Annotated in this window: 100 protein-coding genes, 2 tRNA genes, 2 rRNA genes and 1 pseudogene (2 of these 105 cut by a window edge); 77 read left to right on the plus strand and 28 right to left on the minus strand. The window is 46.7% G+C overall.

The features are described 5' to 3' along the window. The 5 genes from SAPGRDRAFT_RS08995 to SAPGRDRAFT_RS09020 all read left to right on the plus strand — a co-directional run. Positions 1-467: ribosomal RNA gene (locus tag SAPGRDRAFT_RS08995) — 23S ribosomal RNA — on the plus strand; it begins 2,348 nt to the left of the window's first position. A gap of 109 nt (positions 468-576) precedes the next feature. Then, positions 577-685 (plus strand): 5S ribosomal RNA (gene rrf, locus SAPGRDRAFT_RS09000). A gap of 341 nt (positions 686-1,026) precedes the next feature. Next, complete coding sequence (locus SAPGRDRAFT_RS09010) at positions 1,027-1,776, plus strand: copper resistance protein NlpE N-terminal domain-containing protein (RefSeq protein WP_002658859.1); 750 nt, start codon at positions 1,027-1,029, stop codon at positions 1,774-1,776. 5 nt (positions 1,777-1,781) lie between these two features. After that, the gene (gene rsmG / locus SAPGRDRAFT_RS09015; RefSeq protein ID WP_002658861.1) at positions 1,782-2,414 is read left to right on the plus strand and encodes a 16S rRNA (guanine(527)-N(7))-methyltransferase RsmG; all 633 of its coding nucleotides are present in this window, start codon (positions 1,782-1,784) and stop codon (positions 2,412-2,414) included. Between the two features lie 2 nt (positions 2,415-2,416). Next, positions 2,417-2,878 (plus strand): GNAT family N-acetyltransferase, encoded by a 462-nt coding sequence (locus SAPGRDRAFT_RS09020; RefSeq protein ID WP_002658863.1) that lies wholly within the window; start codon positions 2,417-2,419, stop codon positions 2,876-2,878. Here SAPGRDRAFT_RS09020 and crcB read toward each other — a convergent pair. Both crcB and SAPGRDRAFT_RS09030 read right to left on the minus strand, forming a co-directional pair. Further along, positions 2,865-3,230, minus strand: coding sequence for a fluoride efflux transporter CrcB (gene crcB / locus SAPGRDRAFT_RS09025; protein ID WP_002658865.1), 366 nt, complete (start codon positions 3,228-3,230; stop codon positions 2,865-2,867). The two genes, SAPGRDRAFT_RS09020 and crcB, sit on opposite strands and share 14 nt — an antisense overlap. Positions 3,231-3,414: 184 nt before the next feature. After that, complete coding sequence (locus tag SAPGRDRAFT_RS09030) at positions 3,415-4,116, minus strand: hypothetical protein (protein ID WP_002658866.1); 702 nt, start codon at positions 4,114-4,116, stop codon at positions 3,415-3,417. 78 nt (positions 4,117-4,194) lie between these two features. On the opposite strand from SAPGRDRAFT_RS09030, the gene SAPGRDRAFT_RS09035 reads away from it, so the two are divergent. Further along, positions 4,195-5,091 carry a lysophospholipid acyltransferase family protein gene (locus SAPGRDRAFT_RS09035; RefSeq protein ID WP_002658868.1) on the plus strand — a complete coding sequence of 299 codons (897 nt, stop codon included), beginning with the start codon at positions 4,195-4,197 and terminating at the stop codon, positions 5,089-5,091. Between the two features lie 5 nt (positions 5,092-5,096). Beyond that, positions 5,097-6,074: a magnesium/cobalt transporter CorA gene (gene corA, locus SAPGRDRAFT_RS09040; RefSeq protein ID WP_002658869.1), complete on the plus strand. Its 978-nt coding sequence runs from the start codon at positions 5,097-5,099 to the stop codon at positions 6,072-6,074. On the opposite strand, the gene SAPGRDRAFT_RS09045 is transcribed toward corA, so the two are convergent. Beyond that, entirely contained in the window at positions 6,071-6,331 is a 261-nt protein-coding gene (locus tag SAPGRDRAFT_RS09045) for a TIGR03643 family protein (RefSeq protein ID WP_002658871.1), read from the minus strand. The two genes, corA and SAPGRDRAFT_RS09045, sit on opposite strands and share 4 nt — an antisense overlap. A 326-nt stretch (positions 6,332-6,657) precedes the next feature. Here SAPGRDRAFT_RS09045 and SAPGRDRAFT_RS09055 point away from each other — a divergent pair, with 326 nt between their 5' ends. From SAPGRDRAFT_RS09055 to lptB, 3 genes are all read left to right on the plus strand, one after another. Continuing rightward, on the plus strand, positions 6,658-7,179 hold the full coding sequence (locus SAPGRDRAFT_RS09055) for a metallophosphoesterase family protein (RefSeq protein ID WP_002658872.1): 522 nt from the start codon (positions 6,658-6,660) through the stop codon (positions 7,177-7,179). A gap of 218 nt (positions 7,180-7,397) precedes the next feature. Further along, on the plus strand, positions 7,398-8,672 hold the full coding sequence (locus tag SAPGRDRAFT_RS09065) for an alanine dehydrogenase (RefSeq protein ID WP_437343625.1): 1,275 nt from the start codon (positions 7,398-7,400) through the stop codon (positions 8,670-8,672). A gap of 8 nt (positions 8,673-8,680) precedes the next feature. Continuing rightward, positions 8,681-9,421: an LPS export ABC transporter ATP-binding protein gene (gene lptB, locus SAPGRDRAFT_RS09070; protein ID WP_002658876.1), complete on the plus strand. Its 741-nt coding sequence runs from the start codon at positions 8,681-8,683 to the stop codon at positions 9,419-9,421. A gap of 214 nt (positions 9,422-9,635) precedes the next feature. Here the strand turns inward: lptB and SAPGRDRAFT_RS09075 are convergent, their stop codons facing one another. Both SAPGRDRAFT_RS09075 and SAPGRDRAFT_RS09080 read right to left on the minus strand, forming a co-directional pair. Beyond that, entirely contained in the window at positions 9,636-10,811 is a 1,176-nt protein-coding gene (locus tag SAPGRDRAFT_RS09075; protein WP_002658878.1) for a proline dehydrogenase family protein, read from the minus strand. Between the two features lie 268 nt (positions 10,812-11,079). Continuing rightward, positions 11,080-13,077, minus strand: a complete 1,998-nt coding sequence (locus SAPGRDRAFT_RS09080) for an alpha-ketoacid dehydrogenase subunit alpha/beta (protein WP_002658880.1) — start codon at positions 13,075-13,077, stop codon at positions 11,080-11,082. Between the two features lie 88 nt (positions 13,078-13,165). On the opposite strand from SAPGRDRAFT_RS09080, the gene SAPGRDRAFT_RS09085 reads away from it, so the two are divergent. After that, complete coding sequence (locus SAPGRDRAFT_RS09085; RefSeq protein WP_002658881.1) at positions 13,166-13,477, plus strand: winged helix-turn-helix transcriptional regulator; 312 nt, start codon at positions 13,166-13,168, stop codon at positions 13,475-13,477. A gap of 67 nt (positions 13,478-13,544) precedes the next feature. On the opposite strand, the gene SAPGRDRAFT_RS09090 is transcribed toward SAPGRDRAFT_RS09085, so the two are convergent. Together SAPGRDRAFT_RS09090 and SAPGRDRAFT_RS09095 are read right to left on the minus strand one after the other, a co-directional pair. Continuing rightward, positions 13,545-13,964: a YbjN domain-containing protein gene (locus SAPGRDRAFT_RS09090; protein WP_002658883.1), complete on the minus strand. Its 420-nt coding sequence runs from the start codon at positions 13,962-13,964 to the stop codon at positions 13,545-13,547. Between the two features lie 54 nt (positions 13,965-14,018). Further along, complete coding sequence (locus SAPGRDRAFT_RS09095) at positions 14,019-14,957, minus strand: glycoside hydrolase family 73 protein (RefSeq protein ID WP_002658885.1); 939 nt, start codon at positions 14,955-14,957, stop codon at positions 14,019-14,021. Between the two features lie 372 nt (positions 14,958-15,329). Between SAPGRDRAFT_RS09095 and SAPGRDRAFT_RS09100 the strand changes: the two genes are divergently transcribed. The 21 genes from SAPGRDRAFT_RS09100 (at position 15,330) to SAPGRDRAFT_RS09220 (ending at position 49,954) form a co-directional block, all read left to right on the plus strand. Further along, positions 15,330-15,866, plus strand: coding sequence for a hypothetical protein (locus tag SAPGRDRAFT_RS09100; RefSeq protein WP_002658886.1), 537 nt, complete (start codon positions 15,330-15,332; stop codon positions 15,864-15,866). Positions 15,867-15,881: 15 nt separating this feature from the next. Further along, positions 15,882-17,015 (plus strand): DegT/DnrJ/EryC1/StrS family aminotransferase, encoded by a 1,134-nt coding sequence (locus SAPGRDRAFT_RS09105; protein ID WP_002658889.1) that lies wholly within the window; start codon positions 15,882-15,884, stop codon positions 17,013-17,015. Between the two features lie 748 nt (positions 17,016-17,763). Continuing rightward, positions 17,764-18,558: a 16S rRNA (adenine(1518)-N(6)/adenine(1519)-N(6))-dimethyltransferase RsmA gene (rsmA, locus tag SAPGRDRAFT_RS09110; protein WP_002658890.1), complete on the plus strand. Its 795-nt coding sequence runs from the start codon at positions 17,764-17,766 to the stop codon at positions 18,556-18,558. Positions 18,559-18,699: 141 nt separating this feature from the next. Further along, positions 18,700-19,644, plus strand: coding sequence for an NAD(P)-dependent oxidoreductase (locus SAPGRDRAFT_RS09115; RefSeq protein ID WP_002658892.1), 945 nt, complete (start codon positions 18,700-18,702; stop codon positions 19,642-19,644). Positions 19,645-20,011: 367 nt separating this feature from the next. Beyond that, positions 20,012-23,800, plus strand: coding sequence for a TonB-dependent receptor (locus SAPGRDRAFT_RS09120; protein ID WP_002658895.1), 3,789 nt, complete (start codon positions 20,012-20,014; stop codon positions 23,798-23,800). A 430-nt stretch (positions 23,801-24,230) separates the two neighbouring features. After that, positions 24,231-28,313 carry a hypothetical protein gene (locus SAPGRDRAFT_RS09125; RefSeq protein ID WP_002658898.1) on the plus strand — a complete coding sequence of 1,361 codons (4,083 nt, stop codon included), beginning with the start codon at positions 24,231-24,233 and terminating at the stop codon, positions 28,311-28,313. Between the two features lie 66 nt (positions 28,314-28,379). Further along, positions 28,380-29,456 carry a PorV/PorQ family protein gene (locus tag SAPGRDRAFT_RS09130; protein WP_002658899.1) on the plus strand — a complete coding sequence of 359 codons (1,077 nt, stop codon included), beginning with the start codon at positions 28,380-28,382 and terminating at the stop codon, positions 29,454-29,456. 153 nt (positions 29,457-29,609) lie between these two features. Beyond that, positions 29,610-31,364 (plus strand): hypothetical protein, encoded by a 1,755-nt coding sequence (locus tag SAPGRDRAFT_RS09135; RefSeq protein WP_002658900.1) that lies wholly within the window; start codon positions 29,610-29,612, stop codon positions 31,362-31,364. 491 nt (positions 31,365-31,855) lie between these two features. After that, complete coding sequence (gene mnmE, locus SAPGRDRAFT_RS09145; RefSeq protein ID WP_002658901.1) at positions 31,856-33,223, plus strand: tRNA uridine-5-carboxymethylaminomethyl(34) synthesis GTPase MnmE; 1,368 nt, start codon at positions 31,856-31,858, stop codon at positions 33,221-33,223. Positions 33,224-33,403: 180 nt separating this feature from the next. Further along, positions 33,404-33,622, plus strand: coding sequence for a helix-turn-helix domain-containing protein (locus tag SAPGRDRAFT_RS09150; protein WP_051018618.1), 219 nt, complete (start codon positions 33,404-33,406; stop codon positions 33,620-33,622). 5 nt (positions 33,623-33,627) lie between these two features. Beyond that, on the plus strand, positions 33,628-34,470 hold the full coding sequence (locus tag SAPGRDRAFT_RS09160) for an ABC-three component system protein (RefSeq protein ID WP_002658903.1): 843 nt from the start codon (positions 33,628-33,630) through the stop codon (positions 34,468-34,470). Beyond that, positions 34,467-34,697: an ABC-three component system middle component 6 gene (locus SAPGRDRAFT_RS09165; protein WP_002658905.1), complete on the plus strand. Its 231-nt coding sequence runs from the start codon at positions 34,467-34,469 to the stop codon at positions 34,695-34,697. The genes SAPGRDRAFT_RS09160 and SAPGRDRAFT_RS09165 overlap by 4 nt, the downstream gene beginning before the upstream one ends. After that, positions 34,688-36,391 (plus strand): DUF2326 domain-containing protein, encoded by a 1,704-nt coding sequence (locus SAPGRDRAFT_RS09170; protein WP_002658908.1) that lies wholly within the window; start codon positions 34,688-34,690, stop codon positions 36,389-36,391. Before SAPGRDRAFT_RS09165 ends, SAPGRDRAFT_RS09170 begins: the two co-directional genes overlap by 10 nt. A gap of 134 nt (positions 36,392-36,525) precedes the next feature. Continuing rightward, positions 36,526-36,963 carry an NUDIX hydrolase gene (locus SAPGRDRAFT_RS09175; protein ID WP_002658910.1) on the plus strand — a complete coding sequence of 146 codons (438 nt, stop codon included), beginning with the start codon at positions 36,526-36,528 and terminating at the stop codon, positions 36,961-36,963. 78 nt (positions 36,964-37,041) lie between these two features. Then, complete coding sequence (locus SAPGRDRAFT_RS09180) at positions 37,042-38,019, plus strand: UDP-3-O-(3-hydroxymyristoyl)glucosamine N-acyltransferase (protein ID WP_002658912.1); 978 nt, start codon at positions 37,042-37,044, stop codon at positions 38,017-38,019. 513 nt (positions 38,020-38,532) lie between these two features. Then, on the plus strand, positions 38,533-39,873 hold the full coding sequence (locus tag SAPGRDRAFT_RS09185; protein WP_002658913.1) for a peptidoglycan-binding protein: 1,341 nt from the start codon (positions 38,533-38,535) through the stop codon (positions 39,871-39,873). A gap of 206 nt (positions 39,874-40,079) precedes the next feature. Then, the gene (locus SAPGRDRAFT_RS09190) at positions 40,080-41,771 is read left to right on the plus strand and encodes a tetratricopeptide repeat protein (RefSeq protein WP_002658915.1); all 1,692 of its coding nucleotides are present in this window, start codon (positions 40,080-40,082) and stop codon (positions 41,769-41,771) included. Positions 41,772-41,960: 189 nt separating this feature from the next. After that, positions 41,961-44,666, plus strand: coding sequence for a valine--tRNA ligase (locus tag SAPGRDRAFT_RS09200; RefSeq protein WP_002658917.1), 2,706 nt, complete (start codon positions 41,961-41,963; stop codon positions 44,664-44,666). Between the two features lie 208 nt (positions 44,667-44,874). Further along, a complete protein-coding gene (locus SAPGRDRAFT_RS09205; RefSeq protein ID WP_002658918.1) occupies positions 44,875-45,405 on the plus strand; it encodes a hypothetical protein in 531 nt (176 codons plus the stop codon). A gap of 7 nt (positions 45,406-45,412) precedes the next feature. Then, positions 45,413-46,405: an SDR family oxidoreductase gene (locus SAPGRDRAFT_RS09210; RefSeq protein ID WP_002658920.1), complete on the plus strand. Its 993-nt coding sequence runs from the start codon at positions 45,413-45,415 to the stop codon at positions 46,403-46,405. A 189-nt stretch (positions 46,406-46,594) separates the two neighbouring features. Next, positions 46,595-49,954 carry a methylmalonyl-CoA mutase family protein gene (locus SAPGRDRAFT_RS09220; RefSeq protein WP_037350797.1) on the plus strand — a complete coding sequence of 1,120 codons (3,360 nt, stop codon included), beginning with the start codon at positions 46,595-46,597 and terminating at the stop codon, positions 49,952-49,954. A 422-nt stretch (positions 49,955-50,376) separates the two neighbouring features. Here SAPGRDRAFT_RS09220 and SAPGRDRAFT_RS09230 read toward each other — a convergent pair whose 3' ends face one another. After that, positions 50,377-51,576: a hypothetical protein gene (locus SAPGRDRAFT_RS09230; RefSeq protein WP_002658923.1), complete on the minus strand. Its 1,200-nt coding sequence runs from the start codon at positions 51,574-51,576 to the stop codon at positions 50,377-50,379. A 423-nt stretch (positions 51,577-51,999) separates the two neighbouring features. On the opposite strand from SAPGRDRAFT_RS09230, the gene SAPGRDRAFT_RS09235 reads away from it, so the two are divergent. The 3 genes from SAPGRDRAFT_RS09235 to SAPGRDRAFT_RS09250 all read left to right on the plus strand — a co-directional run bounded on the left by SAPGRDRAFT_RS09235 (position 52,000) and on the right by SAPGRDRAFT_RS09250 (position 55,963). Further along, positions 52,000-52,407 carry a lipocalin family protein gene (locus SAPGRDRAFT_RS09235; protein WP_156001882.1) on the plus strand — a complete coding sequence of 136 codons (408 nt, stop codon included), beginning with the start codon at positions 52,000-52,002 and terminating at the stop codon, positions 52,405-52,407. 332 nt (positions 52,408-52,739) lie between these two features. Beyond that, positions 52,740-54,320, plus strand: coding sequence for a peptide chain release factor 3 (locus SAPGRDRAFT_RS09245; RefSeq protein ID WP_002658926.1), 1,581 nt, complete (start codon positions 52,740-52,742; stop codon positions 54,318-54,320). Positions 54,321-54,322: 2 nt separating this feature from the next. Further along, a complete protein-coding gene (locus SAPGRDRAFT_RS09250; protein ID WP_002658928.1) occupies positions 54,323-55,963 on the plus strand; it encodes an Ig-like domain-containing domain in 1,641 nt (546 codons plus the stop codon). A 214-nt stretch (positions 55,964-56,177) separates the two neighbouring features. On the opposite strand, the gene SAPGRDRAFT_RS09255 is transcribed toward SAPGRDRAFT_RS09250, so the two are convergent. From SAPGRDRAFT_RS09255 to SAPGRDRAFT_RS09265, 3 genes are all read right to left on the minus strand, one after another. Beyond that, the gene (locus SAPGRDRAFT_RS09255) at positions 56,178-57,113 is read right to left on the minus strand and encodes an Rpn family recombination-promoting nuclease/putative transposase (RefSeq protein WP_002658931.1); all 936 of its coding nucleotides are present in this window, start codon (positions 57,111-57,113) and stop codon (positions 56,178-56,180) included. A 465-nt stretch (positions 57,114-57,578) separates the two neighbouring features. Beyond that, the gene (locus SAPGRDRAFT_RS09260) at positions 57,579-57,938 is read right to left on the minus strand and encodes a DUF779 domain-containing protein (protein ID WP_002658933.1); all 360 of its coding nucleotides are present in this window, start codon (positions 57,936-57,938) and stop codon (positions 57,579-57,581) included. 13 nt (positions 57,939-57,951) lie between these two features. After that, complete coding sequence (locus SAPGRDRAFT_RS09265) at positions 57,952-59,472, minus strand: aldehyde dehydrogenase family protein (RefSeq protein ID WP_002658935.1); 1,521 nt, start codon at positions 59,470-59,472, stop codon at positions 57,952-57,954. Positions 59,473-59,749: 277 nt separating this feature from the next. Here SAPGRDRAFT_RS09265 and SAPGRDRAFT_RS09270 point away from each other — a divergent pair, with 277 nt between their 5' ends. The 6 genes from SAPGRDRAFT_RS09270 to SAPGRDRAFT_RS09305 all read left to right on the plus strand — a co-directional run bounded on the left by SAPGRDRAFT_RS09270 (position 59,750) and on the right by SAPGRDRAFT_RS09305 (position 67,550). After that, positions 59,750-60,655, plus strand: coding sequence for an AraC family transcriptional regulator (locus SAPGRDRAFT_RS09270; protein WP_002658937.1), 906 nt, complete (start codon positions 59,750-59,752; stop codon positions 60,653-60,655). A 357-nt stretch (positions 60,656-61,012) separates the two neighbouring features. Continuing rightward, complete coding sequence (gene secA / locus SAPGRDRAFT_RS09280) at positions 61,013-64,345, plus strand: preprotein translocase subunit SecA (RefSeq protein ID WP_002658940.1); 3,333 nt, start codon at positions 61,013-61,015, stop codon at positions 64,343-64,345. Between the two features lie 270 nt (positions 64,346-64,615). After that, positions 64,616-65,095, plus strand: coding sequence for a hypothetical protein (locus SAPGRDRAFT_RS09290; RefSeq protein WP_002658941.1), 480 nt, complete (start codon positions 64,616-64,618; stop codon positions 65,093-65,095). Positions 65,096-65,119: 24 nt separating this feature from the next. Beyond that, positions 65,120-65,593 (plus strand): hypothetical protein, encoded by a 474-nt coding sequence (locus SAPGRDRAFT_RS09295; RefSeq protein WP_002658943.1) that lies wholly within the window; start codon positions 65,120-65,122, stop codon positions 65,591-65,593. Positions 65,594-65,794: 201 nt separating this feature from the next. Next, entirely contained in the window at positions 65,795-66,010 is a 216-nt protein-coding gene (locus SAPGRDRAFT_RS09300; RefSeq protein ID WP_051018620.1) for a hypothetical protein, read from the plus strand. A gap of 28 nt (positions 66,011-66,038) precedes the next feature. After that, positions 66,039-67,550: a S8 family serine peptidase gene (locus SAPGRDRAFT_RS09305; RefSeq protein ID WP_002658944.1), complete on the plus strand. Its 1,512-nt coding sequence runs from the start codon at positions 66,039-66,041 to the stop codon at positions 67,548-67,550. A 69-nt stretch (positions 67,551-67,619) separates the two neighbouring features. Here SAPGRDRAFT_RS09305 and SAPGRDRAFT_RS09310 read toward each other — a convergent pair whose 3' ends face one another. From SAPGRDRAFT_RS09310 to SAPGRDRAFT_RS09320, 3 genes are read right to left on the minus strand one after another with little or no spacing between them, the layout of a single operon-like run. Continuing rightward, positions 67,620-67,946 (minus strand): HesB/IscA family protein, encoded by a 327-nt coding sequence (locus SAPGRDRAFT_RS09310; protein WP_002658946.1) that lies wholly within the window; start codon positions 67,944-67,946, stop codon positions 67,620-67,622. Positions 67,947-67,970: 24 nt separating this feature from the next. Beyond that, a complete protein-coding gene (gene iscU, locus SAPGRDRAFT_RS09315) occupies positions 67,971-68,357 on the minus strand; it encodes a Fe-S cluster assembly scaffold IscU (protein ID WP_002658949.1) in 387 nt (128 codons plus the stop codon). 34 nt (positions 68,358-68,391) lie between these two features. Further along, positions 68,392-69,612, minus strand: coding sequence for an IscS subfamily cysteine desulfurase (locus SAPGRDRAFT_RS09320; protein ID WP_002658951.1), 1,221 nt, complete (start codon positions 69,610-69,612; stop codon positions 68,392-68,394). Between the two features lie 381 nt (positions 69,613-69,993). Between SAPGRDRAFT_RS09320 and SAPGRDRAFT_RS09330 the strand changes: the two genes are divergently transcribed. The 3 genes from SAPGRDRAFT_RS09330 (at position 69,994) to SAPGRDRAFT_RS09340 (ending at position 72,770) form a co-directional block, all read left to right on the plus strand. Beyond that, positions 69,994-70,746, plus strand: coding sequence for a TrmH family RNA methyltransferase (locus tag SAPGRDRAFT_RS09330; protein WP_002658955.1), 753 nt, complete (start codon positions 69,994-69,996; stop codon positions 70,744-70,746). Positions 70,747-70,766: 20 nt separating this feature from the next. Continuing rightward, positions 70,767-71,528, plus strand: a complete 762-nt coding sequence (locus SAPGRDRAFT_RS09335) for an OmpA family protein (protein WP_002658956.1) — start codon at positions 70,767-70,769, stop codon at positions 71,526-71,528. Positions 71,529-71,726: 198 nt separating this feature from the next. Further along, positions 71,727-72,770: an OmpA family protein gene (locus SAPGRDRAFT_RS09340; RefSeq protein WP_002658959.1), complete on the plus strand. Its 1,044-nt coding sequence runs from the start codon at positions 71,727-71,729 to the stop codon at positions 72,768-72,770. 88 nt (positions 72,771-72,858) lie between these two features. On the opposite strand, the gene SAPGRDRAFT_RS09345 is transcribed toward SAPGRDRAFT_RS09340, so the two are convergent. Next, positions 72,859-73,098 carry a hypothetical protein gene (locus SAPGRDRAFT_RS09345; RefSeq protein ID WP_002658960.1) on the minus strand — a complete coding sequence of 80 codons (240 nt, stop codon included), beginning with the start codon at positions 73,096-73,098 and terminating at the stop codon, positions 72,859-72,861. Between the two features lie 196 nt (positions 73,099-73,294). Further along, positions 73,295-73,756, minus strand: coding sequence for a DUF2147 domain-containing protein (locus tag SAPGRDRAFT_RS09350; RefSeq protein WP_002658962.1), 462 nt, complete (start codon positions 73,754-73,756; stop codon positions 73,295-73,297). A 247-nt stretch (positions 73,757-74,003) separates the two neighbouring features. Between SAPGRDRAFT_RS09350 and dnaN the strand changes: the two genes are divergently transcribed. Continuing rightward, a complete protein-coding gene (dnaN, locus tag SAPGRDRAFT_RS09355; protein ID WP_002658964.1) occupies positions 74,004-75,122 on the plus strand; it encodes a DNA polymerase III subunit beta in 1,119 nt (372 codons plus the stop codon). A 217-nt stretch (positions 75,123-75,339) separates the two neighbouring features. Here the strand turns inward: dnaN and SAPGRDRAFT_RS09360 are convergent, their stop codons facing one another. Further along, positions 75,340-76,824 (minus strand): hypothetical protein, encoded by a 1,485-nt coding sequence (locus SAPGRDRAFT_RS09360; protein WP_002658966.1) that lies wholly within the window; start codon positions 76,822-76,824, stop codon positions 75,340-75,342. 312 nt (positions 76,825-77,136) lie between these two features. On the opposite strand from SAPGRDRAFT_RS09360, the gene SAPGRDRAFT_RS09365 reads away from it, so the two are divergent. Continuing rightward, complete coding sequence (locus SAPGRDRAFT_RS09365; RefSeq protein WP_002658968.1) at positions 77,137-77,553, plus strand: cytochrome c maturation protein CcmE domain-containing protein; 417 nt, start codon at positions 77,137-77,139, stop codon at positions 77,551-77,553. 45 nt (positions 77,554-77,598) lie between these two features. After that, positions 77,599-80,109 carry a cytochrome c biogenesis protein CcsA gene (gene ccsA, locus SAPGRDRAFT_RS09370; RefSeq protein WP_002658970.1) on the plus strand — a complete coding sequence of 837 codons (2,511 nt, stop codon included), beginning with the start codon at positions 77,599-77,601 and terminating at the stop codon, positions 80,107-80,109. Positions 80,110-80,835: 726 nt separating this feature from the next. Here ccsA and SAPGRDRAFT_RS09375 read toward each other — a convergent pair. From SAPGRDRAFT_RS09375 to SAPGRDRAFT_RS09395, 5 genes are all read right to left on the minus strand, one after another. Next, positions 80,836-81,930, minus strand: coding sequence for a mannose-1-phosphate guanylyltransferase (locus SAPGRDRAFT_RS09375; RefSeq protein WP_002658971.1), 1,095 nt, complete (start codon positions 81,928-81,930; stop codon positions 80,836-80,838). Between the two features lie 38 nt (positions 81,931-81,968). Further along, a complete protein-coding gene (locus SAPGRDRAFT_RS09380) occupies positions 81,969-82,532 on the minus strand; it encodes a hypothetical protein (RefSeq protein WP_002658973.1) in 564 nt (187 codons plus the stop codon). Positions 82,533-82,588: 56 nt separating this feature from the next. Further along, a complete protein-coding gene (locus tag SAPGRDRAFT_RS09385) occupies positions 82,589-85,357 on the minus strand; it encodes a 2-oxoglutarate dehydrogenase E1 component (protein ID WP_002658974.1) in 2,769 nt (922 codons plus the stop codon). 409 nt (positions 85,358-85,766) lie between these two features. Continuing rightward, a complete protein-coding gene (locus SAPGRDRAFT_RS22920) occupies positions 85,767-86,081 on the minus strand; it encodes a hypothetical protein (protein WP_002658979.1) in 315 nt (104 codons plus the stop codon). A gap of 197 nt (positions 86,082-86,278) precedes the next feature. Further along, the gene (locus SAPGRDRAFT_RS09395) at positions 86,279-86,599 is read right to left on the minus strand and encodes a hypothetical protein (protein WP_002658981.1); all 321 of its coding nucleotides are present in this window, start codon (positions 86,597-86,599) and stop codon (positions 86,279-86,281) included. Between the two features lie 512 nt (positions 86,600-87,111). Between SAPGRDRAFT_RS09395 and SAPGRDRAFT_RS09400 the strand changes: the two genes are divergently transcribed. Continuing rightward, positions 87,112-87,696 (plus strand): WG repeat-containing protein, encoded by a 585-nt coding sequence (locus SAPGRDRAFT_RS09400; protein WP_002658982.1) that lies wholly within the window; start codon positions 87,112-87,114, stop codon positions 87,694-87,696. Between the two features lie 81 nt (positions 87,697-87,777). Here SAPGRDRAFT_RS09400 and SAPGRDRAFT_RS09405 read toward each other — a convergent pair whose 3' ends face one another. Further along, the gene (locus SAPGRDRAFT_RS09405) at positions 87,778-89,601 is read right to left on the minus strand and encodes a tetratricopeptide repeat protein (RefSeq protein WP_002658983.1); all 1,824 of its coding nucleotides are present in this window, start codon (positions 89,599-89,601) and stop codon (positions 87,778-87,780) included. Positions 89,602-89,955: 354 nt separating this feature from the next. On the opposite strand from SAPGRDRAFT_RS09405, the gene SAPGRDRAFT_RS09410 reads away from it, so the two are divergent. Both SAPGRDRAFT_RS09410 and SAPGRDRAFT_RS09415 read left to right on the plus strand, forming a co-directional pair. After that, the gene (locus SAPGRDRAFT_RS09410) at positions 89,956-90,342 is read left to right on the plus strand and encodes an acyl-CoA thioesterase (RefSeq protein ID WP_002658985.1); all 387 of its coding nucleotides are present in this window, start codon (positions 89,956-89,958) and stop codon (positions 90,340-90,342) included. A 179-nt stretch (positions 90,343-90,521) separates the two neighbouring features. Continuing rightward, a complete protein-coding gene (locus SAPGRDRAFT_RS09415) occupies positions 90,522-91,271 on the plus strand; it encodes a hypothetical protein (protein ID WP_002658987.1) in 750 nt (249 codons plus the stop codon). A 47-nt stretch (positions 91,272-91,318) separates the two neighbouring features. On the opposite strand, the gene SAPGRDRAFT_RS09420 is transcribed toward SAPGRDRAFT_RS09415, so the two are convergent. The 4 genes from SAPGRDRAFT_RS09420 to SAPGRDRAFT_RS09435 all read right to left on the minus strand — a co-directional run bounded on the left by SAPGRDRAFT_RS09420 (position 91,319) and on the right by SAPGRDRAFT_RS09435 (position 94,720). After that, positions 91,319-91,390: transfer RNA gene (locus SAPGRDRAFT_RS09420), tRNA-Glu, on the minus strand. 30 nt (positions 91,391-91,420) lie between these two features. Further along, positions 91,421-91,492: transfer RNA gene (locus SAPGRDRAFT_RS09425), tRNA-Glu, on the minus strand. Positions 91,493-91,551: 59 nt separating this feature from the next. Beyond that, positions 91,552-92,394: a DNA-binding response regulator gene (locus tag SAPGRDRAFT_RS09430; RefSeq protein ID WP_002658989.1), complete on the minus strand. Its 843-nt coding sequence runs from the start codon at positions 92,392-92,394 to the stop codon at positions 91,552-91,554. Next, the gene (locus SAPGRDRAFT_RS09435; protein WP_002658991.1) at positions 92,384-94,720 is read right to left on the minus strand and encodes an ATP-binding protein; all 2,337 of its coding nucleotides are present in this window, start codon (positions 94,718-94,720) and stop codon (positions 92,384-92,386) included. Before SAPGRDRAFT_RS09435 ends, SAPGRDRAFT_RS09430 begins: the two co-directional genes overlap by 11 nt. 205 nt (positions 94,721-94,925) lie before the next feature. On the opposite strand from SAPGRDRAFT_RS09435, the gene SAPGRDRAFT_RS09440 reads away from it, so the two are divergent. The 4 genes from SAPGRDRAFT_RS09440 (at position 94,926) to SAPGRDRAFT_RS09460 (ending at position 98,824) form a co-directional block, all read left to right on the plus strand. Further along, positions 94,926-96,998 carry a hypothetical protein gene (locus SAPGRDRAFT_RS09440; RefSeq protein WP_002658992.1) on the plus strand — a complete coding sequence of 691 codons (2,073 nt, stop codon included), beginning with the start codon at positions 94,926-94,928 and terminating at the stop codon, positions 96,996-96,998. Between the two features lie 339 nt (positions 96,999-97,337). Continuing rightward, positions 97,338-97,574, plus strand: a complete 237-nt coding sequence (locus SAPGRDRAFT_RS09450) for a helix-turn-helix domain-containing protein (RefSeq protein ID WP_002658994.1) — start codon at positions 97,338-97,340, stop codon at positions 97,572-97,574. Beyond that, positions 97,549-97,878, plus strand: a complete 330-nt coding sequence (locus SAPGRDRAFT_RS09455; RefSeq protein WP_002658996.1) for a HipA N-terminal domain-containing protein — start codon at positions 97,549-97,551, stop codon at positions 97,876-97,878. Before SAPGRDRAFT_RS09450 ends, SAPGRDRAFT_RS09455 begins: the two co-directional genes overlap by 26 nt. Then, a complete protein-coding gene (locus SAPGRDRAFT_RS09460; RefSeq protein WP_002658997.1) occupies positions 97,871-98,824 on the plus strand; it encodes a HipA domain-containing protein in 954 nt (317 codons plus the stop codon). Before SAPGRDRAFT_RS09455 ends, SAPGRDRAFT_RS09460 begins: the two co-directional genes overlap by 8 nt. Positions 98,825-98,834: 10 nt before the next feature. Here SAPGRDRAFT_RS09460 and SAPGRDRAFT_RS09465 read toward each other — a convergent pair whose 3' ends face one another. Beyond that, a complete protein-coding gene (locus SAPGRDRAFT_RS09465) occupies positions 98,835-101,831 on the minus strand; it encodes a glycoside hydrolase family 3 N-terminal domain-containing protein (RefSeq protein WP_002658999.1) in 2,997 nt (998 codons plus the stop codon). A gap of 628 nt (positions 101,832-102,459) precedes the next feature. Here SAPGRDRAFT_RS09465 and rpsL point away from each other — a divergent pair. The 23 genes and pseudogenes from rpsL to rpsE form a co-directional block, all read left to right on the plus strand. Further along, the gene (rpsL, locus tag SAPGRDRAFT_RS09475) at positions 102,460-102,846 is read left to right on the plus strand and encodes a 30S ribosomal protein S12 (protein ID WP_002659001.1); all 387 of its coding nucleotides are present in this window, start codon (positions 102,460-102,462) and stop codon (positions 102,844-102,846) included. Between the two features lie 125 nt (positions 102,847-102,971). Further along, a complete protein-coding gene (gene rpsG / locus SAPGRDRAFT_RS09480) occupies positions 102,972-103,445 on the plus strand; it encodes a 30S ribosomal protein S7 (RefSeq protein ID WP_002659004.1) in 474 nt (157 codons plus the stop codon). A 49-nt stretch (positions 103,446-103,494) separates the two neighbouring features. Continuing rightward, the gene (gene fusA / locus SAPGRDRAFT_RS09485; RefSeq protein ID WP_002659005.1) at positions 103,495-105,627 is read left to right on the plus strand and encodes an elongation factor G; all 2,133 of its coding nucleotides are present in this window, start codon (positions 103,495-103,497) and stop codon (positions 105,625-105,627) included. A gap of 249 nt (positions 105,628-105,876) precedes the next feature. Beyond that, positions 105,877-106,185, plus strand: coding sequence for a 30S ribosomal protein S10 (gene rpsJ, locus SAPGRDRAFT_RS09490; RefSeq protein WP_002659007.1), 309 nt, complete (start codon positions 105,877-105,879; stop codon positions 106,183-106,185). A 41-nt stretch (positions 106,186-106,226) separates the two neighbouring features. After that, positions 106,227-106,913, plus strand: a complete 687-nt coding sequence (gene rplC / locus SAPGRDRAFT_RS09495; protein ID WP_002659009.1) for a 50S ribosomal protein L3 — start codon at positions 106,227-106,229, stop codon at positions 106,911-106,913. A 1-nt stretch (position 106,914) separates the two neighbouring features. Continuing rightward, positions 106,915-107,394 (plus strand): annotated as a pseudogene (gene rplD / locus SAPGRDRAFT_RS23810) (50S ribosomal protein L4); the annotation flags it as partial. 105 nt (positions 107,395-107,499) lie between these two features. Next, on the plus strand, positions 107,500-107,724 hold the full coding sequence (gene rplD, locus SAPGRDRAFT_RS23815; protein ID WP_367613656.1) for a 50S ribosomal protein L4: 225 nt from the start codon (positions 107,500-107,502) through the stop codon (positions 107,722-107,724). A 30-nt stretch (positions 107,725-107,754) separates the two neighbouring features. Further along, the gene (rplW, locus tag SAPGRDRAFT_RS09505) at positions 107,755-108,117 is read left to right on the plus strand and encodes a 50S ribosomal protein L23 (protein WP_002659012.1); all 363 of its coding nucleotides are present in this window, start codon (positions 107,755-107,757) and stop codon (positions 108,115-108,117) included. A gap of 237 nt (positions 108,118-108,354) precedes the next feature. After that, positions 108,355-109,194: a 50S ribosomal protein L2 gene (gene rplB, locus SAPGRDRAFT_RS09510; RefSeq protein WP_002659014.1), complete on the plus strand. Its 840-nt coding sequence runs from the start codon at positions 108,355-108,357 to the stop codon at positions 109,192-109,194. Positions 109,195-109,196: 2 nt separating this feature from the next. Next, a complete protein-coding gene (rpsS, locus tag SAPGRDRAFT_RS09515; protein ID WP_002659016.1) occupies positions 109,197-109,466 on the plus strand; it encodes a 30S ribosomal protein S19 in 270 nt (89 codons plus the stop codon). 41 nt (positions 109,467-109,507) lie between these two features. Then, positions 109,508-109,933, plus strand: coding sequence for a 50S ribosomal protein L22 (rplV, locus tag SAPGRDRAFT_RS09520; RefSeq protein WP_002659018.1), 426 nt, complete (start codon positions 109,508-109,510; stop codon positions 109,931-109,933). 18 nt (positions 109,934-109,951) lie between these two features. Next, positions 109,952-110,719, plus strand: a complete 768-nt coding sequence (rpsC, locus tag SAPGRDRAFT_RS09525) for a 30S ribosomal protein S3 (protein ID WP_002659019.1) — start codon at positions 109,952-109,954, stop codon at positions 110,717-110,719. Positions 110,720-110,848: 129 nt separating this feature from the next. Further along, positions 110,849-111,271 carry a 50S ribosomal protein L16 gene (gene rplP / locus SAPGRDRAFT_RS09530; RefSeq protein WP_002659020.1) on the plus strand — a complete coding sequence of 141 codons (423 nt, stop codon included), beginning with the start codon at positions 110,849-110,851 and terminating at the stop codon, positions 111,269-111,271. A 14-nt stretch (positions 111,272-111,285) separates the two neighbouring features. Beyond that, positions 111,286-111,537, plus strand: a complete 252-nt coding sequence (gene rpmC, locus SAPGRDRAFT_RS09535) for a 50S ribosomal protein L29 (protein ID WP_002659021.1) — start codon at positions 111,286-111,288, stop codon at positions 111,535-111,537. 27 nt (positions 111,538-111,564) lie between these two features. After that, positions 111,565-111,831, plus strand: a complete 267-nt coding sequence (gene rpsQ / locus SAPGRDRAFT_RS09540) for a 30S ribosomal protein S17 (protein WP_002659022.1) — start codon at positions 111,565-111,567, stop codon at positions 111,829-111,831. Positions 111,832-111,843: 12 nt separating this feature from the next. Continuing rightward, complete coding sequence (gene rplN, locus SAPGRDRAFT_RS09545) at positions 111,844-112,212, plus strand: 50S ribosomal protein L14 (RefSeq protein ID WP_002659023.1); 369 nt, start codon at positions 111,844-111,846, stop codon at positions 112,210-112,212. A 2-nt stretch (positions 112,213-112,214) separates the two neighbouring features. Then, positions 112,215-112,544: a 50S ribosomal protein L24 gene (gene rplX, locus SAPGRDRAFT_RS09550; protein ID WP_002659024.1), complete on the plus strand. Its 330-nt coding sequence runs from the start codon at positions 112,215-112,217 to the stop codon at positions 112,542-112,544. 2 nt (positions 112,545-112,546) lie between these two features. Further along, on the plus strand, positions 112,547-113,101 hold the full coding sequence (gene rplE, locus SAPGRDRAFT_RS09555) for a 50S ribosomal protein L5 (RefSeq protein ID WP_002659025.1): 555 nt from the start codon (positions 112,547-112,549) through the stop codon (positions 113,099-113,101). Between the two features lie 2 nt (positions 113,102-113,103). Next, on the plus strand, positions 113,104-113,373 hold the full coding sequence (rpsN, locus tag SAPGRDRAFT_RS09560; RefSeq protein ID WP_002659026.1) for a 30S ribosomal protein S14: 270 nt from the start codon (positions 113,104-113,106) through the stop codon (positions 113,371-113,373). Positions 113,374-113,470: 97 nt separating this feature from the next. Next, on the plus strand, positions 113,471-113,875 hold the full coding sequence (gene rpsH, locus SAPGRDRAFT_RS09565) for a 30S ribosomal protein S8 (RefSeq protein WP_002659027.1): 405 nt from the start codon (positions 113,471-113,473) through the stop codon (positions 113,873-113,875). A gap of 40 nt (positions 113,876-113,915) precedes the next feature. After that, complete coding sequence (rplF, locus tag SAPGRDRAFT_RS09570; RefSeq protein ID WP_002659028.1) at positions 113,916-114,470, plus strand: 50S ribosomal protein L6; 555 nt, start codon at positions 113,916-113,918, stop codon at positions 114,468-114,470. A gap of 59 nt (positions 114,471-114,529) precedes the next feature. Continuing rightward, on the plus strand, positions 114,530-114,910 hold the full coding sequence (gene rplR, locus SAPGRDRAFT_RS09575) for a 50S ribosomal protein L18 (RefSeq protein ID WP_051018621.1): 381 nt from the start codon (positions 114,530-114,532) through the stop codon (positions 114,908-114,910). Positions 114,911-114,937: 27 nt separating this feature from the next. Further along, positions 114,938-114,972: the start of a 30S ribosomal protein S5 gene (gene rpsE, locus SAPGRDRAFT_RS09580; protein ID WP_002659030.1), read on the plus strand. The gene runs 481 nt beyond the window's last position; 35 of the gene's 516 nt are visible here — the first part of the coding sequence; its start codon is at positions 114,938-114,940; its stop codon lies beyond the right edge, outside the window.

The raw sequence follows: 114,972 nt of genomic DNA on the forward strand, positions 1-114,972 counted from the left end.
TCAAAGGATAAAAGGTACTCCGGGGATAACAGGCTGATCTCCCCCAAGAGCTCATATCGACGGGGAGGTTTGGCACCTCGATGTCGGCTCGTCACATCCTGGGGCTGGAGAAGGTCCCAAGGGTTGGGCTGTTCGCCCATTAAAGTGGCACGCGAGCTGGGTTCAGAACGTCGCAAGACAGTTCGGTCTCTATCTGTTGTGGGCGCTCGAATATTGAAAGGATTTGACTCTAGTACGAGAGGACCGAGTTGAACAGATCTCTAGTGTACCAGTTGTGCCGCCAGGTGCATGCTGGGTAGCTACATCTGGAAAGGATAAGCGCTGAAAGCATCTAAGCGCGAAGCCAACCTTAAGATGAGTATTCGTTGAAGAGACCTGGAAGATGACCAGGTAGATAGGCTATAGGTGGAAGCACAGTGATGTGTTAGGGAGCCAAGTAGTACTAATTTCTCGAAAGCTTTCCTTTTTCTTTCTTTTTTTAAAAGAAAGATCGATAATCAACGCACTTTTAAAATTCTATTACTTTCCGTATGTCATAACGATATAGAGTTTATCCAAAGGGATAGACAAAGATTTAATGGTGGTCATAGCGAGGGGGAGACACCTTTTCCCATTCCGAACAGAGCAGTTAAGCCCCTCAGCGCCGATGGTACTACGAAAGTGGGAGAGTAGGTCACCGCCAACCTAATCTATAAAGCCTGTACAGCAATGTGCAGGCTTTTTTTTGTTTAAAAAGGAAGGTTTTGCCCCGCAGGGGCTGGCGGCTTTGCCGCCAAAGAGGAGCGAAGCGAGGACGGCTGAGGGATGGACAGCAGGGCCGCCGCAGGCGGCAGACCTAAGGCTTTTGTAGCGAAGCGAAAAAGCCTGCAGGGCCGAGCAAACCTGCGAGCTGCGATACAGCCCGACCCGCCCGCAGGGCGGGGCAGCCCCAAAATAACAGCAGCAGAAATAGTACATTTCTGATTTTGAAGCGATTTGGGAAAACGACTCGAAAAACTTTAGCTATCTTAGCAAAAAAATGGACCGATGAAGTATTATCTCCCACTATTGTTACTCTGCCTGAGCCTGACCGCCTGCAAAAACCAAAAAGATATGGCCGATAATAGCCAAAATGCCCTCGATTGGGCTGGCCGATACCAAGGGAACTTGCCCTCTGCGGATTGTCCAGGTATCCAGATGGACTTGGAGTTAAAAGAAGATGGTAGTTATACTCTCCGCTATCGCTATCAAGACCGCTCCGACTCGGTCTATACCGAAAGCGGAAAACTGAAGTGGGGAAAAAAAGGCCAGCAAATTACCCTAGAAGGCAAAGAAAAACCAAATCAATATCAACTAGAAGAAGGCGCTTTGCGCCAATTGGACCTAAAAGGGAAGCCGATTGAAGGAGATTTAGCCGAACGCTATTTGCTCAAGCGCCCAGAAGAAAGCCCGCTAAACAAATATTGGAAATTGGTGGAGCTCAATGGCCAAGCCATAAAGACGCCCAAAGGCGCTCGCAAAGAAATACATTTTATCCTAAAAGCAAATGGCCAACTCCAAGCGCATGGCGGCTGCAACAGCGTTTCGGGCAATTATAAATTGCAAGAAGAACAAAAACGCATTCAGTTTACAGGCCTGATGAGTACCAAAATGGCCTGCCCCAATTTGGGCAAGGAGCAAGAGTTTCTCAAGGTCCTTGGCCAGGTAGATAATTACAGTATTTCTGGAGACAAACTTAGCCTACAAAAGGCAAAAATGGCCCCTCAAGCCCGTTTTGAAGCAGTTTATTTTTATTAAGAATCATGGAACGCATACAACATTATTTCCCAAATCTTAGCGCTCAACAATTGGAGCAATTTGCCCAATTAGACGCTTTGTATAGAGAGTGGAACGCCCAAATCAATGTCATTTCTAGAAAGGATATCGACAATCTTTATATTCATCATGTTTTGCATAGCCTGGCCCTAGATAAGGTGATGCCCCTAAAAGCTGGCGCTCAGGTTTTGGACCTTGGCTGCGGTGGTGGTTTTCCAGGTATACCCTTGGCTATCCTCTATCCAGAAACCAATTTTATGTTGGTGGATTCTATTGTCAAAAAGATTAAGGTGGTGACCGAAGTGAGCCAAGCTCTTGGCCTCAAAAACGTAAAAGCAGAAGCTGGCCGTGTCGAAAAATTGAAGCAACGCTTCGATTTTGTAGTGACTAGAGCCGTGGCCAAAGCGCCTAAACTGGCCGCTTGGACCCGCAAATTGGTTAAGACCAAAGGCAATCACTCTTTCCCGAACGGTATTTGGGCCTATAAAGGATTAACCAATATGCAAGAAGAACTCGATAGCCTCGGCCCCGATTATTATGGGGAGATTTTTCCGATGAAAGAGTTGTTTGAGGAAGAGTTTTTTGAAACCAAGTGTTTGGCCTACATTCAAGCGCCTTAATTATGCTCAGTTTTAAACTGAAAGCCTTCTCGGAGCTAAGTCTTCAAGAGTTTTATGCCCTGGCCCAATTGCGCCAAGCCGTTTTTGTGGTAGAACAAAATTGTCCCTACCTCGACCTAGATGGCAAGGACCAATTGGGGCATCATCTTCTTGGCCTAGATGCCCAAGGCGAACTGCAAGCTTATGCCCGCATTTTGCCCGCAGGTAGCTCTTATCCTGAAGATGCCTCGATTGGCCGAGTAATTAGTAGCGCTAAAATTCGTGGAAAAGGCCAGGGCCCCGCCCTAATGCAAGCCGCTATTTCCGCCTGCCAAAAATTATATCCCCAAAAAGCTATTCGCATTTCGGCCCAAAGCCATTTGGTCCATTTTTATGCCCGCCTAGGTTTCCAATCTACAGGCAAAGAATATCTAGAAGATGATATTCCACATACTGAAATGCTGCTGGAATTTAAAACCCTTTAGCCAAACTATAATAGCCCACAGCCATGGCCAAAACACCTAGAATTACACTAGCCAACAAATAGCCTAAGGCCATGGCATGGGCTTGGGCCCGCAATAACTGAAATAACTCCTGTCCAAAGGTCGAAAAGGTGCTAAAGCCTCCACAAAAGCCCGTAGCCAAGAGTAACTTATAGGCCAAGGGCCCGCCCTTTTGCTCAAAGTAAGCCCCAAACAGGCCCAATAAAAAACAAGCGGCCAAATTAGCCGCTAGGGTTCCCCAAGGCCAACCCTGAGCTGGCGGTAAATATTGACTAAGGGCAAAGCGGGCCATACTGCCCAAACCTCCCCCCAGAAAAATCCATAGATAGTGCATCTTGCTCGTCTATATTGAAAAAATAAAGCCTGGCGCTGGCCCATGGCTGAGCGCTGCGGAGCGGGTGGCCCGAAGGGCCAGACCGAGCTTTTTTGAGCAAAGCGAAAAAAAGCGATGGGCCGAGCAGACTTGCGAGCCCCGCAGCATAGCGACCCGCCGGTAGGCGGGGCAGCCCCAAAAAAAACTAATTATTCTTCAAAAAAGAAGCATCAAAGGTAGAGAGTAGGAGCTCCAATAAATCAGAAAATTCATCGGCGCTGCCGTCTGTATGTCGACGCAACCAGAAATTGGCGCAAGTATTGGCCTCATACCAAATATAACCGGCGGTCTCTTCTTGGTCCGAATAATCTCTGAAAAATTCTTGTCGCTCCTCAGCTTCTAGTTGTTGCCCTGCTTTGATGAGCTCGGGCTGCTGCTTCAAATATTGCTCGGCTCGGAAATAACTGCGGGCTAATTGCTGTAAATTAGCCTCGTAAAAAGGCTGATAACTGCTCACAAAATTCTTCTGCTTACTCAACTTCTTGAGATATTGCTTGAGCTTTTTGAGAAACTTAGGATTGTAATGCCCAAAATCATCATTGTCCCAATCCATTATATTGCCCTCATGCGGGCCCGATAAAAAGAGCTTTTCGCCCAAAAGCGCCTCTAAAAAAGGAATGCTCAATTGGATGCCATTATAAGCGTATTTACCCCGAATGCCGTACTCTGGTACCCAGCTTTTCATGGGCAAAGGCGGCTCTTCAGCCTGATTGTAATAAGGAGCCACCCATTTTTTTTTCGTTTGCTCTAGCTGCTGGCCGAGCTGCTTGACCTTTTTCTTGGATTGGGCCATTATTGCCCCAGAAGAAAGCCCCAAAAATAGAAGCAGGAATAGTTTGCGGTACATAATTTAAGCGTTGATTGCGGTAAAGGGAATTATTTTTATAGTCGTTTGAGTTAGAAGAACTAGATCAAAAATAAACTTATGGAATCCCCAGATTTTAATCGGGATATGGCCAAATCTAGATTGAGCTATGCCCATGAAACCGACCCCAAAATGAAACAGCTGCTAATTCGAGGTATCGAGCGCCTAACGGGCCGCCCTCGGATTGAAAAGCTGTATACCGAAATGAAACAAATGGAGCTGACTCCTCAGTCTATTTGGCAAATTGCCCTAGACAAATTGGAGGTTTATCCGCATTTCGATCAGGCTCAATTGGAAAAAATTCCCCAAGAGGGGCCATTAGTCATTGTGGCCAACCACCCCTTTGGCGTGATTGATGGCCTGTTGCTGGGCCTAATCGCCTCCAAAATTCGACCCGAATTTGGCATTCTAGTCAATGAAGTGCTCTGCCGAGAAGAAATGTTTGAGCCCTATTTTTTGCCCATTGATTTTCGAGGGACCAAAGAGGCTCTGAAAACCATTATCAATACCCGAAAAGAAACGCTCGAACGACTGGCCCAAGGCCAAGCCATTGCCATTTTCCCCTCCGGAGGCGTAGCCACCGCCAAAAAACCCTTTGGCCAAGCCGAAGATTTGGAATGGAAGCGCTTTGTGCTTAAATTGGTTCAACGATCTAAGGCTACGGTTGTCCCGCTCTTCTTTCATGGCCAAAATAGCCGGCTGTTTCAACTCGCTAGCCAAATTAACCAAAATCTTCGCCTTAGCCTACTGCTGCATGAGGTCCGAAATAAAATGGGCCGACATATTGGCATCAGTATCGGCGAACCCATTGCCTACGAGACCATCAAGGCCCAAGGTAAGGCCGACCAAATGCTCGATTTTCTCTATCAGGAAACCTGGAAGCTAAAGGAAGATCCGCTCTATAGCCAATTTAGAAAGCCAAAACAGGCAAAGAAATTGGCCCGCACCCTAAAGTAAATAATATGCTCGACCTGATTGCCTATAGTGCTGGCCAAGCCGACCGAAAAGAACTCCAAATTGCCGAATTAGAAGGCTGTCTGCCCGAATTTACCGAAGCCCAAAAGTGGCTGAATATTAACGTTCCCCAAGATAAAGATCTGGGCCAATTGGCCCAGTTTTTTAACTTGCACCACCTGACCCAAGAGGATATTTGCGCCACTGAAGACCTGCCAAAAATTGAGGCCTTTGAGGAATATCTCTTTCTGAGCCTTAAGATGCTTAGCCTAAATGAAGCCAAAAAATTAGAGGTCGAACACCTCTCTTTTGTCCTTAAAAAGAATGCTCTGCTCTCTTTTCAAGAACGACCCGGCGATGTGTTCGAAGATATCCGAGATCGCATTTTTAATAATAAGGGCTTCCTCAGAAAACGCCGCCTAGATTATCTGTTTACCCGCCTAATTGATGTGGTGGTGGACCATTACGGATTTTGCCTAGAAGATATCCGACAAGAAATTGTAGAACTGGAAATCCGCCTGCTCGATCAAGCTATTGATAATAAAGGGGTGATTCAGGAAATTATGCGCCTCAAAAAACAACTAAACCGTATCCGCAGCCTGATTTGGCCCCTGCGAGAACTACTCAATCGCATCAAATCAGAAGGGACCAGCTTTTTTCATAAGTCAAGCTTTACTTACCTTAACGATATCCAAGACCACCTCCAATATCAACTTTCGGCCTTCGATAATTTGCGCGAAATGCTCAAGGACCTGATGGATTTGCATAATGCACAGCTGAGCAACGACATGAACCAAATTATGAAAACCCTAACCATCATCTCGGCCCTCTTTATTCCACTCACTTTTTTGGCCGGCATTTATGGGATGAATTTCGATTATATGCCCGAAACCAAATGGCCCTGGGGTTACCCTACCTTACTTGGCCTGATGCTCATTGTTACCGCCTTTTTGATCTATTTTATGCGTCGCCGAAACTGGTTTTAACTCTTCCGATTAAAGGAAATACTCTTTTGTCGACTACATTTAAACCGCTGCATACCCTCCGGCGCCAATTTCTGATGCTTGCTTTTTCGCCCCTGCACCCGCTTGCGCCAACGCCGAAAACTACTGGCCCTCATCTCTTGCCGCATTAAGGCAATGACTTCCTTTTCCGTCAATCCAAACTGAAATTCAATGGCCTCAAAGGGCGTGCGATCTTCCCAAGCCATCTCAATAATCCGATCTATGCTGATTTGATCCATTTTTTCTTTTTCTCAACAAGCATTTTCTTTTTTGGTTTATTTTTTTGGGGCTGCCCCGCCTTGCAGGCGGGTCGGGCTGTGTCAGGGCTCGCAGGTCTGCTCGGCCCTTCGCAAAAAATGCTGCGCATTTTTGCTCGGTCTGGCCTTCGGCCACCCTTATCCATCCCTCAGCCGATGCCTTGGGGAACGCCCCAAGGCTAGGCGCTATCACTTGGCGATGATTATTGCGGGCGCTTTGCGCCCGCTGCAGCAAATTGGACCAATAGGGCTGAAAATCCGCTATTTTTCTCCTAGCTTTGGCTTTTGACCATCATCAACACAAAAGCATGAAACGCATAGGCCTAATTTCCGATACGCATTCGCATCTAGAGCCCGCTGTCTTTGATTACTTTGCCGACTGCGACGAGATCTGGCATGCTGGCGATATTGGCCATACCGATTTGGCCGATGCCCTAGAAGAATTTAAGCCCTTTCGGGCCGTTTATGGCAATATTGATGGCGCCGCTTTGCGCCGCCGCTATCCTTTGGTCCAAGATTTTGAGATAGAAGGCTTGCGGGTCTACATGATCCATATTGGGGGCTACCCTGGCCGCTATTCCAAGGGCGTAAAAGCCGCCCTGCAAGCCAGCCAAGCCGATTTATTTATTACGGGCCATTCGCATATAGTTAAGGCTATGCCCGACCGCCAACTCAATTTATTACATCTTAATCCGGGGGCAGCAGGCCGTCACGGCTGGCACAAAGAAAAAACCCTCATGCGCTTCAAGATTGAAGCGGGCCAATTAAGCGATTTGGAGCTGATTGAATTGGGGCCAAGAGGCCAAATTGCCCCCGAAGAACTGCCCTAGTTGGTCCATTGCGGCAGACAGGCGGCGAAGCCGCCGCAAAGGCGCGTAGCGCCTCGGCTGAGGGGCTGTAGCAGGGCCGCCAAAGGCGGCAGACCCAGCGGGCATAGCCCGCGCAGGGCCGAGCAGACCTGCGAGCTGCGCAATGGCCCGACCCGCCCGCAGGGCGGGGCAGCCCCAAATTGTGAAAAAAAGGAAAAAAAAAGGGCCTTTGCTAAAAAGTGCGTATTTTGAGACAAGACCCAAAACTTGTTCAAGGAAACAATAGCAGCATGCAAAAATCCAAAATTAGCATCCCCAAGGAGTTGAGTGAGCATATCCTTACGCCCTTGGCCGAGCGCCTAGCCGTAGAGCATCCCCAAGGAAAAGTGACCATAGGAATTCCTAAGGAACTGAAATTTTCTGAAAATCGGATTGCTTTGACCCCCTCGGCTGTGCGGACTTTGGTCCAGATGGGCCACCGTATTCGCCTAGAAACTGGAGCCGGAGAAAAATCTAATTTCTCTGATTATGATTACTCTGAAGCTGGGGCCGAAATTTTGGCCGATAAAGAGCAGCTCTTTAAGTCGCAAGTGATTCTTAAGGTTGCGCCCCCCTCTTTGGAGGAGATTGATCTGGGCCATCCCGGGCAGATTATTATTTCGCCCATTCATTTGCCCGCCTTAACCGAAGAATATATCTATCGCCTCAAGCAAAAACGCATTACCGCTATGGCCATGGAGTACATGAAGGATAGCTCGGGAAGCTTTCCTTTTGTGCGTATGATGTCGGAAATTGCCGGGGTTTCTGCTATGCAAACTGCCGCCGATTTGCTTTCTCATAATGAAGATGGCCGAGGCGTTTTGTTGGGCGGAATTGCGGGGGTTCCTCCGGCTAAGGTGGTCATTTTGGGGGCTGGCGTAGTGGCAGAAGTGGCCACCAGAGTGGCCCTGGGCTATGGGGCCGAAATTCGCCTATTTGATAATAATATCCGCAAATTGATGCGGCTGCAAAGCAATTTGGGCCATCGTTTATATACGGGCACCTTTAGCTCGCCAGAAATGTATGCCGAAATCCGTTCCGCTGATGTGGTCCTTGGAGCCATCCACTCGGAAACGGGCCGTGCACCCTGCATTGTGGGCGAAGATACGGTAGAGCAAATGAAGCCCGGCGCCGTGATTATTGATGTGAGTATTGATCAAGGGGGCTGTTTTGCCACCTCTCGCCTCAGTACGCATGAGCAACCCACTTTTATTAAGCATGAGGTGCTGCATTATTGTGTGCCCAATATCGTTTCGCGCTATCCAAAAACTAGCTCGGCGGCCATAAGCAATATTTTGGTCCCCTTGTTTGCCGAAGCAGGTAGCACCATGGGCATTGAAGCCCTTTTGCGCAGCGATGCCGGCTTCCGAAATGGCATTTATATGTATAAGGGCAGCCTGACCAACCAATATATGAGCGAGCGATTTAATATCAAGTATATGGATATTGGCCTTCTCCTAATGACTAATCTATAAAAGCTATTATGAAGTTAAGAGCCGAAAATTTAATTAAGCAGTATGGCAGCCGCATGGTGGTCAAAGGAGTGTCTTTAGAAGTCTCTCAGGGCGATATTGTAGGCCTTTTGGGCCCCAATGGAGCTGGCAAAACCACTACTTTTTATATGACGGTGGGCTTTGTGCAGCCCAAAAGTGGAAAGGTCTATCTGGATGAGGAGGAAATCACGAATCTCCCCATGTATAAACGAGCCCGAAAAGGCGTGGGCTATCTGCCTCAAGAAGCCTCTATTTTTCGCAAATTGACGGTGGAGGATAATATCAAGGCCGTCCTAGAAATGACCAAATTGACCAAAAAAGAACAGAGCCATAAACTGGAAGAATTACTGGATGAATTCTCTTTGCATAAGGTCCGAAAAAGCAATGGTGATACCCTTTCTGGGGGAGAGCGCCGCCGTACGGAAATTGCCCGTGCCCTAGCCGTTAATCCCAAATTTATCTTGTTAGATGAGCCTTTTGCGGGCATCGACCCCATTGCGGTGGAGGATATTCAGACCATCGTTTGGCGGCTCAAACAAAAAAATATTGGCATTTTGATTACGGACCACAATGTGGGCGAAACCCTTTCGATTATTGACCGAGCCTACATCATGGTGGATGGCAATATTTTTAAGGAAGGTGGCGCACATGAATTGGCCAACGATGCTAAGGTCCGAGAGCTTTATTTGGGCCAAAGTTTTGAATTAAAACGGAAGTACGGACAGGTTTAGCATGAAGTTTTGGGGCCTCCTGCCTGCGGCAGGCGCTACGTTTTGCAGCTCGCTGTTCGCTCGGCCCTTCGGCGCAAAGCGCCTCGGTCTGGCCCTGTGGGCCACTGCTACACATCGCTAGGCCTGCGGGCCTTCGGCCCTGTAGAACCGAAAATAAGGACCATTTGGGCCAAAAAAAGAGGGAGCGCAAAGCGCTCCCTCTTTTTCATTTGGGCTAATAGCCTTCTGTTTTTCGGCGTTTTAATTCCTGCTCAATGAGCTGTAGCTCTCGGCTCATTTCGCCATTGACCGAAGAGTTTTCTTGGGCGCGGCGAATCAAGTAGGGAATTACATCTTTGATGGGACCAAAAGGCATATACTTAGACACCCGATAACCCGCTTTGGCCAAATTGAAGGTCAGTTGGTCACTCATACCATAGAGCTGGCAAAAGCTGAGATGAGGGTGACGCTTGGGCAACTCTTCTTGCTCCATCAACTCCACCTGATAGGCCGTACTAAACTGATTATGCGTAGCCACAGAAGAAGCAATGCGTTCATAATGTTCTACACAAAAGAGAACCGCCAGATTATAATCTCGGTCGGTAGCCTCTTTATTGGGTTGGATAGGAGAGGGATAACCCATTTTTTTGGCGCGATCTCGTTCTTTTTCCATATAAGCGCCACGGACCATCTTGGCCCCCAGCAAATAGCCACCTTCTAGAGCCTTTTCATAAGAATCTTTAAGAAACTGTAGGCGGTCGTGTCGGTAGAGCTGGAAGGTATTATAAACTACTACCCGTTCTTGGTTAAATTCGGCCATCATTTCATCGGTCAGCTGGTCGATAGCGTCTTGGATCCAGCTTTCTTCGGCATCAATGAAGAGGGCCATTTTTTTTTCTTGGGCAGATTGGCAAAGGACGCGCAAGCGTTCTTTGGCTCGATTCCAAGCGGCCTGTTCTGCCTCAGAAAGAATATCTCCAGCGGTAATTTTTTCGAGTAGGGCGTGCTGGGCCAAACCTGTTACTTTGGCGCTAATGATTTCTAGGCTTTCTTTATCGGCGGCAAAGGCCAGCGTTTTTAGAAACTCGTCTAGGGCTGTATCAAAATCGGCTTCTGTATCTTTGGCCTCGGCCCCATAATCAAGGACCGTTTCTACGCCATAGACCTTGAGTTCTCGAACGGCCTTGAGGGTTTCGGGCAGGTTGCGCCCCCCGCAAAAGAGGTCGAAAATAGTGCTATGGATGAGCCCTTCTACGGGCAGCCCCCAATTGAGGGCCTTGAGGCCAAAGTGGCTCCCTAAGCCCACGAGCCAATCTTGGCTCATTGCGCGAAACAACCAGCGCATTTTTTGTAAGCGCCGATTGGAATACCGCTCGAAAGCGATTTTGGTGTTGTTAAAATCTATTTGCATAAGGCATAGCTGTTTATCAAAGGAGGGAAGTTTTGAAGCGGCCCAAAAAAGCAGATATAGCAGGTCTAACGCCCTGCTATATAGACCATCGCGAAGCGATACCACTTCTAGCGTAGCGTTTCGGCTGAGGGATGGGCAGCAGTGGCCGCAGGCCAGACCGAGCTTTTTTGAAGCGGTAGCGAAAAAAAGCGAAGGGCCGAGCGATCAGCGAGCTGTGAGACAGCCCGACCCAAGCGAAGCGCAGGGGCAGCCCCAAAAAAACATCATCCTAATAACTTAGAAGGCGGTCTAAGGTTTGGGCCAAACGGCTTTCGGGCAAGAAATTTCGTTCTAGGTCGGCGGCAAAAGGGACCGGCGTATCTAGGCTAGCCAAACGGAGAACGGGGGCATCGAGATGCTCAAAAAGATGTTCGGAAATATGGGCCGAGAGCTCGCCTGCGATTCCGCCAAAGAGGCAATCTTCTTGAAGAATGAGGACGCGGTTGGTCTTTTGGACCGTAGCGGCGATGGCTTCATAATCGAGGGGGAGCAGGCTGCGTAGGTCGAGGATTTCGACATCTAGGTTCTGGGCTTCTACGTAGCGTTTGGCCCAGTGCACGCCCATGCCATAAGTAATAATACTGGCGGCTTGGCCTTCACGGATGAGCTTGGCTTTTCCAATTTCTAGGCTATAGTAATCGTCGGGAATTTCTTGGACAATTTCTCTAGAGCGATAAAGTGCTTTATGCTCGAAGAAAATGACGGGATTGGGGTCTTCAAAAGCGGCCAGCAGCAGGCCCTTGGCATCGTAGGGATTGGAGGGGTAGAGTACCTTGAGGCCGGGAGTATGCGTATACCAAGCCTCATTGCTTTGCGAGTGGTAGGGGCCAGCGCCTGTGCCTGCGCCTGTAGGCATACGGACCACTAGATCGACATTTTGGCCCCAGCGCCAATGTAATTTGGCGGCATTATTTACAATTTGGTTGAAGCCGCAGGTAGAAAAATCGGCAAATTGCATTTCCATCATGGCCTTATGGCCCTTAATCGAGAGGCCGATGCCTGCGCCAACGATAGCACTTTCGCAGAGGGGGGTATTTCTGACCCGTTCTTTACCAAACTGCTCGACGAAGCCCTCTGTAATTTTGAATACCCCGCCATAGTCGGCAATATCTTGGCCCATAAGGACCAATTTGGGGTGTTTTTCCATAGCTTGGCGGAGCCCATCAGAGAGGGCATCGACGAAGCGCTTTTCGGTTTTTGGGCCATTTGGGGGCGGCAACTGAGGGGCGTAGGGATTGGGGGCAAAAAGATCGTCCAACTCCTTTTGCGTATTGGCTTGGACGGTGGGTTCGGCATAAGCGACCTTTAGGCCCTCCTCGATTTCCGTTTTAATTTGCTTGCGGAGCGCCTTAATATCCTCTTCTGTCAAGAGTTTTTCTTCTACTAAAAAGGCCTCATAATTATGGAGTGGATCTTTTTGGGCCCAGTGGTCCATGAGTTCTTGAGGGACATATTTGGTTCCGGAAGCCTCCTCATGGCCACGCATTCTGAAGGTATCGCATTCGAGTAGAATGGGGCGGGGATTTTTGCGCATTGACTTGGCCAGTTTGTCTACTTTTTGGTAGACCTCTAAAATATTATTGCCATCGATGCGGTGGCCTTCCATGCCGTAGCCTTTGGCCCGATCGACCAGATGTTTGCAGGCATATTGTTCGCTAGTGGGGGTAGAGAGGCCATAGCCATTATTTTCGATCACAAAAAGGACGGGTAAATTCCAGACCGCAGCCACATTGAGGGCTTCATGGAAATCGCCTTCGCTAGTGCCGCCTTCTCCGGTAAAGGCTAGGGCAATTTTTTGTTCTCCCTCTAATTTATGGGCCAGGCCGACGCCGCCAGCTAGGGCCAGCTGGGGGCCGAGGTGAGAAATCATGCCCACAATATGGTGCTCGGGGCTGCCGAAATGAAAAGAGCGGTCGCGGCCTTGGGTAAAGCCTAGGTTTTTGCCTTGCCATTGGGCAAAAAGGCGTTCTAGGGGAACATTTCGGCTAGTGAAAACGCCTAGATTTCGGTGCATCGTGAAGATAAACTCATCTTCTTTTAGGGCGTTGGTGATGCCCACGGCAATGGCCTCTTGTCCTATTCCGGAGAACCATTTACTGATTCGGCCTTGGCGGAGGAGGACCAGCATTTTCTCTTCAATCATTCGGGGGCGGAGCAAGCCTTCATAGAGGGCCAGCAAACGCTTTTTGGACAGTCGTTTTTTATCAAATTTTAGCAAAGTGCTCATAATCGTAATTGTTTAGTTGTGCTAACTAAAACAAAGGTAAAAATCCTTTTGAAAATGTAGGAGTTGGCCTAGGTTTTCCGCTTTGGGAATGGGCGTTATTTTTAATTTCTCTCAAAACTTTATAAGGATTGAGTTACCTAAAAAACAATTGCCAGCATCTCAAAAAGGGTTGGTAAAAGGGGTGGTAAAAGACCTTGATGAACGCCAAATCGCACTATTAAATCTAATAGCAGAAAACCCAAAGTATACAAAGGTGGAAATGGCCCAAAAAATAGGTGTTAGTACTACAACTATAGATAAACACTTGAAGGTATTAAAAGAGTTGAAGCTATTGAAGCGGCAAGGCGGTCGCAAAAATGGCTATTGGCAAATTCTGCATAAAAATGATAGAGGAGAGTGATTTGATTTTAACAAAAAAAGCCCACTAAGATAACCTTAGTGGGCTTTTGCATGCTCAGTGATTTTGTTTAGGCGGCTTGGGCGTTATATTGTTTAACTTTAGTTTTAATTCGGGGCAGAAATTTTTGCATACAAGAGACATTGATCAGCAGGCAGCGGTCCAGCATGCGTTCGGAGAGTTGTTGGGCCTCGGTATCGATATAAGTTTTGAATCGGACCTCTCCGGTTTGTTGGTCGAGCTCGAAGTTGCCAAAGATGCGTTCATTATTGATTTGCATAAGGTAGAGGGCGAGTTCGGAGCGGTTTTCTTCTGGTACCTTAAAGGGGAGGACCGAATAAAAGGCGATGCCGGAGCGGCCACAAAGAAGCAGCATACAGGCCCAATGGCCTTCTGGGGCATCTACTTCAAAATCAAAAACCTGTTTGTTTTCTCGGATTTGGTAGGGCACGGCAATGCGTTCCAAGTACTTTTGGACCATTTTAAACATAAGCAGAAGTATTTAGCGATCTAAAGAAAATGGGAAAGAAAGAATAGGCGATTATTATTTATCGTAGGCATCGAGTCCAAAAAACTCAATAATACCAATGAGCTTTTCGGCATATTTGGGGTCGGTGGCATAGCCTGCTTTTTTGAGGCCATGCGCCCAATCCTTATAATTGCTGCGGTCGAGTTTAGTGAGGGCCTTATAGCGGCGGCCCGAGAGGAGTTTGCTATGCTCGCGGAAACTGCGCCAGGGCGTTTCAAAAATGCGGAACATATCGTATTTGCTATCATCGGTATAATTGGCGCAGCGGCAGCCAATACATTTTGCGCGGCATTTGATGCCAAAATGATTATTGTCATTTTTGGCCAAGCGGCTGTGGCCGGCATTGCTTTCGAGTAGGCCTTGGGCCAAGGTAATACTAACTGGAATATTAAAGAGCTCGGCCTCTTCTTTGGCCGTTTTTAGATATTGGTTGATGTAGTCTTTGCAAACGGCTAGTTTGGCTTGGACAATCTTCTGGGGAATGCCGTGCCGCTTGGCATAAGTGGGGTTAAGCACAAAACCCAAATTAGAATATTGGGCCGCTTTTTTTTGCTCCTCTGCCGTGAGGGCCGCTCCTACAGCCGTGGCCGCATTGGCCAAATTGAGGTTTTGCTTAATGTCCTTGCTCTTTTCTCTAATTTGCTCCCACCATGGTTTATCTAAGGCAGGCGTTTTGGCCGAGGCCGGCACCGCCTCCGCCTGAGGAGCCTCTTTCTGGCTGGCCAAAATGGCCGTGGGCGCCAAACTGCTGTTCATAGCCTGGCTCGATTGGGCCGATTGCTCGCCCATAGAAAAATGAAAACTAAACTCTCTTTGCGAAAGCAAAAAAATAAGTAGGCCCATAAAACCCAAACGGACCCAGCCGTTGCGGCTGTAATCTTGGGTTTTTTTCCAACCGAATTGAATACGTTGGCGAATGGGGGCGGGCAGCTGTGGCAATTTAGACTGAGACATATAGCGCTTGTTTTGTTGGTAGAGACAATTTGTAGGCGTTTCCTGCCTTACAAAAGCAAATTTAAAACAAATTGTTTCAAAAAGGAAAACAAAACCAACAAAAAGTTTTGGTTTTGGCCAAAATTCCAACTCCAAGGCCGATAAAAAGGGAGAATTATTCTTTGGATTCTCTTGTCCACGGTTGTATCTTGCCCATATCATTGGTCCTTTTGCGGTGGACAGGCCCCAAAGGGGCCGCAGGCTGAGGGATGGATAAGGGGGGCCGAAGGCCAGACCGAAGCCCAAAGGGCTGAAGGGCCGAGCAGACCTGCGAGCCCTGACACAGCCCGACCCGAGCGAAGCGAGGGGCAGCCCCCCCCAAAAAAATAAGCCATGTGGAGATTCTGGAAAAAGCGCTTTAAGTGGAGCCGCTTAGAAAAAGGAAAAGATTTGCAGGCGGCCCAAGAACGGCCCGTTCGGCTTTTTGTGCAGGCCAGGCTGAGTAATCCGCCCCGAAAAGCCTTGGTGGGTATTTGTTTGTTGGCCTATGAAGATGAGGACTTTGTCTATTGGGGCTATCCTTATTTTTGCCGCTTGTTTTCTGACCAACGTTGTGCCGATGAATTTTTTAAGAGCCCAAGGGCGGAGCTGGCTGATTTATATCCCGAATATAAACTAGATTTTTATAGCCTGCGCCTAAGGGAGCGGATTCGGGCTTGTATTCGAGAGCAGGAAGAGCTTTTGGATGGGGTTCATTTTTTGGGCTTTACTTACCGCATGCCGCCAAAAATTAAAACTAAAACAGATTGTTTTGAAATAGAGGTCCGGGCCTACCGGCGGTTTCGTTCTTCGGGAGAAGAGCGGAGCGAAAAACATAGCTATTACCTGAAATTGAGTCGGCCTGATTTGGCTCTGCTCGATTATCGTTAAACAGATTATTTTAAGATGAAGAAGATTCAAATGGTGGATTTGCAGAGCCAATACCGCCGCTTTAAAACAGAAATTGATGCTGCTATTCATGAGGTTTTGGATAGCTCGGCCTACATTAACGGTCCTGCGGTAAAGGGCTTTCAGGCTGCTTTGGAGGATTATCTAGGAGCCAAGGCCGTGATTCCCTGCGCCAACGGAACCGATGCCTTGCAAATTGCCCTGATGGCCCTAGATTTGGCCCCTGGCGATGAGGTGATTGTGCCTTCTTTTACCTATGTGGCCACGGCGGAAGTGGCGGCCCTGCTGCGTTTGAGCATTGTGATGGTAGATGTTGATCCTCAAACCTTTAACCTGCGTGCGGAGGATGTTGAGGCGGCCATTACGCCCCAAACTAAGGCGATTGTGCCCGTGCATCTCTTTGGCCAAAGCTGCGATATGCAGCCCATTATTGAGCTGGCCGAAAAACACCAACTCTATATTGTAGAGGATAATGCGCAGGCCATTGGGGCCGATTATAGCTTCCCCAATGGCGAGCAGAAAAAGACGGGTTTGCTGGGCCATATTGGCTGCACCTCTTTTTATCCCTCCAAAAACTTGGGCGCTTATGGCGATGGCGGGGCCATTTTTACCAATGATGAGGCCCTAGCCGATAAAATTCGCATGATTGCCAACCACGGCCAAAATCGCCGCTATTATCACGATCGGGTAGGGGTGAACTCTCGCCTAGATGGGATTCAAGCGGCCCTTTTGCATGTAAAACTCAAGGCCCTAGATGAGTTTTCTGCCGCTCGCCGAAAAGCTGCGGACTACTATGATGCGGCCTTTGCCGACATTCAGGAGGTCCAAACGCCTTATCGCGCGCCTTATAGCAGCCATGTTTTTCATCAATATACTCTTTTGGTCCCCGCCGATCAGCGAGATGCTTTGCAAGCGCATTTGCAGGCGGCTGAGGTGCCCTGCATGATTTATTACCCCCTCCCTTTGCACGAACAAGCCGCTTTTGAGGGCTTTGCCCGCAAGGCCCAGGCCGAACTGCCCAATACCAAAATGCTTTGCCAGCAGGTTATTTCTTTGCCTATGCACTCGGAGCTAGAGGCCGAGCAACTGGCTTATGTGGCCGAGCAAGTCAAGGCTTTTTTTAAAAAATAGCCAGCCGCATAGGGGGAACATACTATATATAGTCTCTTTTTATTGTAGAATTATGTAAAGCCCTGCTAGACCTCTTCCTTTTGGGAAGGGGTCTTTTTTTGTTTTGGGGCCTCCGCAGTAAAGCTGCGGCGGTTACTCCCTTCGGTCGTCGAACTGCGCCCTAAAGGGCTTGTTGTCGTTTTGGGGCTCGCTGCTGTTTTGGGGCCTCCGCCTCGCTTTGCTCGTCGGCGCTACGTTTCGGGGCTCGCTGTTCGCTCGGCCCTTCGTCGCTTCGCTCCTCGGTCTGGCGCTTTGCGCCACCCCTCCACATCGCTAGGCCTGCGGCGGCTTTGCCGCCTGCTAATCTGTAACAGCAAGGATGGTATTGCTACGCAATGATATATGAATGAGGGCTAATCAGCCTAAAGATCTAGGTTGTTAGGGAATTGTTAAAAATGGAAATAATGTAACAAAATTAAAAAGGGGGAAAGTTATGTCTGGAACATAACTGGCTTGGTAAAAAACATAACTGGCTATGTCTGGAACATAACTGGCTTGGTAAAAAACATAACTGGCTATGTCTGGAACATAGCTGGCTTGGTAAAAAACATAACTGGCTATGTCTGGAACATAACTGGCTTGGTAAAAAACATAACTGGCTATGTCTGGAACATAACTAGCTTGGTAAAAAACATAACTGGTTATGTCTGGGAGCTAACTCCCTAAGGCTAGCGCTCTAATTTGGTGTATCCGAGATAAAAGCGTAATTTTGGGTTTCACAAATACAGGAAAACAGTTGAAAGCAAAAAAATCATTTGGCCAGCACTTTTTGAAAGAGGGGTCTATTGCGGAGCGGATTGCCAAGAGTTTGATAGAAGAGGGGCCTAAAGAGGTATTAGAAGTGGGGCCAGGCATGGCTATGCTCACGCAATATCTTTTGCAAGAAGACTGGAATTTAAAAGCGGTAGAGGCGGATAAGGACATGGTCAGTTATTTGGCCCAGCATTATCCTCAGTTGCCCGTTTTTGCAGAAGACTTTTTAAAATTAGACTTTCAGACTGTATTTGATGGGCGGCCCTTTCGTTTGATTGGCAACTTTCCCTATAATATTTCTTCACAGATATTGATTAAGGCCGTAGATAATGTGGCCTTGGTACCGGAAGTAGTGGGGATGTTTCAGCGGGAGTTGGCCGAAAGAGTGGCGGCCAAGCCAGGCTCTAAAATATATGGGGCTTTGTCGGTAGCGGTGCAAGCCTTTTATGAGGTAGACTATCTATTTACGGTTAAGCCGGGCAGTTTTAACCCACCGCCCAAAGTATTTTCGGGCGTAATTGCTTTGAAAAGACGGGAGAATTACTTAGATTTAGGTTGTGACACGCGACTTTTCCGAACCTTAGTCCGTGCTAGTTTTGGCCAGCGCCGCAAAATGTTGCGCAATACCATGAAGCCTTTTTTACCAAAAGAGGTCTTATTTGGGGATGCGTTTTTTCAGCAGCGGCCCGAACAGCTGAGCCTTGAAGATTTTATTTCCTTGACGAACATTGTGGACGAGCATCGTAGCTAGCGAGCTGCCTTGCTGCTTTTTTATGCCTTTTATCTATTGAGGATAAACAGGCTATATTTCTTTGTGCCTATTTGGACCTTTTCCAAACAACTTTTAGCAAAAAGCGGAAAAGGCTGTATCTTGGGCGCCAAAATGTTCAGTATGCAAAAGAAAGTACTCATCACGGATGCGGTAGATCCTTTATTGATATCGGGTTTGGAAGTGGCGGGATATGCTTGTGATTATCGGCCCAAGGCCAGTTTGGCGGAGGTACGTCAGATATTGGCGCCTTATGCGGGTTTGGTCATCAACAGTAAAATCATAGCGGATGCGGCTTTTTTGGCGGCGGGCCCCAACTTAGAATTTATAGCTCGTTTGGGTTCTGGTTTAGAGATCATTGATTTGGAGGAGGCTGAAAAGCGGGGCATTTTGGTCCATAGAGCGCCAGATGGCAATTGCGATGCGGTAGCGGAGCACATTCTGGGCATGTTGTTAATGTTGGCTCATCGGCTTCGGTTGGGGGATTGGCAAGTGCGGAATATGGCTTGGGACCGAGAGGCGGCCAGAGGATGGGAGCTAAAAGGGAAGAAGCTGGGTATTTTGGGTTTTGGTTATACGGGGCGGGCGCTTTGGCGGCGTTTGGCTGGTTTTGAGCTAGAGTGCATGGTTTATGACAAATACCAGAGGGCTTATCCTGGCGAGGTTGATTTAGAGGAGTTATTGGCGGAGGTAGACATATTGAGTTTACATTTGCCGGCAACGGCGGAGACCTTAGGTTGGATGGACGGGGCTTTTTGGCAGCGGCTAGCCAAGCTGCGGGCAGGGCGGCCATTGGTTTTGCTCAATAGCTCTAGAGGGAAGATTATCCCGATAGGGGCATTAGTGGGGGCCTTAGAGTCGGGAATTATTTCGGCGGCGGCCTTAGATGTATTTGAGCAAGAGAAAACGGCCTTGTATACAGCAGAAGAGCGAGTATTATATGGTCGATTGGTAGAAATGCCTCAGGTTGTTTTGAGTCCGCATGTAGCGGGTTGGACAAAAGAATCTAAGGAGCGACTAGCCAAATTGCTGTTGGAGCGCATCTTATCAAAAGCGGCTAGAGTATAGGGTTTTGACAAAACCTTTATTTAGAGCAAGGACTGCGCCGTTTTTGGTCCAGAAAGGGGGCGCAGCCCCCTTGGCCTAGCGATGTGCAGGGGTGGCCGCAGGCCAGACCGAGGCGGCTTTGCCGCCGAAGGGCCGAGCGAAGAGCGAGCCCCGAAACGTAGCGCCCGCCGCAGGCGGGAGGCCCCAAAAGCAGAAGAACAGTAAAAAAGCTGATATTTTTGAAAGAAGGGGCTGTTAAAAGACTGGAAAATTGTAACTCTTTCTTAACAAGGGAAATAATTTATTAACTTTGGCATGCTAGCCTTAGGGCTTCAGCCGAAAATTTTTTTAGACATTCATTACAAACACTTTTAAAGTTTATGTGCTTATGATTCGTTACATGCTTTTACTATTGCTCCTGTCCGTGGGCTCTGTGGTGGCTTTTGGCCAGACCACGGGGGACCTGCAGGGTAAAGTAAAGGACGAGAACGGGGAACCCCTAGCGTTTGCGAATGTGGCTTTGTATAAAGAAGACGCATTGATTCGGGGAACGTCCACCAACTTCGACGGCCTTTACAATTTTGCCCAAATAGAGGCAGGAACCTATGACCTAGTGGTGACCTATGTGGGTTATCCGACGCTAAAAACCGAGGGCGTAATTGTTAAAATTGGCGCGACGGTAGAACTAAACGTAGATTATCAGGAAGATGATTTGATTGCCGGTTTAGATTCGCTGGCCGAGGAGACCGTAGTGGTTCGGGGATATCGGATTCCTTTGATTGAGACGGATAACACCACTGGTGGACAGACCTTGGGATCTGAGGATATTGAAAAACTGGCCACACGTAACATTTCTAGTATTGCGGCCACCACGGCTGGGGTCAACCAGAAAGATGAGGGCGAGGAGCTCAACTCGAATGGTGGGCGTAGTACTGGAAACGATGTTTATGTGGATGGTGTACGTGTAATTGGCGGTGCATCTATTCCGGAGACAGAGATTGACCAGGTGCAGGTAATTACCTCTGGTGTACCTGCCGAGTTTGGTGATGCGACTGGAGCGATTACCAACATTATTACCAAGGGTCCATCTGCGCAGATGTCTGGAGGTATTCAGGTAGAGACCTCGCAGTTTTTGGATGCATTTGGAGCTACGACTATTGACTTTAGCTTGGGTGGACCTTTGATGACGGAGGTAAAATTGAGCCCTAGCGGAGACACCTTGAAAAAAGACGGTAAGCCTCAGCGCAAAGCGATTTTGGGTTATCGTATGGCGGGTCGTTATGCGACCAACTTGGACTCACGTCCTTCTGCTTTGGGGTCATTCCGTTTGACGGATGAGAAGCTCAGCAGTATTTTGAATGATCCTTTGTTGAACGTAAACGGTGGAATTATTCCTAATGCCGAGACCATTACTGAGGATGATTTGGTAGAGGTAGATGTACGTCCGAATGGCCGTAACTCTGTAGGTTTGTTGACGGCTAAGATAGACTACAAGCCTAGCCAAGACTTTTACTTTGTAGCTGGTGGTCAGGGTTCATTTAACTGGGGGTATTCTCCTTCAACGGTAAACCGCTTGATGAACTCGGATTTTAATCCTTATTACAAGAGCAGTGTTTTCCGGGTGTACGGTCGTTTCCGTCATACTATTTCTAGCACAATTTATAAGGCTGGAGCGGATGCGGATTCTACTACAGTAGAGCCTGTTTTCCAGAACTTCAGTTATGAGGTACAGGCTGATTATACGCAGAGCAACAGTTCTAACTACGACTCTCGTTTTGAGGATCGTTATTGGGAGTATGGCTATGTGGGGCAGATCCGTCGTAGTCTTACGCCTGTAGTTGGAGTAGTAGACACGAACTACATCATCAACTCTGCTGGCGACACATTGGGTACAGAGGAAGTACGTGGTCATGCCTTTAACCAAGTGACCTTTGATGGTTATTCTGATGCGAGTCAGTTTGGTTATGACAATGGCTTGTCTCGTTACAACCAGGTTGTAGACTTTGACGCCATCAGTGATATGGAGCAGATGCAAGTGATCAATGGACGTTTCACTTCGTCTAACTCTACTGTATTTAGCCTATTTAACAATGCATACTTTACGGAAAATGGCGTAGGCAAAAGCCAATCTAGCCAGGTACGTGGAAACATCAAGACCAACTTTGACTTGGTGACCAATGGCGGTAAAATTCGTCACTCTATCCAAGCGGGTGGGGTATATGAGCAGCGGGTATTCCGTTCTTACAGTATGTCTCCATTTAGTTTGTGGACCTTGGCGGATCAGTCGGCCAACTCTCATATTTCTAATGCAGCCGATGCGAACAACCCTGTATTGGATGCTAGTGGCAACCCTGTAGAATTCTTTGATCCTGTTACACAGCGTTACTACATTCAGAACAACTCGCTTATCCGTAGTGATGAGAATGACGAGCAAGTTTCTATGAGTGCATTTGGAGAGAACATTCGTAACTTCATGGGCAAAAATCCTGAAGATTGGGTAAACGTTCATGAAATGGATCCTAATGATATGGACCTTGCTTGGTTTGAGCCGACTACCCTCATTTTGGGTTCTCAGCAGCTAGTGAGCTACTATGGTTATGACTATATGGGTAATGCTTTGGGAACAAACACTACCTTTGATGACTTCTTTAATGCTGAAGATGCCAACGGTCGCAAGACGCGTCCTGTAGCGCCTTTTTCTCCTATTTATGTAGCGGGTTACATTCAGGATAAGTTTAAGTACAATGATATCATCTTCCGTGTTGGTGTACGCTTTGACAGCTACGATGCCAACACCAAAGTATTGAACGACCCCTACTCTGTAACGGGATACTACACGGCTTCTGAGTTTAACAATGTAGAGTCTGGCTATACGGCTGGTCAGCAGCAAGGCTTTAGCCATCCTTCCAACATTGGCGACGACTTTGCCGTCTATGTAAATGAAAACAGCCCCGACGCTTCTGTTGTTGGTTACCGTGACGGTGAGCAATGGTACGACGCTAGCGGTAACCCTGTGACTACACCTACTCAGCTAGGAAGCACAATTGTACCTGCTCTACGTGGATTTAGCACGGCGCAGATTGACCCTCAGGGAGAAGATTACGATCCTTCTCAAGCATTTAGCGATTATGATCCTAGCTTGGTGATTATGCCTCGTATTTCATTCTCTTTCCCTATTGGTGATTTTGCCAACTTCTACGCCAACTACGACATCCTGTCTATGCGTCCACCAGAGGCAACTTTGGCTACGGCACTTACTTACTTCAACTTCCGCGAGAACAAAGATTTGATGTCAAACCCCAATCTTAGTCCTCAGAAAACGATCAACTATGAAGTAGGTTACCAGCAAAAAGTATCTGACAACGCCAAGGTGAAATTCTCTTTGCTTTACCGTGAAGAGCGCGACCTTATCCAGGCTCGTCAGTATATTATGGCTTACCCCATTACCTATACTTCTTTTGGTAATGATGACTTCTCTACTGTAAAATCACTTAAGGTAGAGTATGATATGCGCCGCGTTAAGAACTTCCGTTTCTTGGCCAACTATACCCTACAGTTTGCAGAAGGTACGGGCTCTAGCCCCACCTCTTCTTTGGCTGTAGCTGCAGAAGAACTCAAGTATATCTTCCCACTAGATTTTGACCAACGCCACACGTTCTTCTTCCTATTCGATTACCGCTACGGAGAAGGCAAAAAGTATGATGGTCCCAAAATCGGTAAGTTCGATGTTCTCGAAAATACAGGAGCCAACCTTTCATTCAACTTTAGTTCAGGTACCCCCTACACACGCAAACTTACTCCTGGTGGTATCGAAACTAGCTTTCCCAATGCTGTAACAGATGGAAGCATTAACGGCGCCCGTATGCCTTGGAACTTCCGCGTAGATCTTCGCTTCGATCGCGATATCGTGATCGGCAAAGATAGCGATCATCCTATCTATGCCAACGTTTATGTACGTGTACAAAACTTGCTCAATACACAGAACGTACTCAATGTCTATCCCGTAACAGGTAGCCCCACAGAAGACGGCTTCTTGACTATCGACGATAGCCCCGGTCTAGGACTATTGGCCTCTCGCGCTCAGTCTTATCAGTTGTTGTATGATCTTCGTATGCGTAACCCCTTCAATATCTCACGTCCTCGTCGGATCTTCTTGGGGGCACGCTTTAGCTTCTAAAACCAAGTCTTAGTTTTTGCCAATATTGAGGTTTGCCCTGCTTTGGGGCCTCCCGCCTTCGGCGGGCGGTTACTCCCTTTGGTCGTCGAACTGCGGACTAACGTCCTTGTTGTCGTTCTGCAGCTCGCTGTCATTTTGGGGCCTCCCGCCTTTGGCGGGCGGTTACTCCCTTTGGTCGTCGAACTGCGGACTAACGTCCTTGTTGTCGTTCTGCAGCTCGCTGTCATTTTGGGGCCTCCCGCCTTTGGCGGGCGCTACGTTCGGCAGCTCGCTATTCGCTCGGCCCTTCGCCGCCTCTGGCGGCTCGGTCTGGCCTGCGGCCACTGCCTACCATCGCTAGGCCGTTTTGGGCCTGCGGCCCAATTGCTGCGCAAACCTCAAGCTTGGCCTTCTGTCTAAACTGAATCATTTTATTAAAATCATTGCAAACATGAGTAGATTGAAAAACTTCTCCACAGTCATGCTATTCCTCTTCACGGCCAGCTCACTCTGGGCCATCGAAGACCGGAATTTTGTGGGAGGTAACAGCAATAGCTCCAACAGTACCAATAACAACAGTTATCGTGCTGCTTGTATCGAGGCTCGCTCAGAACGCGATCTAGATATCAACAACGTCCGCGCTCGCCTTCGTACTGGAGGTGATCTCTGGTGGGACGGTGACCGAGCTCGCTATATCGTTCCTAATGTAGACCCTGCTTCTGGCCAACCAGAAGTATCGTCTCTCTTTGCCGGAGGTATCTGGCTAGGGGCCTTCGATGATGGGGGAAACCTTATCCTCGCTGCCCAAACTTACCGCCAAACTGGTAACGATTACTGGACTGGCCCCCTAGATGTAAATACGGGTACAATCGAAAAAACCGATTGTGAAAAATGGGACCGCTTCTTCGAAGTATACGGTTCTGAAATTGACGCCCTCCGTGCCGACTATTTTGAACCCGATGCCGTTACTGGCCAACCCGATGAGTCTATCGAGAACCGCCCCGCCCGAAATATCTTGGGCTGGCCCGGCCGTGGTAACCCCTATTTTGCAGAAATTTATGGTTTCGACCTTCCTGACCAAGAACTCGCTCCCTTTATTGAGCCTCCCGGAAAGGAAGACGGTATCTATAACCCCTACGATGGTGACCACCCCGTAATTGAGGTAGCCGGCTGTCCTAAGGATTATTTCAACCCCGTATATGCTGACCAAATGGACTGGTGGGTCTATAACGATAATGGTAACATTCACACCAATACTAACGGTCAACCTATGTTTATGGAGGTACACGGTCTAGCTTTTGGCTACCGCACTACCGATGCCATTAACAACATGACCTTCTATCGCTATAAGTTGCTCAACCGAAATAACTTGAGCCTTAACGATACTTACTTCTCGCTTTGGTCAGATCCCGATTTGGGCTGTTTCAATGATGACTACATTGGTGTAGATACCGCTACCGGTATGGGCTATGTATACAATGCCGATGCCGATGATGATGCCACCTGTGGTAATGACGCCGTAGGATATGGTGCCACTCAAATTCCTGCCCTAGGGGTAGACTATTTCCGTGGTCCTCTAGATTCTACAGGTGCCGAGCTTGGCCTTTCTTCTTTTGTTTACTATGAAAATACCAATGATGCCATCCGGGGTAACCCGAACAGTGCTGTACAGTACTATCGTTTGATGGATGGTCTTTGGTTGGATGGTCGCCCCATCTCTCGTGGTGGAACAGGAGACAACGGTCCTACTGCCGATAAATACCCCTACGTATTCTACTCTTTCCCCAACGAATCGGGAACAGATGTATGGTCTATGTGTGAGGAAGGAATTACCGGTAATGACTACCGCTTCTTGCACACTTCTGGTCCTTTCTTATTGGCTCCTGGTGCAGTAAACGAATTGATCTCAGGTGTGGTTTGGGTTCCCGAAATTCCAGATTATCCCTGTCCCGCTTTGACCGAATTGGTAGAGGCCGACATTTTGGCCCAAAACCTTTTTGATGACTGTTTCAAAATTACTGACGGTCCCGATGCACCTTATATGGATGTGGTCGAGCTCGAAAATGAGTTGATTTTGAACTTGAGCTATGTTCCTGCTCAAAATAACTACGAACTCAACTACTCGGAGTCTCCTGCTATTCTTCGCAATACTGCCGATACTACTTATACCTTCCAAGGCTATAAAGTGTATCAGGTAATTAACGAGAATATCTCTGTAACTGAACTAGATGATCCTGAAAAAGCTCGTCTTATCCGTCAGGTAGACCTTCGTGACTCTATCGGCAAAATTGTAAACTGGAATGCATTCAGCGATCCCGATGTATCAGCTTTCATTCCTACTATTATGGTAGATGGTGCCGATGAGGGAGTTAAGCATACCTTTAATATTACAACAGACGAATTTGCAGAGGGAACAAGCAAACTCATTAACCATAAGTCTTACTACTTCTGTGTAGTTGCTTATGCTCATAATGAGTATCAAGCTTATGACCCCACACTCAATACTGGACAAGCACTTCCTTATCTACAAGGTCGTCGTAACTTCCGCGTCTATACTGCTGTACCTCGTCCAAATGATCCTGAGTACAACGGTGTGGTCCTCAACTCTGCTTATGGAGATGGCCCAGAAATTACTCGTGTAGATGGTAAAGGAAATGGTGGAGGACTCTTCCTTGACTTTAAAGATCCTGCCTCTGCAGAAGCCGATGTATTAAACAATGGCCGTATCGGTCGTGTGACTTATGCCGCTGGTCAAGGTCCTGTTAATGTAAAAGTAGTAGATCCTTTGCGCGTTCCTGCCGCTCAGTTCCAACTCTACATCAGTGACCAAAACTATACTTTCCGCTATGATACTGCTGCTGACGGTAGCATCATCGTTACTCCACAACCTCCTACAGGCGTTACCGCTTTGTCTGACTCTCTCTTCTGGTTGCTAAAAGATGCCAATGACCCTTCTGCGGTTTGGTCTTCTTACCAGCCTCTAGATGTGAACTATGAGCAGTATATCCCCGATTTGGGTATCTCTCTTCTCGTTGAAGATATTCCCGCTCCCGGTACAAATGGCGTAAGCGGATTTGTAGGTTCTGCTGCCGTTTATGAAGATGAAACCACTTCAGGTTGGTTCCAAGGTGTTGAAGATGGCAGTGGCATCAACGATATGTTGAAAACTGGCAATGCTCAAGATGATCAGGCACTAGATCCTAATCAAGATTACTCGGGTATGGCCGGTGGCTGGCACCCTGTTCGCCTAGCTGACTGTTTATTCCGTACTGACGAATACTATTTCTCTACTTCAGAAATCGTTCTCTCTTCAAATGCCTTGAGCTTCTGCCAAACATGGAGAGCCGGTAACACCAGCCAAGTGCTAAGCAATGTACGCAACGTCAATGTGGTCCTCACTCCTGAGAAGAGCCAGTGGAGCCGCTGTGCGGTTGTAGAATCTGCTAGTATGTACCATACGCAATCACTCGGACTTAGCACTCCTGGTGGTTATGGTCAACTACAATGGAAACGCAATGAGCCTAGCCGCGATATCGATGGCCAAGTAGAAGCCGGTACCGGTATGTCTTGGTTCCCCGGTTTTGCTTATGATGTTGAAACTGGTGAGCGCCTCAATGTATACTTCGGAGAAAACTCTCTTTATGATGGTTCTTTCTTTGATGCCAATACTTATCCCGGTGCTGCTACAGGTAATGACATGCTCTTTAATCCTACCGATTTGCAACAGGTGACGCCTACCAACGGATTCCCCGTATTTGGTACTGCCAACACCTTTATGTCAACAGTGAATGGTGGACAGCACGTTATTTACGTAACTAATACTGCATACGATGAATGTGCCTCTGTAGTGACGGCCCTAACCACAACCTTGGGTGCTATCTTCACTCCTCCTTACATTTCTTTGAAAGACCAATTGGTTTGGGGTACATTCATGTATATGGCCCCCGGTACAAGCATGCTTAACAATGCTGGAGTTCCTGAATTAGGTGGACATGTGCCTCCTTCTAAGGTGACCTTCAAGTTGCGTGTTTCTACTCCTTACGAAATCTATGCAGCAACTAACGATAACCAAGGTTATCCTCTCTATGAGTTCGACCTTACTGGCCTTGCTCCTAGTAAGGAAGATAAAGCCACGGCCGAAAGTGCTCTAGATCTTATTGGGGTAGTTCCTAACCCTTATTATGCTTACTCTGAATATGAGCAGACAGAAACGCAAAACGTAGTGAAAATTACGAACTTGCCCGCTAGCTGCGAAGTCAATATCTATTCTATTGAAGGCCGCCTGGTTCGTCATTATGATGTCGCTCAGGATTACAATGCAGAGGTACGTAGTGGTATCGCTCGTGTAGGTGCTTTTGGTAGCGGTGATATTGAAACTCAGGTAAGTACTTCTCTCGACTGGGACCTCAAGAACCAAGCTGGTGTTCCTGTAGGTAGTGGGGTATACCTCATCCATGTTGTTGTAGAGGGTGTTGGTGAAAAAGTAGTAAAAAGCTTTGTCATCAACCGTGCACTTGATGCTCAAAAACTCTAGTGATTCATTTTCGTTTTGCTCCCTCTGTCTTGGAGGGGGCAAAACCTTTTTAAACGATTTCATAGCATGACTAAATATACTTCTTTGTTGTTTGTGGGCCTTTTTTGCCTCAGCTTTCTAGCTGCTTCGCCCACAGCAAAAGCAGGAAATCCGGACCGACAAGGGGAAGCCGGTGCCTATGAGTTGATCATGAACCCTTGGGCTCGCTCTGCTGGCCTCAATGGCTTGGTGGCTGCTCGAGTAACTGGGGTAGAAGCGCTTCGCTTTAATCCTGCAGGAATTTGCCGCATCTCTGGAAAAACAGAAGTGGCATTAGGCCATACACAATATATGGCCGGTACGGGCATTAGCCTTAATGCCGCTGGATTGGTCCAGAAAATTGGCGATAATGGCGCCTTTGGTGTAGAACTAATGTCTGTTGGTTTTGGAGATATTCCTTTGACTACTGTTGACCAACCTAACGGAATTACCACTTTTAGCCCTTCTTTCTTTAATATTGGCCTCTCTTATGGCTATGTATTTAAAGATGAAGACGGAAATGAGAAGGTTTCTGTAGGCTTTGGTGTTCGCGTGGTTTCAGAATCTATTGCCAATGCTTCTGCTACTGGTGTAGGTTTTGACGCTGGTGTGCAATATGTTACGGGTGTCGACCGCCAAATCAAATTTGGTGTGGCTCTCCGTAATTTCGGGACCAAAATGGCTTATTCTGGCGATGGTCTAGCCTTTGTTGGTGTGGCCCCCAATAATACAACGGCACTTACCGTAAATAGCCGAGGCGCTGGCTACGAATTGCCCTCTTTGCTACATATTGGTATGTCTTATGACTTTTACCTCGGTAGCAAGATTAACCGCCTAACGGCAGTGGGTAATTTTACGGCCAACTCTTTCTCTCGCGACCAATACGGTGTAGGCTTTGAATATGCCTTTAAAGAGATGTTTATGGCCCGTACCGCTTTCCGCTATGAAAGCGATATGTATAGCTCAGAAACTTCTAGCACGGCTTCTGGCGGATTGACTGCAGGTGTTACTGCCGAAATCCCTCTCCGTAAGGGCTCTGCTAAGAAAATTGCCTTCGATTATGCCTATGAGTATACTCAGGTATTTAAAGGGACGCACTCTTTGACTTTGAAGTTGAAGCTCTAATTGCTCCCCGCTAAATGATTAGACCTCTAAGCCCTGGGCTTAGAGGTCTTTTTTTTTGAGAGAATAGATAAATTGGCGTTCTTGCAGGCGCTAGATGTAGCGCTGCTATTTTGGCCCTAAAAGAATATTTCATTACTTCATTGCTCCCCTAATATGAAGCTTAGTCCAACTTTTTATCTTGCCGTTTTAATTATATTGCTTACTCACTTTTTGTACTACCCAAAATGGAGTAAAGGCGGAACGGAAGCGACGATCTCCTGGGATGTGTCTGGCTATTATATGTATTTGCCCGCTAGCCTGATTTATCAAGATATGAAGGGCTGTGGCTTTAAGGATAGTATTCTTCAAAACTATGGCCCCACCCCCAATTTTCAACAGGCTTTTGTGCATGAGGCTTCTGGCAATTATGTGATGAAGTACTCTATGGGCCAAGCGATTTCTTTTTTACCCGCTTTTGGCCTAGCTCATTTATATGCCAAAAGTACGGCTTATCCCGCCGATGGATTTTCTTTTCCCTATCAATTGGCTATTTCTTTAGGTAGCTTGTTTTGGGCGCTTTTGGGCCTCTATTATTTACGCAAGTTTTTGCTCTTTTTCTACCGCCCAAAAGTAGCTGATTGGACGATCTTAGGGCTGGTTTTAGGCAGTAATTACCTCAATTATTCTGCTATAGATGGGGCCATGACGCATAATACCCTCTTTACGCTCTATAGTCTACTGCTTTATGTTACGGTCCGATTTTATCAACAGCCTAGCTACCTAAAAGGAGCCGCTATTGGGGCTTTGCTGGGCTGGGCGGCCCTGATTCGCCCAACCGAAATTATGGCCTGTATTATTCCCCTAGCTTGGGGCCTGCAACCTTGGGTGGGCAAGGAGCTAAAACAACGCCTGCAGTTTGTGGTCCAACATTTTGGGAAGTTGCTTTTGGCGGTTTTACTTACGGCTTTTATTGGTAGTTTTCAGTTGATGTACTGGAAATATGCAACAGGAGAATGGATTGTTTATTCTTATCAAGATCAGGGGTTTAGTTGGTTGAGTCCTCATTTGTATGCTGGTTTTTTGAGCTACAAAAGTGGTTGGCTGACCTATTCTCCCTTTATGCTTTTGCCGCTTTTGGGTTTTGGGCCTTTTTTCAAGCAGCAGAGGAGCCTGTTTGTAGCCGTTTTTGCCTTTAGTTTGCTCTTTATTTATATCACTTTTGCCTGGGATATTTGGTGGTATGGTGGCTCCTTGGGCCAAAGAGCTATGGTGCAGGCTTATCCCGTTTTAGCCCTGCCTTTGGCGGCATTGGTTCACTGGCTCAGCCAACAAAAGTTATGGCTAAAACTACCCATTTTTGCTTTTGCGCTGCTTTCGTTTTATGCCAATCTTTGGTTTACGCATCAGGCGCATAAGGGCGGGCTATTGCGTCCGGGCGAAATGACAAAGGCCTATTATTGGGCCACGCTTTTCCGCTACGATAATGATCCTGAGCGCCTGAAATTATTAGATGGGGTTCGCCAATTAAAGAAGGGGGAGCTCAAGGAGGCTAGTTTAGTTTATTCCGATACCAGCTGGCAGGCGCAGCTGGACCAAAACCAGCAGTTTGCGCCAATTATTCAGTTGGATTTGTCCAAAATGCCCCAAAAAGAGGGGGTTCGAGTGAGTGTTTTGGCCCAAATTGGTCCCAAAGAATGGGAGTTTTGGCGAATGACGCAGTTTACCGTAACCCTCAAAAAAGAGGGGGTGGTTATTGATGAGCAGATGTTTCGCTTACAGCGCCTAATGCATGATGGCGAAGAAAAGCGTTTGTATATAGATTTGCCCATTCAGGGGGCCGATAGTTTAGAAATTAAGTTTTGGAATGCCGATGGAAAGAAGGCCATAAAATTGAGTCAGCCAGAGGTTTGGCGTTATGTTTTAGACTAATGATTTGGGGCTGCCCCGCCCTTTGGGCGGGTCGCTCCCTTCGCAGCTCGCAGGTCTGCTCGGCCCTGCAGCCCTGCGGGCTTTGGTCTGCCGCCTTTGGCGGCCCTGCTTTGGCAGCTCAGCCTGCGGCGGCTTCGCCGCCTGTCCGCCGCAAAAATGGCATTCGTCGCTACGCTCCTCATCTGCTCCTATTTACCCGCCCACCCACCCCTTTTCGGACCTCCTTGCGGAGGCCCTCAGGGTTGGGCTGGGCATTTTTTCATTAGCTGCAGCCCGCAGGGCTAGCGCAAAATGGCCTAGCGATGTGCAGGGGTGGCCGAAGGCCAGACCCAGGCGCTTTGCGCCGCAGGGCCGAGCAGACTTGCGAGCCCCGAAACGTAGCGCCGCAAGCGGAGCGCAGCGGAGGCCCCAAAACATAAAAAAAAGGGAAAAGAATAGTCTTTTTCTTTAAAGGCCTGTATTTTTGAGTTTGCATAAAAAAAGGCGTTAAAATGTACAACTACCTAGATTTACAAGACACCATTGTGGCCGTGGCCAGCCCTGCTGGAGCGGGAGCCATTGCCATCATTCGCTTATCGGGAAAATCGGCCATAAGCATTGCCAATGGGATGTTTCGGGCCAAGGATTTGAGCCAGCAAGAGAGCCACAGCCTGCATTTGGGCTACATTTATGATGAAGAAGGCCAAAGAGTAGATCAGGTACTTTGTTCGGTATTTAAGGGACCAACTTCCTACACTCGAGAAGACGTCATTGAGTTTTCTTGTCATGGTTCGCCATATATTCAGCAGCGCTTGCTCAGTTTGTGTTTGCGTTCGGGGGCGCGTTTGGCCAAAGAGGGAGAATTTACCCTGCGGGCTTTCCTCAATGGGCAATTGGATTTGGCCCAGGCAGAAGCTGTGGCCGACCTCATTGCGGCAGATTCGGAAGCGGCGCATCAGATGGCTTTGCAGCAAATGCGGGGAGGCTTTTCTCAGCAAATTGAGGGCTTGCGGAAAGAGCTATTGCAATTTGCCTCTTTGTTAGAGTTGGAGCTAGATTTTGGCGAAGAAGATGTAGAATTTGCGCAAAGAAAAGAGCTAGAGACGCTCCTTTTGAAAATTCGGGCCATGATCAAGCAATTGATGGATTCCTTTCAGTTAGGCAATGTATTGAAAGAGGGCGTAAGCACCGTTTTGGCGGGCCGGCCCAATGCGGGAAAATCGACTTTGCTCAATGCTTTATTGAATGAAGAGCGGGCCATTGTGTCGGAAATAGCGGGCACCACTCGAGACAGCATCGAAGAACTGCTCAATATAGACGGGATACAATTTCGTTTAATTGATACGGCGGGGATTCGGGAGGCTAGTGACCAAATTGAGGCTATTGGGGTAGAAAAAACCTATGAAAAAATTGCGCAATCTACGGTCTTGCTCTATGTCTATGATGCCAGCCAATTGAGTCAGGAAGAATGCGAGGCGGACCTTGCTCGTTTGCGCAGAGAGGGTTTGGCCGTCTTGGTATTGGCCAACAAATGTGATCAGTTGGAAGAAGGGCAAGCCTTAGCTGCCGATCATTTTCGGCTTTCGGCCAAGCAAAAAGAAGGGTTGAGCGAGCTGCGTTCGGCCTTGCGCAACTTAGTTGTAGAGGGGCAGATTCATCAGCAAGGGACCACCGTAAACAACCTACGGCATTATCAGGCATTGGAAGAAGGTTATCAGGCCATAGATGCGGCCTTACTGGGCTTGGAAGAGGGCCTCAGTGGTGATCTTTTGGCCATGGATATTCGGGCTGCGCTTCGGGCTTTGGGCGAAATTACGGGCAAGGTAGATGTGGAAGATTTGTTGGAGAATATTTTTGGGCAATTTTGTATTGGGAAGTAGGTTGATAGTATCATTTGATGCTATCAAATTGCGTTGAGGAGCTAGTAATTTTAACTGAAACCATGAACTAAGGCATTGATGTATGAAATCTTAAGCGAATACATTTGCTTAATTGTAACTTTTGAGTTACATTAGCATAGCTGGTTTAATGGTAGGAATTCTCTAAAAATTTAATTTGTTATGCAAGAAAGTTATAGGGTTGACATAGGAAAAATACTAAGAGATGCAAGAAAAAAAAAGGGACTTACACAGGAGCAATTAGCTCAAAAAGTTGGTAAAAAACGTAGCTATATTTCTCGTATTGAAGGAGGTTTAGGAAACAATATCAATGTTAAGACATTGATTGACGTTGTTGAAAATGGGCTAGATGGTCAATTAAAAGTAACGTTTATAATCTAATTTCTATGAAAAAAAATAAATATAGCAGATCAAGGAATTATAAATTAAGTACAATAAAACGACTGTTTGCCTTATCTGGTAATCAATGTGCTTTTAATACTGATACATTTACTTGTACTAATATAATTGCGAAAAAGGATACTAAAGACTTAATGACCCAAATTTGTCATATAGAAGCAGCAGAGGAAGGAGGACAACGGTACAATAAAGATTCTAATGATGATTATAGGCGAAGTTTTGAAAACCTAATTCTACTCTGTCCTAATCATCATGTAGAGACAAACAATGAAGCTGTATATACTGTAGAAGTATTGAGGGCTATGAAAAGAAAACATGAGAAAAAAATGCTTAAAAGTTCGTCTGAGCAAGGTGTTTTTACACGTAATTTAGCAGCTTTAAATTATGTTGTTAATAAAATTGGCGCTACTTTCTTTACAGAAGAAGGAGATAGTGACCCTTCAACTGCTCCAGACCCTGATAAAAAAATTTCATATAATAATGTTATTGAAAACAAACCTATCATTGAAGAGTATAAAGTTTATCATGGAAAATTGAATAAGATTTATGAGGAGATAGAAATAAATGGTTCACCTAAAAAAGAGCTTTTACTTAGAAATATATACACGCTATACCTTAAAGAAAAAGGTAAGTTTTCTTCTTTTGAAGAGATTAAAGCAAATGCTGACTCAATTATTAACAAGATTGAAAATGAATTATGGAAAATTGTTGATCGAAAAAACGAAATAGATAGTAATCTTCCTTATGAGGCTATAAGTATTAGCCTATTAGTGATAATTGTTGATGCTTTTATGCGTTGTAAGATTCTTGAAGAACCTCCCAAAGAATGATAGTAAGTAAAAATATACATCCAGAAAGAGATGTCTATTACTTGGGTGCCAAAGTGATTGACATTCTTGGAGAGAGCAGCTCAAAAGAGTTTGACTATTTGGAGTTGTACCAGGTTTTAAGAGAAGATAATAATATTTCAATTAACCTTTTTTCTTTGGTAGTTGATTGGTTGTTTATTATCGGTGTAGTAAAAAAAGGATATAAAGGACTAGAGAAATGTTTTTAAAAGAACTTTACATACGAAACGAAAACTCTATTATTAGAGAGATAACCTTCAAGAAGGGGGTGAATTTCATCGTGGATGAAACTCCGGAAGGTAGTTCAATTCAAGCTACAGGTAATAATGTGGGTAAAACAACTGTTTTAAGGCTTATAGATTATTGTCTTGGTGGTAAAGGGAAAAACATTTATCAAGACCCTGAATTTAATCGTCAATCAAATACTAAAATTGAAAGCTTTCTAAAGAAAAATAATATAATTATTGCAATTGTATTAACTGATGATATTGATGATGATAATGCGAGTGAAATAGTTATTGAAAGAAACTTTTTGTCTAGGAAAAAGAAAGTCCAGTCAATAAATGGTAGTGCAATTGTTAATAATAAGGAGTTTGAGAAGGAATTAAAAAAAGTAATTTATAATTCCTTTATTGACAAGCCTACTTTTAGGCAAATAATATCTAAGAATATTCGTGATGAAGAGAGCCGTATGAAAAATATAGTTAAGGTTCTTAATCCATATACTAAAAATGAAGAGTATGAGGCCCTTTATCTATTTTGGCTTGGACTTGAATTTGATAACTTAGATAGAAAGTATCTCTTACTAGAGGAAAAAAAGGCAGAAGAAAGATTGCAGAGAAGGTTACTAGCTGAAAGTAATTCTTCATTGATTGAGCAAAGACTGAACTTTGTAACAAAAAAGATTGATGAGTTAGGCAAACAGAAAAGTGAGTTTAATCTCAATGAAAATTATGGACAAGACTTAGAAAATCTCAATGAGGTTAAGTTAACCTTAAGTAAGTTTTCAACTGAGTTAAGTCGGCTTGAAGTTAGAAAAGAGTTGATAATAGAGAGCAAAGAAGATTTAGAAAAGGAGTATTCTGAGATAGATATTAAACAAATTCAGGCACTTTATACAAAAGCTCAATCCCTAATTCCAAACATACAAGTAACCTTTGAAGAAACTGTTAGTTTTCACAATAATCTCATTCAAGAAAAAATAGATTATATAACTAAAGAATTGCCTCAAATTGAAGAAAAGATTTTATCACTCAAGGTAAATATCAACAGCCTCCTAATCGAAGAAAAGAGGCTAACAGAGGTTTTACAAAAGTCAGGAGTGCAAGAGGATTTAGAAGTTATTATTATTGAGCTAAATAAGCAATATGAACATAAGGGAAAGTTAGAAGAAAAGAAAAGACTTTGGGACATTTCAAATGCAAAGTTAGAACAAATTGAAGAAGACTTAGTAGTCATTAATAGAGGGATTGAAGAGAAAGATAAGTTAATACAAGAGCGTATAACAAAGTTTAATGATTTTTTTTCGGAAATGTCATTTAAGCTATATGGAGAATATTACTTATTAAGTTCTCAGAAGAATGACAAAGGCTATGAACTTTTAGTTACGAATACAGAAGGTAATCCAAGTACAGGAAAGAAAAAAGGTCAAATTGCAGCATTTGACTTTGCTTACTTAGAGTTTGCAGATAAACTAGGTATAAAACACCTTAATTTTATTATGCACGACCAACTAGAGAGTATGCATGATAATCAGATAAATACTTTAGTTGATGTGGCTAATGAAATAAATGGTCAATATATTGTTCCTATTTTAAGGGACAAAATACCTTCAAATCTAAGTCTTGGAGATATGGAGAGACTCTCTTTATCACAAGAAGAAAAGCTTTTCAAGCTAGCCTAATTTCGCTTTGTTACTGGAGTGCAAAACCTAGATAAACCTTAAGTTTGTCTAGGTTTTGTTCTTAATATTGATACATTTTTATCCGAAATGATAGTATCATTTGATACTATCACTCATCCATTCAATCCCACAAAATGACTTCTTTTCACCTTGGCGTTGGCGCCATTATCTGCAGTTCGGACCAGCAATTATTTTTTGTGCAGCAAAAGGATGAAACTTATCCGCTGCCGCAATGGCAACTGGCCTTATCGGTTTGGGGTGGGGCTGTAGAGGCCGAAGATGAAAGCCCAGAAATTGCCTTATACCGAGAGCTGCAAGAAGAGTTGCGTTGGCAACCTGAGCAGCCGCCCGTTTTTATTGGGCAGTTTAAGATCAAAAGTATTCAGGAGTTTGAGCTTTGCTTGTTCAAAATTATCTTGCCCAAAGAAGAGCTAGAACAGCTGGCCCAGCAGCCCGTCTATGAGGGTTATGGCCGCTTGCTCGATGCAGAAAGTTTGCAAAAATATAGTTGGGTTTGGGATTTAGGGACAGTTATTTATCAAGAGATTATAGAAAAGGGCCCCAAGGGTTAGTGCTTTCTTCAAATTTTAACGAACTTTGGGCGATTTAGCCCTATGGGGTTTTCTGTTCCTGAATAAATTTGGAAATCAATGAAACTTGCGGAATCGATTCTCGTCTCTGAGCTAGCCAATATGCTAGGCGCCAAACTCATCGGAGATCCCAATGTAGAAATTACTCATCTCAACGAAATTCACAAGGTCTGTAAAGGCAGCCTGATTTTCGTCGATAATGAGAAGTATTATACTCAAGCTATTTATTCTACGGCCTCAGCTATTCTGATTGATCAGGAGGTAGATTGCCCCCCGAATAAGGCCCTTTTAGTGGTAGAACGCCCCTTTGAGGCCTATAATAATTTGGCCAAAAGGTATTTGCCTTTTACGCCGATGAGCAGCCAAATTAGTCCCACGGCCCAAATTGGCAAAGGGACGGTGATCGAGGCGGGTGCTGTTGTGGGTAATCATGTCGTAATTGGCGAAGATTGCTTGATTCGGGCCAATGCTGTGATTTCTGATTATACAGTCATTGGCGATCGAGTGAAAATCCACTCTAATGCTGTAATTGGCAATGATGCTTTTTATTACCACCTAGAGGAGGACCGCAGTTATAAGCCTTGGCATTCTATTGGCCGAGTGGTCATTGAGGATGATGTCCGTATCGGGGCCGCTTGTACCATTGATCGCGGTGTTTCTGGCGATACACATATTGGAAAAGGCTGTAAATTAGATGATCAGGTGCATTTGGGACATGGCGTGGTTTTGGGCAAACATTGCTTGATTGCCGCCCAAACGGGAATTGCAGGCAAAACCATTATTCAAGATTTTGTCACTATTTACGGACAAGTGGGTATTTCTAAGGGCCTGGTCGTTGGTGAAGGGGCCATTTTACTTGCACAAACAGGGGTCTCTAAGTCTATTCCAGGTGGCAAGCGCTATATGGGCGCGCCTGCCGTAGAGGCCTACAGCCGCTTTAAGGAGTTGGCGGCCATTCGCCGCTTACCCGAATTGATTAAAACGGTGGATCAACTGCAAAAACGATTTAAGAATCAAGATCTTAATCCCCAAGATTAGAAATTGAGATAGAAGAAATAGGAGAGAAGTATTGCTTTTTAGCAGTACTTCTCTTTTTTTTGGGGCCTCCGCTGCGGCTTCGCCTTGCGGCGCTATGTTTCGGGGCTCGCAGGTATGCTCGGCCCTTCAGCCCTTCGGGCTTCGGTCTGGCCTGCGGCCACCCCTGCACATCGCTAGGCCTTAACCACGCCACTGCTCAGCTACAAGCCGCTTTGCGGCTTCAAGCTTCGCAGGCTCGCGCCAAGCGCGCCCGGCCGGCGGCTGGCGGCAGTCCCTCTCATCGCTGCCCTTTAGCCAATTAAACCCTCAACATATTACATTTCAGTTTCGGTCCTCCCTTTCGCCGCCCCCGCCTGGGGGCTGGGCTCCTTTGGCCTTGGGGGCCAAAGCGCCCAGCATTGCATTCCTCGCTACGCTCCTCATCCTCAAAAAAATAAAACAAAAAAGGCCAAACCCATAGATTTTTTGTAATTTAATAGGGCCAAAATTTAACCACCCTTATTTACCACTCCCATGAGTCAAATAGAAACCATCAAGCAGACCCTGCAAACCTATCAGCAAGAACTGCCCAAACTCCGTCAACTCTTCATGCAAGACGGAATCATCGACGCCCAAGAAAAGGCCCAACTAGAAGACATTCAGGCCCGCATCCAAAGCCTACAAGCCCAGCTCGGCCAAGCCTCCGCTGGCCCTAGTGGTAGCGTAGAAAACAGCAGCGGCCTAAGCGGCTCTGTCGGCTACAAAGGCGACAACCAAACAACCGACGTCATCAAGGTCCAAGAACTGCTCAACAAAAAAGGAGCAAGCCTCAAAGTAGACGGCAAATGCGGCCCCGCCACCATCTACGCCATCCGCGACTTCCAAAAGGCCAACTTTGGCGGCGCCGATGCTCGAGTAGACCCCAACGGAAAAAGCTGGCAAGCCCTCACCGGCAGCGGCCAAAGCTTTACCCCCTCGGCCCCAGCAGCCAAAGAACAGGTCCAAAACTTCTCTAGAGCAGAAAGCACCGTAGACACTAAAGCCAAAGATACCAGCCCCTCGGCCATCGGTAATTTGGTCTCTAATGAAAACCTAGAAAAAGGCGCTCGCTTTGCCCTACAGCAATTCATCAACCAAGGCAATGTCGATATTGAGGTCTTTAATGTAAGCAAAGATATCCCCTTGGCCGAATACCTCGTCTTTTCGCTACATCTTACCATGGGGGTCCAAATGAACCTCACCCTAGAACATACCCTCGTCGAAAAAGAACTGGCCATTGAGTCTAAAGCTAGCGGCATCATTGATGCCTACTTTGGCATCAAAGGAAGCGCCATTGGTATTCTGGGCTACAACCTACTAGATGTTACTGCCGCCCTACATGGCGCACTAGATGCCAACGGTACCGCCAAATTGGCCATCCAAAAAGATACGGTCCTAGAAGGAAGCCTAAGGGCCGAAATGGTCCTTAAAGCCTATGCCGACTTCAATGTGAAAATCTTGGCCGAATCGGTAACGCTTTATACCACCAAAACCGATGATTTCAATTTCTTTATCATGACGGCCCCCACCTACGCTATCTCTTTCCAAGTAAATAGCTGGACCTATAAGGGCGCTCGCCGTGTAGGCGGTGAATTTGCCGCCGAAATGCACCCCGATTTCCGCAACTTCTTGCAAAAAACAAAAGAGGTGATCAGCAGCCCCATGACGTATATCAAGAAAGGTGCTGCCGCCGCCGCCCATCTAGCCGAAGAGGTTTGGGAAGGCGTAGAATATGTGGCCGGAGAAGTAGGCGAAGCCGCCGAATGGGCCCTAGATACCGCCGCCGATGCCGTAGAATACATGAATCCCTATAATTGGTTTGCCGAAGAAGGTTAAAGAGGTTTCCTGCGTTCCGAGGCGAGCGCAGCGAGCCGGCTGAGGGATGGAAAGCAGGGGCCCGAAAGGGCCAGACCCAGCGGGCAAAGCCCGCGCAGGGCCGAGCAGACCTGCGAGCTGCGACACAGCCCGACCCCAAGGCCCAAAGGGCCGAGGGGGCAGCCCCAAAATCATTCTAAAAAAGCAAAGAAAAATACCCGAAATCGATGTCAAAAGCAGAACAAATAGAAGCCCTCAAAACGGCAGCCGCCGCCGCCGAATGGCCCAAATTGCAAGAGTTGGCTCTGGGCGCTCTAAATGAATACCCCGAAGAGGGCTTTGGCTACGATTATTTGGCCCAAGCATTAGATGCCCAAGATGGAGGGTCTCTAGATGCTATTGAGCGCTGTTTGCTCAAGTTGGTAGCGCTCAACCCCAAAGATACGAAGGCCCTTTTGCGCCTAGCGCAAACCCAACTAAAAATGGGTGATGCGCCCCAGGCGATGGTGGCCTACCGCCAAATACTCAAGCTGCAACCGGAGCAGGATGAGGCCCTAAACGCCATTGGGGAAGAACTGCTTTTTGAGCAAAATAAAGCCGCCGAAGCCCTCAGCTTTTTTCAGGCCGCCATGAAGGTTAAACCCAATGAACTGCTCTATCAAATCAATGCCCTTTTGGCCATGAGAAGCATGGGCAACCGAGAAAAAGAAGCCCTGCTTTTATTGACCAAAAGCATCAAACGACATGGCTATCAAGAGAAGCTATTTGCCGTAGGGGCCGAGCTCTACCTAGCAGAAGGAGAAAAGAAAAAGGCCCTCAAATTGTTGCAAATGCTGCGCGAAAAGGACCCCAATCTGACCTATGTCTATAATGTGGGCCGAATTGCCAATGAGCTAGAAGATTATCCCCTCGCTTATGCCGCCTTGGCCGAAGCCTATGAACTGGCCAAAGCCAATGATGAAGTCAGCTCGGTCCTTTTGCAGGCCTATGCTAAGGCCGCTATGGAGCTGGGCCATGCCCAAAAAGCCCAAGAACTCATTGAGCAAGGAATTCAGATTAGCCCCAGTGTGAGCGCCAACCTCTTACTGCTCGATAGCCTTTTGGCCCAAGGCAAACTAGAAGAGGTGGAAAAAGAAATGGAGGTCCTCCTGCGTCAATACCCATTAGGAAGCACCTTTGGCCTAGATGTTATCCTTAAACAAGGCCGACTCCTAGAAGCGAAAGGCGATTATGCCGCCGCAGAAACCCTCTACCTGGACCTCATGAAGGCAGAAGGTGGCCAAAAAGATGCCGCTACCGCCTTGGGCCTAATGGCTATCCAACAAGAAAATAATCCCGCCAAGGCTTATTTCTACCTCTCTAAAGCAGAGGCCCTAGGCGCTCCTAGAGCCAGCCAACTTATCAAGAAACATCTTTATGACTACCTAAAGGGCTATGCAGAGCAAACCCTAGCCGATATGGCCCCCGCTATTGAGCAAAATAAAAATCAAGCGGTCTTCCAACAATTGGCCGGTAAATACCTCAGCTTTAAGGCGGTCCGCTCTGAAAGTATGCGGCAAATTAACAAAGAGGTGGCCGATATGATTGAGGAACAACTCAAAAAACGAATCCTCTTTTTTAGCCCTCAAGCAGGCTTTAGCATCAACCCGATTGGACAAACGACGGTCTTTGCCTACGAACTCAAGGTGCAACATTCGCCCAATATGCTCGACTTTGAGCTGCGCCCCCTAGATGGCCGCCCCGGACTTGGCGTTCGCCTCAATATGAGCCCCCAAGGGCTGGTCTGGAGCGAAAAAAGAGGGGAGTTCCTCCTCTTTGAACTGAAAGATTGGGCCGAACTAAGCGAGGAACAACAGTCTCATGTTCAAGAAAGCTTAGCTAAAGTGGCTTATCTGCCCGATGCAATTCCCCAACATTAGGCGGTTTTTTAGTAAAAGAAAGGAGCTTGCCGGTAAAATTTGCCGGCAAGCTCCTTTTTGTTTGTCTCTAAGGCCAGCAAAGCAGCGCAAAAATGCCCCCAAGCAAGAAAAAGCCGCAATAAAGCTCTTTTCTCCCCACGAACTTCTGTATTTTTGGCCTTCGATTTAGAATCACTAGTTATACAGAATATGGAATTATCTAAACATTATGATGCCGCCAGCGCCGAAAAACGCTGGTATGCTCACTGGGAAGAAAAGGGCTATTTCCGCTCTACCCCCGATGAGCGCCCCGCTTATACCATTGTTATCCCCCCACCCAATGTTACGGGGGTTTTGCATATGGGCCATATGCTCAACAATACCATCCAAGATGTGCTGATTCGTAAAGCACGCTTGCAAGGCTTTAATGCTTGTTGGGTACCTGGTACTGACCATGCCTCTATCGCTACAGAAGCTAAGGTGGTCAAAATGCTCAGGGAACAAGGCATCAAAAAATCAGATATTTCTAGAGAAGAGTTTCTAGAGCATGCCTTTGCCTGGAAAGATAAGTATGGCGGAATTATCCTGGACCAACTCAAGCTGCTCGGCGCTTCTTGCGATTGGGAACGTAGCCGCTTTACTATGGAGCCTAAGCTCTCTAAGTATGTGCAAAAGGTGTTTGTAGACCTGCATAAAAAAGGCCTTATTTATAGAGGCTTGCGTATGGTGAACTGGGACCCCGAAGCCAAAACAGCCCTCTCTAATGAGGAGGTGATTCATACCCATGAACAGTCTAAACTCTATCACCTCCGCTACCAGATTGAAGGTACTGAGGAATATGTTATCATTGCGACCACCCGCCCCGAAACCATTTTGGGCGATACGGCTATTGCGGTCCACCCCAATGATGAACGCTACAAAAAACTAAAAGGGAAAAAGGTGTTGGTGCCTATCATTAACCGCGCTATTCCCGTTGTTTTTGATCGCTATGTAGATCAAGAGTTTGGAACCGGTGCCCTTAAGGTAACCCCCGCTCACGATATGAATGACTATGAGATTGGCCAACGCCATGATCTCGAAAGTATCGATATTTTCTACGATAATGGTCGCATGCACCCCAATGCTGGCCTCTATGTCGGTATGGACCGCTTTGAGGTGCGCAAGCAAATTGCTAAGGACCTTAAGGCCCAAGGCGCTCTAGTCAAAGTAGAAAATTATAGCAATAAGGTGGGCCGCTCAGAACGTACCCAAGCCGTTATTGAGCCCCGCCTCAAGGAACAATGGTTCCTCAAAATGGAAGGCCTAGCCGCTACGGCCCTAGCCGCCGTAGAAAAAGGCGAGGTGAATTTCTTCCCCGAGCACATGCTCAATATGTACCGCAACTGGCTCAAGGAAGAAAATGTTAGAGATTGGTGTATCTCTCGCCAACTTTGGTGGGGACAGCAAATTCCCGCTTATTATGGCCCCAATGGCGAAATCGTCGTGGCCGAAAGCTTAGAAGATGCCCTAGCCCAACTCCAAGCCGAAGGCAAGGAGTATAGCGCCGAAGATCTTACCCAAGATGAGGATGTAGTGGATACTTGGTTCTCTTCTTGGCTCTGGCCTATGGCCGTTTTTGATGGCTTCGATAATCCCGAAGAACTTCGCTATTATTACCCCACGCAGGTCCTTGTAACCGGCTGGGATATTATGTTTTTCTGGGTGGCCAGAATGATTATGGCGGGCTACGAATGGGCCCCCGAACTCCTAGGCGAGAAGCTGGCCCAAGAAAAAGGCGTGCAGCCCTTCGAATCGGTCTACTTTACCGGTATGGTGCGCGATAAACTCCGCCGCAAAATGTCTAAGTCTTTAGGCAATTCACCCGATTCTATCGAGCTGATTAAGAAGTATGGCGCAGATGGCGTCCGCTTCGGTATCCTCTCTTGTGCCGCCGCCGGAAATGACGTTATTTTTGATGCCCCCTTTGCCGATAAAGCGAAAACAACCATCAAAAATGAAAGCAAACTCTGCGAGCAAGGCCGCAATTTCTGCAATAAACTTTGGAATGCCCTCCGCCTACTCGAAGGCTGGGAGCAAAGCGAAAAAGCAACCCCCAAAGAAAGCGAACTAGCCATGCGCTGGATCGAACAGAAGATGGCCCAAACCCTAGAACAACTCAATGCCTCTTTTGCCCAATATCGCCTCTCAGAGGCCTTGATGACGCTCTATAACTTCATCTGGGGCGATTTCTGCTCTTGGTATCTCGAGCTTATCAAGCCCGCTTATGGCGATAGCATCGATAAAAAGACTTATGCCTTTAGCATCGATATTTTTGAGCAGTTGATGATCTTGCTACAACCCTTTATGCCTTTCATCAGCGAAGAAATTTGGTCCAAATTGCGCAAACGTGCCGCCGGTGAAGATTGTGTGGTCGCCAAATGGCCAGAAGTTGGCCAATACGATCAGCAGTTTTTGCAAGAGGTGGAAAATATGCAGGAGCTGGTCAAAAATATCCGCGAGCAAAGAGCCAAAAACCAACTGCCTATCAAGGAAGAACTGGAACTCTTGCTCCGCAAAAGCACTACCGCCGACCAACTCCTAGCCCTAGAAGGCTGGGCCGAGGCCGTGAGCAAATTGGGCTTCCTCAAACGCTTTGAATTGGTCCAAGAAGAGGTGGAAGCTAGCTCTTTCCTCGTGGGCCCCGATCAATATTATCTCCTTTTTGATAAGAAAATTGATCTGGCCGCCGAAAAAGAACGCCTAGAAAAAGAACTCAGCTATTCACAAGGCTTTATCAAAGGCATTATGAAAAAATTGGGCAATGAGCGCTTTGTCAATAACGCCCCCGCTAAGGTGGTGGAGCTAGAGCGAAAGAAATTGGCCGATCATGAGGCAAAGGTCCAACTCCTAGAAGAAGAACTCAAGAAACTGAACTAGGAGCCAATATGAATATTAAGCGCTCAGTTTTGGGCGCTTTTTTTTTGGGGCTTCCCCGCCCTGCGGGCGGGTCGGGCTCTGTCGCAGCTCGCAGGTCTGCTCGGCCCTGCGGCGGCTTCGCCGCCTAGGTCTGGCCCTTCGGGCCACTGCTATCCATCCCTAAGCCAAGGCGCTTCGCGCCTTTCTAGACGCTTTAAATCTGCCGCAGATGAATATTATTCGCCGTATTTTTGCGCTTTCCATTCTGATGATTCTGGGCTTTTCGGCCCTTTTGGCCGCTGCCATGACCTTTATGGTAGAGAACCCAGATTCTCACTACCTTTGGCCCTACTTCTTGGGCTTTGGGCTCTTAACGGGACCCGGCTCACTTTGGGCCATTATTTATTATAATCAGCAGTTTAAACAGTTGGCCAAAAAAGAAGCCCTAGCCAAAAAAGACCGCATTTTGGTCCAATGGCAAAAAGAAGATGGTAAGGAGGTGCTCCTTACCTTAGATGGCCTCTTTATTGGGCCTAGCCATTACCCCTTTTGGGCCCATTACGAGCGCCTGCTCCAAATAGAAGTCCTAGAAGATAAAGCCGCCCTCCGCTTTCAACTAGAAGTAGGCTTCAATAGCCAGAAAAAACATTATCGAAGTATTTATTTGGATGTCCCTGAACAACTCTTGGCCCAGCGCCAAGCTTGGGCAGAAGATATTCAAGCAGCTTCCGCCCATGGGCATAGCTGCGACATAAAATAGTAATCGCATGTATCAAACCGCTTATCACGATCGAGACCTTAGCCAGTTTTCTGTACTCATTACTGGAGGCGCTGGCTTTATTGGCAGCAATCTGGTCGAATATTTTTTGAAGTATGGGGCCAAAAAGGTCCGTGTTATTGATAACTTCCTCACGGGCTTCCGAGAAAACTTGGCGCCTTATCTGGACCACCCCCACTTCGAGCTAATTGAAGGAGATATCTCCCATTTGGCCGATTGCGAAAAAGCCTGCGAAGGCATGAATGCCGTTTGCCATCAGGCAGCTTTGGGCTCGGTGCCCCGCTCTGTGGCCCAACCGCATCTTACCACCCTGCACAATGTAAACGGCTTTGTAAATATGGTCCATGCCGCCCATCAGGCAGGCATAAAGCGCTTTGTTTATGCCTCTTCTTCTTCTGTTTATGGCGATGAGCCCAATTTGCCCAAAGTAGAAGACCGAATTGGGCAACAATTATCGCCCTATGCCATTACCAAATATAGCAATGAGCTATTTGCCAAAAACTTTGGCGATTTGTACGGAATGGAGTTCATGGGTTTCCGCTACTTTAATGTATTTGGACCAAAACAAAGCCCCAAAGGGGCTTATGCCGCCGTAATTCCTCTTTTTGCAGAGGCTTGTCTTTTGGGCAAAACCGCTTATATTAATGGCGATGGCCTACAAACTCGAGATTTTACCTTTATCGAGAATGTGGTCCAAATGAATGTAAAGGCGCTTTTGAGTGAAAACCCTGCGGCCTACAATCAGGTGTATAATGTGGGCGTAGGGGGCCGCTACTCGGTCCTAGATCTTTATGAGGGCATCCGAAAAGCCGCCGGCAGCGAACAAGCTCCCGTACATCGAGAAAGCCGAGCAGGAGACATCCGAGACTCTCAAGCCAATATAGAGAAAGCCAAAACGCTTTTGGGTTATGATCCGGGCTTTAGCTTTGAGGAAGGCCTGGCCATTACTGTCCAGCATTTTAAGCAGCTACTAAAGGCCTAGCGACCAAAGAAAAAGGCCAAAAGCAGGCTGGCCTAGCGATGCGGCGGGGTGGCCGAAGGCCAGACCAAGGCGCTGCAAGCGCCGCAGGGCCGAGCAGACCTGCGAGCCCCAAAGCGTAGCGCCCGCCGCAGGCGGGAGGCCCCAAAAAACAGAAAAATAATCAGCAACAACAGAATATAACATAGAATGATGCAAACGCAAGCCCCTTATGAGGCCCAGAACAAGATCAGAATTGTGACGGCCGCCTCTCTATTTGATGGGCATGATGCCGCGATTAACATCATGCGGAGAATCATGCAGCGCTCTGGCGCAGAAATTATTCATTTGGGCCATAACCGCTCGGCTCAGGAAATTGTCGATACCGCCATTCAGGAAGATGTGCAGGGTATTGCCATTACCTCTTATCAGGGGGGACATATCGAGTTCTTTAAGTATATCTACGATCTTTTGCAAGAACGTGGAGCGGGCCACATCAAGATTTTTGGTGGGGGAGGAGGGACTATCCTGCCCACAGAAATTGAGGAGCTACATGCCTACGGCATTAGCCGCATTTACTCGCCCGATGATGGACGAAAACTGGGCCTGCAAGGGATGATTAACGACCTCTTGAGCCAATGCGATTATCCAACAGGTAAAAATATCAATGGCGAGCTCAAGCAATATGCAACAGGCGATAAATACGCCCTGGCCCGCCTGATCTCTGCCGCCGAAAACCAACCGCAGGAGGCTGAAAACTGGTTGAGCGAGCTAGAAGCCAAAGCCGCCGCAAAAAAGACGCCCATTTTGGGCATTACAGGAACAGGCGGAGCGGGTAAATCCTCTTTGGTGGATGAGCTCGTGCGCCGCTTTCTGCTCGATTTTGAAGAGAAGCGCATTGCTGTAGTTTCAGTAGATCCCTCTAAGCGAAAAACAGGGGGAGCCCTGCTAGGCGACCGTATTCGGATGAATGCCATCAACAGCGAGCGAGTATACATGCGTTCTTTGGCCACCCGCCAATCTAATTTGTCGATTTCTAAGCATATTGGCGATGCCATAAATATCTTGAAGGCCGCGGACTTTGACCTCATCATTCTAGAAACCTCTGGAATTGGGCAATCAGATACCGCTATTACCGATTTCTCGGATGCTTCTCTGTATGTGATGACACCAGAATATGGGGCCGCCACACAGCTGGAGAAAATTGATATGTTGGATTTTGCGGACCTCATCGCCCTCAATAAATTTGATAAGCGAGGGGCGCAGGATGCCCTGCGGGATGTTCGTAAACAATATCGCCGCAACCATAACCTCTGGGAGGCCAAAGAAGATGATTTGCCTGTATTTGGGACCATCGCTTCTCAGTTTAATGACCCGGGCATGAATAGCCTCTACAAAGCCTTGATGGATAAAATTGTAGAGCGAACGCAGGCGCCTTTGGTCTCTAGCTTTGAGGCCAGCCAAGAACAAAGCGAAAAGCAATTTATTATTCCTCCCGCTCGAGTGCGCTACCTTTCAGAAATTAGCGAAAGCATTCGCCGATATAATGATGATATTGAACAAGAAGCCCGCTTGGCCAGTCAGCTTTATCAGCTGAAGGGAGCCATGGAGCAACTGGGCGAGGAGAGTCCCGCTAGCTTGAATGAAACTTATGAGTTTAAATACGCCAACCTCAGCGGAGAGCAACAGCGCTTGCTAGAAGGCTGGAAAGAAAAACTGGCCCGCTACCAAGCCGATGAGTTTGTCTATAAGGTGCGCAACAAAGAAATTCGAGTAGAAACCTTTACCAAATCGCTGTCGCATAGCCGCATTCCCAGAATTGCCCTGCCTAAATACAGCGATTGGGGCGATATCGTCCGTTGGTCGGGCCAAGAGAATTTCCCCGGGGAGTTTCCCTATACCGCTGGGGTGTTCCCCTTCAAGCGCAAAGGCGAGGATCCCACACGTATGTTTGCCGGAGAAGGACATCCAGAACGGACCAACCGCCGCTTCCATTATGTCTCTTTGGGCATGCCTGCGGCCCGCTTGTCTACGGCTTTTGATTCCGTGACCCTCTATGGAGAAGATCCCGATTATCGTCCAGATATTTATGGTAAAATTGGTAACTCTGGGGTAAGCATTTGTAGCTTAGACGATGCCAAGAAGCTTTATTCTGGCTTTGATCTTTGCGATCCCAAGACCTCGGTTTCTATGACCATCAATGGTCCAGCCGCTACCATCTGCGCCTTCTTCATGAATGCCGCAATTGACCAGCAATGCGAGAAGTATATTAAGGAACATGGCTTAGAGGCTCAGGTAGAAACTGCTTTGAAGGCCAAATATGATGATAAAGGCTTGGCCCGCCCCCAATATATGGGCGAATTGCCCGAAGGCAACGACGGCCTTGGCCTAATGCTCTTGGGCTTGACCGGCGATGAGGTGCTTCCCGCCGATGTTTATGCCGAAATGCGGGCAAAAGCCCTGCGTTCTGTCCGCGGAACCGTACAGGCCGATATCCTCAAAGAGGACCAAGCGCAAAATACTTGCATTTTCTCTACAGAGTTCTCACTCCGCCTGATGGGCGATGTGCAAGCCTACTTTATTGAGGAGCAGGTGCGCAATTTCTACTCGGTCTCGATCTCTGGCTACCATATTGCCGAGGCTGGCGCCAACCCCATTACCCAATTGGCCTTTACCTTGGCCAATGGCTTTACCTTTGTAGAGTATTACCTCTCTAGAGGGATGGATATCAACGCTTTTGCGCCCAATCTCTCTTTCTTTTTCTCCAACGGAATCGATCCAGAATATGCCGTGATTGGCCGAGTGGCCCGCCGCATTTGGGCCAAGGCGATGCGCAAGAAATATGGAGCCAATGCCCGCTCGCAAATGCTCAAATATCATATCCAAACCTCTGGCCGCTCTTTGCACGCACAGGAAATTGGCTTCAATGATATTCGCACCACCTTGCAGGCCCTCTATGCAATTTATGACAACTGTAATTCATTGCACACCAATGCCTATGATGAAGCCATTACCACCCCTACAGAGGAATCTGTGCGCCGGGCAATGGCCATTCAGTTGATCATTAACCGAGAGTTGGGCTTGACCAAGAACGAGAATCCCTTGCAAGGCGCTTTCATTATTGAGGAGCTCACCGACTTGGTAGAGGAGGCCGTTTTGACCGAATTTGACCGCATTACCGACCGTGGCGGCGTGCTAGGCGCTATGGAAACTATGTATCAAAGAGGAAAGATTCAGGAGGAAAGCCTGTATTATGAAACTCTCAAGCATACGGGAGAAATGCCCATTATTGGCGTGAATACTTTCTTGTCCGATGAGGGCTCACCTACCATTATTCCCAAAGAGGTCATCCGGGCAACCAAGGAAGAGAAGGAGGCACAAATCTCTGCCCTCCAACGCTTGCACCAAACGCATGAAGAAGATGGACCTCAGGCCCTCAAGGCTTTGCAAGAGGCCGCTATCGAGAACAAAAACCTCTTCGATTGCCTGATGACTGCCGTGAAGTTCTGCTCTTTGGGCCAAATTACCCAAGCCCTCTATGAGGTCGGTGGGCAATATCGCCGCAATATGTAAGGACTCCCCTTAATCTATAGTTTAGCTAGCGCTCTCCAATTCTTCTTTGGAGGGCGCTCTTTTTTTATCCTGCTAGATGAGTTTTATTGTTTTTTGGGGCCTCCGCCTCCCTTCGGTCGTCGGCGCTACGCTTCAGGGCTCGCAGGTCTGCTCGGCCCTGCGGCAGCAGAGCTGCCTGGGTCTGGCCCTTCGGGCCACCCTTCCGCATCGCTAGGCCGAAACAACTTCCTTGGGCTAATCTGCAGTTTACAAATCCCCCGGACATATCTATAATGTACTATATTTTTTTTCTGGACCAGCCCTACTATAGTTTAGCTGGAGTTGCTTAGAAGTAAAATTATGGAAACAACTGGAAAAAGAAAGCCTATAGCTCCGTACTGGAGCTATAGGCTTTCTTTAGATTTATACAAAAGGGCTAAGGCCTAAGCATTATCCTCTTCATCATTATTTTCGCTAGCTTCCTCCGTTTTTGGAGCTTCTTCTACAGCAGGAGTAGTTTCTGTTTTTGGAGATTCTTCTATAGCAGGAGTTGTTTCCGTTTTAGCTTCCGTTTCTTTTTGGAATTCGGCAGCTTGTTTTTGCATTTTGGCGAGGCGTTTTTGGAGTTCCTTCATGGTTTTATTCATGTCGGCCAATTTTTCGGCCTTAGAGCTAATGCGATCGCGGAACATTTTGGCTTTCACCTCACGGAGTTGGGTTTCGATTTGGGTAGCATGTGGAGCATTGATTTTACTATCTTGGATATCGAGTTCTTTTTGGTCTCGATCAATAGAGCGTTGCATCTTCTTGATAGCTTCTTCTAGGCCTTGAATACGGCGTTCGAGTCGGCTATCGCCATTTTGCTTACCAAATCGTTTTACCTTGACTAACTTAAAGGCTTGGTCGATACGGTTCCAGAGGCTATTGCGTTGTTTTTTGCTCAGTTTCATTTTTTTCATCTGAGCTTGCAAGCCTTTGAGTTGTTCAAAGTACTTATCCCATTTGCCTGTTTCGCCTTCTAGTTCTTTTTCGATAGCCAGGAGGCCTTGGTCCAATTGGTCGTAATTGGCTTTAGCGGCTTGTTCAAAGGCTTCATCTTGAATCTTTCGCAAGTTCTTCATTAGGCCAAAGAGTTCATTGAGGCTATCGCGAAGTTCTTGAACATGTTCTTTAAAGAGATTTTTCTCTTTGTCTTGAGCATGTACTTTAGCTTGGAAGGCTTTCAGTTCTTCCCAGAGCATCTTATCATACTTTGTGGCGCGTTCTACACGGTCTTGAATTTCGCTAAGTTCGGACCAGTAGGTCTTATATAACTTAGTAGAAAGGACGGCAAAGAGCCACTCTGTTTTTAGGCTATCTAGATTAAGGCTTTCATCTAGGCATTGGTATGCTTCGGGCAAAAGGCGGCTAGCGGCCGATAATTCTTGCTCCGTTTTTTGGTAGCCTGTTGTGGGAAATGCGACTACAAGTCCTTGCGTCCATTTCTCCTTTAATTCTGTTTCCATGGCCTCTGTAGCGGCATCGCCTTCAAATTTGTGCAATTCGATGCGGTTGTCTTCAGCCTTTAGCTCCATGGCCAATAGGCACTTTTGGCTGCCTTCAGCTACGGCCTCTTCGGCCCAAAATACAAGTTTCTGTTTCATCTCAAAACAATAAGTAAGTCTAAAAATCGCTGCTCTAGAAGTAGAGCGGTACAATAGTATTCATCTAAGTAGAAAACGGCTAAAAAGGTTTGCCAGCTTTCTAGATAGCCTTAATTTTTCTCAAAATAGTTTTTATTTTGCTTTTCCTCAAGGCGAAAGCAAACTCATTTGAAAAGGGGGATTTTATTCTGTATTGGCTGGGAGAAAATAGGCTAGAGAAGAGGTTTTGGCTTTAAAATGGGTATTAGTCCTTTCGCATTCAAAACTTTAGCAGTATATTTCATTGAACGAAAGTTCAATTTTTTGGCTTTTGGAGTTCACAAAATGGCTAAAACCCTCATTATAGAGGTAGAAGTCCTTGCTTACCCCCAAATTTTATAGCAGCGAGAACGACAAAACAATCATGCTTAAAATCACTAATCTATGAAAAACCTAATGTTTATTTTTATGGCCCTTTTGGCCTTTGGCCTTGGCAGTTGTAACTCTGAGGCGCCTGCGGCTTCTGTAAATGATGCTATAGAAGTAACTACTCGCGGCCAGAAAGCAGAAGAAAAAGCAGATAACTTTACGGCGGGCAAATGGGAGGACCAGAACACCTTTGTCAACTTGAAGCTAGATGGTAGTTTTGAGGCCTCTTTTGATGGCGAAACGACTATTGTAGGTAGCTGGACGCTTAGCGATGATGAAAAACAGCTTTCGCTCAAGGCAGAAGAATCGCTAGAGGGCAAAGGTAGTGTTTTTGCCAAAACCTATGAGGTGGTAGAGGCAACTCCAGATTTACTCAAAGTAAAAGACGAAGAGGGCTACGAATTAGCCTTTAAAGCGGCATAAGAAAATAGCTTAAACCCTAAGCGGCCTGCTCCAGATTATTGGAGTGGGCTTTTTTTGGGCCTAGAAGCGGGCGAAGCCCGCTGGCCTAGCGATGCGGCGGGGTGGCCGTTAGGCCAGACCGAGTTTTTGAGCGCAGCGAAAAAACGAAGGGCCGAGCGAGCAGCGAGCCCCAAAGCGTAGCGCCGCAAGGCGAAGCCGCAGCGGAGGCCCCAACAAACAGAAAAAAGAAAAAGCGTATTGATTTTGAGGCAAAAAAGAGAAGGGAGCGAGATGCTATTCAGCAATTACAGGCTTTTTTGCTACTTTTGTGGCGCAAAACAAAAGCAAAATCAATGTCGACAAAAATAGCTGCAGAAATAAATAAGAGGCGCACCTTTGCCGTAGTCGCCCACCCTGATGCGGGAAAAACCACCTTGACCGAAAAACTCCTACTTTTTGGTGGGGCGATTCAGGTAGCGGGAGCGGTAAAGTCTAATAAAATCAAGAAATCGACCACTTCCGATTTTATGGAAATTGAGAAGCAGCGGGGAATTTCGGTGGCCACCTCGGTTATGGGTTTTGAGTATCGGGATCGGCAGATCAATATTTTGGATACGCCGGGTCACAAAGATTTTGCGGAAGATACTTATCGGACCTTGACGGCGGTAGACAGTGTGATTGTGGTGATTGATGTGGCCAAGGGAGTAGAGGCGCAGACCGAACGATTGGTAGAGGTTTGCCGTATGCGCGACACCCCCGTCATGGTCTTTATCAATAAATTGGACCGTGTGGGCAAGGATGGGATGGACCTATTGGATGAGATTGAGGAAAAGCTCAAGCTCAATGTTTGTCCCCTGAGTTGGCCCGTAGGTATGGGCCCCGATTTTAAGGGGGTGTACAATATCTATGAAAAGCAGCTCAACTTATTTGCGCCAGGGACAAAATACGGCGACCTTACGGCTTTGGAAGACCTAGATGACCCTGTTTTGGATAAATTAGTGGGTGAACATTATGCTGAAGAGCTAAGAGAAGAGGCCAATATGGTCATGGAAGTTTATCCAGATTTTGATCGAGAAGCCTACCTTAAAGGGCAACTATCGCCAGTGTTTTTTGGCTCGGCAGTAAATAACTTTGGGGTAAAAGAACTGCTTGATTGCTTTGTAGAAGTGGCGCCCACGCCAACGAGCTTTCATACAGAAGAGCGAGATGTTGAGCCGCTAGAGCCTAAGTTTACGGGCTTTATTTTTAAGATCCATGCGAATATGGACCCTCGTCACCGCGACCGCATTGCCTTTATGCGGGTTTGTTCGGGCGTATTTGAGCGCAATACCAACTACCTGCATGTTCGGAAGAACAAAAAGATGAAATTCTCGAACCCCACGACCTTTATGGCCTCTAAAAAAGAGGTGGTCGAGCAGGCTTACCCTGGCGATATTGTGGGCCTTTACGATTCGGGCAACTTTAAGATTGGCGATGGCCTGACAGAAGGCGAAAGTCTACATTTTAAGGGGATTCCCAGCTTTTCGCCCGAGCTTTTCCGTTATATAGAAAACGCCAACCCCATGAAATCGAAGCAATTGGCCAAGGGAATTGATCAATTGATGGATGAGGGAGTGGCGCAAATCTTTACCAAAACCTCAAACAATCGCAAGATTATTGGTACCGTAGGGCAGCTTCAGTTTGATGTATTGCAATATCGTTTGGAGCATGAATATGGGGCCAGTTGTCGCTATGAGCCCGTGCAACTGCACAAAGCTTGCTGGATAGAGGCCGAAGAGGAGGAGCAACTCAAGGAGTTTTTGCGGAAAAAGGCCCAATTTATTGCCAAAGATAAAGATGGCCGCTATGTCTATTTGGCCGAGTCTAAATGGATGCTAGGAACGGCTCAGCAAGACTACCCCAATATTAAATTTCACTTTAAATCAGACTTCTAAGGATGCGTCAATTGCCTGCTTATCTGCTTTTGGCCCTTTTGGCCCTGCTTCTTGTTCAATGTGCTCAGCAACAACCTCTGCAAGGAGGGCCAAAAGATGAGCAGCCGCCAGAGCTAGATTTGCGGCGCTACTCTACGCCCAACTATCAAACAAACTTTAAGGAAAAAGAGATCTTACTGACCTTTAACGAATGGGTGCAGCTCAAAAACGCCCAACAGCAAATCTTAATTTCGCCACCCTTGGACAAAAAACCAAAGGTGAAGGTCAAGAACAAAACGGTCATTCTCCGCTTCCAAGAAGAACTGAAAGAAAATACCACCTATAGTATTCAGTTTGGCCAAAGTATTGTCGATTTTCGAGAGGGAAACCCCGTCAAAGACCTGCGTTTTGTCTTTTCTACAGGCGCCCAACTCGATTCTCTTCAGTTAGGCGGCCAATTGCTAGATGCCAAAACAACGGCCCCGGTCGCCGAGGCTTGGGTGATGCTCTATGAAGGAGAGCTAGGCGACTCTACGCCCATCCTTCAGCGGCCCAACTACCTGGCCCAAACCGATGAAAAAGGAGGCTTTAAGCTGGAAAACTTGAAGGCGGGCCGCTATATCCTTTTTGGCTTGATGGATAAAAATAACGACTATCGCTATCAGCCCAATGAGGAGCTGGCGTTTTGGTCCGAGCCCATTGTTTTGACCGATAGCAGCGCCGGAAACCCCAAGCTCCGCCTATTTGCAGCGGCCCAAGAACAAAAGTTGGTTTCGGCCAAACAATTGGCCCAGCAACAGGGGCAACTGCAATTTCTAAAACCCTTTTCAGATAGCCTGAAAATTCAGCCCTTAGAGGAGCTAGAAGACTGGACCTATTACCAAAATAAGGAGTTTGTCTGGCTGTTTTGGAAAGGCGCCCAAGGCGAGGAACTTCGATTTGTACTAGAGGCTGGCGATTATCGAGATACGGCCAAAATTAACCTTTATACGGGCCTAGATCCTAGCGAACTGCGCTTGATTGACCCCAAAAAAGCCGGCAAGTCTAGGGCCACAGATGGCCTGCAAATCCCCCTGCCTATCTTGCACCCCAAAAACCCGATGCAGCTTGATTTTGGGGCCCCGATTCAACGCATTGATACTAGCCTTTGTGTTTGGCAAAATGACACGGGCCTCAGTTTGGGCCCCCTGAGTTTTCAGCCTGCAGGCAATTATCTCTGGACCTTAGAGGCGCCAAAAGCGCCTTCTGCAACTTATAGCCTTCAGTTGTTGCCCGGCGCTTTGACCGACATTTGGGGGCAGCAAAATGAAGATACCCTAAAGGCCAGTTATGCCCTAGAAACCGATAAAACTTTAGGCAATATTTTGGCCCAAATCCAAAATGTCGATAGTAGCAAGCAATATGTTTTTGAGCTGCGCCGAAACCAAGAGGAGGTCGTTCACAAACAGTTGCTTTTGGGCCAAAGCCAATATGCGCTCAATTTTCCCCTGCTCCCACCAGGCAATTACCAAATTCAACTGATTTGGGATGAAAACCAAGATGGGCAATGGACCACCGGCGATTATCTAAAATTAAAGCAAGCCGAGAAAATATCTAGTTCTAAGGAGTTGCCTTTGCGCCCCGGTTGGGACAATGAAATTTCTCTAGATCTAAAAGAAGATTAGCAGGATGATTTGGGGCTGCCCCGCCCTGCGGGCGGGTCGGGCTGTCTCGCAGCTCGCTATTCGCTCGGCCCTGCGCAAAATTTCGCTACGCTCATTTTGCTGGGTCTGCGGCTTCGCCGCCCTGCTGCCCATCCCTCAGCCTGCGGCCCTTCGGGCCTGTAGGACCTAAAAAAGCTTGAACCTCATCAAGGTTCAAGCTTTCTATTATTTAGGGCTAGTCCTTTAGCCAATTTTTGAGTTGTTCTAGGCTACAGCCGGTAATTTGCGCAATTTGGTCTAAGGGTAAATTAGCGGCCTGCATTTGTTTGGCCATGGCTTTTTTTGCCTTTAATTCACCTTTTTCTTCTCCTTCTTTCAGTCCTTCTTCTCGTCCTTGTTCTAGCCCTTTTTCTAAGCCTTCTTCCAAGCCCTCGGCTCTGCCTTTTTCTAGGCCCTCTTCTAGAGCGGTGTCAATCACATTTTTAATATCTCGATGCTTTTTGAGAGAGACCTCATAATTTTGGCGCTCCTCAATAGAGTAGCTGGCAATTTCGGCGGCACGGAAAAGCCCAATGAAAATGCGCTCTTGCAAAGCCGCTGGCCGATCTTCTAATTTGGCCAAATAGCGGAAAAGATAAAGCCATTTATCTTGTAGATCTTCTAGCTCATCTAGGGTTTTGGTAAAATTAGGCAGCTCGATATAAATATAGGTAAGGTCTTCAAAGAAGAGCTCTTTATCTTGGTCCTTGAGCTGTACATAGCGAATCACTCGATTATGGGGGTTGGGCTGATTGATCTTAAAATCGAGAATACAGATCGTATAAATGGGCCAGAGCTTAAAATTCCAATCGCCCCTTTCGGATTGTTCTTGAATGGGGAAGGTGCTATAAAAAATAGAGCGGTCGATGAAATGATTTTGCTTACTGCGTTGCAGCTCAATAATAAACTGCTCGCCTCGGCTGCTGGTGCAATAAATATCAAAAATAACTTTTCGGTCCAGAAAGCTGGAGGGCAGGCGTTCGCTAGGGAGATATTCGAGGTCCTCCACCTGATGCTTTTCGGGCAGCAGCTGATTGAGAAAATGGATAAGCAGCTCCTTATTGGCGGCCTCGCCAAAAAGCTTCTTAAATCCAAAATCGGTCAGTGGATTGATATAGCGATCCTTGATCATCTTTTTTTCTTCTTTTCCCAAAATTAAGACATTTAAATGAGGTGATAAAAAAATGCAGCGCTAAAAACTGCGTATACCCCTAACTATACGAACTAAAAACCAAATAACAAACACTTAGATGTACTTAATTTTAGATTTGGGCCAAATTTGCGGTTTTGGGGGCGCGAAGCGCCCGGCCACAACAAGGCCTTTAGGCCGCCGTTCGACGACCGAAGGGAGTAACCGATGTGAAAGGGGGCGGCCTAGCGATGTGCAGCAGTGGCCGAAGGCCAGACCAAAGCGGCGCAGCCGCTGCAGGGCCGAGCGAATAGCGAGCTGCGAAACGTAGCGCCTGCCGCAGGCAGGAGGCCCCAAAAAAAAACAAAAACCCTCCTTATCTGTAGACAAGGAGGGTGGAGCTTATTCAAAAACTACATCATTAGGAGTAGATGATAGTTTTCAAAGTACTCTTGATAAAAGAAACAACTATGCGTCTTTAACTTGAGCGGCTTCTTCATCGGTCAGTAATCTAGATCTGATGATAAAGCGCAGGCCTAAGGGAATTTCGAGAGAGAAGCTAGCGCCTCGTCCGGGAATGACATCTAGGGTAAGGTGGCTATGCTTCCAATATTTGTATTGAAAAGCTGACATATAAAAAGGGCAGCCTTCCAGTTCGGCGAGCAGCACATCCGAGTCGTCGATCATAAGTTCTCCGGCCTCGAAGCACATAGGGGCGGAGCCGTCGCAGCAACCGCCGCTTTGATGGAACATCAGATCGCCGTGTTTGGCTTTGAGTTGTTGGATGAGCTGTCGTGCTTTTTCTGTTGCATCGACTAGTTCTGCCATAAAGTGGAGTGATTTAGAAGAATCCGAGAGCGTTCTTATCATAAGAGATGAGCATATTTTTGGTTTGGCGATAGTGAGCCAGCATCATCTTGTGATTTTCGCGTCCGATTCCGGATTTTTTATAGCCACCAAAAGGAGCGTGAGCGGGATAAGCGTGATAATTATTGACCCAAACGCGTCCGGCTTCAATTTTTCTAGAGATTTGGTAAGCTTGGTGCATATCTCGGGTCCATACGCCTGCGCCTAGTCCGTAGAGGGTATCATTGGCAATTTCTACGGCTTCGGCTTCATCCTTAAAGGTGGTAATACAAACGACTGGGCCAAAAATTTCTTCTTGGAACACTCTCATTTTATTGTGTCCTTTGAGGATAGTGGGGCGGATATAGTATCCACCAGCGAGGCTATCTACGGTAGCGGCGGCACCGCCTGCCAATACTTCGCAACCTTCTTCCTTACCAATTTTGATATAGTTGAGGATCTTCTCGTATTGGTCATTAGAAGCTTGGGCGCCCATCATGGTGTTAGGGTCGAGGGGGTGGCCCATTTTAATGGCATTCACGCGTTCGATGAGGCGTTCGATAAACTTATCGGCGATACTTTCTTGGACCAAAATGCGGGAGGGGCAAGTACAGACTTCGCCTTGGTTGAGGGCAAACATAGCGGCCCCTTCTAGGCATTTATCGAAGAAGGCGTCATCTTCTGTCATCACGTTAGCGAAGAAAACGTTGGGCGACTTACCGCCCAATTCCAAAGTAACGGGAATCAAGTTTTTGGAAGCATACTGCATAATAAGCTGACCGGTGGTGGTTTCTCCGGTAAAGGCTACTTTGCGTACATCGGGGTGAGAAGCTAGGGGTTTACCTGCTTCTACGCCAAAGCCGTTGACTACATTCAGTACGCCTTTGGGCAAAATATCTTGGATAAGTTCCATTAGAATTAGGATCCCTACAGGAGTTTGTTCTGCGGGTTTAAGGACCACGCAGTTACCGGCGGCTAGAGCGGGAGCGATTTTCCAGGCAGCCATAAGGAGCGGGAAGTTCCAGGGAATAATCTGGGCCACTACACCTAGGGGTTCTTGGACATTGATACAAACGGTATTAGCGTCGAGTTCGCTCATGCTACCTTCTTCAGCGCGGATAACGCCAGCAAAATAGCGGAAATGGTCGACAGCTAGGGGCATATCGGCTGCACGAGTTTCGCGAATGGCCTTACCGTTGTCCCAGGTTTCGGTACGGGCGAGTAGTTCAAGATTTTGCTCCATGCGGTCGGCAATCTTGAGTAGAATATTGCTACGGAAAGTGGCCGAGCTGTTGTTCCATGCTGGAGCGGCGGCCCAGGCGGCGGCTACGGCCTTATCAATATCTTCTTTGGTAGAGCGGGGGATGAGTGTAAAGCTTTTCCCGTCTACGGGAGATATATTTTCGAAATACTCGCCATTGGTAGGTTTTACCCATTCTCCGCCGATAAAGTTTTCGTATTGAGGTTTGAAGTCGGGAGCTTTTAGGACTTCATCCATTACATTTGTTTCTTGCATGTTGTTGTTGGTTGTTCAATTTAGCAAAAGCAGGAGCTTTCATTAAACTGGTTGTTAGCAAATAGTTTTACTGTTGACTAGCCAAAGGTAATTTATAAATCTGGAGTCTTTTTGTAGCTTTCTATCAGATATTTGAACAATCCTATCAATTTCAATTCGCTAGGCCCATAAAAAAACTGTAGATTAAGGGAATGGCCTTATTTTTATTTGTCTTAGGGCTTAGTTTTTCGACTCCTTAGTTTGGGTAAAATTTTCTTCATCCTCAAAACCAATCAGCATGTTATTACCAGATAATTACCGAGCGGGTCGTTCATTACACACTTTAGTTGAGCAGCAAAACAGTTTTGCGGCGGCCCAGGCGGAGCTTCATATTTTTGAGACGCATCAGATGGCAGAGTCGGTAGAATTACAGTTTCGGCAGCCGGTATTGGCGGCTATGTTGATGGGAAAAAAGCGGATGCATTTGCGAGACAAGGCGCCTTTTTGTTTTTTGCCTGGGGAGTCGGTGCTTTTGCCTGCCAATGAATTGATGCGCATTGATTTTCCGGAGGCCAATATGCAGCAGCCCACCAAATGTTTGGCTTTGGCCTTGGATGAGGATATGGTGCAGCAGGAGTTAGATTGGCTGAATGGGGAGCGTCCTCGGGAGGATGGGCTGCTTTGGTCTTTTCAGTCGGGCAATTTTCATTTTACGCATTCTTTGGCGGTGCAGCAGATTTTGCAGCGGCTCATCTTTTTATTTACGGAGGGGCATCCTTCTAAGGATTTATTTGTGGGGATGGCCTTAAAAGAGTTGTTGTTGCGGGTATTGCAGCAAGAAAATGAGGTAAAGTTGGGGGCGGAAGACAGTCGGTTGGCGCAGTTGGTTCAGTACATCCGCCAGCATTTGAGAGAAGAGTTTAGCGTTGGCGAATTGAGTAAAAAAGCCTGTATGAGTGAGGCTCATTTTTATCGATCCTTTAAGGCAGAGTTGGGGCAATCGCCCAATGATTTTATCCAAGAAGAGCGTTTAAAACTGGCGGCTAGTCTTTTGTTGCAAACAGAAGAAAAGATTGGGGACATTGCCCTAGATTGTGGCTTTAATAGCCTGTCTTATTTTAATCGCTTGTTTAAGCGGCGCTATCAAAAAACGCCCTCTCGTTTTCGGAAAGAGAAGCGGGGGGGGGAATTATCGGACTGCTAGGGCGTATTTGGCCTAGCGATGTGAAAGGGGGGCCGTAGGCCAGACCAAAGCCGCCGCAGGCGGCTGCAGGGCCGAGCGAGCAGCGAGCCCTGGAACGTAGCGCCCGCCGCAGGCGGGAGGCCCCAAAATAGCAGTTAAATAAAAATAAAACTGACAGATTGTCAGTTGGTTATGCCAAGGGAAATAAATTAAAAAAAGCCTAAAATCCCCATAATGAGGAGCTTGAGCTATAATTGCGGCCATTAATTGCGCAACTTCTTCATTTAAGTTGTATTTTTGTATGAGTTTTGCCCAGAGCAAACGGCAGAAAGGGACAAACCCCTTCTAATTTACAGAATATAAACTTTATACCTTAGCATGTTTGGTTTCTTAAAAAAGATATTTGGGAACAAGCAAGAGCGCGATATTGAAGAGTTGCGCCCTGTGGTAGCCCAAATTAACGAGGAGTACGCCAAGCTCAAGAGCTTGAGCCATGACGAGCTCCGTCATAAAACAATTGAATTTAGAGCGGCCATTAAAGATTATTTGGTAGATATTGACTTAGAGATTGAAAAGCTGCAAGAGCAGGCCATCTCTACCGAAGATATCTTCAAAAAAGAAGATCTTTATAAGGAAGTGGACCAATTGAAAAAGGACCGCGATCAGCGCTTAGAGGAAATTCTAGAAAATCTCTTGCCTCAGGCTTTTGCTGTAGTTAAAGAAACGGCTCGCCGATTTACAGAGGAAGAAACTCTAGAGGTCACTGCTACTGATTTTGATCATGAGGTGGTAGGGAACTGGATCAATGATGAGATCCGTCCGCTAGAGCTAAATGGAGATAAGGCGATTTGGCAAAACCGCTGGATGGCTGCGGGAAATGAGGTGGTCTGGAATATGATCCACTACGATGTGCAGCTTATTGGTGGTGCCGTTTTGCACTCAGGTAAAATTGCCGAGATGGCAACGGGGGAAGGTAAAACCTTAGTGGCTACTTTGCCCGCCTACCTGAATGGTTTGGCCGGTGAAGGGGTGCATATTATTACCGTGAACGATTATCTGGCTAAACGGGATGCCGAATGGATGGCCCCCTTGTTGAGCTTCCTTTTCCTTACCGTAGATTGTATTGATAAGCATCGCCCGCATTCTGATGGACGCAAGGCGGCTTATCGCTGTGATGTGACTTATGGAACCAATAACGAATTTGGTTTTGATTATCTAAGAGATAATATGGTCCATAAGGTAGATGAAAAAGTACAGGGCAAGTTCCACTATACTATGATTGATGAGGTGGATTCTGTTTTGATTGATGACGCCCGTACACCACTCATCATTTCTGGTCCAACGCCTAAAGATGATCGCGCCGAGTTGTTTTTGGGCCTCAAGCCTGCTGTAGAACAGCTCATGAATGCCCAAAAGCAATTGGTTGTTAAACTGATTCGCTCGGCTAAACAAAAAATTGCCGCTGGCGATACCGGTCCCGAAGAGGGCGGGGGAGGACTCGATCTTTTCCGTGCCTATCGTGGTCTACCCAAAAACCGCGCACTCATTAAGTTTTTGAGCGAACCTGGTATGCAGCAAATTCTACAAAAAACAGAGGCGCATTATATGGCCGAACAAAGTAAGCATATGTATAAAGCCGATGCTGAACTGTTTTTTGTGATCGAAGAGAAAAACCGTAGTGTAGAACTAACTGACCAAGGAACAGATTTCTTGGGTAAGGGCGGTTCTGATAAGCACCTATTTGTTATGGAGGATATCAATGATAAACTCTTGCAAGTAGATAAGAATGAACAGCTTAGCCCCGAAGAAAAACAGCTCAAAAAAGATGAACTCATTCAAGCTTTTGCCGCAAAAAGTGAGCGCCTGCACGCTATGCGCCAATTGCTCAAGGCCTATGCACTCTTCCATAAAGAAGATGAATATATTGTTGTAGAGGGCAAGGTGAAAATTGTCGATGAGCAAACGGGCCGTGTAATGGATGGCCGCCGCTATTCGGATGGCCTACACCAAGCACTAGAAGCTAAGGAAAATGTAGATATTGAAAATTCTACACAAACTTATGCTACCGTAACTCTACAGAATTTCTTCCGGATGTACCACAAACTAGCAGGGATGACCGGTACAGCAGAAACAGAATCACAAGAGCTTTGGGATATCTATAAGCTGGATGTGGTGATTATTCCTACCAACCGCCCGATCGCCCGCGATGACCGTAATGATTTGGTCTACAAAACAGAACGCGAAAAGTATAGTGCCATCATTGATGAGGTGATAAAGATGCGCGAAGCAGGCCGCCCCATCCTCGTAGGTACTACTTCGGTCCAAAGCTCAGAGGTGCTGAGCCGTATGCTGAGCCTCCGCAAAATTCCTCATAATGTACTTAATGCCAAACAACACGCCCGCGAGGCCGATGTAGTAGCCGAAGCCGGTAAAAATGGACAGGTTACTATTGCCACCAATATGGCCGGTCGAGGAACCGATATTAAACTAAGCGATGAGGTGAAAAAATTAGGCGGTTTGGCCATTATTGGTACAGAACGCCACGACTCTCGCCGAGTAGACCGCCAGCTGCGTGGTCGCGCAGGCCGCCAAGGAGATGTAGGCTCTTCTCAGTTTTATGTCTCTCTAGAAGATAAACTGATGCGCCTTTTCCGCTCCGATCGTATCGCTAAAATGATGGACCGCCTAGGCCATAAAGATGGCGATGTTTTGCAACATCCCATGATTAGCAAGTCAATCGAAAGAGCACAAAAGAAGGTGGAAGAGAATAACTTCGGTATTCGTAAACGCCTACTCGAATATGATGATGTGATGAATATGCAGCGGGAAGAAATTTACCGCCGCCGTAATAACGCCCTAGAAGGCGATCGCCTCGCAATTGACCTCAACGATATGTTCCTCGATTTGCTCTATGAGCTGATCGCTCAATATCAAAATGAACGCAATTATGAGGGCTTCGAACAGGCCATGATCCAAAACTTTGGTATCGACCCTGATGTAACAGCCGAAGAGCTGTACACCACAGACCCCAACGATCTGACCGACCAGTTGTCTACCCCTCTTTTTGCCAACTATAACCGCAAGTTCGAGCATATCGCTCAAGCTATTTTACCCCTCATCCAACGGATCTATGAGGACGAAAGCAATAATTTTACAAAAATTGCTATCCCCTTTACTAACGGTATCCAAGCACTGGAAATCAATGCCGATATGGAACAGGCCGTGAAAACTAATGGCAAGAGCCTGATTAACCAAATCGAACGCTCAATCACTTTGAGCCTTATCGATTCTAGCTGGAAGGAGCACCTCCGCGATATGGACGAACTCAAAGATCAAGTCCAAAATGCTTCTTTTGCCCAAAAAGACCCCTTGGTTATCTACAAAATTGAGTCGAGAAAACTCTTTGCCCAACTCCGTAGCCAAATCTCTCAAGAGGTCTGCTCTTTCTTGTTCCGTGGCCTAATTCCAATCCAACAGGAAAGCCAAATCCAAGAAGCACAAGAGGTAGAAGAAGAAGAATACTTCGAAGAGGTACACAGCAATATCGAAGAGCAAAAAGCAAAAGAGGAGGCCCAAAAACAGGCCGCTCAACAACCTCAAGGCCCCGCTCCCAGAGTAGCCCCTCGCCGTGTAGAAAATAAGGTCGGTCGCAACGATCTTTGCCCCTGCGGTAGCGGCAAAAAATACAAGCATTGCCACGGCAAAAACTAATTTGATTTAGTTTATTCCCTTAAATCGCTCACTTATAAGTATCTTTCTTGTAAGTGGGCTTTTTTTTGGGGCCCGCGGCCAGCAAGCTGGCCGCCGCTATGCTGCGGGGCTCACAAGTCTGTTCGGCCCTTCGCCGCTTTCAGCGGCTCGGTCTGGCCTTCGGCCACCCCTCCGCAGCGCTGGGCCTGCTCGACAAAAAAGGCCCTGCGGGCCAAAAAAGGCTTCGCCCCCGCCTATCTCCATGATTATAAAACCTAAGCAAAAAACTTTATGGAAAAACAAATTCAGCTGATTAACAATGCTATAGACCAATTAGAGGCCCACTTGCCTTCCGCCCCAATCAAGGCGCCAAAAGTATCGGCTAGAGCCATTGATTGGCATATAGAACATAGCCTAAAAGCAGCAATTTTAATTATTGATGCATTAGAAGAAAGCGACCCCGCTCAGTTTAAACCCAAGTTTAGCCCTACCAAAACACTCATTCTCCAAATGGGGCGAATCCCTAGGGGGCGGGCCGTCTCGCCAGATATTTTAAATAACAAAGGGGAGATTTCATTGGGGAAAGTCCCCGAAATGATCGGAAAATTGAGAAACTTGCTGCTGAGTACTCAAAAAAAGGCAGAAAAAAGTTATTTCGATCACCCCATTTTTGGCCATATGAAACGAAATGAAGCCCTGAGGTTTGTGGCGATTCATAGCCATCACCACCTCAAGATTATTCAAGATATTTTAGCTGCTCAAACTAATTAAGCTCCCTTAAATCTGGAATTGTTTATGAAAAAAGAAGTAAATATGGCTCAGCAGAGCCTAAAGGATTTAGCCAGCCATTTGGAGCAAGCGCCGCTTTTGGCCCCGCAGGTATCAGAAAGAGGCGTAGACTGGCATATTGAGCACTCGCTTAAGGCGGCTATTGCTATGCTGCAAGCTATTGTCAATAGCGATCCAGCGCAGTTTAAACCCAAGTTTAGCCCCTCCAAATCACTGATTTTGGCCACGGGCAAAATCCCCAGAGGAAAAGCCAAGTCCCCAAAAATGATTAACAACCAAGAAGCCATAGACCTCAGTCAGTTGCCTAGCTTATTGGAAAAAAGCCAGGCCCTGCTGCAATTGGTCCAAAAACAAGCAGAAAAAGCCTATTTCGCCCATCCTCTTTTTGGCCATCTCAAAAGAAACCAAGGCATTAAGTTTGTAGCCATTCATACGAATCATCATCTCAAAATTATAAGGGATATTGTGGCCGCCCAATAAACCCAAAAGGGCCGAAGCCCCAAGCCTTTAGTAGGCTCTTTGGTGGAGCGGCTGAGGGATGGACAGTGGTGCGGCGAAGCCGCAGACCCAAGTTTTTGAGCGTAGCGAAAAAACTGCAGGGCCGAGCAGACCTGCGAGCCAGGAAACAGCCCGACCCAAGCGAAGCGCAGGGGCAGCCCCAAAAAAATATAAAACAGAACTATGAAACTAATCGTAACCGTCATTCATGTCCCACTATCTGGTGGATTTTGGGGCCTCAAAGATGATCAGGGCCAAGAATATTTGCCCACAAATTTGGACCAAAAGTATGCAAAGGCCGGTTTGCGCCTAGAAATTATGGCCAAGGAGGCCGAAGACTATTTTTCTGTGCAAATGTGGGGAACCCCCGTCGAGATCCTCGAGTTGAAAGTACTTTAGCCCCATTTTTTACTGTAAAATACTAACTATGAGTTGGATAGGATTGATTTTTATTTGGACCTTTGCCTCTTTGTCGCTTTGGTTGCTCTTTAAGGAGGAAGCCCATATTCGCAAATATTTTGGGCCTAGCTTTATCGCCTCTTTTCTGATTTTCTTGGCTTATCATCTGGTTTTGCCAAGCACCTTTGGCTACATTCGGCTAGCGGTTTATCTCTTTATTTTGTTTGGGGGCGCCTTTGTGCTCAATATTTTCTCTAATAATAAAATCGCCTTTCTCTCTCTTTTAGGGGCCAGTGTTTTTGGCCTTTATCAGCTAGACGTGCAGGGCCTCAATTTGTTTTTTGGCCAAAAGGCCACTGCCGAAAACCTCGATCCACAATCAGAGTTATTGATTGAATTGGAGGAGGGGCAAAGGCCCAAATTGCTCGATAAATTGGCGGCCAAATATGGCTTTAGCTATGAGCCCGCATTTAAATTGCAAAACCCAGAGCAAAGCGATTTAGATGATTTTTACGCCTTGAATATTCCAGAAGCAGCTTTGGACCAATTGAGTGAGATTGAAGAAGAACTCAAAGCCTTGCAAGGGGTAGAAAGTCTAGAGGAAAATGAGATCTTGCAACTTTGGGAGCCCCAAAGCGCTGGCGCAATTGGTCGCTCGCCCAAACAACCTTTGCTCAATGACCCTGGCATTGCTAAAATGTGGGCCTATGAAGCTTTGAATTATAATGGGCTGCACCGCTTGTTGCAAGAAGAAGGGATCCGCCCCAAGAAAAAGGCGCGCATCTTCATTTTGGATACGGGCGTAGATGCCAAGCATGAAGATATTAAGGGCCAATATCGCTCTGTAGCTAGCGAACATGATACAGATGTTCAGGGCCATGGAACGCATTGTGCAGGAATTGCCGCCGCTGTTTCAAATAATGGCAAGGGCGTGGCTTCGGCTTTTCCCTCTTCAGATTTTGTGGAAGTAAGTAGCATTCAGGTTTTTCCTCGCTCAGGAGGAACCACTCAGCGCCGAATCATTAACGCCATGCTCTTGGCCGCCGACAAAGGAGCCGATGTGGTGTCTATGTCGTTAGGTGGGCCATCTAGCGATGATCGCCAAAAGGCCTATGAAGAGGCGGTCCGTTATGTGAATAAAAAAGGCGGCATTGTGGTGGTGGCTGCTGGAAATAATGGTTTTGATGCTCGTCGAATTGTGCCCGCTTCGGTAAATGGAGTAATTACGGTTTCGGCCTTGGACCCCCAATTGCGCAAAGCGAGTTTTTCTAATGAGGTGCAGCACCTTAATTATGGATTGGCTGCTCCTGGCGTAGATATTTATTCGACTATGCCCAACTCTAAGTACGACAAGATGAGTGGAACCTCTATGGCTACGCCTTATGTGGCGGGAACCTTGGGGCTTTTGCGAGCACTTCATCCGCAACTGACCACCAAAGAAGCCTATGAGCTGTTGGTGAAAACAGGAAAACAAACAGCCGATGGCCAAAAAACAGGACCATTGATTCAGCCTATGCAGGCCGTAAAGGCCTTAAAATAAGCCCAAAGGGTACAAAAAAGCCCCGCCGAAAGGCGGGGCTTTTTTGTGTCATCACTTTATCCCGAGCAACTAGAGCGAAAAACTTTCGCCACAGCCACAGGTTCTAGCAGCATTGGGGTTTTCAAAATAAAACCCCTTGCCATTGAGCCCACCTGAAAAGTGCAGGGTTGTATCGAAAAGATAAAGGAAGCTCTTGAGGTCCGTGACCACCTTCACGCCCTTATCTTCAAAGACCTGATCTTCGGTTTGCGACTCATTGTCAAAATCCATTTTGTAGCTAAGGCCAGAGCATCCTCCGCTAGTCACAGAAACCCGGATGAAAAACTCATCACTGAGTTGCTCTTGCTCCTTAATTTCTTGGATTTTTTCCTTGGCACTATCGGCTACATAAATCATAGTACAATTGTTTTTGGGCCAAAATTAGGCCTTGGCATTTTTCTCTTGATAATCCTTAATAGCAGCTTTGATGGCATCTTCAGCCAAAACAGAGCAGTGAATTTTTACGGGAGGAAGCTCTAGCTCTTCCACGATAGCCATATTATCAATAGAAGCGGCATCATCTACCGACTTTCCTTTGAGCCATTCGGTGGCCAAAGAAGAAGAGGCAATAGCAGAGCCACAACCAAAGGTTTTGAACTTGGCTTCTTGGATAATGCCATCTTCGCTCACCTCAATTTGGAGACGCATCACATCGCCACATTCAGGAGCGCCAACAAGGCCAGTACCCACCGTATTTTTATTCTTGTCCAAGGTCCCTACATTACGAGGGTTCTTGAAGTGATCGAGCAATTTTTCAGAATAAGCCATAATATATGGAGTTTAAGCAGTTTTCAAACAAATTCTAGTGTTCAGACCATTCTACCGAGTCCAAATCAATTCCTTCTTGATACATTTCCCAGATAGGAGATAAAGAACGCATGTGGTTCACGCCATTGCGGATGCGCTCAATCGCATAGTCTACATCTTCTTCTGTCGTAAAGCGACCCAAGCTGATGCGCAAAGAAGAGTGGGCCAAGTCATCGCCCAATCCCAATGCTTTGAGTACATAAGAAGGCTCCAAAGAAGCCGAAGTACAAGCAGAACCAGAAGATAGGGCAATATTTTCATTGAAGGTCATCATGAGTCCTTCCCCTTCTACATGCTTAAAAGAAATATTCGTCAATTGAGGCAAGCGGCTTTCTTTGGCGCCATTCAAGACCACCTCTTCCATTTGCAACAATTCCCGGTCAATTTTATCGCGCAAAGCTTGCAAGCGAACAGTTTCCGCTTCCATTTCTTCGCTGGCCAATTCGCAGGCCTTACCCAAACCAACAATAGCAGGCACGTTTAGGGTTCCAGAACGCATCCCTCTTTCATGTCCACCGCCATCAATCTGAGCCGTCAATTTAACTCTAGGGTTTTTGCGGCTCACATAAAGTGCGCCTACGCCTTTGGGGCCATAAATTTTGTGCCCGCTAAAGGCCAAAATATGAATGCCCATATCTTTTACATCTACCGGTACTTTCCCCACGGCCTGAGTGGCATCGCTAAAGAAAAGCGTTTTGTTTTCTGCACAGATTTTAGCAATTTCCTTTACCGGTTGGATGGTCCCAATCTCGTTGTTGGCAAACATAAGGGCCACCAAAATGGTTGTATCCTTAATGGCTGCACGCAATTCCTCCAAGTCAATCAAGCCCTGGCGGTTCACATCCAGATAAGTTACTTCAATGCCTTCACGCTCCAGTGCCTTACAAGTATCCAAAACCGCTTTATGCTCTGTTTTGGCCGTAATAATATGGTTGCCTTTTCGGCGGTACATATTGGCCACCCCTTTGATGGCTAGATTAACGCCCTCGGTGGCACCAGATGTAAAAATAATTTCACGGGGATCGGCCCCCAATAATTTAGCAATGCGCTCGCGTGCTTGGTCCACTGCATCCTCAGCTACCCAGCCAAAGGAGTGGTTGCGGCTAGCGGCATTCCCAAATTTATCTTGAAAATAGGGCAACATTTCTTCCAAAACTCTAGGGTCTACAGGAGTGGTTGCGCTATTGTCCAGATACACAAGTCTTTTATCGCTCATAGCAGTTATTTTTTGTCCTTTCTATTTAGATTCAATCTAATCACAAAGATAACAGACTTCTAGAATTAATTGTTTGCCTTTACCCCCTTTTTTCTCTTGTAGTGACAGCTATTTTTTATTTTTAGCGCACTAAGGGCCTGAAACGCCTTTTTTTATGATTTTTTTAAGGGGCCTCCGCGGCGGCTGCGCCTTGCGGCGCTCCTTTTCGGGGCTCGCAGGTCTGCTCGGCCCTTCGCCGCTTTCAGCGGCTCGGTCTGCCGCTGTGCGGCACCCCTACAAGCAGCTAGGCCTGCGGCGGCTTCGCCGCCTGTCCGCCGCAGAAATTCAAAGCAATCTCATAAAAATGCCGTAACTTTGGCCCTCTAAATAAGAAATGAAAATATGCCAAAACATCCTAGAGATCGCTTTATTAGCGTATATGGACGCAAGCCTGTTTTAGAGCTGCTCGAGCAAACCCCCTTGCCCAAAATTCATAGTATCCGCCTCGATAAAAAAGCCAAAGGCCCTACTATCGCCGCTATTCTTAAAAAACTTAAGCAATTGGGCCTAGAGGCAGAACGCGTGAAGGGCGAAGAGGTGCACCGCATTTCTAAAAATCCTAAGCAGGATCAAGGAATTGTGGTGGATGTAGAAAATAGCGCTATGGATGATTTTAGCGATTTTTTTCAAGGCCCACTCCCTAGTAAAATGGCTTTTTTGGCCCTAGATGGCGTAACCACCCCGGCCAATTTGGGCCTGATTATTCGCTCGGCTACGGCTTTTGGCCTAGCTTTGCTCTTGCCCCGAAAAGGCAGCGCCAAACTTAGCCCACTTGTGGTAAAGGCTTCTGCCGGCGTTTTGTTCAAAAGCCAAATTGTGGGCTGCGAACGTTTGGGGCCCGCTTTAAAAATGGCCAAGGCTGTCGGCTTTAAGGTCTATGCCTTAGCCGGAGGAGGAAGTAGCAATTTTTACCAAACCCAATTTGCCGATCGGGCCATTTTTATTATGGGCAATGAAACCGAGGGCGTTGGGGAGCATCTGGCCCAATATATAGATGAATACTGCCATATTCCGATGTGGAATGCCGTAGAGTCTTTAAATGTGGCCTGTGCAGCCACCACCGTCGCCGCCGAATATGCCCGCCGTCAACTCTAAAAAGTTTAAACTTATCGCTTATGCGTTCATCTTATTATGGCTGTTGCTTTTTACTGATGTTATTGCTTGCTGCTTGTGGCAGTAGCAAAAAGTACAAACTACTAGAAAGTAACCGGCAGGCTTTGCAGTTGCAGCTAGATAGTAGCCGTAGCCAATTGGCCCAATTGCTTAGAGAAGGAAAAAGCAAGCAGCAGCAGCAAGAAGAGCAGTTGGCGCAGGCCGTGGCGGCCCAAAAACAGGCAGAAAAAGCAAGGCAAAATAGTCTGCAGCAACTAGCCGAAACAGAAAAGGCCAAAACAGCCTGCGAGCAGCAATTGGCCCAAAGCGAAAAAGCCCTGCAAATGTTTCAGGCCCAATTGGGAAAAGAAGCTCAAAATAAAATAGAGTTTATTTTGGCTGAAGAGCTGATTCTGAATCAATTTAAGACCTATAAAGGCTTAGCATTTGAGCGAATTTCAGCTAGCCAAGCCCTTAAAATTGCTTGTCCCGACAGCCTACTTTTTAGAGGTAAAAATTCGGTACAAAGCTCTGCCCTTCCCTTTTTAGAGGATTTGGCTTCTCTTTTGAGCGAAAAAGAAGATTGGGAGATAGAGCTTCAAGCAGTTGCGGATAAAGAAACAAAAGTAAATGCTCGTTTGGCCCAGGCCAGCCGTCGGGCCAATTCGGTGGCTAGTACGTTGCGTATTTTAAAGTTACCATTGTCTAGACTCTATCTGAGCGCCTGGGCCAAAGGAGATGACAGGCCGCTCTATATTTATATTTACCCTAAGGGAAAACCTTAGGCGAAAGCGGGAGCGGCCAACTTTGGCCGAAGGCCAAAACGGCCTAGCGATGTGCAGCAGTGGCCCGAAGGGCCAGACCAAGGCAGCGAAGCTGCCGCAGGGCCGAGCGAATAGCGAGCTGCGAAACGTAGCGCCGCAAGGCAAAGCCGAAGCGGAGGCCCCAAAACAGGATTTACATCATTAAAAAATAAATAATTTATGTTGCGAAGAAACTACTTAGTTGCTGTTAGCCTACTCTTTTTGATGTTAGCTGGGCTTAGCTCTTGCGTGTCTAGCCGCCGCTATAAAGAGGAGGTAACGGCCAAAGAAGCGGCGGAGAAAAATGCCTCGGAAGCGGAGCGCAAGCGCCAAGAAATTCAGGAAGAATTGAGCGGTGTTCAGGGAGAGTTGAGTAAGCTTAAGAGCTCGCATAAGGAATTGACCTCTGATTATGAGCTTTTGCAAGAGCGCTACAACCAACAACAACGATTGAATAAAGACTTGCAGTCCTCTTATGATAAGTTGTTGGCTCTGAATGAGAAATTGAAGGAAGAAGCAGCCTCTAAGAAAAGAGAACTATCTGAAGAATTGAGTGTTAAGCGCCGAGAATTGGAGCGTCGAGAAAGAGAGCTAAAAGCAGAGCAAGAGCGCTTGGAGCAATTGCGCAAAGAGCTTCAAGGAAAAGATGCCAATATTACTGATTTGGAGAAATACAAAAAGGAATTGGAGGCTGATTTGGCTGCTCGCGAGCGCCGAGTAAAGGAGCTAGAGGCCGCTATTGCCGAAAGAGATGCCAAGGCTAATGCGTTGAGAGCTAAATTGCTAGAAGCCCTAAAAGGATTTAAGGATGCAGGTGATTTGGATGTGGAAATCCGAAATGGAAAAGTGTATGTGTCTTTGAGTCAAAAATTATTGTTTTCTTCTGGAAGTGCAAGAGTAGACCGCCGTGGTGTTTCGGCCCTAGAAACACTTTCTGGCGTACTCAACCGCAACAAAGATTTGTCTATTTTGATTGAGGGGCATACCGACTCTGATGGAGATGCCAAAATGAACTGGGACCTTTCTACTGATCGGGCTTTGGCCGTGAGCCAGGTTTTGATTAAAAACGAGGTAGATCCTGCAAGAGTTACGGCTGCTGGCCGTGGAGAACATGCGCCCAAGGTCTCTAATGATAGCCCTGAAGGGAAGGCCAAAAACCGCCGGACCGAAATTATTTTGGAGCCACAACTCAATGAAATTATGGGGATCCTATCACAGGACTAAGTCCGAGTCTAAATAAAGGCCAAAAATAAGCAAAGCCTAGTTTACCGAAGTAAGCTAGGCTTTTTTATGAAAGTACTGTATTTCTGCTTTAATGAAGCTCAGTCTCTAAATGAGAAAGACGACTATAGTCTAGGATGTTATCTAGGATATCCTGCTCGGGCTCCAACAAACAATCATCTAATTGCGATTGTCCTTTTTTGAGCTGCTCTAGTTCTTCTTGTAGAGAGATATTCGTTTTAAGGGCTTTTTGTAGGGCCATAGATTCCAAGCAATCGAGCTCATCATATAGGTAGAGTAGAAGGTCCTGAGTAGTAAATAATTGCTTCATGGTGGTTGGAATTAAGTATGTGGAGTATATTCAACTATTTTGAGCAAATAGAATTATATTCGGTGCATATAATAAAAACGATAGCCTGCTAACAAATGTTGCAGGCTATAGAATATTTTTTCAAAATTTTATTTTGTAAAAAAGTATTGAATTTACCCAACCCTTTTTTATTTACTTTCGTTTTTAATTACCAATATTAGTCTACGCGATGCCAAGTTTGTGTTCTGTAGAACATGCCCCACCAACCTCTTACTTTGAGGGTGTTGGCATTATCTAGCCAAATGGTGCAAGAATAGAGTTTTCCTTTTTTGGGATCAAGGATTTGCCCGCCAGCATAGCGTTTGCTTTCTTTCTTCATGCCATCAATAATGGTCATACCAACTACCTTCTTGTTTTTGCGGTTGCCCGGACAAACCTCGCAGATAGGGTCTTTGTCTTCATCTGCTGTGCGGTTGAGCAGTTTGGTGATTTTACCGTAGTATTTGCCATTCTCCTGATAGATTTTTACATAAGAACGAGCTTTGCCAGTTTCATCGTCAATGGTTTTCCAGGTGCCTAGGCAGGTTTTACCATCTACAGAAACTTGGGCCGATAGGGCCAGAGAAAAAACGAGAAAGAGGCTCATTAGGCCCCAACGAATGGATGCTGTCCAGTTCATAGTTGTTAACATTTAATAGTGATTATAAAGTAGAATTTATCTGTTTGCTATTTGGCTCAGTCTGACTAGCAAAATAAGAGCCGTATTTTAGCTGCCTTTCCTTAACTTACAATTGTTTGTCCTAAGTTAATGGATTATTTTAAATATTTGTTTACAACCTATTTCTTTCTAGGGCCATAACAAGCAAATTCAACTAGCTTTTTGTATATTACGCCCAAATTTTATCAAATTTTCATTACAGAAAAATATGCGTTTTACCCTATCCTCTGCAGAGCTCAAAGAGCAGCTCCAGCTCGTTAATGGAGCTTTAGGCTCTAACCCAGTGCTACCTATTCTGGAAGATTTTCTCTTCCAACTTGAAGATGGCCGCTTGCGGATTACCGCTACCGACCTAGAAACCTTCGTGCAGGCAGAACTCCAAGTTAATGCCGAAGAGGAAGGGGCCGTGGCCGTTCCTGCAAAAATTTTGCTCGATACACTCAAACAACTCCCTACTCAACCCATTAGCTTTCAAGTAGATCCCAATAATTTTGCCATAACAATTACTTCCGCTTTTGGCCAATACCAATTGGCCGGCGAAGATGGCGACGATTATCCCAAATTACCCCAAGCCGATAGCGCCGAGGAAATCGAAATGCCCTCCTTGCTTCTCCTAGAAGGTATCAATAAAACGCTTTTTGCCGCTAGCAACGACGAACTCCGCCCCGCTATGACTGGAGTGCTGATCGAAATTAACCCCCAAGGCGTTACTTTTGTCTCTACCGATGCCCATAAGTTGGTGAAGTATAGCTTTACAGAAGTTGAACCCACTACCGATACTACCCTGATCCTCCCCAAAAAGGCCCTGAACCTACTCAAAAATGGCCTTTCTGACCATAACGGCAATGTCCGTATCGCCTTTAGCCGTAGCAATGCCTTTTTCTATTATGCCAACCAGATTATTATCTGCCGCCTAATCGATGCCCGCTACCCCGATTATAATTCGGTGATTCCTAGTAATAATACAAAGATGATGCGAGTGGTGCGCCAAGATTTTCTCAATTCACTCAAACGAATCGCCAATTATGCCAATAAGGTGACCAACCAAGTGAAGCTGACCATCTCTGAAGAACATCTCAAAATTGAAGCAGAAGATATCGATTTCTCTAATAAGGCCTCCGAAAAAATGCCCTGCTACTATGAAGGCGAAACCCTAAGCATCGGCTTTAATGCCAAGTTTTTGGTCGAAATGCTCAATGTGATCGGCGGCGATAACGTTTTGCTGCATCTCGAGTCTCCTAACCGAGCCGGCATCCTCCGCCAAGAAGAAGAAAATCCCGGCGAAGATCTACTCATGCTCGTGATGCCCGTGATTTTGAATTACTAGGCCATAAATAGGCTAGAATATACAGCAGTAAGCTCCCCGAGTTTACTGCTTTTCTTTTTTTGGGGCTGCCCCGCCCTTCAGGCGGGTCGGGCTGTGCGGGGGCTCGCTGTTCGCTCGGCCCTTCGCTTTTTCGCTACGCTCAAAAGCTCGGTCTGGCCTAGGGCCACCCCCTACCATCCCTCAGCCAAGGCGCTGCGCGCCTTCTAGACCAAGACCCCTAGCGCTTTTCCAATATTTCCAAACGCTCTACCGCTAAGTTTTGCCCCCATTGCAAATGCAAACTGTAAACGCCCGCCGCTATTTCTGGCCCCAACTGAATCTTGGCGCCTTCTCCAGCCCCTACTTTCTGCCCCCGCAGGTTGTATAAGGTCCAGCTATCAATAGGCTGGGCAGCCCGCCAAACTCTAGGCCCTTCCTCAATCAAATCTATCTGGACCAATAAGGGCAGCTTGGCCGCAGGCCAAGCTGCCCGCTCCCTTTTGGCCAAACCCGCAGCTTCACCCGCCAAGCGCAATCCCTTGGGCTGTGGCAATATGCTCAATAAACGACCCTCCGCCCAAGGTAAAACCACTTGCTCGATTTGCTCGCCCTCATAATAGACCAAATAAGGCGAATAGGGCTTGCCCCGGGCCAAATAAGTACTGTCGGCCAGCTGTAGAGAGTCCTGAAAATACCCCCCCAGAAATAAACCTCTTTCTCCCCAATAAGCCGCTTGCACATAAATATTGCTTGGGCTGCTGCTCTGCCCCTTGGACCAAATTTGCCCAGCTGTATCCAGTTCAGCCCAAAAATAATCATAGTATTTATAGGCTGTCTTGAAGAGGGGAGGAGCCGATTTTGGCCCCAATAATCCCGTAAAATGACCCAAAACCATAAAGCGATCTGCTTTTTTGGAGTGGGCCAAGAGCAAAACTGGCCGATCAGAATAGACGCCCTGCCAAGGCCAAACCTTTTTTCTTTGGCCCAAACTATCCAACTGCAAAAGTAGAAAATCCGTATGCACAGGATTATTAAACAGCAGTTGCTGATCTATCATTAGGCTGTCCCTATATTCTATGGCCCAAATGAGCTGCTTGCCTAAGGGCAAAATAGAGCGGCCCCAGCTTTCTCGGCTTCTGGGACCAGCTCCCCAAGCCAAAAGTTTTCCCGTTTTTGTAGCAATTTTGGCCCAAAGGGCCTGACTAATCCCTGCCCCATACAGACTTTGGCCCTGCCAAAGCAAACTATCATTAAAACTACCCGATAAATAAAGATAGGGCCCCTTTTGGGCCAATTGATAAAGCTTGTTGCTGCCCTTGGGCAACCAACTACTGCCCCAAAGCCAATTTCCAGCAGCATCTAGGCCAAAAATAAGCAGGCTTTGCTTGGCCGATTGGGCCAGCAAACTATCTTTTATCCACAAACTATCCTGAAATTGCAAGGCCCCAAAAACTTGACCGGCTGGCCCAGCAACTAGTCCCCGCCAAGCCAAATTTTTGCCCTCAAAAGACCAGCTTTTGCCCCTAGAGGATTGCAGACTTAAGGAAACTTGGCCCGCCTTGGCTTGAGTTTGAGCTTGCCAAACTTGCTCCTTGCCCAAAACTTGAGCGTCTATTTGGCTCTTTTGGGCCAAAATCACCATAGGAAAGAGCAAAAAAACATAATTTAGATAAAGTCTAAATAACTTGAATGAAAGGAAGGAGATAAACGTCAAATAGCGCATAATGGTTAATATATTAAGGGCAAACAGCTCTATTTAGGGGTTTTGCTGTACTTAACAAGGATTTAAAGATGGGGCGATGAACTGGCCCAACGCCTAAAAAATTGTACTTTTGTGGGCCAATTTGGGCGGCGAAGCCGCCTGGGCCGAAGGCCCAACGGCTGAGGGATAGAAAGTGGTGCGGCGAAGCCGCAGACCGAGCGGGCGAAGCCCGCGAAGGGCCGAGCAGACCTGCGAGCCACGACATAGCCCGACCCGCCTGAAAGGCGGGACAGCCCCAAAACAAAATCATAGTAGAGATAAAAACGATAGGATATGAAAAAGATGCAAATTTTGGCTTTGATTGTCATTGCCGCCGCTATTGGAGTATTGATTACACAGGCTAGCGATTACCAAAGTTATGGTGATTTTTCGGTAGCTATGAAAGAAATAGACCGCAACCATCAGATTGTGGGGCAGTTGGTGGTAGATGATGCCCGCCCGATTGTGTATAATCCGGAAAAAGATGCCAATGCTTTTTCTTTTTATATGGAAGATGAGCAGGGGACGATCAAAAAGGTGGTGGCGCAGATGGCCAAGCCGCAAGATTTTGAGCGTTCGGAGCAGATTGTATTGACGGGCCGCATGCAGGGCAGTCAATTTATTGCGAATGATATGCAGCTAAAATGTCCGTCTAAGTATCAGGACCAGGCGCTGCAGAGCCAAAAAGCAAGGCAGGTAGTAAGTAAATAAGGAGGCTTGAGGAGCTTTCTATTTTAGTAAGTTGATTTAGGGAAGATGAATTACGAAGGAGAACATTTGTGGCCAGGAATAATTGGGCACAGCCTGATTGTTTTGGCATTTGTGAGTAGCCTTTTGGCCCTTTGGGCCTATGCTGGGGCCACTAATAGCCGAGCAGATTTGGCCAAAAGTAGAGATTGGAAACGGATTGGCCGCTGGGGCTTTGGCATTCATGGCCTGAGTGTTTTTGGCGTGATTGGGCTGTTGTTTTACATTATGATTGCTCGTTATTATGAGTATGAATACGTTTGGGGGCATACCTCCGACAGCCTGCCCTTTCAGTATATTTTTTCGGCCTTTTGGGAGGGCCAAGAGGGCAGCTTTTTGCTCTGGATGTTTTGGCATGTGGTTTTGGGCTTTGTTGTCATGAGCCGAAAAGACAAATGGGAGGCGCCCGTATTGGCCGTTTTTGGGCTGGTGCAGGCCTTTTTGACCTCCATGATTTTGGGCTTTTATTTTGGCGAGGGAGACGACCGCATCGGCTCGAACCCCTTTGTGCTGCTGCGTAATGTGCATGAGGCCCCCATTTTTAATATGCCCAATTATTTGCAGTCGATTGAGGGCAGTGGCCTGAATCCGCTTTTGCAAAATTACTGGATGACTATTCATCCGCCCACCCTCTTTTTGGGTTTTGCCTCGACTTTAGTGCCTTTTGCCTTTGCTATTGCGGGACTTTGGACCAGAGAGCATAAGGCTTGGATTAAGCCAGCCCTGACTTGGTCGCTTTTTTCTGGCGCTATCCTCGGTACGGGTATTCTGATGGGAGGCGCCTGGGCCTATGAGGCCTTGAGCTTTGGGGGCTATTGGGCCTGGGACCCCGTAGAAAATGCCTCTTTGGTCCCTTGGATTATTATGTTGGCGGGCACGCATACGGCCTTGGTGGCCCGCAATAGCCCGCATTCGATACGCTCGACTTATCTGTTTTTTATCCTGAGCTTTGTGCTGATTGTCTACTCGACTTTCTTGACGCGCTCGGGGGTTTTGGGCGAAACCTCGGTGCATGCCTTTACCGAAATGGGCCTAGAGTGGCAGTTGATTCTCTTTATGGGGGCCGTGAGTATTTGGCCTTTGGTCCTTTATGTTAAGGCCAAAAAGGAGATTCCCGCTGTAGCAAAGGAAGAGAGCAGCTACTCCAGAGAGTTTTGGATGTTTGTGGGGGCTTTGGTCCTGCTGTTTTCTTCGGTTTTGATTACGGCTACCACCTCTATTCCCGTTTGGAATAAATTGGCGGATGCCTTTTCTTCCCTTCTTGGCGGCGGCGATATTACCAATATTGCCCCCCCCGAAGATGAGGTGGCCCATCATAATCGCTACCAATTGTGGATTGGCGTATTGATTGGCTTTTTATCGGGTATTTCGGTGCTTTTGCGCTATCGTAGCCGAGAGATTTCGGCTTCTTTTGGCCGATTTTTGGGCATTCATTTGGGGGGAGTTTTTCTGCTTTCAGCCCTAATTACCGTTCCCCTGATGCTTTGGTCTTCTATTGTGGCTTGGCAATATTGGTTGCTGGTGGGCAGTGGAATTTTTACCGTGATTACGAATTTAGACTATATCGTTTCGGTTCTCCGAGGCAATATTAAGGTGGCGGGAGCGCCCGTGGCCCATATTGGTTTTGGTTTGTTGATGGTGGGCGTGGTCTTTTCTGGCGCCCTCAAACGGCCCATCTCAGAGGGATTTACCTCTATTGAGGTCAATGATATCAATCCGCAATCGAATAAGAATGTTTTGGTGGTCAAGGGGCAGCCGGTCCCTATTGCCGATGGTTATACGGTAGAATATAGCCGCGATTGGGCCGAGGGCAATCAGCAGTTTTTTGAGCTGAAGTTTACTAAAAAGGACCCTGCAGGCAATATCATAGAGGAGTTTAGCACCTCGCCCAATGTGATTCGGGATTCTTTGCCCAAGGGCAAGTTTAAGTTCCGTGCGGCCAACCCAAATACCCGGCATTATTTCGAGAAAGATATCTTTACCTTGGCCATTCCGCATTGGGCCTTTGAAGACCCCGAGGCCAGCAAAGAAGAGGAAGAAGCCGCCAAATGGGAGTCGCATATTATTGAGCAGGGCGATACCTTTTTTACGGCCAGTCATTATGTGGTTTTTGATAAAATTGGGACCGAATTACCCCAAAATGAAGCCTATCAGTTTCAGGAGGGCGATATTCCCATTACGGCCATTCTCAAGGTCTACGAACTCAATTCGGATAGCTTTTATTTGGCTAAACCCTTTTTGTATATCCGAGATAATCGGCCCCTCAATATTCCTTTTGAGCTAAAGGAACTGGGCCTCGATTTCCGTTTTGCTCAGGTACTGCCCGAAAGCAAAGATCGGATGAAAATGCAGTTTGATGTCCGTAGCCATAGTCCCGAAAAAGCCTATGTGGTGGTCCAAGCTTTGGTCTTTCCTGGCATCAATTGGGTCTGGATCGGCTCCATCATGATGATGATTGGCCTGCTGATGGGCATGTTTCAACGGATGGGGAAAATAAAATCTAAAAAGCTAGAGATCTAATCTTTAATTGATAGAGCAAAAGGAGTAGTAATTTTTTACTGCTCCTTTTTTTGTTTTGGGGCCTCCGCTGCGGCTTCGCCTTGCGGCGCTACGCTTTGGGGCTCGCAGGTCTGCTCGGCCCTGCGTCGCCTTCGGCTCCTGGGTCTGGCGCTACGCGCCACCCCTCCGCATCGCTAGGCCGTTTGGCCTTCGGCCATGCAGGCGGCTTTGCCGCCAGACCTAACTAGTTTAGCTCTAGACCTAACTAGTTTAGCGCCAGACCTAACTGGTTTAGCTCTGGACCTAACTAGTTTAGCCCTGGACCTAACTAGTTTACCTCCAGACCTAACTGGTTTACCTCTAGACCTAACTGGTTTACTTCTAGACCTAACTAGTTTAGCGCTGAACCTAACTGGTTTAGCGCTGGACCTAACTTTTGTCTTTTTTCATTTTGTTGCGTTTTTTCCATTTTTAACAAAATGCTAACAAATGGGCCTGAAAAAAGGCGCAAAACCTAAGTTTTGCGCCTTTTTCAGTGGCTAGGGCTAAATCTCTAGCTATTTGGGCAGTTGTTTTTGCCTGATGCAGGCGCAAAGCGCCGCAGGCCCAGCGCTGCGGAGGGGTGGCGCGCAGCGCCAGACCAAGGCGGCAAAGCCGCCGCAGGGCCGAACAGACCTGTGAGCCCCGTAGCATAGCGGCGGCCAACCTAGGCGAAGCCTAGCTGGCCGCGGGCCCCAAAAAAATAGCTTAGAGTAAATCCTCGCCCCATTGGTCTACGGCAGCTTGGCGAATCTCCTTGATATGTTGTTCTGCGGAGAGGGGGGCCAAGAGGAGCAATTGGGGTTCATCGACCACCAGCATATTGTCTAGATCGTAGAGAATGACGGGGCGGTTTTGGCTGCTATAGAGCAGGTTATTTTTGCTATTGCTGAGTTGGCATTGCTGTTTATCGAGGCCGAGGACCAGATTATTATCCTCATCTTTATTGGGGGCCACTTGTTGGAGGGCCTGCCAGGTGCCCACATCAGACCAGCCGATATCGGCGGGTAGGGTATAGATATTATCGGCTTTTTCGCTCACGGCATAATCAATAGAAATGCTTTCTATTTGCTCATAGATGGCTGCGCTACCTGTTGGAACGGCCAATTTATTTTGGAGTTGGCCCTCATAATTTTGGAAAGCCTGGTAGAGGCTGGGGCTATGTTTGGCCAAGGATTTTTGGATAGTTTGTACCGACCAGAGGTAGATCCCAGCATTCCAGAGATGTTCGCCGCCGGCCAAAAAGGCCTTGGCTTTTTCTAGCTGGGGTTTTTCGGTAAACTGCTTAACCTTAGAGATATTGCCTTGGGCTTGGGCATCAAAATGAATATAGCCGTAGCCCGTATTGGGGTAGTGGGGTTGGATACCGAGGGTGAGAAGCGCATCATTTTGGCCCACAAAATCGAGACCTTCCTGTAGTTTTTTAACAAATTCTGCCTCATTGAGAATCAGGTGATCGGAGGGCGCGAGAACCACCCGGGCTTGGGGGTTAATTTGTTCTAGGAAGCGCATGCCCATAGCGATACAGGGCGCTGTATTTTTGCGGGCGGGCTCCATAATGATATTCTGAGGGGCGAGGCCAGATTGATTTAGGGCCAGTTGGCCGTGTTCCTCAGAGGTAACGATAAAGATATTTTCCTTAGGGATAAAGGCTTCAAAGCGCTTAACGGTTAGTTGGAGGAGCGTTTGGCCCACGCCCAAAACATCTAGGAATTGTTTGGGTAAGCTATGGCGGCTAGCGGGCCAAAATCGAGTGCCGAGTCCCCCAGCCATAATAAAGACATAGTCGTTAGATAACTGCATATAAATAAGATCTGATTGTAGGGCCAGGGCCCAAATGACTAGTTTTGTACATCTTCCTCTTCCTCATCTTCAAAAAAGCCATAATCGGCTTCTAGGCGTTGGAGGCTATAAAGAAGGCTAGTCTTAAAGTAATTTTTGAGAAAGTAAGCTTGGTATCGTCCGAGGGGATCTTTGCTATTATGGGGGAGGTCGGCTTCTAGGCGCCAAGCGAGTTGGGTATAGTCGGGAATACTATTATCGAGGGCCATAATGCCTTGAATTTTGAGTGGGGAGCGGTCAATCTCCAGCTCAAAATTGATTTGTTGTTCATTGGCTTGGGTAATAATAAGTTTGGCGGAAATCTGTTTGCTTTTCCAGAACATCATAGCGCCGGGGCCTACTTCTGGGCCTTCAAAAGAGAAGGAGTAGCCTTGTTCTTTGGTCCAGGCGGACCAATCGGGCCAATTGGCTGGGGTTTGGAATAGGGCCAATAGTTCTTTGGGGCTAGCGGCGAGTTGGGCCACCTCTTCGATGCGCCAAGACTGGGGGAGCATAAAGGCAAAAACGGCAGCAACTAGGGCCAAGACGGCAATCAGTACAATGAAGGTAAATAGTATAGACATAGGGCAAAGGTGCATACATAAAAAAGGGCCGCAGTATTGCGGCCCCTAAAGTTACGTTATTTATGGCTTTGCGCCAATTCTTCTATAGGTGCAAAAGCTCGTTGAAGTATATCTTCTAGCTCTTGATTGTGTTGTTTTTTGTATCCCGTGGCTGGAGAAGCACTAGATTTTCGGGCAATGAGGCCCAAATCATAGTTGCGGTAGAAGGCCAAGAGATATTGCCAAGACCCCATATTTGAGGGTTCTTCTTGTACCCAGAAGAATTTGGCGTTGGCATATTTCTTAATCAATTCATTGACCTGTGCTTGCGGGAAGGGGTAGAGTTGTTCTAGGCGAACGATAGCGATATCGTCATGCCCTTCTTTCTCTTTCTTCTCTAATAGGTCGTAGTAAAGGCGGCCTGTACAGCAAAGTACTTTTTTGATTTTGCTGGCATCTTTTACACTAGCATCATCAAAGGTTTCTTGGAAACCACCAACGGTAAAGTCTTTAAAGTCAGAAATACAACTTGGGTGACGGAGCAAACTCTTAGGCGACATCACGATCAGTGGCTTGCGGAAGGGGCGGGCCAATTGTCTGCGGATGAGGTGGAAGAAGTTGGCGGGTGTAGTCACATTGGCTACAGTCATATTGTATTCTGCGCAGGCTTGCAAGAAGCGTTCTAGGCGAGCAGAAGAGTGCTCGGGGCCTTGGCCTTCATAGCCATGAGGGAGAAGCATGACCAAACCGCTCATGCGGGCCCATTTACTTTCAGAAGAAGTAATGAACTGGTCAATAATGGTTTGGGCACCATTGACAAAGTCGCCAAACTGTGCTTCCCAAACCACTAGGCTATCCGGAGAGGCCAAAGAATAGCCGTACTCAAAGCCCAAAACGGCAAACTCAGAAAGTAGAGAGTTAAAAATGCGGAATTCGGCTTGTTCATCTTCTTTTAGATGATTGAGGCGGTTATATTGCTCGTTGGTTTTTATATCATAGAGGACCGCATTGCGGTGCGAGAAGGTCCCACGCTTAACATCTTGTCCACTCATGCGTACAGGATGTCCCTCCAAAAGCAAAGAGCCATAAGCCAAATGCTCGGCCATAGACCAGTCGCATTGGCCTGCTTTGATATGGCCTTGGCTACGCTTAAGAATCCGCTTAAACTTAGAGAGCATATTAAAGTCCTTGGGAATCTCTTGTAGGTTATGGAGAATATAGGTCAATTGCTCTTCAGAAATAGCCGTATCGGGAGATTTTAGATAATCTTCCCAAGAGGTTTTCTTTTGCAATTGGCTCCAGGCTACTTCTGGGGCCTGAAGCGTATAGTCTACTTCTTTTTGTTCTACCCGATCAAAGCGCTCTTGCAAGAAGGTATTAAATTCTTTATCCATTTGCTCGGCCATTTCTTTTTCAATTGCCCCTTGTTCAATAAGGCGATCGAGGTAGATGGAGCGAGGGTCGCGATGATTTTTGATAAACTCATAGAGCTTGGGCTGTGTAAATTTGGGATCATCTCCCTCATTATGCCCATGTTTGCGGTAGCAAACCATATCAATAAAGACATCCGTATTAAATTTCTGGCGATATTCTGCAGCTAGGGTAGCGGCAAAAATAACGGCATCGGGATCATCTCCATTGACGTGGAAAACGGGGGCTTGCACCAAGGCGGCAGCTCCAGTACAATAGGTAGAAGAGCGAGCATCTTCAAAGTCGGTAGTAAATCCAACTTGGTTGTTAATGACAAAATGGATCGTTCCACCAGTATAATAACCTTCTAGTTGGCTCATTTGGACCACCTCATAGACCACTCCTTGTCCAGCAACGGCGGCATCTCCATGAATGAGAATAGGCAGAATCTTGTCAAAGTCAGAGGTATAAAGGACATCGGCCTGGGCGCGGGCATAACCTTGCACTACAGGACCTACAGCCTCTAGATGCGAGGGATTAGGCACCAATTTCATATGGACCTCTTTGCCAGAAGGGGTGGGATACTTAGAGGCATAACCTAGGTGATATTTCACATCGCCATCGCCAAAGGTTTCTTCGGGCATGACGTTTTGGAACTCACTAAAGATATGGTCATAGGTTTTGCCCATAATGTTTACCAAAACATTGAGGCGACCACGGTGGGCCATGCCAATAACCACTTCTTCTACGCCTTCTTCTGCGCCTTTACAGATGATGGCATCTAGAGCAGGAATTGTCGTTTCTCCACCCTCTAGACCAAAGCGTTTTTGGGCCACATATTTCTTGGCCAAAAAGTTTTCAAAGCCAATGGCCCCATTGAGCTTTTCCAAAATGCGGCGCTTTTGAGAAATGCTCAGGTCATAAGCCTTTTTAGGTTGGCTTTGCTCCATACGGTCGCGGAGCCACATACGTTTGTCACGGTGCTCAATATGGCTGTATTCTACGCCAATATTGCCACAATAAACTTCAATCAGTCGGTTGCGGATGTCCTTCAATTTGGCATTGGGCATTCCGATTTCGGCCCCAGCCATAAAACTTTGCTCCAAATCTTCCTCCTTGAGGTTGTAGTTGGCCAAGTCGACATTAGGGAAACGAAAACGTCTGGGCCGTACGGGGTTGGTTGTAGACAAGAGGTGCCCTCTCTGACGATAACCGTGAATCAGTCCCAATACAGCAAATTCTTTCTGAAGTTGGCTGGTAGACAGCCCGCCTTCAATGCTATCGGTAGGCCCTGCGGCCCCCTGCTCAATGGCAAAATCAAATCCTGCAAAAAATTGTTTCCAGCCCTCGGCCACCTCTTCAGGGTTCTCCTTATAGGTCTTGTACAAGTTGTCAATATAACCTGGATGGGCATTGGAAATAAAAGAGTAGCTCATTTTCAGCTGCTTTATGCGTTGTTGATAATCATTTAGGCCTTAAAACTAGGCCTAGTCAATATCTTGTAAATATAGAAAATCATTCTCCTATTAGTAAGGCCCTTTTTGCTTTTCTGTGCACAAAAACTATTCAGTTTCTAAGGGTTTAGCTAATAGCTAAATGAATATATAAAAATCTATTTATAGATGGAAGTCAGACAGGCTTTTATTTTGCTTCTTTTCTATATTATTTGTTTCTTTTTTTGGGGCTGTCCCGCCCTTTGGGCGGGTCGGGCTGTGTCGCAGCTCGCAGGTCTGCTCGGCCCTGCAGGCTTTTTCGCTTTGCTTCAAAAGCCTTTGGTCTGCCCCTTTGGGGCCCTGCTGTCCATCCCTCAGCCTGCGGGCGCTTTGCGCCCTGCTAAACGCAGAATTACTCCGTTACGGCTTGTTGGGCTTTGCTGCGCTCTTCGGCCAAAATGCGTTCTTCTCTAGGCGAGGGGCGGCCATCTAGACGGGCCCGAACGGCGGCTTGGCTATCATTCGGCTTGCGTTTGCCCAGCAGCAGCTGGTTGTTGCTTTTGGCGTTGCTTTGGCCCGAACGGCGGCTGAGGGCCTGATTGCTTTGTTGTAGTTGGCTAGAAGGCACTACCTTCAGCTGATCGCCTTCTTGTATGGGGGCGGTTTTATGTTGGGCAAAAATGGCCGAACTGCCCAAAAGGAAAAGGGCAATAAATAGGTATTTCATGATATTCTCGTTTTGGTCCAAAATAATAATAGCGGCGGGCAGGCGAGCGCAGCGAGCCGGCTGAGGGATAGAAAGTGGGGCGGCGCAGCCGCAGACCCAGCCAGCTTGCTGGCGCAGGGCCGAGCAGACCTGCGAGCCACGACATAGCCCGACCCAAGGCCGTCAGGCCGCAGGGGCAGCCCCAAAATACAAAAGAATTATTCTTTGGGCGTTGCCTGGTTTTTCAATTCGAGCAAAAGCAGCTCTTCTCGCTTAGAGGGGCGGCCATCCTCACTGCTGCGTTGCTCGACATCTTGCAGCTGCCGCAGAGGCGTCGGCGCCTTTATCGATTGATTAGTGCCCTGCTGATACATCTGCATGGTCGGGGCCGAACGCAAATTTTGTAGCTTGCTTTTGTCTAGCTGTACCGCCGAGCTCTTGATCTGCTGGCCTTTTTCAAAGGCTTCTTGCTTTTCAGACTTTTGGGCCCACAAACTCAGACTGAGCAACAAAAAAAATAGAGTAGATAGAATACGCATAAGACAAATTTTTAACTGATGAAGCCCGATTTTTGGCCCCTTTGGCCTATGAAAATTAGGCAGAATATAAAATTACAAAATTAAAGTTTAACATAGGCGCTAGGCCCTTTTTTTCTTTTTTGGCCCTCTTGCTGCAGCAAATATCCTCCCAATTTAGCCTTAAAATTAAGGCTTGTAAAGCCAATGTTAATTTGGTGGCTTGCTTAAAATGAAAGTGAAAATAAAATAATATTTTGTACTGATCAGGTAGGCTTCTTGTTTATATTTCTATTTGCTGCTTTTTGGCCTAAAATTTCTTGGCTCTTCTTTTTGGCCTAAGAATCTAAGGTCTATCTTTGGGCAAGCCATTGTAACTGCATGTTTTTTAGTGGGTTTTGGTCGGAAAAAGGGGGCTTGAGGTCGAGAGAACTTGCCTTAGCTTTGGGCTTGCCCTACCTTTGTGTTAGCAAAAGGGAAAAACAGCTCCCAAAAATAAACAGATACAAATATCTCCAACTCAAATTTTCACCCTTATGAATTTTCGTAATTTCTTTTTCGCTCTAGCTTTGTTTATCGGTTTTCAGTCCGTTTCTGCTCAGGCTAGTTGGGCGCTATACAGCAATGAGGATTTTGCTATTGAAGTGACTGCCATTGGGGAAGAGACGGCCAGTGGGGCCGAGGTAGTTTCTGCCTATCAAGAGGGCGTAGCTTTGACCAAATTATACAATAAATACGGCCTTGTCAATGCACAGGGCGTAGAAATTATTGCTCCTCGCTATGAGGAAATCCGCCCCTTTGAAAATGGCTATGCGGCTATTCGCAAGGGCAACAAATGGAGCTTTATCAATAAGCAGGGCCGTAAGATTAGCAGTTTCCGCTTTGATTGGGTGGGCCGTTTTGAGCAGGCTGCTGCTGCGGTTCAGATCAATGGAAAATGGGGCTTTATCAATGAGCAGGGCGCTTTGATTGTGCCTGCAGAGTTTGAGGCGGTCCGCAGTTTTGGCCAAAATGGCTTGGCTATGGTCAAAAAAGATGGCCAATGGTACAATTTGAACCAAAAAGGCGAATTGACGACTTTGCCCAGCAATTTGGAGCAGGGCCTACAAGCTAGCCGCTAAGTAAAGAACATAAGAACAAGCATAAGTATATTTAGGATTTGTAATGAAAAAGCCCGCAGCCAAAAGCTGCGGGCTTTCTATTTATACGCCATCGCCACGCAATTTCCTAAAGCGTTTTCGGGCTTCTACGGTGAAGTAGCTGCCCATATGCTCCATGAGGATTTGCTCGTAGAGGGGCATGGCTTTCTCTGGTTGATTAAGTCGCTCTTCATAAATTTGGGCCATTTGAAAGAGAGCGTTATCTACCAAAATGCCCTCGGGGTAGTTGGCCACAATTTGCTCTAGTTCTCTTAGGGCTTTGCTATAATCCAGTTTTTGCAAAAAGACCTTGGCCTTAGCAAAATGGATGTCGTCTTCTAGTCCGTGCCCTTTATAAAGCAATTTGATGCTATCCATCTGCGAAAAGGCTTCTTCAAAGCGATGCTGAAAGATTTTTAGCTCGGCTTGGGCAAAAAGACGCATGCTGTTGGCCGTTGTATCTAAATTGTAGTGCTCCATAATAAAGACCGAAACATCTATGGCATCGTTGGAGATGAGCTCAGAGCTGGCCCCTTTTAGGATTTCGAGCTGGTCTTGGGCCCACTCAAAGTCGCCTTTATAATAAGAGAGTTTTGCATTTTTATAACGGGCCATTTCGCCCAAGGGGCTATCTTTTTGGTCCTTATCTACTTGGCTATAAAGCAGGCTGGCCTCCCAAACTTCCTGGTTCATCAAGAAGTAATCGCCCAACTGGATTTTGGCCTCGGCCAAGCGCTGCCGGTCCAAGCGAGGCATTTCTACGGCAGCTTTCAAAATCTGAATGGCTTGCCCCAAATCATTGAGGTAGAGGGCCTCTAGTTCGGCTAGCTGTTTCATGATGCCATAGGTGCCCGCATTTTGCCCAAATTCCTTCAAAAAGGCTTTATACTCGCCCTCCAAAGTTCTTAGTTGCTCTTCGGTATAGGCAAAGCCCTTGCTGAGCTGCTTGCGCTTGGTATACAGAATTTGCTCTTTGGCATTGATGTAATAAATAGAGCTTTTGCCTTTTTCTTCCACAATGTAGGCAAAGGCATCTAAGGCGGCCTGATATTGCTCTTCATTTAGGGCCATTTGGGCTAGCTTATAGACTCTAGAACCATTTTCCTGCAAACGAAGGTCTAGCGCCCGAGCTTGTAGCAATGCACTCTCAAAGTCTTCTTCTTGCACATAAACCCAAACGAGCATTTCAGGATAAAGGCTGTTGTTTGCATCTTTTTGGCTTCTCCGAAAAAGCTCTGTTTTTAGTACCTCATAACTGCCAGTCATCTCGGGCAAATACCGCTGCAAAAAGGCCTGTATATTGGTCAAGCGACCCGGCACGGCCTCAATGGCATCCAAATAGGCCTTGACCATTTCCTCGGGATTGCCCGCCAAACGATGGGCATTTCCGCGCTGATAGGCAAAAACCCCTGGCTGCCCCAATAGCTTTTCTCCCTTTTCATAGGTCGCCACCATCTCGGCATGCCGGTCTTGCCGCTGAAAAGCATTGGCCAAACGCGTAATCTGAATTTGGTTGCCCGTTAGCTCCTTAATGGCCCGCTTGTACTCTTTTTCGGCTTTCTCCATTTCTTGCTGCCGAGCATAAAGCCGCCCATAATCTACCCGTCGTTCTAGTTTTTCTGGACTCGCCTTGATGGCCCGCCGAATTACTTTTTCTGCCGTTTTATAGTTTTCCAACTCAAATAAAGCACTCAAATAACGCTCATAGTAGTAGTCGTGGCTGCGGTCTTTGTTGTGCAGTTCCTCAAAGCAGGCAGCGGCTTTTTCAAATTCGCCATTGCGGTAATATTGTAGGCAAAGTCTGGCTTTTTGGGCATTGTTAAAGCTTTGCCCAAAAGTAGGAGAGATGGCCGAAATAAAAAGGGCCAAAAAGAGATACTTATACATAGTCGTTCAAGATTCATAATGAGTTGGGGCTGCCCCGCCCTTTGGGCGGGTCGGGCTGTGTCGCAGCTCGCTGTTCGCTCGGCCCTTCGGCGCTTTCAGCGCCTTGGTCTGCCGCCTTCGGCGGCCCTGCTTTCCATCCCTCAGCCAAGCGGCTGCGCCGCTTTCTGGACCCAGAATAGGCCCTTTGTCTAATGTAAGCCTTTTGCCGCAAAAATTGTTCTGAATGCTTCGCTTATAGCGGCCCTTTAGTTTTTTATTAAGGGCCGCGGCCCCCGCTTTTTACTAGAACTGCCAAAAAAGGCCTAGTTTCGTTCTATTCTTTCATGCTGAACAGGAGTTCATAAAACAAAAGAAATGACCTTAGAAGAACGTAAAGAACAATCGACCACCAGAATATTTAAGGCTATTTTTCCCAATACCACCAATCATTATAATACGCTTTTTGGTGGGGCGGCTTTACAACTGATGGATGAAGTGGCTTTTATCTGTGCTACTCGCTTTTGCCGCAAAAGAGTGGTGACCATCTGCTCGGATCGAGTCAATTTTAATCATCCTATTCCAGCGGGCACTTTAGCCGAGTTTGTGGCCAAGGTGAGCAAGGTGGGGCGTACCAGCCTAGATATTGACGTCCGGATTTACCTAGAAGAAATGTATGAAGACAACCGCGAGCTAGCCATTAACGGTTGCTTTAGTTTTGTGGCCATAGATGAGGACCGCAACCCTATACCCGTTTTAGATTAAGCGCTAGGAAGCAGTATTATTTTGCCTTAAGGCCAGGCCTCATTTTGGCCTAGCGATGCGGCGGGGTGGCCGCAGGCCAGACCCAGCAGGCGAAGCCTGCGCAGGGCCGAGCAGACCTGCGAGCCCCAAAGCGTAGCGCAGCAAGCGCAGCGCAGCTGAGGCCCCAAAAAACAAAACTTATGATTTCCCCTAAACTAATTATTGGTACTGTTTTATTTCTCTTGCCTCAATGGATTTGGGGGCAGGGATTGCTGCGGGTGTTTTTTCCGCAGGCCAGTTTTGAGACCTATATGCAAACGCCTTTTCGGGTCAAATTGACCAAGGCCAGCAATAACGGCATGCATAATCCCAACCCTAAAGACGGCAGTAACTGGACCAGCTGTCGGGCAGGGCAGGGGCAGTTGGTGGGCACATTTAGAGATATTAGCGCCTGTGCGGCTAGCTTGCATCTGGGCCGGCCCGTGAGCAAAGAAGAACTGGCTAATTTTAGTTATGGGCAGGCGGCTGATGTATTAGAAGAGCTTTGGGAAGCTATTTGGGCCCCAACTATTCCGCATCAGGCAACGGCCAACATTTGTATGCATGTGAAGGTGCATTACGGCAATATGCGGCCCATAGAGCGCGCTTTGAATAGCTTGGGGGCCAATTGTAAGGTAGATGGCGTTTGGCGAAAGTGGGAGCTGCGCTGGCTGCAACACCTGAGCTACGCCAATTCGGGGGCTACTTATATGGCCATTCGGGCCGAGCTTTCTAAGAGTAAGAATTTCAGACGGCATGTCCGCCGTTATTTTAAGCCCATAGAGGGCCCAAAAACAGAGGAGGAGCAGCTATTGGCCTGGGGGAAAAAATGTTTGTTCTTTTATATGGACCATTTTTGTCGGCCAGCAAGCAAGAAAAACCCGCCTCGGCCTTGGAGCAGCTACCCCTAAACAAAAAATGACCCCAGCCAACATAAAGCTGACTGAGGTCGGAAGCGTAGCCCATAGGGGAGTCGAACCCCTCTTTCCAGGATGAAAACCTGGCGTCCTAACCGATAGACGAATGGGCCATAATGGCGTTCAAAAAAGAACTAAAAAAGTAGCCCATAGGGGAGTCGAACCCCTCTTTCCAGGATGAAAACCTGGCGTCCTAACCGATAGACGAATGGGCCATAACTTTCGTTGTAGCGGATGCAAATATAACAAGCTATTTGAGAACTCACAACTTTTTCTAAATATTTTTCAAATATTCTTCTAAACGTTCTTGGCTGTGCAGTTGCATTTTTTGCCGAAGGCCGTATCTATTGCGCAGGGCTGACTCTGGAGAGATGTCTAGAATATCCATAATTTCTTTTTGGTCTAGGCCCATGTAAATCAGGGTACAATAGATCAATTCTTCTTTTGTAATGTTGGGGTGGGTACTTTCTAGTTTGTTGATAAACTCTTGATGCAGCAGTTGGATTCTGTTTTGGAGTTCGGTCCAATTGCCTTCTACTTTGAGTTTATGTTTAATTTTTTGTTGGAGTTGGAGCAGGGGCCCATGGCTTTCTAGTTGTTCTAGCTCATCTAAAATTTCTTTGAGCAATCGTTTTTGCTGGGCAATTTGGATCAGGCTAGCGGAGAGTTCTTGTAGCTTAAAGCGGGAGCGTTCTTCTTCGGCTTGTATAAGGGCCTTATAATATTGGTCTCGGCTGAGGATAGAGCGGCAGCGGGCGAGTAATTCTATGGGGTCTGCGGGTTTGCGCAGAAAGTCGGCGGCACCAGCATCTAGGGCCTCTCGCAAAGATTCGGGGCTAGTCATAATGCCGGTATACATAATAACGGGAATATTTTGCTGTTGGGGGTGGGCTTTGAGTTTTTGCAAAAAGCTAATGCCATTGGTGCCGGGCATTTCCCAATCGAGCAGGATGAGGTCAATGGCGTAGCGTTCTAGTAGTTTGTCGGCAATAGCTGCAGAAGGAGCGGCTAAAATCTTATAGGTTTCTTCTTGCTGCATGAGCTGTTCTACAGCAAGCAGACGATTTTGGGGGTTATCATCTACAATCAGAAGACTATATTGGTACTCAGAGGGCATAAAGAGGAGTAGTTAGTTGTTCATAAAGGGGCTGGTCGCTATTGTAAATAGCTTGTTGTAAGAGCTTGCACCACTGTTGTAGGGGCAAGTCATTTTTTGGGGTTTCTTGTAGCTGTTCTACTATTTTGCGCAAAGCGGAGGCCTCATAAACGCTCAGGCTATGGAGCTCGCTTAGGTAAGGCGCAAGGCAGTTTTTCAACTCAAGCAGATGCTCTTGCATAAAGCTTTGGGCATCTGTGGCCGGAGAGGGGGCAATGGCTGTTTGCTTATGGGGGTGCATGCTTTGGGGAACGGGCACCTGGGCTTGTTCGCCAACTGGCAGGCTAATGCGGAAAATACTGCCTTTTTGCTCTTGGCTCTCAATGCTAATTTGCCCTTGCATACATTCCGTAAACTGCTTGGCTAAGATGAGCCCCAAACCCGAAACGCTTTTGCTTTTGGTCTGTAGCTTTTGGGTCTGAAAGAGCTTATGAATGGCTTCTTTGCTCATGCCTTCGCCTTCATCTTCTACCTCAATATACAATAGATTTTCCTCCTCCCAACTACGAATATAGATATTTCCCCCTTCCGAGGAAAACTTAATGGCATTGGTTAGTAGGTTGCGCAAAACGGTGCGCAGCATGTAGGGGTCGGCTTTGGCATAGGCCGATACATAGTCCTGGTAAATGTTTAGGTTTTTAAGTAAACGCATGCTACTGAGCAAACGCAAGCTCTCTTCTACAATGGGCCGAATGTCAATGTCTTGGCTGTCGGCCTCTAGTTTGCCCGTTTGCCCTTGTATCCAACCCAATAGGTTTTCAAAAATCCAGTAGGCCTGCTGAGAAGATTCATCCAAAATCTGAAAAGAAGTTTTTAGCTCTTGCCAACGGTTGTTTTGTATGTAGGTTTGCATAAGCTTAGAAAAACCAGTCAAGCTATTAAATGGCCCCCGCAGATCATGGGCAATGACCGAAAACAAGAGGTCTTTGGTCTCGTTCAGCTCTCTTAGCTCTTCCGCATTTTCACTAATAATTTGTTGCTTGCGCGCAATGGTGCGGTTTTGCTCACTCAAGCTAATGTTTTTCTGACTCACTTCTCGGCTCTTCTTATTGAGCAAAACAACAAATACTGCCAACAGAACTAGCAAACAAGCAATAACCGATAAAATCCACCACTGTATGCGCTGCTCTTTTTGCTCCTGAGCCAAGGCCTGCTCTTGCTGGGCTAGCTTTTCTCGGCTGTTGTAGTTTCGCCACTCGGCATGAAAACGCAACATGCTCTCCGAGGCCCCCGGCGTCTGCCGCTTGACCAAATCATAGAGCTGTTCATAAGCCGCCGCCATGGCCGCATAGTTTTCTTCTTCTCGATATAAGGAGATTAAGGCTTTCCAAAGCAGCTCTTTTTCATCAAAAAAGGAAAGGGCTTGGCTTTTCTTTAAGGCGGCTTTCCAAAGTTTTTCAGCCTCTTTTTTATCGCCTTTTTCTCTAAAAAGTAGCCCTAGACTGTAATAGGATTTTAAGAAGTAGGGACTCAATTGAGGGTGGGGCTCTGCCAAGGCTATAGAACGTAAAAAATGATGCTCGGCACTGTCCATCTGCCGCTGCAAATGAAAGGCTTCTCCCAAAATGTAGTGCTGGGCAATGGGCAAAAATTCTAGGTCGTAACGCCCTGCCAACTGCCCGCCTGAACGATGCGCCATAGAGCTTTTTGCCAATCGCTCGGCTTGCTCCCCCTTTTTCTGAACCAAGGCCAAACGCCCCAAATAAAAATAAGAATGAGCCAGTAAAAAGGAGTCCTGAAATTGCTCTCTAGACCTCAATGCTTTCCGAAAATATTGCTCGGCTTCAGAATAACCCCCCTTCTGCTCAGCCAATAAAGCTAAGTTGTTATAAGCAGTTTCTAGCCCCCTTGCCCCCGCTTCCTCGCTAGGCTTAAAAATTTTAATGGCCCCCTCATAATAGGACCGGGCTTCTTCATATTTCTTTAGGTCGTAGTATAAATTACCTATGTCTATTAACGCAAAACCCGAAGACTGCTCCTCTCCCACATTTTTCATCAAAATGTAGCTGTTGGTAAATAGTTCTGCCGCCCGATAGGTATAGCCCCAATGCCGATAACTATGCCCCATGTTGTTGTAAATCCGCGCCAAAGCAAGACTGTCTTTCTGGCTTTTCGCCTTGCTCTCCGCAAACTTCAAAATATCCATGGCCTTCCGCCGGTCTTTCCGATATAAGGCCTCGGCCTGCCCCAAATAGAGCTCCAACTCTTGCTCCCAAACTAAACTGTCTTGCCCCAGCAAAACAGAAGCCCACAAACAACAGTACAAGATGTATCTTAACCTTCTCATGTTTTTTTATTTTTTGGGGCCTCCTGCCTGCGGCAGGCGCTACGCTTTAGGGCTCGCAGGTCTGCTCGGCCCTTCGCTTTTTTCGCTGCGCTCAAAAAACTTGGTCTGGCCTTCGGCCACCCTGTCGCATCGCTAGGCCAACTAAGGCCTAGCCGCTTTCTCTGCTCTTGAGCTCATTTTATAGCTAGCTAAAATACATTTTTCTATGCGATTATCTCTATTCTTGCTCTTTTTCCCACTCTTCCTTTTGGCCCAAAAAGGAGCTTACGCCCCCTACGGAGGCGTATTTACCCCCAAAGGCCAACTCAAAGCACTTTTGGTCCCCGTCTACTTTAATAACCAGCCCCAAACTAATCCCAATTTTAAAAATCAAGAGCATTATTTGGCCCAATGGGATAGCCAAAATCCCAATATGCTGCCCAATCCTATTAATCCAAAAACAGGCCGCTGCCCCAGCTTTATGGCCAATGATCGTAGCGATTTTTTGCCCGAAAATTTAAGCAAGATGGGCTTCAATGCCTCTTCTCTCTTTTTTCTCCAATCTCAAGGGCAGTTCCAATTTACAGTAGAGGTTTTTAAGGATAGTAGCGGCCAAGCCGCCGCAGTAGGCATCGACCCCAGCGGCGGCCGCAGCTGGTCCGATATGAACCGCAAAGCCCTTTTTGCCATGATGGCCGCCAACCCTCATTTGCCCCTTAGCCATTTGGACCAAAGAACAAATTACCCCAATTTCCAGTTCGATAACCAAAATACCCGCCCCGATAGCCTAGTCGATTATGTCATTTTTGTCTACCGCTATTCCCCAAATTGGAGCCAACAACCCGCCCCCGGCATGAACCGCTGGCTGGGTTCTGGCGGCGGTTTTGCCAGCCCCGGCAGCATTGGCCTCGAAAGCTACCAAGGCTATAGCATCCAACAAGGATTTACCATGATGTGGGGCTCCAATGTGTTTGTCCACGAATTGGCCCATAGCCTCTTTAATGCCCCCCACTTTTTTGGGGCCAACCAAACCGTAGGCGATTATTTTAGACGGCCCGCTATTGGCTGGGGCGCTACGAGTACGATCCCCATTTTTCAGCTTTTTAATGCCTGGGAAGCTTGGTATATGGGCTATTTGCCCAATTTGCGCAGCCTAGAGCTCACTTTTGGCCAAAAAGAGGTTTTGGCCCTAGACGATTTTTGTACCGAACAGGAGGCGCTCCGCATTCGGCTGCCGCAGGGCCAAGGCCAATGGCTCTGGCTAGAGCTGCACCAAAAACTACATCCCTTTGATGAACACGCTTGGGCCGGGCAGCAGCTGGGCCAATTGCAACTGAGCGGAACCCCCGCTGGACTCTACGCTTATGTAGATGATACGGGCATTGATAGCCTGCAACAAATTGTTCGGGCACTTTCGCCCGCCTGCAATGCGCTCTATCCCATTAACGCAGCTGGAAATTACGATTATACTTATATCCAAGAAGAACCTAAACGCAATGCTTGGGGAAATCCGCTTTACCGTTTTCAGCGCCTAAGGCCCAATGCAGTTAGTGGAACCAATCCCTTTTTCTTTTTTAGAGCAGATTTGAATCAAGATGGTCGAATTGCCTACAACCGAAATTATAATGGTGCCCGAAATGAGGGCATGCCCATTATTTATGAACAAAATGATACGGGCGGATATAGCGAACTCTACCAAAGTTTTGGCATGCAGGCGGTAGCCCCTCTGCCTCAAGGCTACCGAACTCAAGCCTTTGGTCCAGGTGATCAACTTTGGGCGGGGGGAAACCCCGCTTTGGTCCATTACCCAAAATATGATTTTAGAAAGGATCTTCAGGCGCCTTACCGCTTACAGGATCTACATATTAAGGTTGTGGCTACAGAAAATCAGCGCTACATTTTAGAAATTGAGCGCAAAGCCATTGAATTAAAAGAGGGCCAAGATTGGGCAGGAGAAATTATTTTGCCCAATTGCAGTGAAGATGAGCGAGTAGACCTCATTTTGGCCAAAAAACAAGTTTTGCAATTGCGACCTTCAGGCACCGCCAATCGGAGCCGACAACAAGTAAATGGCCGCTTTGTGGGGCCTACCATTTTGACCTTAGCGCAGGGAAGCAGCTGTTATTTGGCCAAAAAGTCTAGACTCTATATTGCTAAAGGTGGCCAACTGAAACTAGAAAAGGGCGCCAAAATTATTTTGGGCCCCAAAGCTAAAATTATTATCGAAAAAGGGGGAGAGCTAATCGCAGAAGAGGGACAAATAGAATTGGGCCGCAGGGCTAAAATTATCAAAAAGTAGAGCTGGCCCAAGCTTTTGCTGGCCAGAAGAAAGCGCCGCCTTAGGGTTGTATAGATAGATCATGGCGCAGCCAAACGGCCCTCTCGCTGGCTGAACAGCCAGCGAATCGGCTGAGGGGCTGTAGCAGGGCCGCCGCAGGCGGCAGACCCAGCGGGCGCAGCCCGCGCAGGGCCGAGCAGACCTGCGAGCTGCGCAATGGCCCGACCCGCCCGCAGGGCGGGGCAGCCCCAAAAAGAAATAGTAAAAGTGTTTTTAAATGCACTTATGTTTATTTTTCTGCTTGAAATGGTTAGGTTTTTGCTATTTAGTGTATTATAGTGCACAATTAAATGCGAGAAAATGGAGTGGATACATTTGGCCAAGCAGATTAAATCGAGGCGAAAGCAGCTTAAATTGACGCAGGAAGAGTTAGCGGAAATAGCTGGTGTAAGTTTAAGGGCTTTGAAGCAACTGGAATTGGGGAAGGCGAATCCAACGCTCAGGACCTTGTTTTTACTGGGGGATACAATGGGGTTGAGATTGAACTTTGAAATTAGAACAATAGATAGTGATGCGAAAAGCGACAGTTTTATTTAAGGGGGAAGAGGCGGCTGATATTTGGCAGGAAAAAGATGGCAGTTTTGGTTTTCGTTATCGGGATGCTTGGTTTGCGGATCCTTTGCGGCCCAGTATAATTTTTAGGATGCCGAAAAGTCAGCAGGAATATCGGTCAGAGCACCTTTTTGCTTATTTCTTTAGCATTTTGCCAGAGGGAGGCTTTCGAAAACGTCTTTGTCGGGATTTAAAAATTGATGAAGAAGATGATTTTGGGCTCTTATTGCGTTTGGCGGTAGAAGATGCTACTGGGGCGATTACTTTAAAAGATGTAGAGGATGTTTAGACGTTGTTTGTGTTGTTTAGGGCCTTTAAAAGCACGAGATGTAGATTATGATAAAAGGTGTTTAGATGTATTATTTGATGGACAACCTTTAGTTAATCGAATTAACTTAGCTAGGTCAGCGCCAAGTACAGCTAAACTTTTATCTATTTCTGGCGTACAGGAAAAAAAGGCTATCGTGTTGGATGGAGGGATTTTGCGTTTAGCACAAAAAGGAGAGCTTAGTCATTTTTTTGCTAAGCCTATAGGGCTTTCTGAGCATAAAAAAATGACTTTAATGCCAGCTAATGAGCATTTAAGTATGCAATTAGCTTGGCAAGTTTTTGGGATAGAAGTAGCTACTAATGCCTTAATAAGAGTAGGGGAGGGGGATTTTGCGTATTTATGTAAGCGCTATGACCTGATTGGGGAACAACGTCTCAAGCAGGAAGATTTTGCGGCTTTATTGGGCAAAACATCAGCTACAGATGGGACTTCTTACAAGTATAAAGGAAGTTATTTAGAGCTATTTGAAGTGCTAAGAGAAGTTCCTACCTATAAAATAGAGTCTAGGAAGTTATTTGAGCTTATCGTATTTAATTATTTGATTTCCAATGGAGATGCGCACTTGAAGAATTTTGCCCTACTAGAAAGACAAACAGGAGACTACGGATTGAGTCCTGCTTTTGATTTGTTAAATACGCGTCTACATATAGAAGATAAAACCTTTGCTTTAGATGGCTTATTACCTGCGGAATTAAGCAAAGGGAAAGTCAAGGCTCAATTTTACAAATTGGCAGATTTAGCTGCCCTTCCCATAAGTTGGGTCAATCGTTGTTTTAAAAGATTTTTATCGGAAGGGGTAAATCAAAGGGTAGAAGCGCTAGTAAATAGCTCTTTTTTAGATGAAAAGACTAAAAGGCAGTATATACAACTTTTCCAAAGCAGAAGAAATAAATTATTGCGTTAGCTTAGAAATACTATTCCCCCAAAGCCTGATAACAAAGCTCATGAATTCTAGTCCGAATATCTAAGCGGATAAGCTGCATATTTTCGCTATCGGGATAAGTTCTGTTGGATAAAAATATATAAATCAGCTCATTATCGGGGTCGGCCCAAGCGCCAATGCCCGTAAAGCCCAGATGCCCAAAAGTATTTGGCGATGCTTGTTTGGCTACATTAATAGAGGCCTTGGGATCGGTAATCTCTTTGCGATCAAAGCCCAAGCCTCGGCGAGAGCGAGCACTATATTGCTTAGTAAATAGGGCAATTGTGCTCTCTTTGAGGTATTGACGGCCCTTATAGCTGCCTCCATTGAGCCAAAGCTGATAAATGGCGGCCAGCTCTTGGCCCTGAGAAAATAGTCCCGCATGTCCAGAAACCCCAGCCAGCATAGCCGCACCCATATCGTGCACATCGCCCTGGACCTTTTGGTAGCGGTAGTATTTATCTTCTTCGCTGGGAATAATCTGGCTTTTACTAATTTTTCGATTTAAGGGATTAAAGCCCGTATATTCTAGGCCCATAGGCGCATAAAAATGCTCTTGAACATATTCATCTAGGCCCTGTCCACTGACTTCTTCTACCAAACGAGCAAATAAATAGAAGCCCAAATCGCTGTATTTATAGTTGGTCCGCCCCCGAAGGTTTTGCTCAATAATACGGTTCCACAAATAGGGCTTTACCTTATCTTTATGGAAATATAGCCCCTCGGCAATCCGAACTTGATAAGGACCTTGCGGCTTTTTGCGATAGAGGCTATCCATCGGGCGCTTATTCTCATCCAAGGTTTTAGCATAAAAGGGAATCCAAGGCTTGAGCCCCGCCTGATGCGCCAAAACGGCCCGAATTTTCAAATTGGCTTTGTTGCTGCCCTTGAGCTCTGGAATATACTGGCCCAATGGAGCATCCAAATCAATTAAGCCCCGCTCATAAAGGTGCATGAGGGTCATGGTGGTAGCCGCTACTTTGGTTACAGAGGCCAAGTCATAAACATCATCTAAGCGCTGTGGACGTCTTTTGGCGTAGGTATGATGACCGTAGGCTTTATGAAAAACAATTTTTCCCGATTTGGCCACCAAGATTTGGCAACCTGGAGTGGCCTTTTTGCGAATCGCTTCTGCGGCAATTTTATCAATCTGATTTAGAATATCGCTGCGCATGCCCATAGATTCAGGGCTCTCGGCATGGGGCATACGAAAAACCTGCGTTTTTACCCCTAAGCCTGCTCTTAAGTTTTTGCTGGCCGAAACGGGCAGTTGGCCCATAAAGGATTGTGCGCCAACCATAGCTCTTGCGGCCTGAATTTGAGCCGAACGATCGTTCACATAAGCACAAGAAAGGTAGGGAACTTCTTCAAAGTAACCCAAGCTATAAGGGCTGCCAAAGGCAATAAGGACTACCTTGGTCTTTTGACTTAGCTTTTTGACAAAGCGCTCAACAGAACTCGATACCCCAAAACGATCTTTTTGCTTCCGACGAAGACGATCAAGGGCTATAAATACGACCTCCTGCTGCCCCAATTGCTGCAATAAACGCCGCTCTTGAGCTACAGAAATGCTTGTGCCCGCATAAAAATGCTGCTGAATGCCATAGCGCTGCAGTTCTAACTGAAAGCTATTTTTACGGCCAGAACCAATACAAAGACTCGCTATTTTTCGACCCTTGATTTGACGAAGCGGGAGCAGACTGTCGGGATTGGCGACTAGGGTCAAACTCTGCCCCAAGATCTTTTTATATAAGTCTTGAGCCGCCTGATTATTGATGTTTTTAACCACATTTTTGGTCGATACGGGCTTGTAATTTGCCAGTCCCGCTCTATATTTGGCCCTTAAAATCTTGCGAATGCGCTGCTCTAAATCCTCCCAGCTCAAATCGCCTTTTTTCAAGGCGGCCAAAATCATTTTTTTAGATTGTGCCACTCTTTGAGACATTAATAGAATGTCGTTTCCCGCTTTTAGGGCTTCTACATCGGCTTGGCCAGGCCCATAATGCTTGGCCACTCCCTGCATATTCATGGCGTCGGTAATCACAAGGCCCTTAAAATTGAGCTCTTCTTTGAGCAGCTTTTGGATGGTGGCATAGGATAGGGTGGTGGGCCGCTTATCTCTAGGGTCTAGGGCCGGAATATTTAGGTGGGCCACCATAATAGAGCCCAAACCTTGGGGAATCAACTGCCGAAAAGGATAGAGCTCTAGGCTGTCTAACCGACTTCTAGGGTGTTTGATTTTCGGCAAATCGTAATGAGAATCAACATCTGTATCGCCATGTCCCGGAAAATGCTTGGCGCAGGCCATCAGCCCGTTGTCTTGCATGCCTCGCATATATTGGTAGGCTTTTTCGGTCACATTGCGTTTTTGCTCGCCAAAAGAGCGGTCGCCAATCACGGGATTTGCGGCATTGTTGTTAATATCAACCACTGGCGCAAAATTGATATGAATGCCAATATGCTGGGCTTGTCGGGCCACTTCTTTGCCAAAATCATAAATCAGGCGATTGTCGGGCAGGGCCCCAAAAAGTAATTGTCGGGGGTAATTAATGATCGAGTCGAGCCGCATAGCCAAGCCCCATTCGCCATCGATAGCGACCAAGAGCGGCACTTTAGGCGCCCAGGCTTGGTATTGATTACAAAGGCTAGCGGCTCGAGTGGGTGGGCCTTTAAAGAGCACAACTCCGCCCAAATGCTCCTTTTGGATGAGTCGTTTCATGCGGATTTCGTCATTTTTGCCCTGCAAAGGGTAGGCGGCCACCATAAAAAGTTGGCCAAGTCGCTCTTGGGGGCTCATGCTTTCCCACTTTTGGTTAATCCAAGTTTCTTCTTGGGCCAAAATGCGAGTTTCTAACGCTTGAAGTTGTTTTTGTTGGGGAAAAAGCTGGGGCCCAAGCTCTGGAGAATCGGGGGGCAGGCTCGATTGGCACATCAAAAAGCTAAAAAACAGGATGGGCATAAAGGCCAGATAGCCAAGACGAAAGCGCATAAGTTGGATGATTTAAGGCGATGAATATTTTTTGGGGCCTCCGCTGCGCTACGCTTGCTGCGCTACGTTTCGGGGCTCGCAGGTCTGCTCGGCCCTTCAGCGCTGCGCGCTTCGGTCTGGCCTTCGGCCACCCCTCCACATCGCTAGGCCGATAGCCGCTTGGCTTTGGCCGCAGTAGGGGAGGGGAGGATATTGCGTTTAGCGCAAAATAAGGCAGTGTAAGGAGTTTTGGAGAGCAGAGCAAAGAAAAACTTTGCTTTGGACGCAAAAAGGGCCAAAGAAGGGCCTTTAGAGCAAAAAAAAAGGAGGAGCGGCCTAGCTGCCCGCAAGGGGGGCCTTGGGCCAGACCCAAGCGGCGGCTTTGCCGCCGCTGCAGGGCCGAGCAGACCTGCGAGCCCTGAAGGGGAGCGGCGGGCGCAGCCCGCAGGCCCCTAAACCAACTGATAATCAGGGAGAAAGCTTTTTTTGAAAAAAGCCCCCTAAAAAGTTTAAAAAACTACATAAAAGTTTAGAAATCATTTTAATAAAACTAGAATTAGTGTTACCTTTGCAAACGCTTAGGCAAACCCTTAGTCCATCTAAGGGCAGTTATTTATTGTCTCTGTTTATCTGTAAAAATAATTATTAGATGCCAACTATTAATCAATTAGTACGCAACGGAAGGAAGCTTATCGTCAAGAAGAGCAAGGCCAGAGCGTTGGACGCATGTCCTCAGAAACGCGGTGTCTGTACTCGTGTATACACGACTACACCCAAGAAGCCTAACTCAGCTTTGCGTAAAGTAGCCAAGGTACGTTTGACCAATGGTATCGAGGTAATTGCTTACATTCCCGGTGAGGGTCACAACTTGCAGGAGCACTCAATCGTATTGGTACGTGGTGGTCGTGTGAAGGACCTTCCTGGTGTACGTTATACAATTGTACGTGGTGCTTTGGATACTGCGGGTGTAAACGATCGTAAGCAAGCTCGTTCACGTTATGGTACCAAGCGTCCTAAGGCTGCGAAGAAGAAATAATTCGCGCTTAGACGAAGATCCTTTTTGTTGAGGTAAACCCTAGAAAAGCTGGGGTTGAAGAGTGGACCGGCCCATAGGGGGCAGTTACTTTTCGAAGTTCACGCAACGACATTAAAATTTAAGACATGAGAAAACGTAAACCGAAGGTGCGGCAAATCGAGCCCGATCCGCGCTATGGAGACAACACGATCACAAGATTCGTGAATATGATGATGTTGGATGGCAAGAAGAGCACGGCATTCCGTGTATTCTATGATGCCATGGACATTGTAGGCGAGCGCTCTGAGGGTGAAGAAACTGCTCAGGAGGTATTTCATAAAGCGCTTAAGAATGTAATGCCTCAGGTAGAGGTGCGTTCTCGCCGTATTGGAGGGGCTACCTTCCAAATTCCCACAGAAATTCGTCCGGGTCGCCGGATGTCTATTGCCATGAAGTGGATGATCAAGTACGCCCGTGCGCGTTCTGGTAAAGGGATGGCAAACAAACTCTCTCAAGAAATTTTAGCTGCAGCTAAAGGTGAAGGCCAGGCTGTGAAGAAGAAAGAAGATACGCACCGCATGGCTGAATCTAACCGTGCATTTGCTCACTTCGCACGCTAATTCAACTCTATATATTTTATTTTAACCTTTTTCAAAAGCCACCAAAGTCATGGCAAAGAAAGACCTAGTATTCACTAGAAACATTGGTATTGCTGCACACATTGATGCCGGTAAGACCACTACCACTGAGCGGGTATTGTTCTACACTGGTTTGACTCACAAGATTGGTGAGGTTCACGATGGTGGAGCTACCATGGACTGGATGGAGCAAGAGCAGGAGCGTGGTATCACGATTACTTCTGCAGCGACGACCACCAGTTGGAATTGGAAAGACAAGTCTTACCACGTAAACATTATCGACACACCTGGTCACGTAGACTTTACGGTAGAGGTGTCTCGTTCTTTGCGTGTATTGGACGGGCTCGTGTTCCTTTTCTGTGCTTCTAGTGGGGTACAGCCTCAGTCTGAAACTAACTGGCGTCTAGCCGATGGTTTTAAAGTTCCTCGTATTGCATTTGTAAACAAAATGGACCGCACAGGTGCCGATTTCTTCGGTACTGTTCAACAGATGCGCGACATGTTGGGGGCCAATGCTGTTCCTCTTCAGGTGCCAATCGGTTCTGAAGATGATTTCAAAGGGGTAGTAGACCTAATTACTGGTCAAGCTATCGTTTGGAATGAGCACGATATGGGTATGACTTATGAGGTTGTAGATATGCCTACTGACTTGGAGGATACTGTAGCCGAGGCTCGTGAGCAATTGCTAGAAGCTGTTGCTGATTATGATGAGTCTTTGTTGGAGAAATTCTTTGAGGATCCTGAGTCTATCTCAGCTGAAGAAATCCGTTCAGCAATTCGCTCTGCTGTATGTGATATGAGCATTATTCCTGTAATGTGTGGTTCTGCCTTTAAGAACAAAGGGGTACAAGCGGTACTAGATGCAGTATGTGCATTTTTGCCTTCTCCTTTGGATGTAGAGGAAGTAAAAGGAACTAACCCTGATACAGAAGAAGAGGAGCCCCGCCCCGCTTCTTATGACGCTCCTTTTTCTGCTTTGGCCTTTAAGATTGCCACAGACCCTTATGTAGGTCGCTTGGCTTTCTTCCGCGCCTATTCTGGTGTACTCGAAGCAGGTTCTTACATTCTCAATACTCGTTCTGGCAAGAAGGAGCGTATCTCTCGCCTCTACCAAATGCACTCTAATCAACAGAATGCAATTCCTGAGGTAGGTGCTGGTGATATTGCTGCTGCTGTAGGATTTAAGGACATCAAAACTGGTGATACCCTTTGTTCTGTAGACAATCCGATCGTTTTGGAAAGTATGACTTTCCCCGAGCCCGTAATTGGCTTGGCAATCGAGCCTAAAACTCAGAAAGATGTAGAGAAGTTGGGTATGGCTTTGGCCAAACTCATGGAGGAAGATCCTACTTTCCGCGCTACATATAATGAGGAAACTGCTCAAACCGTAATTAGCGGTATGGGTGAGTTGCACTTGGAAATCATCGTGGACCGCCTCAAGCGCGAGTTCAAAGTAGAGGTGAACCAAGGTGCTCCTCAAGTAAACTATAAAGAGGCCCTAACTACTACTGTTTCTCACCGCGAACGCTTGAAAAAGCAGTCTGGTGGTTCTGGTCTATTTGCCGATATGGAGTTTGAACTCGGCCCCGCAGATGAGGAGTTCCTCGAAAGCGAAGAGTTCAAGTCTGGTAAGGCACGCTTGCAATTTAAGTGGGCTATCGTAGGGGGATCTATCGATAAGGCTTATGTCAACCCCATCACTAAAGGCTTTGAGTCTATGATGGATAATGGCGTATTGGCTGGATACGGTATGGACTCTATGAAGGTTCGCGTTTATGATGGATCTATGCACAACGTTGACTCTAAGCCTATCGCTTTTGAGCTTTGTGCTAAGGAGGGTTTTAGAGCAGCAGCTCGCAAAACTAAGCCTGTTATCATGGAGCCTATCATGAAATTGGAAGTAATTACTCCTGAAGAGTATACCGGTACCGTAATTGGTGACCTCAACCGTCGTCGTGGCCTCCTAAAAGGTCAGGAAGCTCGCGGTGCGGCCATCGTTGTAAAAGCCGATGTACCTCTATCAGAAATGTTTGGTTATATCACTGAACTACGTACCCTAACTTCTGGTCGTGCTTCTTCTACCATGGAGTTCTCTCACTATGCTCAGGCTCCTGAGGGAATCGCCAAGAAGGTAATCGAAGACGCCAAGGGTGTCGCTGGTTAGTCATAAATTATAAAAGCCGTCGCTTTCCATTTACTGGAAGGTGGCTGGCTTTTTTTTGTTTTTTTGGGGCCTCCGCTGCGGCTTCGCCTTGCGGCGCTACGTTTCGCAGCTCGCTGTTCGCTCGGCCCTCGCTATGCTCGGTCTGGCGCTTCGCGCCACTGCTGCACATCGCTAGGCCAAAACAGCTGGACCCAAATCAACAGCTATTAGAAATCTTATTTATCTATTTTTTTAAATCATGTAAGAGGCATGAATCAAAAAATCAGAATCAAGTTACGTTCCTACGATCACAATCTCGTGGACAAGTCTACTGCTAAGATTGTACAAACTGTTCGTAACACCGGCGCAGTTGTAACCGGTCCGATTCCGCTGCCCACCGAGAAGAAGGTATTCACTGTTTTGCGTTCACCGCATGTGAATAAAAAATCACGGGAGCAATTCCAACTGCGTACTCACAAACGCTTGATCGAAATCTATAGCTCTACTGCCAAAACAGTAAGCGCCCTAGAGAAGCTGGAGCTTCCTTCAGGGATAGATATCCAAGTGAAATTGATGTAAGCAGAATTTGTTAATCTATAATTCCAAAAAGTTAAAGAACCGTGGAAGGATTAATTGGAAAAAAAATTGGAATGACCAGTATCTACACTGAAGGCGGCGCAAACGTTGCTTGTACTGTAGTAGAGCTGGGGCCCTGCACCATTACTCAGGTGAAGACGCAGGAAACAGATGGTTACGATGCTCTGCAGCTAGGCTTCGGCGAGCGCAGATCAAAAAATGTTAGCCAACCTTTGAAAGGTCACTTTGAAAGCCAAAAAGCTCATAAAGAAGAGGGCGTTAAGGCGGCAAGTGCTGTAAAACAAAACAAGCGTGGACAAGAGGTAACAGTTTACCCTCGTCACTTGGTAGAATTTAGAGAATTTTACACAGAAAAAGCGCTTGGCGAAACCCTAACTGCCGAGGAGGTATTTGCTGAAGGCGATACAGTACAGGTGGTAGGTACTTCAAAAGGAAAAGGATTTCAGGGTGTTGTAAAACGCCACGGATTTGCTGGTGTGGGTATGCGTACGCACGGTCAGCATAACCGCGGACGTGCACCCGGAGCGATTGGAGCTTGTTCTTACCCTGCAAAGGTATTCAAAGGTATGCGTATGGCTGGCCGTATGGGTGGCAAGCGTGTAACTGTGAAGAAGCTCAGCGTAATGAAAATGTTTCCTGAGAAAAATATTTTGCTAATCAAAGGAGCTATTCCTGGTCACAAGGGCTCTATTGTAATCGTGAAGAAGTAAAATGAAACTAGAAGTATTAGATATCAACGGAAAAGGCTTGGGTAGAGAGGTAGAACTCTCTAGTGATGTCTTTGGTTTGGAGCTGAAAGAAAATCACGAGCACGTAGTTTACTTGGCTGTAAAGCAGTACCTTGCTCATCAGCGCCAGGGCACCCATAAGTCTAAAGAACGTGCAGAAATTGTAGGTTCTACGCGTAAGCTACACCGCCAGAAAGGCACGGGTGGAGCGCGTAAGGGTAGCATTAAGAACCCTTTGTTTAGAGGAGGAGGACGTGTATTTGGTCCCCGCCCTCGTAACTATGGCATTAAGCTAAACAAAAAAGTTGGCCGTTTGGCTCGTAAGGCTGCTTTGAGCAACAAGGCTCAAGATAACCGCATTGTGGTTGTTGAGGACTTGAAGTTTGATGCGGCTAAGACCAAGAACTACATCAAGTTTTTGGAGGCTTTGAATATTGCGAACAAGAAGAGTTTGTTGCTTGTAAATGCTCCTGTAGCACCTGCAGCACCTAAAGCTCCTCGTTTGCAGAAGGGCCGTGGACGTAAAGCGGCACAGCAGAAAGAGTTCAATCAGGCTTATGTAGCGGATTTGAAAGCTTATGAAGCAACTGTAGCGGAATATGAAAAAACGCTAGAGGAGCAGGATAAGGTTTATGATGAGGTATACACAAATGTGGCCTTATCTGCCCGCAACCTCTCTCAGGCTGATGTAATCAATGCTCGTGACTTGAATGTTTATGAGACAATGAATGCAGACTGCTTGGTAATTACGGAGAGTGCATTGGCTGCTATTACAGCTCTTTTGACTAAATAATATTATAAAGCTTGCTAAAAAACGGCTAAAATGGCAAAGAAAGCAATCATCATTAAGCCGCTTCTTTCTGAGAAGAGCACTGAGTTGGCTGACAACCCAATTTCTACGAAGTACACTTTTGTGGTGGCAATGGACGCCAACAAAATTGAGATCAAGAAAGCGGTTGAGGAGCAGTTTAGTGTAACTGTAGACGACGTAAACACTTCTATTCGCCCAGGTAAGCGTAAATCACGCGTAGTAAAAGGACGTATGGTAAGTGGACGTACTAGCCCTTATAAGAAGGCAGTAGTAACTGTTGCCGAGGGAGAGTTCATTGAAGGTTTCTACGGTATTGACACGGAAGAGGAGTTGGAAGAAGTAGATGGAAACGAAACTGAGGCTGCAGAAGCCTAGCGTTTAAGAGAAACAGATATTTTATTTTCTGCGTAAAGCAGGCGGCAAAGCCGCCGCAGGCCTAGTTGCCTGTAGCGGTGCCGGCTTTGCCGGCAGCCCGAAAGGGCCGAGCAGGCTTGCGAGCCGTGGAAGGGAACGGCCTGAGCGAAGCGAGGGCAGGCCCCAAAAAAGATAGAATAGTCTGTAAATTATATTATTCACCTATAGTTTGCGAAACTGATAAATTCGTAGTTTAACATGCCAGTTAAGAAGTATAATCCGATTACGCCTGGTACTAGAACTCGGCTTGGGAACACTTTTGCGGAAGTGACCACAGACAAGCCAGAGAAGAGCCTGATTCGTAAGAGCTCGAAGTCTGGGGGTAGAAATGGACAAGGGCGCATGACTGTTCGTCACCGAGGTGGTGGGCACAAGCGTCGTTATCGTGTAATTGACTTTAAGCGTAACAAGGATGGGATTCCTGCTACTGTAAAGAGCATTGAGTATGATCCCAACCGTACAGCTTTTATTGCTTTGTTGGTATACGCTGATGGAGAGAAGCGCTATATTTTGGCGCCTCACAAATTGAAGGTAGGAGATGTTCTTTTGTCGGGAGTAGAGATTGCTCCTAACTTGGGGAACAGTTTGCCTTTGAGCAAGATTCCTTTGGGAACAACTATTCATGCTATTGAGACTCGTCCTGGTAAGGGAGCCACTTTTGTAAGAAGTGCAGGTACTTCTGCTACTTTGGCTGGTCGTGATGGCAAGTATGCGATCATTAAGATGCCTTCTGGTGAGACGCGCTTGGTTTTGTCTGAGTGTAGAGCCACAGTGGGTACAGTTTCTAACCCTGACCATGGATTACAGGTATTGGGTAAGGCTGGTCGCAAGCGTTGGTTGGGTCGTCGTCCTCGGGTACGTGGTGTAGCCATGAACCCTGTAGATCACCCCATGGGTGGTGGTGAGGGCCGTGCTTCTGGGGGTCATCCTCGTTCTCGTGGCAACATTATGGCCAAGGGACAGAAGACGCGCAAGAGCAAGAAGTACTCAGATAAGTTTATCATCACGCGTAGAAAAACAGGTAAAAATAAGAAATAGATATGGCACGTTCACTGAAAAAAGGACCATACGTTTACCACAAGTTGATCAAAAAATTGATCAAGGCGAAGAGTTCAAAGAAGAAAGGGGTGATCAAGACATGGTCACGTTCTTCTATGATTATTCCTCAGATGGTAGGCGAGACTATCGCTGTGCATAATGGCCGTACATTTGTACCGGTTTATGTAACAGAGAACATGGTAGGTCATAAGTTGGGAGAGTTTGCTCCTACACGTACTTATCGCGGGCACTCTGGAAACAGAAAGAAATAGCCCAGGATCTAATTTTAATAAAATAAAAGCAGCATAAAGTCATGCAATATAATAATGAGACGGTACAGGCGACGGCGAAGTTGAAAGGCTGCCGGATGTCTGCGCGCAAGATGCGTTTGTCTGCGGATATTGTCCGTGGTCTACCTGTATCAAAGGCTTTGGGTATTGTAAAATTTACCCGTAAGGAAGGTGCTCGTCATTTGGAGAAGATGCTATTATCTGCAGTAGCGAACTGGTCTGTATTGACTGGTGAGGAGGCAGATGAGTATGGCTTGGTCGTGAAGGCTATTTGGGTAGACCAAGGGCCTCAGCTCAAGCGTTTTTTGCCTGCGCCACATGGTCGTGCGCACCGTATTCGTAAACATTCTTGTCACGTAAGTTTGGTGGTAGAGAATACCGTAGCTCTTCCTACTGATTTTGTAGTAGAGGAAGAAGTGGCAGAAGAAATTGAAGCATCAAACGATTAAAATCTTAAGTCAAAACTTATGGGACAGAAAACTAATCCAATAGGTAACCGTCTAGGGATTGTACGCGGCTGGGATTCTAACTGGTTTGGCGGCAAGGACTATGCGGAGAAAGTAGTAGAGGATGAGAAGATCCGTGCCTATCTACGTGTTCGCGTAGAGAAGGGTGGTATTGCACGTATTGTGATTGAGCGTACGCTCAAGCGCGTAACTGTAACTATTCATACATCACGCCCTGGTATTATTATCGGTAAGGGTGGTCAAGAGGTTGATCGCATTCGTGAGGAGTTGAAGAAGTTGACAGCCAAAGAAGTGCAGATCAACATTTTTGAAATTCGCAAGCCTGAGTTGAACGCACAGATTGTTGGCGAGACTATCGCTAAGCAGTTGGAAGCGCGTATCAATTACCGTAAGGCAACAAAAATGTCTATTCAATCAACTATGCGTGCAGGTGCCGAGGGCATCAAAGTGCGTTTGTCTGGTCGTTTGAATGGTTCAGATATGTCTCGTTCTGAGGAGTATAAAGAGGGGCGTTCTCCTTTGCATACTTTCCGTGCAGACATTGACTACGCTATTGTTGAGGCACAGACTGTATATGGTAAGATTGGGGTAAAAGTATGGATTTGTCGTGGAGAGATTTATGACAAAGTAGACTTGTTCCCTAGTCAGCAGAGCCGTAGCGGACGTGGCGGACGTGGTGGTCGTGGTGGACGCGACAACAACCGTCGTGGTGGTCGTGACAACAACCGTCGTGGTGGTCGTGATAACCGTCGTGGCAGAAAGTCTTAAAAAACCTCCTGTAAATAAGGAGTTTTGCAAGAAAAAACTTATTTTTGCAGCCACTTTTGGCCTTCCTTATGATTATAGGGGAGGCCAAATAGGGTTAATTTTATTTGAACGTAGCACAATACATTAATAATGTTACAACCGAGAAGAACCAAATACCGCAAGCAGCAGAAGGGCCGTATCAAAGGTATTGCCCATCGCGGTTCTAAAATTTCTTTCGGGACATTCGGCATTAAAACCTTGGAAGAGGGTTGGATTACCAACCGTCAGATTGAGGCGGCTCGTATTGCGATGACTCGCTATATGAAACGTGAAGGAAAGGTATGGATCCGAATTTTCCCCGATAAGCCTATCACTAAGAAGCCCAACGAAGTACGTATGGGTAAGGGAAAGGGAGCTTTGTCTCACTATGTTGCTGTAATTAAGCCAGGTCGTGTTCTATTTGAAATTGATGGAGTTAAGCGATCTATTGCTGAAGAGGCTTTGCGCCTAGCGGCTCAAAAGTTGCCCGTCAAGATGAAGTTTGTCGTGCGCAACGATTATGTAGAACAATAACAGATTTATAGGTAATGGACAAGATTAAGGCAACGTCTATGACAGACGAGCAGCTGAAAGAAACTCTTGAGCAAGCAGAGACTGCTTTGCATGAGATGGTTTATCAGCACAATGTTTCTGCTTTGGCCCGTCCTAGCGATCTTAAGCTGGCTCGTAAGAACATTGCGAGAATCAAGACGGAGCTTCGTGCTCGTGAATTGAAGCAGCTAGAAGAAGCTGGCGACCTCAAGCGAGATCGCATCCGGGCTCGTAGAAAGAAGAAATAGGAATAGAAAAATTTTAAATCTAATCTAATGGCAACAGAATCAACACGCAATCTGCGCAAGCAACGTGTAGGTATCGTGACCAGCAACAAGATGGATAAAACCATCACTGTTTCTGTTGAGCGCCGGGTGAAGCACCCCATCTATGGTAAGTTTGTAAAAACGACCAATAAGTTTAGCGCTCATGATGAGAAGAACGACTGCAATACAGGCGATGTCGTTCGCATTATGGAAACTCGACCCTTGAGCAAAAAGAAGCGCTGGAGACTAGTTGAGATTATTGAACGTGCGAAATAATTATATTTTATCATGATACAAGCAGAAAGTAGACTGCGAGTAGCTGATAACACGGGAGCCAAAGAAGTACTTTGTATTAAGGTACTTGGTGGCTCTAAACGTCGTTATGCCTCTATCGGTGACATCATTGTAGTTACGGTAAAGGATGCAGCTCCTGGCGGTCAGGTAAAAAAAGGCGTTGTTTCTAAGGCGGTAATCGTACGCACGAAAAAAGAAATTCGTCGCCAAGACGGTTCTTATATTCGCTTTGATGACAATGCAGTTGTTCTCCTCAATGCCTCGGAAGAGCCAAGAGGAACTCGTATTTTTGGCCCAGTAGCCCGTGAGTTGCGTGAGCGCGACTTTATGAAAATTGTTTCACTTGCTCCTGAAGTACTATAATCATGGCAAACAAAAAGCAAACTAAGGTGAAGCTACACGTTAAAGTGGGAGACACCGTAAAAGTGATCTCTGGAGACGAAAAAGGCAATACTGGTAAAGTAGTCAAAACCTTTCCTCTAGAGCAACGTGCAATTGTAGAAGGACTCAATAAGGTGAAAAAACATATCCGCGCTACTAATGAACGCGCAGGTGGTATCATCGAAAAAGAAGCCTCTCTTCACGTTTCTAACCTTATGCTCGTAGACGCTGAAGGCGTAGCTAGCAAGGTAAAAATGGAAATTCAAGACGGCAAAAAAGTCCGCATTTCTAAGAATACAAATCAAGTTATTTAATAATGAGCTATCAACCTAGATTAAAGCAGAAATACCAAGAAGAGGTGGTTGCTAAGCTGAAAGAAAAGTTTCAGTACAAAAGCATCATGCAAGTACCCCAGTTGGAAAAAATCTGCGTAAGCCAAGGTGTAGGAATGGCTACCTCTGACAAGAAGTTGGTTGATAATGCTGTCGGGGAGCTAACTCTTATCACTGGTCAGCGTGCCGTGAAAACTAGAGCGAAGAAGTCTATCTCAAACTTCAAACTCCGTGAAGGTATGCCTATCGGAGCTCGCGTAACTCTACGTGGCACCAATATGTATGAATTCCTCGATCGCCTAATCAATGTTGCTCTCCCTCGTGTACGTGACTTCCGCGGTATCAGCAACAAAAGCTTTGATGGTAGAGGTAATTACACCCTAGGTGTAACAGAACAAATTATCTTCCCTGAGATCAACTTGGATAAAATTCCTCGTATCACAGGTATGGATATCACTTTTGTCACTTCGGCTCCAACAGATGAGGAATCTCTAGAATTACTCACTCTTCTTGGACTACCCTTTAAAACTAAAAGCTAATTATGGCCCGTAAATCCGTAATCGCAAGAGAAAAGAAAAGACAGCGCCTAGTGCAAAAATATGCTGCTCGCCGCGAACAACTCAAAAAAGAAGGTCGTTGGGATGAACTAGATAAGTTGCCCAAAAACTCTTCTAAAGTCCGCCTGCACAACCGTTGCCAACTTACCGGACGCCCCAAAGGCTATATGCGCCAATTTGGCCTCTGCCGTGTGAAGTTCCGCGAAATGGCCCTAGCCGGCAAAATTCCTGGTATAACCAAGGCTAGCTGGTAACTTTTACTCTCTACGCTTTCGAACTAGAATTCAAAATTTATTCATCAGCTAAAAGATCTCTCTTCACTGAGATAATTTTAGCGATAACATTGCAATCATGGCAGTAACAGATCCTGTTGCGGACTACCTAACTCGAATCCGCAATGCCCAGATGGCTAAACATCGCATCGTCGAAATTCCAGCCTCTAATCTGAAAAAAAGAATTACCGAAATTCTTTATGATCAGGGCTATATCCTCCGTTACAAGTTTGAAGAAACTTCTAACAAACAAGGAGTTATCAAAATCGCTCTCAAATACGATGCTTCTTCTAAGCAACCCGTTATTCGTAAAATGAAACGCATTAGCCGCCCAGGCCTCCGTCACTATGTGAAGGCCGATGAGCTACCCCGCGTAATTAACGGCCTAGGCTTGGCAATCATCTCTACCTCTAAAGGGGTAATCACAGACAAAAAAGCTCGTGAAGAGAATGTAGGTGGTGAAGTACTCTTCTATATCCACTAAGCCCTTTTCTCAGATTTAATAAGATTTAAAAAATAATAGCATGTCTCGTATAGGAAAACTGCCTATTGAAATTCCAGCGGGCGTAGAAGTTAATATCAAAGGTAATCTCGTAGAGGTTAAAGGCGCTAAAGGCCAACTCTCTCAAGAAATTGCCTCTTCTGGTATCTCTGCCAAACTTGAAGATGGTAAGGTACTGGTATCTCGCGCTACTGAGCAAAAACGTCATAAAGCTATGCATGGCCTCTACCGCCAGCTGATCGCTAACATGATTGAAGGAGTTTCTAAAGGTTATAAAGTAGAACTAGAATTGCATGGTGTGGGTTACCGCGCTAGCAACAAAGGCCAACGCCTAGAATTGGCCCTAGGTTATTCTCACCCCGTTATGTTCTACATCCCAGAAGAAGTAAGCGTAACTACAGAAACCAAAAAAGGTACGCCCCCCTTGGTGACTCTAGAGTCTTTCGATAAACAACTTATCGGCCAAGTAGCTGCCAAAATCCGTAGCTTCCGCAAACCCGAACCCTATAAAGGTAAAGGTGTACGCTTCAAAGGAGAACAAATCCGTAGAAAAGCCGGTAAAACCGCTGCCAAATAATAGCAGCCTCCTTCATCTAATTTTTTCATTTTTTGCGAACAGTTTTATAGCTCTCTATTATGGCTTCAAAACAAATGACTCGTCGTCAGCGCATTCACAGAAGAATCCGCAAAAAGCTTAAAGGTACTGCCGAGCGCCCACGCATGACAGTATACCGAAGCAACTCTCATATATCTGTCCAGCTAATCAATGATATCGCTGGCACAACATTGGTCTCCGCTAGCTCTAAAGAAGACGGAATTGATGGCCAAAATGTCAATAAATCTGAAAAAGCTCGCCTAGTTGGTGGCCTGATTGCCAAAAAAGCAATCGAAAAAGGTATCAACACGGTTGTCTTCGATCGTGGTGGCTACCTCTACCATGGCCGCATCAAAGCCCTCGCAGAAGGCGCTCGCGGTGCCCAAAAAGAAGATGGCAGCAATGAGCTCCTTCAATTCTAAATCATCTAGCGAAAACCAATATTAACCATGGCAAAGAAATCTAATCGCGTAAAGCCAGTAGA

Origin of the sequence: Saprospira grandis DSM 2844 (genome assembly GCF_000275825.1) — a bacterium.
Classification (GTDB): domain Bacteria; phylum Bacteroidota; class Bacteroidia; order Chitinophagales; family Saprospiraceae; genus Saprospira; species Saprospira grandis_A.

Coding starts and splice junctions, on each gene's coding strand:
- SAPGRDRAFT_RS09010 (WP_002658859.1), top strand. CDS start 1,027: ATGAAGTATTATCTCCCACTATTGTTACTCTGCCTGAGCCTGACCGCC.
- rsmG (WP_002658861.1), top strand. CDS start 1,782: ATGGAACGCATACAACATTATTTCCCAAATCTTAGCGCTCAACAATTG.
- SAPGRDRAFT_RS09020 (WP_002658863.1), top strand. CDS start 2,417: ATGCTCAGTTTTAAACTGAAAGCCTTCTCGGAGCTAAGTCTTCAAGAG.
- crcB (WP_002658865.1), bottom strand. CDS start 3,230: ATGCACTATCTATGGATTTTTCTGGGGGGAGGTTTGGGCAGTATGGCC.
- SAPGRDRAFT_RS09030 (WP_002658866.1), bottom strand. CDS start 4,116: ATGTACCGCAAACTATTCCTGCTTCTATTTTTGGGGCTTTCTTCTGGG.
- SAPGRDRAFT_RS09035 (WP_002658868.1), top strand. CDS start 4,195: ATGGAATCCCCAGATTTTAATCGGGATATGGCCAAATCTAGATTGAGC.
- corA (WP_002658869.1), top strand. CDS start 5,097: ATGCTCGACCTGATTGCCTATAGTGCTGGCCAAGCCGACCGAAAAGAA.
- SAPGRDRAFT_RS09045 (WP_002658871.1), bottom strand. CDS start 6,331: ATGGATCAAATCAGCATAGATCGGATTATTGAGATGGCTTGGGAAGAT.
- SAPGRDRAFT_RS09055 (WP_002658872.1), top strand. CDS start 6,658: ATGAAACGCATAGGCCTAATTTCCGATACGCATTCGCATCTAGAGCCC.
- lptB (WP_002658876.1), top strand. CDS start 8,681: ATGAAGTTAAGAGCCGAAAATTTAATTAAGCAGTATGGCAGCCGCATG.
- SAPGRDRAFT_RS09075 (WP_002658878.1), bottom strand. CDS start 10,811: ATGCAAATAGATTTTAACAACACCAAAATCGCTTTCGAGCGGTATTCC.
- SAPGRDRAFT_RS09080 (WP_002658880.1), bottom strand. CDS start 13,077: ATGAGCACTTTGCTAAAATTTGATAAAAAACGACTGTCCAAAAAGCGT.
- SAPGRDRAFT_RS09085 (WP_002658881.1), top strand. CDS start 13,166: ATGGGCGTTATTTTTAATTTCTCTCAAAACTTTATAAGGATTGAGTTA.
- SAPGRDRAFT_RS09090 (WP_002658883.1), bottom strand. CDS start 13,964: ATGTTTAAAATGGTCCAAAAGTACTTGGAACGCATTGCCGTGCCCTAC.
- SAPGRDRAFT_RS09095 (WP_002658885.1), bottom strand. CDS start 14,957: ATGTCTCAGTCTAAATTGCCACAGCTGCCCGCCCCCATTCGCCAACGT.
- SAPGRDRAFT_RS09100 (WP_002658886.1), top strand. CDS start 15,330: ATGTGGAGATTCTGGAAAAAGCGCTTTAAGTGGAGCCGCTTAGAAAAA.
- SAPGRDRAFT_RS09105 (WP_002658889.1), top strand. CDS start 15,882: ATGAAGAAGATTCAAATGGTGGATTTGCAGAGCCAATACCGCCGCTTT.
- SAPGRDRAFT_RS09115 (WP_002658892.1), top strand. CDS start 18,700: ATGCAAAAGAAAGTACTCATCACGGATGCGGTAGATCCTTTATTGATA.
- SAPGRDRAFT_RS09120 (WP_002658895.1), top strand. CDS start 20,012: ATGATTCGTTACATGCTTTTACTATTGCTCCTGTCCGTGGGCTCTGTG.
- SAPGRDRAFT_RS09125 (WP_002658898.1), top strand. CDS start 24,231: ATGAGTAGATTGAAAAACTTCTCCACAGTCATGCTATTCCTCTTCACG.
- SAPGRDRAFT_RS09130 (WP_002658899.1), top strand. CDS start 28,380: ATGACTAAATATACTTCTTTGTTGTTTGTGGGCCTTTTTTGCCTCAGC.
- SAPGRDRAFT_RS09135 (WP_002658900.1), top strand. CDS start 29,610: ATGAAGCTTAGTCCAACTTTTTATCTTGCCGTTTTAATTATATTGCTT.
- mnmE (WP_002658901.1), top strand. CDS start 31,856: ATGTACAACTACCTAGATTTACAAGACACCATTGTGGCCGTGGCCAGC.
- SAPGRDRAFT_RS09150 (WP_051018618.1), top strand. CDS start 33,404: ATGCAAGAAAGTTATAGGGTTGACATAGGAAAAATACTAAGAGATGCA.
- SAPGRDRAFT_RS09160 (WP_002658903.1), top strand. CDS start 33,628: ATGAAAAAAAATAAATATAGCAGATCAAGGAATTATAAATTAAGTACA.
- SAPGRDRAFT_RS09165 (WP_002658905.1), top strand. CDS start 34,467: ATGATAGTAAGTAAAAATATACATCCAGAAAGAGATGTCTATTACTTG.
- SAPGRDRAFT_RS09170 (WP_002658908.1), top strand. CDS start 34,688: ATGTTTTTAAAAGAACTTTACATACGAAACGAAAACTCTATTATTAGA.
- SAPGRDRAFT_RS09175 (WP_002658910.1), top strand. CDS start 36,526: ATGACTTCTTTTCACCTTGGCGTTGGCGCCATTATCTGCAGTTCGGAC.
- SAPGRDRAFT_RS09180 (WP_002658912.1), top strand. CDS start 37,042: ATGAAACTTGCGGAATCGATTCTCGTCTCTGAGCTAGCCAATATGCTA.
- SAPGRDRAFT_RS09185 (WP_002658913.1), top strand. CDS start 38,533: ATGAGTCAAATAGAAACCATCAAGCAGACCCTGCAAACCTATCAGCAA.
- SAPGRDRAFT_RS09190 (WP_002658915.1), top strand. CDS start 40,080: ATGTCAAAAGCAGAACAAATAGAAGCCCTCAAAACGGCAGCCGCCGCC.
- SAPGRDRAFT_RS09200 (WP_002658917.1), top strand. CDS start 41,961: ATGGAATTATCTAAACATTATGATGCCGCCAGCGCCGAAAAACGCTGG.
- SAPGRDRAFT_RS09205 (WP_002658918.1), top strand. CDS start 44,875: ATGAATATTATTCGCCGTATTTTTGCGCTTTCCATTCTGATGATTCTG.
- SAPGRDRAFT_RS09210 (WP_002658920.1), top strand. CDS start 45,413: ATGTATCAAACCGCTTATCACGATCGAGACCTTAGCCAGTTTTCTGTA.
- SAPGRDRAFT_RS09220 (WP_037350797.1), top strand. CDS start 46,595: ATGCAAACGCAAGCCCCTTATGAGGCCCAGAACAAGATCAGAATTGTG.
- SAPGRDRAFT_RS09230 (WP_002658923.1), bottom strand. CDS start 51,576: ATGAAACAGAAACTTGTATTTTGGGCCGAAGAGGCCGTAGCTGAAGGC.
- SAPGRDRAFT_RS09235 (WP_156001882.1), top strand. CDS start 52,000: ATGAAAAACCTAATGTTTATTTTTATGGCCCTTTTGGCCTTTGGCCTT.
- SAPGRDRAFT_RS09245 (WP_002658926.1), top strand. CDS start 52,740: ATGTCGACAAAAATAGCTGCAGAAATAAATAAGAGGCGCACCTTTGCC.
- SAPGRDRAFT_RS09250 (WP_002658928.1), top strand. CDS start 54,323: ATGCGTCAATTGCCTGCTTATCTGCTTTTGGCCCTTTTGGCCCTGCTT.
- SAPGRDRAFT_RS09255 (WP_002658931.1), bottom strand. CDS start 57,113: ATGATCAAGGATCGCTATATCAATCCACTGACCGATTTTGGATTTAAG.
- SAPGRDRAFT_RS09260 (WP_002658933.1), bottom strand. CDS start 57,938: ATGGCAGAACTAGTCGATGCAACAGAAAAAGCACGACAGCTCATCCAA.
- SAPGRDRAFT_RS09265 (WP_002658935.1), bottom strand. CDS start 59,472: ATGCAAGAAACAAATGTAATGGATGAAGTCCTAAAAGCTCCCGACTTC.
- SAPGRDRAFT_RS09270 (WP_002658937.1), top strand. CDS start 59,750: ATGTTATTACCAGATAATTACCGAGCGGGTCGTTCATTACACACTTTA.
- secA (WP_002658940.1), top strand. CDS start 61,013: ATGTTTGGTTTCTTAAAAAAGATATTTGGGAACAAGCAAGAGCGCGAT.
- SAPGRDRAFT_RS09290 (WP_002658941.1), top strand. CDS start 64,616: ATGGAAAAACAAATTCAGCTGATTAACAATGCTATAGACCAATTAGAG.
- SAPGRDRAFT_RS09295 (WP_002658943.1), top strand. CDS start 65,120: ATGAAAAAAGAAGTAAATATGGCTCAGCAGAGCCTAAAGGATTTAGCC.
- SAPGRDRAFT_RS09300 (WP_051018620.1), top strand. CDS start 65,795: ATGAAACTAATCGTAACCGTCATTCATGTCCCACTATCTGGTGGATTT.
- SAPGRDRAFT_RS09305 (WP_002658944.1), top strand. CDS start 66,039: ATGAGTTGGATAGGATTGATTTTTATTTGGACCTTTGCCTCTTTGTCG.
- SAPGRDRAFT_RS09310 (WP_002658946.1), bottom strand. CDS start 67,946: ATGATTTATGTAGCCGATAGTGCCAAGGAAAAAATCCAAGAAATTAAG.
- iscU (WP_002658949.1), bottom strand. CDS start 68,357: ATGGCTTATTCTGAAAAATTGCTCGATCACTTCAAGAACCCTCGTAAT.
- SAPGRDRAFT_RS09320 (WP_002658951.1), bottom strand. CDS start 69,612: ATGAGCGATAAAAGACTTGTGTATCTGGACAATAGCGCAACCACTCCT.
- SAPGRDRAFT_RS09330 (WP_002658955.1), top strand. CDS start 69,994: ATGCCAAAACATCCTAGAGATCGCTTTATTAGCGTATATGGACGCAAG.
- SAPGRDRAFT_RS09335 (WP_002658956.1), top strand. CDS start 70,767: ATGCGTTCATCTTATTATGGCTGTTGCTTTTTACTGATGTTATTGCTT.
- SAPGRDRAFT_RS09340 (WP_002658959.1), top strand. CDS start 71,727: ATGTTGCGAAGAAACTACTTAGTTGCTGTTAGCCTACTCTTTTTGATG.
- SAPGRDRAFT_RS09345 (WP_002658960.1), bottom strand. CDS start 73,098: ATGAAGCAATTATTTACTACTCAGGACCTTCTACTCTACCTATATGAT.
- SAPGRDRAFT_RS09350 (WP_002658962.1), bottom strand. CDS start 73,756: ATGAACTGGACAGCATCCATTCGTTGGGGCCTAATGAGCCTCTTTCTC.
- dnaN (WP_002658964.1), top strand. CDS start 74,004: ATGCGTTTTACCCTATCCTCTGCAGAGCTCAAAGAGCAGCTCCAGCTC.
- SAPGRDRAFT_RS09360 (WP_002658966.1), bottom strand. CDS start 76,824: ATGCGCTATTTGACGTTTATCTCCTTCCTTTCATTCAAGTTATTTAGA.
- SAPGRDRAFT_RS09365 (WP_002658968.1), top strand. CDS start 77,137: ATGAAAAAGATGCAAATTTTGGCTTTGATTGTCATTGCCGCCGCTATT.
- ccsA (WP_002658970.1), top strand. CDS start 77,599: ATGAATTACGAAGGAGAACATTTGTGGCCAGGAATAATTGGGCACAGC.
- SAPGRDRAFT_RS09375 (WP_002658971.1), bottom strand. CDS start 81,930: ATGCAGTTATCTAACGACTATGTCTTTATTATGGCTGGGGGACTCGGC.
- SAPGRDRAFT_RS09380 (WP_002658973.1), bottom strand. CDS start 82,532: ATGTCTATACTATTTACCTTCATTGTACTGATTGCCGTCTTGGCCCTA.
- SAPGRDRAFT_RS09385 (WP_002658974.1), bottom strand. CDS start 85,357: ATGAGCTACTCTTTTATTTCCAATGCCCATCCAGGTTATATTGACAAC.
- SAPGRDRAFT_RS22920 (WP_002658979.1), bottom strand. CDS start 86,081: ATGAAATACCTATTTATTGCCCTTTTCCTTTTGGGCAGTTCGGCCATT.
- SAPGRDRAFT_RS09395 (WP_002658981.1), bottom strand. CDS start 86,599: ATGCGTATTCTATCTACTCTATTTTTTTTGTTGCTCAGTCTGAGTTTG.
- SAPGRDRAFT_RS09400 (WP_002658982.1), top strand. CDS start 87,112: ATGAATTTTCGTAATTTCTTTTTCGCTCTAGCTTTGTTTATCGGTTTT.
- SAPGRDRAFT_RS09405 (WP_002658983.1), bottom strand. CDS start 89,601: ATGTATAAGTATCTCTTTTTGGCCCTTTTTATTTCGGCCATCTCTCCT.
- SAPGRDRAFT_RS09410 (WP_002658985.1), top strand. CDS start 89,956: ATGACCTTAGAAGAACGTAAAGAACAATCGACCACCAGAATATTTAAG.
- SAPGRDRAFT_RS09415 (WP_002658987.1), top strand. CDS start 90,522: ATGATTTCCCCTAAACTAATTATTGGTACTGTTTTATTTCTCTTGCCT.
- SAPGRDRAFT_RS09430 (WP_002658989.1), bottom strand. CDS start 92,394: ATGCCCTCTGAGTACCAATATAGTCTTCTGATTGTAGATGATAACCCC.
- SAPGRDRAFT_RS09435 (WP_002658991.1), bottom strand. CDS start 94,720: ATGAGAAGGTTAAGATACATCTTGTACTGTTGTTTGTGGGCTTCTGTT.
- SAPGRDRAFT_RS09440 (WP_002658992.1), top strand. CDS start 94,926: ATGCGATTATCTCTATTCTTGCTCTTTTTCCCACTCTTCCTTTTGGCC.
- SAPGRDRAFT_RS09450 (WP_002658994.1), top strand. CDS start 97,338: ATGGAGTGGATACATTTGGCCAAGCAGATTAAATCGAGGCGAAAGCAG.
- SAPGRDRAFT_RS09455 (WP_002658996.1), top strand. CDS start 97,549: ATGCGAAAAGCGACAGTTTTATTTAAGGGGGAAGAGGCGGCTGATATT.
- SAPGRDRAFT_RS09460 (WP_002658997.1), top strand. CDS start 97,871: ATGTTTAGACGTTGTTTGTGTTGTTTAGGGCCTTTAAAAGCACGAGAT.
- SAPGRDRAFT_RS09465 (WP_002658999.1), bottom strand. CDS start 101,831: ATGCGCTTTCGTCTTGGCTATCTGGCCTTTATGCCCATCCTGTTTTTT.
- rpsL (WP_002659001.1), top strand. CDS start 102,460: ATGCCAACTATTAATCAATTAGTACGCAACGGAAGGAAGCTTATCGTC.
- rpsG (WP_002659004.1), top strand. CDS start 102,972: ATGAGAAAACGTAAACCGAAGGTGCGGCAAATCGAGCCCGATCCGCGC.
- fusA (WP_002659005.1), top strand. CDS start 103,495: ATGGCAAAGAAAGACCTAGTATTCACTAGAAACATTGGTATTGCTGCA.
- rpsJ (WP_002659007.1), top strand. CDS start 105,877: ATGAATCAAAAAATCAGAATCAAGTTACGTTCCTACGATCACAATCTC.
- rplW (WP_002659012.1), top strand. CDS start 107,755: ATGGCAAAGAAAGCAATCATCATTAAGCCGCTTCTTTCTGAGAAGAGC.
- rplB (WP_002659014.1), top strand. CDS start 108,355: ATGCCAGTTAAGAAGTATAATCCGATTACGCCTGGTACTAGAACTCGG.
- rpsS (WP_002659016.1), top strand. CDS start 109,197: ATGGCACGTTCACTGAAAAAAGGACCATACGTTTACCACAAGTTGATC.
- rplV (WP_002659018.1), top strand. CDS start 109,508: ATGCAATATAATAATGAGACGGTACAGGCGACGGCGAAGTTGAAAGGC.
- rpsC (WP_002659019.1), top strand. CDS start 109,952: ATGGGACAGAAAACTAATCCAATAGGTAACCGTCTAGGGATTGTACGC.
- rplP (WP_002659020.1), top strand. CDS start 110,849: ATGTTACAACCGAGAAGAACCAAATACCGCAAGCAGCAGAAGGGCCGT.
- rpmC (WP_002659021.1), top strand. CDS start 111,286: ATGGACAAGATTAAGGCAACGTCTATGACAGACGAGCAGCTGAAAGAA.
- rpsQ (WP_002659022.1), top strand. CDS start 111,565: ATGGCAACAGAATCAACACGCAATCTGCGCAAGCAACGTGTAGGTATC.
- rplN (WP_002659023.1), top strand. CDS start 111,844: ATGATACAAGCAGAAAGTAGACTGCGAGTAGCTGATAACACGGGAGCC.
- rplX (WP_002659024.1), top strand. CDS start 112,215: ATGGCAAACAAAAAGCAAACTAAGGTGAAGCTACACGTTAAAGTGGGA.
- rplE (WP_002659025.1), top strand. CDS start 112,547: ATGAGCTATCAACCTAGATTAAAGCAGAAATACCAAGAAGAGGTGGTT.
- rpsN (WP_002659026.1), top strand. CDS start 113,104: ATGGCCCGTAAATCCGTAATCGCAAGAGAAAAGAAAAGACAGCGCCTA.
- rpsH (WP_002659027.1), top strand. CDS start 113,471: ATGGCAGTAACAGATCCTGTTGCGGACTACCTAACTCGAATCCGCAAT.
- rplF (WP_002659028.1), top strand. CDS start 113,916: ATGTCTCGTATAGGAAAACTGCCTATTGAAATTCCAGCGGGCGTAGAA.
- rplR (WP_051018621.1), top strand. CDS start 114,530: ATGGCTTCAAAACAAATGACTCGTCGTCAGCGCATTCACAGAAGAATC.